Annotated in this window: 82 protein-coding genes, 2 tRNA genes and 15 pseudogenes (1 of these 99 only partly in view); 37 read left to right on the plus strand and 62 right to left on the minus strand. The window is 39.9% G+C overall.

Annotated features, from left to right (window positions below; all coding sequences use genetic code 11):
• Nucleotides 1-47: 47 nt before the first annotated feature.
• The gene (locus IPO27_06135) at nt 48-1,304 is read right to left on the minus strand and encodes a PAS domain S-box protein (protein ID MBK8846167.1); all 1,257 of its coding nucleotides are present in this window, start codon (nt 1,302-1,304) and stop codon (nt 48-50) included.
• Nucleotides 1,305-1,540: 236 nt separating this feature from the next.
• On the opposite strand from IPO27_06135, the gene IPO27_06140 reads away from it, so the two are divergent.
• From IPO27_06140 to IPO27_06165, 6 genes are all read left to right on the plus strand, one after another.
• The gene (locus IPO27_06140) at nt 1,541-2,710 is read left to right on the plus strand and encodes a TlpA family protein disulfide reductase (protein ID MBK8846168.1); all 1,170 of its coding nucleotides are present in this window, start codon (nt 1,541-1,543) and stop codon (nt 2,708-2,710) included.
• 109 nt (nt 2,711-2,819) lie between these two features.
• On the plus strand, nt 2,820-4,418 hold the full coding sequence (locus IPO27_06145; protein ID MBK8846169.1) for a T9SS type A sorting domain-containing protein: 1,599 nt from the start codon (nt 2,820-2,822) through the stop codon (nt 4,416-4,418).
• Between the two features lie 27 nt (nt 4,419-4,445).
• Nucleotides 4,446-5,630 (plus strand): hypothetical protein, encoded by a 1,185-nt coding sequence (locus IPO27_06150; GenBank protein MBK8846170.1) that lies wholly within the window; start codon nt 4,446-4,448, stop codon nt 5,628-5,630.
• On the plus strand, nt 5,603-5,761 hold the full coding sequence (locus tag IPO27_06155; GenBank protein ID MBK8846171.1) for a hypothetical protein: 159 nt from the start codon (nt 5,603-5,605) through the stop codon (nt 5,759-5,761). Before IPO27_06150 ends, IPO27_06155 begins: the two co-directional genes overlap by 28 nt.
• On the plus strand, nt 5,736-6,245 hold the full coding sequence (locus IPO27_06160) for a hypothetical protein (protein MBK8846172.1): 510 nt from the start codon (nt 5,736-5,738) through the stop codon (nt 6,243-6,245). The genes IPO27_06155 and IPO27_06160 overlap by 26 nt, the downstream gene beginning before the upstream one ends.
• On the plus strand, nt 6,218-8,107 hold the full coding sequence (locus tag IPO27_06165) for a hypothetical protein (protein MBK8846173.1): 1,890 nt from the start codon (nt 6,218-6,220) through the stop codon (nt 8,105-8,107). Before IPO27_06160 ends, IPO27_06165 begins: the two co-directional genes overlap by 28 nt.
• Nucleotides 8,108-8,353: 246 nt before the next feature.
• Here IPO27_06165 and IPO27_06170 read toward each other — a convergent pair whose 3' ends face one another.
• The 7 genes and pseudogenes from IPO27_06170 to IPO27_06200 form a co-directional block, all read right to left on the minus strand.
• The gene (locus IPO27_06170; GenBank protein ID MBK8846174.1) at nt 8,354-9,136 is read right to left on the minus strand and encodes a CotH kinase family protein; all 783 of its coding nucleotides are present in this window, start codon (nt 9,134-9,136) and stop codon (nt 8,354-8,356) included.
• A 23-nt stretch (nt 9,137-9,159) separates the two neighbouring features.
• Nucleotides 9,160-9,843: pseudogene (locus IPO27_06175) on the minus strand (CotH kinase family protein).
• 108 nt (nt 9,844-9,951) lie between these two features.
• Nucleotides 9,952-10,434, minus strand: a pseudogene (locus tag IPO27_06180) (proprotein convertase P-domain-containing protein).
• Nucleotides 10,435-10,673: 239 nt separating this feature from the next.
• Nucleotides 10,674-10,940, minus strand: coding sequence for a hypothetical protein (locus IPO27_06185; protein ID MBK8846175.1), 267 nt, complete (start codon nt 10,938-10,940; stop codon nt 10,674-10,676).
• Nucleotides 10,883-12,163, minus strand: coding sequence for a tail fiber domain-containing protein (locus IPO27_06190; protein MBK8846176.1), 1,281 nt, complete (start codon nt 12,161-12,163; stop codon nt 10,883-10,885). Before IPO27_06190 ends, IPO27_06185 begins: the two co-directional genes overlap by 58 nt.
• 526 nt (nt 12,164-12,689) lie before the next feature.
• Nucleotides 12,690-13,406, minus strand: a complete 717-nt coding sequence (locus tag IPO27_06195) for a toxin-antitoxin system YwqK family antitoxin (protein MBK8846177.1) — start codon at nt 13,404-13,406, stop codon at nt 12,690-12,692.
• A gap of 66 nt (nt 13,407-13,472) precedes the next feature.
• Nucleotides 13,473-14,411 carry a glycosyltransferase family 9 protein gene (locus IPO27_06200; GenBank protein ID MBK8846178.1) on the minus strand — a complete coding sequence of 313 codons (939 nt, stop codon included), beginning with the start codon at nt 14,409-14,411 and terminating at the stop codon, nt 13,473-13,475.
• Nucleotides 14,412-14,543: 132 nt separating this feature from the next.
• Between IPO27_06200 and IPO27_06205 the strand changes: the two are divergent.
• The 3 genes and pseudogenes from IPO27_06205 (at nt 14,544) to IPO27_06215 (ending at nt 17,486) form a co-directional block, all read left to right on the plus strand.
• Nucleotides 14,544-15,316: pseudogene (locus tag IPO27_06205) on the plus strand (TatD family hydrolase).
• Between the two features lie 104 nt (nt 15,317-15,420).
• Nucleotides 15,421-16,464, plus strand: a complete 1,044-nt coding sequence (gene rlmN, locus IPO27_06210) for a 23S rRNA (adenine(2503)-C(2))-methyltransferase RlmN (GenBank protein ID MBK8846179.1) — start codon at nt 15,421-15,423, stop codon at nt 16,462-16,464.
• A gap of 137 nt (nt 16,465-16,601) precedes the next feature.
• Nucleotides 16,602-17,486 (plus strand): helix-turn-helix transcriptional regulator, encoded by an 885-nt coding sequence (locus IPO27_06215; protein MBK8846180.1) that lies wholly within the window; start codon nt 16,602-16,604, stop codon nt 17,484-17,486.
• 423 nt (nt 17,487-17,909) lie between these two features.
• Here the strand turns inward: IPO27_06215 and IPO27_06220 are convergent, their stop codons facing one another.
• The 12 genes from IPO27_06220 to IPO27_06275 all read right to left on the minus strand — a co-directional run bounded on the left by IPO27_06220 (nt 17,910) and on the right by IPO27_06275 (nt 33,759).
• Entirely contained in the window at nt 17,910-19,322 is a 1,413-nt protein-coding gene (locus tag IPO27_06220; protein MBK8846181.1) for a serine hydrolase, read from the minus strand.
• A gap of 450 nt (nt 19,323-19,772) precedes the next feature.
• Nucleotides 19,773-20,132, minus strand: a complete 360-nt coding sequence (locus IPO27_06225; GenBank protein ID MBK8846182.1) for a hypothetical protein — start codon at nt 20,130-20,132, stop codon at nt 19,773-19,775.
• 91 nt (nt 20,133-20,223) lie between these two features.
• Nucleotides 20,224-21,801, minus strand: a complete 1,578-nt coding sequence (locus IPO27_06230; protein ID MBK8846183.1) for a F0F1 ATP synthase subunit alpha — start codon at nt 21,799-21,801, stop codon at nt 20,224-20,226.
• Between the two features lie 71 nt (nt 21,802-21,872).
• Nucleotides 21,873-22,430 carry an ATP synthase F1 subunit delta gene (atpH, locus tag IPO27_06235; GenBank protein ID MBK8846184.1) on the minus strand — a complete coding sequence of 186 codons (558 nt, stop codon included), beginning with the start codon at nt 22,428-22,430 and terminating at the stop codon, nt 21,873-21,875.
• A 26-nt stretch (nt 22,431-22,456) separates the two neighbouring features.
• Entirely contained in the window at nt 22,457-22,951 is a 495-nt protein-coding gene (locus IPO27_06240) for a F0F1 ATP synthase subunit B (GenBank protein ID MBK8846185.1), read from the minus strand.
• A gap of 86 nt (nt 22,952-23,037) precedes the next feature.
• Entirely contained in the window at nt 23,038-23,292 is a 255-nt protein-coding gene (atpE, locus tag IPO27_06245) for an ATP synthase F0 subunit C (GenBank protein MBK8846186.1), read from the minus strand.
• Nucleotides 23,293-23,331: 39 nt separating this feature from the next.
• Entirely contained in the window at nt 23,332-24,504 is a 1,173-nt protein-coding gene (gene atpB / locus IPO27_06250; GenBank protein ID MBK8846187.1) for a F0F1 ATP synthase subunit A, read from the minus strand.
• Between the two features lie 369 nt (nt 24,505-24,873).
• On the minus strand, nt 24,874-27,141 hold the full coding sequence (locus tag IPO27_06255) for a T9SS type A sorting domain-containing protein (protein ID MBK8846188.1): 2,268 nt from the start codon (nt 27,139-27,141) through the stop codon (nt 24,874-24,876).
• Nucleotides 27,142-27,145: 4 nt separating this feature from the next.
• Nucleotides 27,146-29,437 (minus strand): T9SS type A sorting domain-containing protein, encoded by a 2,292-nt coding sequence (locus IPO27_06260; protein MBK8846189.1) that lies wholly within the window; start codon nt 29,435-29,437, stop codon nt 27,146-27,148.
• A gap of 17 nt (nt 29,438-29,454) precedes the next feature.
• The gene (locus IPO27_06265) at nt 29,455-31,512 is read right to left on the minus strand and encodes a T9SS type A sorting domain-containing protein (protein MBK8846190.1); all 2,058 of its coding nucleotides are present in this window, start codon (nt 31,510-31,512) and stop codon (nt 29,455-29,457) included.
• 133 nt (nt 31,513-31,645) lie between these two features.
• Nucleotides 31,646-32,824, minus strand: a complete 1,179-nt coding sequence (locus IPO27_06270; protein ID MBK8846191.1) for a hypothetical protein — start codon at nt 32,822-32,824, stop codon at nt 31,646-31,648.
• Nucleotides 32,821-33,759, minus strand: coding sequence for a DUF2157 domain-containing protein (locus IPO27_06275; protein ID MBK8846192.1), 939 nt, complete (start codon nt 33,757-33,759; stop codon nt 32,821-32,823). The genes IPO27_06270 and IPO27_06275 overlap by 4 nt, the downstream gene beginning before the upstream one ends.
• 115 nt (nt 33,760-33,874) lie before the next feature.
• Between IPO27_06275 and IPO27_06280 the strand changes: the two genes are divergently transcribed.
• The 3 genes from IPO27_06280 to thiL all read left to right on the plus strand — a co-directional run bounded on the left by IPO27_06280 (nt 33,875) and on the right by thiL (nt 37,870).
• Entirely contained in the window at nt 33,875-35,296 is a 1,422-nt protein-coding gene (locus tag IPO27_06280) for a TolC family protein (protein ID MBK8846193.1), read from the plus strand.
• A gap of 22 nt (nt 35,297-35,318) precedes the next feature.
• Entirely contained in the window at nt 35,319-36,707 is a 1,389-nt protein-coding gene (locus IPO27_06285; protein MBK8846194.1) for an efflux RND transporter periplasmic adaptor subunit, read from the plus strand.
• Nucleotides 36,708-36,817: 110 nt separating this feature from the next.
• Nucleotides 36,818-37,870 carry a thiamine-phosphate kinase gene (thiL, locus tag IPO27_06290; protein ID MBK8846195.1) on the plus strand — a complete coding sequence of 351 codons (1,053 nt, stop codon included), beginning with the start codon at nt 36,818-36,820 and terminating at the stop codon, nt 37,868-37,870.
• A 32-nt stretch (nt 37,871-37,902) separates the two neighbouring features.
• On the opposite strand, the gene IPO27_06295 is transcribed toward thiL, so the two are convergent.
• From IPO27_06295 to IPO27_06410, 24 genes and pseudogenes are all read right to left on the minus strand, one after another.
• Nucleotides 37,903-37,986: transfer RNA gene (locus IPO27_06295), tRNA-Leu, on the minus strand.
• A gap of 48 nt (nt 37,987-38,034) precedes the next feature.
• Nucleotides 38,035-41,931 carry a choice-of-anchor L domain-containing protein gene (locus tag IPO27_06300; GenBank protein MBK8846196.1) on the minus strand — a complete coding sequence of 1,299 codons (3,897 nt, stop codon included), beginning with the start codon at nt 41,929-41,931 and terminating at the stop codon, nt 38,035-38,037.
• A gap of 166 nt (nt 41,932-42,097) precedes the next feature.
• Nucleotides 42,098-47,248: a choice-of-anchor L domain-containing protein gene (locus IPO27_06305; GenBank protein ID MBK8846197.1), complete on the minus strand. Its 5,151-nt coding sequence runs from the start codon at nt 47,246-47,248 to the stop codon at nt 42,098-42,100.
• A 263-nt stretch (nt 47,249-47,511) separates the two neighbouring features.
• Nucleotides 47,512-47,958, minus strand: coding sequence for a T9SS type A sorting domain-containing protein (locus IPO27_06310; GenBank protein ID MBK8846198.1), 447 nt, complete (start codon nt 47,956-47,958; stop codon nt 47,512-47,514).
• A 91-nt stretch (nt 47,959-48,049) separates the two neighbouring features.
• A complete protein-coding gene (locus IPO27_06315; GenBank protein MBK8846199.1) occupies nt 48,050-48,235 on the minus strand; it encodes a hypothetical protein in 186 nt (61 codons plus the stop codon).
• Nucleotides 48,236-48,370: 135 nt separating this feature from the next.
• A complete protein-coding gene (locus IPO27_06320) occupies nt 48,371-48,559 on the minus strand; it encodes a hypothetical protein (GenBank protein ID MBK8846200.1) in 189 nt (62 codons plus the stop codon).
• Complete coding sequence (locus IPO27_06325; GenBank protein MBK8846201.1) at nt 48,543-48,857, minus strand: SprB repeat-containing protein; 315 nt, start codon at nt 48,855-48,857, stop codon at nt 48,543-48,545. Before IPO27_06325 ends, IPO27_06320 begins: the two co-directional genes overlap by 17 nt.
• Before the next feature lie 41 nt (nt 48,858-48,898).
• On the minus strand, nt 48,899-49,147 hold the full coding sequence (locus tag IPO27_06330) for a SprB repeat-containing protein (protein ID MBK8846202.1): 249 nt from the start codon (nt 49,145-49,147) through the stop codon (nt 48,899-48,901).
• Between the two features lie 14 nt (nt 49,148-49,161).
• Nucleotides 49,162-49,248: pseudogene (locus tag IPO27_06335) on the minus strand (hypothetical protein).
• Nucleotides 49,241-49,783 (minus strand): hypothetical protein, encoded by a 543-nt coding sequence (locus IPO27_06340; GenBank protein ID MBK8846203.1) that lies wholly within the window; start codon nt 49,781-49,783, stop codon nt 49,241-49,243. Before IPO27_06340 ends, IPO27_06335 begins: the two are co-directional and overlap by 8 nt.
• A gap of 7 nt (nt 49,784-49,790) precedes the next feature.
• Entirely contained in the window at nt 49,791-50,105 is a 315-nt protein-coding gene (locus IPO27_06345) for a SprB repeat-containing protein (GenBank protein ID MBK8846204.1), read from the minus strand.
• Nucleotides 50,074-51,774, minus strand: a complete 1,701-nt coding sequence (locus IPO27_06350) for a SprB repeat-containing protein (protein MBK8846205.1) — start codon at nt 51,772-51,774, stop codon at nt 50,074-50,076. Before IPO27_06350 ends, IPO27_06345 begins: the two co-directional genes overlap by 32 nt.
• Nucleotides 51,764-52,525 carry a SprB repeat-containing protein gene (locus tag IPO27_06355; GenBank protein MBK8846206.1) on the minus strand — a complete coding sequence of 254 codons (762 nt, stop codon included), beginning with the start codon at nt 52,523-52,525 and terminating at the stop codon, nt 51,764-51,766. The genes IPO27_06350 and IPO27_06355 overlap by 11 nt, the downstream gene beginning before the upstream one ends.
• 242 nt (nt 52,526-52,767) lie before the next feature.
• Nucleotides 52,768-52,941, minus strand: a pseudogene (locus IPO27_06360) (hypothetical protein).
• Nucleotides 52,942-53,061: 120 nt separating this feature from the next.
• Nucleotides 53,062-53,394: pseudogene (locus IPO27_06365) on the minus strand (SprB repeat-containing protein).
• Between the two features lie 126 nt (nt 53,395-53,520).
• Nucleotides 53,521-53,724, minus strand: a pseudogene (locus IPO27_06370) (hypothetical protein).
• A gap of 21 nt (nt 53,725-53,745) precedes the next feature.
• Nucleotides 53,746-54,090, minus strand: a pseudogene (locus tag IPO27_06375) (SprB repeat-containing protein).
• 117 nt (nt 54,091-54,207) lie between these two features.
• A pseudogene (locus IPO27_06380) lies at nt 54,208-54,543 on the minus strand (SprB repeat-containing protein).
• A 117-nt stretch (nt 54,544-54,660) separates the two neighbouring features.
• Nucleotides 54,661-55,008 (minus strand): annotated as a pseudogene (locus tag IPO27_06385) (SprB repeat-containing protein).
• A gap of 123 nt (nt 55,009-55,131) precedes the next feature.
• Nucleotides 55,132-55,443: pseudogene (locus IPO27_06390) on the minus strand (SprB repeat-containing protein).
• Nucleotides 55,444-55,587: 144 nt separating this feature from the next.
• A pseudogene (locus IPO27_06395) lies at nt 55,588-55,923 on the minus strand (SprB repeat-containing protein).
• A gap of 135 nt (nt 55,924-56,058) precedes the next feature.
• A pseudogene (locus IPO27_06400) lies at nt 56,059-56,640 on the minus strand (SprB repeat-containing protein).
• Nucleotides 56,641-57,126: 486 nt separating this feature from the next.
• A pseudogene (locus IPO27_06405) lies at nt 57,127-58,215 on the minus strand (hypothetical protein).
• Nucleotides 58,216-59,054: 839 nt separating this feature from the next.
• A complete protein-coding gene (locus tag IPO27_06410) occupies nt 59,055-62,699 on the minus strand; it encodes a PKD domain-containing protein (GenBank protein MBK8846207.1) in 3,645 nt (1,214 codons plus the stop codon).
• A 384-nt stretch (nt 62,700-63,083) separates the two neighbouring features.
• On the opposite strand from IPO27_06410, the gene IPO27_06415 reads away from it, so the two are divergent.
• The 5 genes and pseudogenes from IPO27_06415 (at nt 63,084) to IPO27_06435 (ending at nt 66,963) form a co-directional block, all read left to right on the plus strand.
• Nucleotides 63,084-63,791: a UMP kinase gene (locus IPO27_06415; GenBank protein MBK8846208.1), complete on the plus strand. Its 708-nt coding sequence runs from the start codon at nt 63,084-63,086 to the stop codon at nt 63,789-63,791.
• A gap of 155 nt (nt 63,792-63,946) precedes the next feature.
• Nucleotides 63,947-65,636, plus strand: a pseudogene (locus tag IPO27_06420) (formate--tetrahydrofolate ligase).
• Between the two features lie 280 nt (nt 65,637-65,916).
• Nucleotides 65,917-66,210, plus strand: coding sequence for a transposase (locus IPO27_06425; GenBank protein MBK8846209.1), 294 nt, complete (start codon nt 65,917-65,919; stop codon nt 66,208-66,210).
• Between the two features lie 62 nt (nt 66,211-66,272).
• A complete protein-coding gene (locus tag IPO27_06430) occupies nt 66,273-66,443 on the plus strand; it encodes a hypothetical protein (GenBank protein ID MBK8846210.1) in 171 nt (56 codons plus the stop codon).
• Nucleotides 66,444-66,588: 145 nt separating this feature from the next.
• Nucleotides 66,589-66,963: a transposase family protein gene (locus IPO27_06435; GenBank protein MBK8846211.1), complete on the plus strand. Its 375-nt coding sequence runs from the start codon at nt 66,589-66,591 to the stop codon at nt 66,961-66,963.
• Nucleotides 66,964-67,872: 909 nt separating this feature from the next.
• Here the strand turns inward: IPO27_06435 and htpG are convergent.
• Nucleotides 67,873-69,693, minus strand: a complete 1,821-nt coding sequence (gene htpG, locus IPO27_06440; GenBank protein ID MBK8846212.1) for a molecular chaperone HtpG — start codon at nt 69,691-69,693, stop codon at nt 67,873-67,875.
• 449 nt (nt 69,694-70,142) lie between these two features.
• On the opposite strand from htpG, the gene IPO27_06445 reads away from it, so the two are divergent.
• The 4 genes from IPO27_06445 (at nt 70,143) to IPO27_06460 (ending at nt 73,094) form a co-directional block, all read left to right on the plus strand.
• Nucleotides 70,143-70,499, plus strand: a complete 357-nt coding sequence (locus IPO27_06445; GenBank protein MBK8846213.1) for a phage holin family protein — start codon at nt 70,143-70,145, stop codon at nt 70,497-70,499.
• On the plus strand, nt 70,486-70,851 hold the full coding sequence (locus IPO27_06450; GenBank protein MBK8846214.1) for a hypothetical protein: 366 nt from the start codon (nt 70,486-70,488) through the stop codon (nt 70,849-70,851). The genes IPO27_06445 and IPO27_06450 overlap by 14 nt, the downstream gene beginning before the upstream one ends.
• 35 nt (nt 70,852-70,886) lie before the next feature.
• Nucleotides 70,887-71,723, plus strand: a complete 837-nt coding sequence (locus IPO27_06455) for a universal stress protein (GenBank protein MBK8846215.1) — start codon at nt 70,887-70,889, stop codon at nt 71,721-71,723.
• 165 nt (nt 71,724-71,888) lie between these two features.
• Nucleotides 71,889-73,094, plus strand: coding sequence for a serine hydrolase (locus IPO27_06460; GenBank protein ID MBK8846216.1), 1,206 nt, complete (start codon nt 71,889-71,891; stop codon nt 73,092-73,094).
• Nucleotides 73,095-73,231: 137 nt separating this feature from the next.
• Here the strand turns inward: IPO27_06460 and IPO27_06465 are convergent, their stop codons facing one another.
• The 3 genes from IPO27_06465 to IPO27_06475 all read right to left on the minus strand — a co-directional run bounded on the left by IPO27_06465 (nt 73,232) and on the right by IPO27_06475 (nt 76,679).
• Nucleotides 73,232-74,323 carry an AI-2E family transporter gene (locus IPO27_06465; protein MBK8846217.1) on the minus strand — a complete coding sequence of 364 codons (1,092 nt, stop codon included), beginning with the start codon at nt 74,321-74,323 and terminating at the stop codon, nt 73,232-73,234.
• Between the two features lie 316 nt (nt 74,324-74,639).
• Nucleotides 74,640-75,794, minus strand: a complete 1,155-nt coding sequence (locus IPO27_06470; GenBank protein MBK8846218.1) for a patatin-like phospholipase family protein — start codon at nt 75,792-75,794, stop codon at nt 74,640-74,642.
• Nucleotides 75,795-76,127: 333 nt separating this feature from the next.
• On the minus strand, nt 76,128-76,679 hold the full coding sequence (locus IPO27_06475) for a TPM domain-containing protein (GenBank protein ID MBK8846219.1): 552 nt from the start codon (nt 76,677-76,679) through the stop codon (nt 76,128-76,130).
• Nucleotides 76,680-77,111: 432 nt separating this feature from the next.
• Here IPO27_06475 and IPO27_06480 point away from each other — a divergent pair, with 432 nt between their 5' ends.
• On the plus strand, nt 77,112-78,839 hold the full coding sequence (locus tag IPO27_06480) for a T9SS type A sorting domain-containing protein (GenBank protein ID MBK8846220.1): 1,728 nt from the start codon (nt 77,112-77,114) through the stop codon (nt 78,837-78,839).
• A 62-nt stretch (nt 78,840-78,901) separates the two neighbouring features.
• Here the strand turns inward: IPO27_06480 and IPO27_06485 are convergent, their stop codons facing one another.
• The 4 genes from IPO27_06485 to IPO27_06500 form a co-directional block, all read right to left on the minus strand.
• Nucleotides 78,902-79,432, minus strand: coding sequence for an O-acetyl-ADP-ribose deacetylase (locus tag IPO27_06485; protein MBK8846221.1), 531 nt, complete (start codon nt 79,430-79,432; stop codon nt 78,902-78,904).
• A gap of 46 nt (nt 79,433-79,478) precedes the next feature.
• On the minus strand, nt 79,479-84,533 hold the full coding sequence (locus IPO27_06490; GenBank protein ID MBK8846222.1) for a hypothetical protein: 5,055 nt from the start codon (nt 84,531-84,533) through the stop codon (nt 79,479-79,481).
• An 89-nt stretch (nt 84,534-84,622) separates the two neighbouring features.
• Nucleotides 84,623-85,720, minus strand: a complete 1,098-nt coding sequence (locus IPO27_06495; protein ID MBK8846223.1) for a PorV/PorQ family protein — start codon at nt 85,718-85,720, stop codon at nt 84,623-84,625.
• Between the two features lie 217 nt (nt 85,721-85,937).
• Nucleotides 85,938-86,366 carry a transposase gene (locus IPO27_06500; protein MBK8846224.1) on the minus strand — a complete coding sequence of 143 codons (429 nt, stop codon included), beginning with the start codon at nt 86,364-86,366 and terminating at the stop codon, nt 85,938-85,940.
• A 747-nt stretch (nt 86,367-87,113) separates the two neighbouring features.
• On the opposite strand from IPO27_06500, the gene pssA reads away from it, so the two are divergent.
• The 6 genes from pssA (at nt 87,114) to IPO27_06530 (ending at nt 96,467) form a co-directional block, all read left to right on the plus strand.
• Complete coding sequence (gene pssA / locus IPO27_06505) at nt 87,114-87,863, plus strand: CDP-diacylglycerol--serine O-phosphatidyltransferase (protein ID MBK8846225.1); 750 nt, start codon at nt 87,114-87,116, stop codon at nt 87,861-87,863.
• Nucleotides 87,860-88,105, plus strand: coding sequence for a phosphoribosylformylglycinamidine synthase subunit PurS (purS, locus tag IPO27_06510; protein MBK8846226.1), 246 nt, complete (start codon nt 87,860-87,862; stop codon nt 88,103-88,105). Before pssA ends, purS begins: the two co-directional genes overlap by 4 nt.
• A 792-nt stretch (nt 88,106-88,897) precedes the next feature.
• Nucleotides 88,898-92,257 carry a hypothetical protein gene (locus IPO27_06515; GenBank protein MBK8846227.1) on the plus strand — a complete coding sequence of 1,120 codons (3,360 nt, stop codon included), beginning with the start codon at nt 88,898-88,900 and terminating at the stop codon, nt 92,255-92,257.
• Nucleotides 92,258-92,340: 83 nt separating this feature from the next.
• Nucleotides 92,341-93,066 carry an LPS export ABC transporter ATP-binding protein gene (gene lptB / locus IPO27_06520; GenBank protein MBK8846228.1) on the plus strand — a complete coding sequence of 242 codons (726 nt, stop codon included), beginning with the start codon at nt 92,341-92,343 and terminating at the stop codon, nt 93,064-93,066.
• Nucleotides 93,067-93,133: 67 nt separating this feature from the next.
• A complete protein-coding gene (locus IPO27_06525; GenBank protein MBK8846229.1) occupies nt 93,134-95,308 on the plus strand; it encodes a S8 family peptidase in 2,175 nt (724 codons plus the stop codon).
• Between the two features lie 76 nt (nt 95,309-95,384).
• Nucleotides 95,385-96,467, plus strand: a complete 1,083-nt coding sequence (locus IPO27_06530) for an aromatic ring-hydroxylating dioxygenase subunit alpha (protein MBK8846230.1) — start codon at nt 95,385-95,387, stop codon at nt 96,465-96,467.
• 133 nt (nt 96,468-96,600) lie between these two features.
• Here the strand turns inward: IPO27_06530 and ruvB are convergent, their stop codons facing one another.
• From ruvB to IPO27_06545, 3 genes are all read right to left on the minus strand, one after another.
• Nucleotides 96,601-97,626 (minus strand): Holliday junction branch migration DNA helicase RuvB, encoded by a 1,026-nt coding sequence (gene ruvB / locus IPO27_06535; protein ID MBK8846231.1) that lies wholly within the window; start codon nt 97,624-97,626, stop codon nt 96,601-96,603.
• Nucleotides 97,627-97,715: 89 nt separating this feature from the next.
• A complete protein-coding gene (mce, locus tag IPO27_06540; GenBank protein ID MBK8846232.1) occupies nt 97,716-98,129 on the minus strand; it encodes a methylmalonyl-CoA epimerase in 414 nt (137 codons plus the stop codon).
• Between the two features lie 39 nt (nt 98,130-98,168).
• On the minus strand, nt 98,169-100,658 hold the full coding sequence (locus IPO27_06545; GenBank protein ID MBK8846233.1) for a T9SS type A sorting domain-containing protein: 2,490 nt from the start codon (nt 100,656-100,658) through the stop codon (nt 98,169-98,171).
• A 329-nt stretch (nt 100,659-100,987) separates the two neighbouring features.
• Between IPO27_06545 and IPO27_06550 the strand changes: the two genes are divergently transcribed.
• Both IPO27_06550 and IPO27_06555 read left to right on the plus strand, forming a co-directional pair.
• A complete protein-coding gene (locus tag IPO27_06550) occupies nt 100,988-101,689 on the plus strand; it encodes a CoA transferase subunit A (GenBank protein ID MBK8846234.1) in 702 nt (233 codons plus the stop codon).
• Nucleotides 101,690-101,783: 94 nt separating this feature from the next.
• Nucleotides 101,784-102,737: a hydroxyacid dehydrogenase gene (locus IPO27_06555; GenBank protein ID MBK8846235.1), complete on the plus strand. Its 954-nt coding sequence runs from the start codon at nt 101,784-101,786 to the stop codon at nt 102,735-102,737.
• Nucleotides 102,738-102,880: 143 nt separating this feature from the next.
• Here the strand turns inward: IPO27_06555 and IPO27_06560 are convergent, their stop codons facing one another.
• Complete coding sequence (locus IPO27_06560) at nt 102,881-103,264, minus strand: hypothetical protein (protein MBK8846236.1); 384 nt, start codon at nt 103,262-103,264, stop codon at nt 102,881-102,883.
• 393 nt (nt 103,265-103,657) lie between these two features.
• Nucleotides 103,658-103,984: a hypothetical protein gene (locus tag IPO27_06565; GenBank protein ID MBK8846237.1), complete on the minus strand. Its 327-nt coding sequence runs from the start codon at nt 103,982-103,984 to the stop codon at nt 103,658-103,660.
• Between the two features lie 139 nt (nt 103,985-104,123).
• On the opposite strand from IPO27_06565, the gene IPO27_06570 reads away from it, so the two are divergent.
• Both IPO27_06570 and IPO27_06575 read left to right on the plus strand, forming a co-directional pair.
• On the plus strand, nt 104,124-104,615 hold the full coding sequence (locus tag IPO27_06570) for a transposase family protein (GenBank protein ID MBK8846238.1): 492 nt from the start codon (nt 104,124-104,126) through the stop codon (nt 104,613-104,615).
• 125 nt (nt 104,616-104,740) lie between these two features.
• A complete protein-coding gene (locus tag IPO27_06575) occupies nt 104,741-105,016 on the plus strand; it encodes a hypothetical protein (protein ID MBK8846239.1) in 276 nt (91 codons plus the stop codon).
• A 90-nt stretch (nt 105,017-105,106) separates the two neighbouring features.
• Here IPO27_06575 and IPO27_06580 read toward each other — a convergent pair whose 3' ends face one another.
• The 3 genes from IPO27_06580 to IPO27_06590 form a co-directional block, all read right to left on the minus strand.
• Nucleotides 105,107-105,253 carry a hypothetical protein gene (locus IPO27_06580; GenBank protein MBK8846240.1) on the minus strand — a complete coding sequence of 49 codons (147 nt, stop codon included), beginning with the start codon at nt 105,251-105,253 and terminating at the stop codon, nt 105,107-105,109.
• A gap of 6 nt (nt 105,254-105,259) precedes the next feature.
• A complete protein-coding gene (locus tag IPO27_06585) occupies nt 105,260-106,804 on the minus strand; it encodes a sodium-dependent transporter (protein ID MBK8846241.1) in 1,545 nt (514 codons plus the stop codon).
• Between the two features lie 101 nt (nt 106,805-106,905).
• Nucleotides 106,906-107,439, minus strand: coding sequence for an SRPBCC domain-containing protein (locus IPO27_06590; protein MBK8846242.1), 534 nt, complete (start codon nt 107,437-107,439; stop codon nt 106,906-106,908).
• A 515-nt stretch (nt 107,440-107,954) separates the two neighbouring features.
• On the opposite strand from IPO27_06590, the gene IPO27_06595 reads away from it, so the two are divergent.
• A complete protein-coding gene (locus IPO27_06595) occupies nt 107,955-108,944 on the plus strand; it encodes a cation transporter (protein MBK8846243.1) in 990 nt (329 codons plus the stop codon).
• Between the two features lie 102 nt (nt 108,945-109,046).
• Here the strand turns inward: IPO27_06595 and IPO27_06600 are convergent, their stop codons facing one another.
• Complete coding sequence (locus IPO27_06600; GenBank protein MBK8846244.1) at nt 109,047-111,026, minus strand: PD40 domain-containing protein; 1,980 nt, start codon at nt 111,024-111,026, stop codon at nt 109,047-109,049.
• Nucleotides 111,027-111,259: 233 nt separating this feature from the next.
• Here IPO27_06600 and IPO27_06605 point away from each other — a divergent pair.
• From IPO27_06605 to IPO27_06620, 4 genes are all read left to right on the plus strand, one after another.
• Nucleotides 111,260-111,333 (plus strand) — tRNA-Ile (locus IPO27_06605).
• Nucleotides 111,334-111,403: 70 nt separating this feature from the next.
• The gene (locus IPO27_06610) at nt 111,404-112,285 is read left to right on the plus strand and encodes a hypothetical protein (GenBank protein ID MBK8846245.1); all 882 of its coding nucleotides are present in this window, start codon (nt 111,404-111,406) and stop codon (nt 112,283-112,285) included.
• Nucleotides 112,273-113,304 carry a phosphotransferase gene (locus IPO27_06615; GenBank protein MBK8846246.1) on the plus strand — a complete coding sequence of 344 codons (1,032 nt, stop codon included), beginning with the start codon at nt 112,273-112,275 and terminating at the stop codon, nt 113,302-113,304. Before IPO27_06610 ends, IPO27_06615 begins: the two co-directional genes overlap by 13 nt.
• A gap of 51 nt (nt 113,305-113,355) precedes the next feature.
• A complete protein-coding gene (locus IPO27_06620) occupies nt 113,356-114,696 on the plus strand; it encodes a Gfo/Idh/MocA family oxidoreductase (GenBank protein MBK8846247.1) in 1,341 nt (446 codons plus the stop codon).
• Between the two features lie 11 nt (nt 114,697-114,707).
• Here IPO27_06620 and IPO27_06625 read toward each other — a convergent pair whose 3' ends face one another.
• A protein-coding gene (locus IPO27_06625; GenBank protein MBK8846248.1) for an MBOAT family protein crosses the window boundary here: on the minus strand, nt 114,708-115,343 show its 3' end. 846 nt of this gene lie beyond the right edge of the window; 636 of the gene's 1,482 nt are visible here — the last part of the coding sequence; its start codon lies off the right edge, out of view — the gene reads right to left on this strand; it ends in the stop codon at nt 114,708-114,710.

Consider the following 115,343-nt stretch of genomic DNA (forward strand, 5'->3'; position numbering starts at 1 on the left):
AGTACATTATTCTTTACATGTACATTACCGGGGGTTAGATACTTGATTCAACTTCTGCTTTGTGGCTGTTTATTTTCTAGCGTAATGGCAATGCAAGTTCCCTTATTCAATTCACTTTCAATTTCGATATACCCATTCAACAACTCAACATAATTAGCTACAATGTTTAAGCCGAGCCCTGTACCTTGCACATTAAGAGCATTCTTTCCTCTGAAAAAACGCTCGAACAAGTGTTTCTTATCTTCGTTGCTAATACCCATTCCATAATCTCTAATACTCAATTTTGTGATATCTGCACCTGTGTTTATTTGCAATTCAATTGGTTTGTTTTCGTCAGAAAATTTTATGGCGTTACTAAGCAAATTAATAATGATGTTTCGTAACATTTTCTTATCCGAATAAATTTCGGTGGCCCCTGAATATTCTAATTCTATATGTTGCCCTAGCTTTAGTAAGCCCGATATATCGCTTTTTATTTCGCTGGCAAGGTCATGTAAATTAAACATGGTTGGTTCAGCATATGCTTTCCCTTCTTCAATTTTACTAATAGACAGAAAATCGCTTAGTATATCATTAAGGTTATTTACTGCCGATTTTATCCTGCTTACATGCTTCTCCCTTTTTTCGTGTTGTTCGGTAGTCTGATATTCTCCAATGAGCGATGCCGATGACAAGATGGTTGTAAGCGGTGTTCTGAACTCATGCGATGCCATCGAAATAAATCTTGTTTTTAGTTCGTTCAATTCCTTTTCTTTAGCTAACGCAATCTTCAATTCATCTTTCGATTTTTCTAACTGACCAAGCGCTTCACTCAACACTTTAGTACGGTCGCTTACTTTTATTTCGAGCCGTTCGTTTGATGCACGCAATTCACCGGTAAGCATTTCAAGCTCTGCTTTATTCTCAATTATTCGTTGTTCTGCTTTCTTACGCAGGGTAATATCCACCAGGAATGCAATGACATACTTATCGGTGCCAGCAGTAAATGGCGACAAACTAATTTCAATAGGGAACTCGCTGCCATCCTTTCGCTTTGCAAACAAGTCTATGCCTAAACCCATCGAACGCGAGTGAGGGTTGGTATTATACTTACCTCTATGTGCAGCATGATTCCCGGCAAAACGCGCAGGTATAAGGCATTCTACTGTTTTACCTACCAATTCTTCCTGGGTATATTGAAACAGTCGCTCAGTAGCCGGATTTATTAATTGAATGTCTCCACTTTGCCCGGTTACTATGATACTTTCGGTAACATTGATAAACAACGCTTCCAAAAGGTTTTGCTTTTCTATTGCACTCTTCATCTACAATCTTTCGATAAATGTAACTAAATTTATTGCCACCGGGGTGTATGATATTATATCCTGCAAAAAAAATTGCAATGCTCATGTGATAACCTGTGTTTGTATCATGTTTCAATATGATATATATCATAAAAATAATTTTTGGCGTTAAAAAAAAGAGGTCTGTACGCTAACGTTTTTCAAACTCCAACAGATGAAATCCATTTCCTTTTGTTGAAATAACATATCTTTATGGCATGTTAAAAACAGCACTTATTATTGGTTACTGGCGCGCAGTTCTATCCCTGTCTGGTGGAAATGAGCTACCCTTTATAATGGATATTCATGAAGATGGAGATAAAACCACTATTGAAATTATAAATGCAGAAGAGCGCATAAAAATAGATGACTATCGTATAGAAGGTGATTCCATTTTTATTCGAATGCCATTGTTTGATTCGGAAATAAGAGCACAGCTTACAAGCAAAAAAATGACCGGCATTTACATCAATCATAACCGGACAACACTAAATCAAATTCCATTTACTGCAGAGTATGATAATCATACACGTTTCGAATTCAATCATCGTACACCTGCTCCGGTATTGCAAAAAAAATATATTACCCAGTTCAGCAAAGGCACGCCAGATGAATCGAAAGCGGTTGCCATAATTTCTCAAAATGGGAAAATTATTCGTGCCACATTTCTTACTACCACAGGCGATTACCGCTTTCTGGAAGGCGTGGCAGATAATGATAGCCTAAAGCTGTCGTGCTTTGATGGTGCTCATGCATTTTTATTTTTAGCAAAAATTAATGGCGATAGTATATGTGGCACCTTCTATTCGGGCATACACCACAGCGAACCATTTGTAGCTTATGCCAATGATACGGTTGCACTGCCAAGCGCTTATGAACTTACTTATCTTAAAAAAGGTTATAGCACCATTGATTTTTCCTTCCCTAATGAAAAGGGAATTACCGTAAGCAACCGCGACCAACGGTACAAAAACAAAGTCATCATTATCACCATTATGGGTACCTGGTGCCCCAACTGTATGGACGAAGCCGAGTACCTGTCTTCATTTTATACTAAAAACAAGAATCAGGGAATTGAAATAATTGGTTTGGCTTTTGAAAAAGACACTAGCCTAACCAAGTTCATAGCCAATGTACAACGTATACGAAACCGCTTTGGCCTTGAATACGAAATTTTGCTTGCCGGCAAAGCCGCTAAGGAGGAAGCCTCTAAAGCTTTGCCCATGCTAAATGCCGTGTTAGGTTACCCTACAACCATTGTAATTGACAAAAAAGGACGGGCACGAAAAATACATACTGGATTTAGCGGGCCGGCAACTGGCAAACATTTTATTGACTTTAAAAATGATTTTGAACAATTAGTTTTTAATCTGTTGAAAGAAAAATAGCTGAAAGTCCCTTACTTGCAGCCTTTTTGGGCATAAATGTTTGACCTTATTGTTTGTGAGGCAAGAATTATTTTATATTTACAACTTCAAACAAAGCATTTTCTTTTAGATGAAAAAGTATTTATTTAAAGTTATTACGATTTTGATTGCATCCTTACAGTGCAATGCTCAATTATGGACAACGGACAATGTGATTGTTACCGTGCAGCCGGGAGTAACAGTTACCGTGCAAGGCGATATTCAAAATCAAAACCTGGGTCGTTTTGATAATAATGGCACCATCGAACTTTCGGGCAATTGGATACATAATTCTGCCAATAATTGCTTTGGTACAACGACCGGTACCGTATCGCTGAATGGCGTCAACCAAACCATTGGTGGCACTAACACCACTGCATTTAATAACTTACAACTAAATGGAACAGGCACAAAAACACTTTTAATAAACACCATTGTTGGAGGAGCGTATGTAACCCCAGTAGGTGTATTATCATTAGGTACACGCAATCTTGATTTAAATACAAGAACCCTTACAGTGGCCAATGCCGGTACAGGAGCTATAACCCGCACTACCGGTTTTATTATTAGCGAAACACCTCCTGCTTCGGGCTATGGCAATATTCAATGGAATATTGGCACCGGTACCGGCAGTTATGTATTTCCATTTGGCAATGCTACCACTTCCAATTACCTGCCTCTTACCATAAATATAACTACAGCCGGGGTTGGCGCAACGGGCAATATTATGGCAGCTACCTATCCAACCACCACCAACGTTACACCAAACAATCGTCCTTTGCCTCCTCCTGTGCCAAGCACCATACAACTTTGGAGTGGACTCGAAAATTCGCAAAGCCTTAACGATCGCTGGTGGCCAATGACTTCGGCCAACTATGGTACTTTACCATTATCAACCATGACGTTTACTTATCGCGATAGCGAATGGGATGGTAGCGGTGGTAGTACCAATACCATTACCGAAGCTAATCTGGGTGCCCAAAGACACAATGGTGTAGCCGGATGGGTGCAAGCGCCTGCCGGAACTTGCAATACCAGCGCCAACACAGTATCCATAACTGGCGTTAATGCCTACAATGTAGCATGGGTATTAGTAGAAAAAGATCAACCCTTACCTATAGAATTACTTGCCTTTGATGCCATTCTTAATAGCGAAAAAAAAACTGATATAACATGGACTGTGGCGAGCGAAGATGATGTACTATATTATGATGTTGAACGCTCGCGCGATAATTATACTTTCAGTTTCCTTGAAAAAGTAAATGCCAAAGGAAACGCCAAATCGACTACCAATTATGCAACCATTGATTTCTCTCCATACTTAGGACTCACATACTATCGCCTTAAAATACATAAAACGGATGGATCAATTAAATACTCGAATGTACGTGTTGTAAATCTTACAACAAATGCAATCATGGCAATAAATCTATATCCTAATCCGGCTTCTGATAATACCACGTTACACATTACGGTGCTAAAAGAAGAAATGATTACTAATGATTTTAGAATTGAATTTGTAGATATGCTTGGCAAAGTTGTTGCAGCACAAGCTGTGCAGCGTGAGCATCTAATAAAAGATAAAACGCTGGTGCTTAACTTACAATCGTTAGCACCTGCTGCATATATGATTCGGATAACAGATGGCGCTTCAACTTTACACTCAGTAAAATTGTTGGTGCAGCGGTAAGCGGCTCTGTTTTATTTAAGTAAAGAAATGAAGAAAATTGTATCGGGCATGGTTGCCTTTTTTTGTATTCTTAGCTATTTTGAAAGTATAGCTCAAAATGTAGGTATTGGTATAGCAACCCCAACTCAAAAATTACATGTGAATGGAACATTGCGAATAGACAATGCCTTTATGCCAAATAATTTACCCGGAGCAAATGGAGAATTCCTAATGTCACTTGGACCTGGTGTTGCACCTCAATGGCGCAACCTAAATGCAATTAGCGATTCTACTAACTGGCGTCTTATTGGCAACAGCATTACTTCTGCAAATTTTATTGGAACATTAAATGCCTTTGATTTTATAACACGCACCAACAATGTTGAACGTATGCGTGTGATTGGAATAGCGGGTGCTACTCAAGGATTTGTTGGAATTAATACAGCAGCACCTACCGAGCGTTTGCATGTAAATGGAAACATGCGATTGGATAATGCTTTTATGCCTGGCAATACTGCCGGCACTAGCAGTCAATTACTTTTGTCGCAAGGAGCGGGCGTTGCGCCTGTATGGCGAAACTATACTGCATTGGCTGATACAACCAATTGGCGATTGATAGGCAACACCATTACCTCAGCAAATTTTATTGGAACATTAAATGCCTTTGATTTTATAACACGCACCAACAATGTTGAACGTATGCGTGTGATTGGAATAGCGGGTGCTACTCAAGGATTTTTTGGAATTAATACAGCAGCACCTACCGAGCGTTTGCATGTAAATGGAAACATGCGATTGGATAATGCTTTTATGCCTGGCAATACTGCCGGCACTAGCAGTCAATTACTTTTGTCGCAAGGAGCGGGCGTTGCGCCTGTATGGCGAAACTATACTGCATTGGCTGATACAACCAATTGGCGATTGATAGGCAACACCATTTCCTCAGCAAATTTTATTGGAACATTAAATGCCTTTGATTTTATAACACGCACCAACAATGTTGAACGTATGCGTGTGATTGGAATAGCTGGGTGCTACTCAAGGTTTGTTGGAATTAATACAGCAGCACCTACCGAGCGTTTGCATGTAAATGGAAACATGCGATTGGATAATGCTTTTATGCCTGGCAATACTGCCGGCACTAGCAGTCAATTACTTTTGTCGCAAGGGCCGGGCGTTGCGCCTGTAGGCGAAACTATACTGCATTGGCTGATACAACCAATTGGCGATTGATAGGCAATACCATTACCTCAGCAAATTTTATTGGAACATTAAATGCCTTTGATTTTATAACACGCACCAACAATGTTGAACGTATGCGTGTGATTGGAATAGCGGGTGCTACTCAAGGTTTTTGGAATTAATACAGCAGCACCTACCGAGCGTTTGCATGTAAATGGAAACATGCGATTGGATAATGCTTTTATGCCTGGCAATACTGCCGGCACTAGCAGTCAATTACTTTTGTCGCAAGGGGCGGGCGTTGCCCCTGTATGGCGAAACTATACTGCATTGGCTGATACAACCAATTGGCGATTGATAGGCAATACCATTACCTCAGCAAATTTTATTGGAACATTAAATGCCTTTGATTTTATAACACGCACCAACAATGTTGAACGTATGCGTGTGATTGGAATAGCGGGTGCTACTCAAGGATTTGTTGGAATTAATACAGCAGCACCTACCGAGCGTTTGCATGTAAATGGAAACATGCGATTGGATAATGCTTTTATGCCTGGCAATACTGCCGGCACTAGCAGTCAATTACTTTTGTCGCAAGGGCGGGCGTTGCGCCTGTATGGCGAAACTATACTGCATTGGCTGATACAACCAATTGGCGATTGATAGGCAACACCATTTCCTCAGCAAATTTTATTGGAACATTAAATGCCTTTGATTTTATAACACGCACCAACAATGTTGAACGTATGCGTGTGATTGGAATAGCGGGTGCTACTCAAGGATTTGTTGGAATTAACACAGCCGCTCCAACTGAGCGTTTGCATGTAAATGGAAACTTGCGATTGGATAATGCTTTTATGCCTGGCAATTTGCCCGGAATAAACAATCAGGTATTAACATCCATGGGGCCAGGAGTGGCACCACAGTGGCGCAATTTTTCGGCACTTGCAGATACTACAGCATGGCGATTGGTGGGCAACACCTTAGTTGGTACAGAGTTTATTGGGTCGCTTAATAATTTTGATTTTATAATGCGCACTAATAATGTGCCGCGTGTATGGCTAAAGAATACAGGCTTGCTGGGTATTAATACAAATACTCCATCGGCATTAACACATATCAATGCAGTAACCGGCAATACCGTAGGTTTACGTGTAACATCGCAAGACAGTATTACGGCCAACTTTATTACCAGTGGCACCGGTAACACTGCCGAATTAACTAATAACTCCGGCACAGGAGGATATGTTTTGAAATTAAATACAGTAAATGCCGCCAATGCAAACCCTACTTTAATTTTGCAAAATAACGGGCAAGGCAATGGCATGAATCTGACAAATTTCAATGGTGTAGGAGTCGGATTCAGATTGGTAATGCAAAATGCAACCGTTGGCCAAGGTATGAATTTGCAAATGCTTACACCATCAAGCACGGCAACCGGATTCTACTTACAACAAAAAGCAAGAGGCAGAGGAATGCATATAGACATTGATAGTACTATCAATACCAACGAAGGGTTACTCATCAATCATAAAGGAACAGGCACCAGCATTAACCTGATAAGAACAAACATCACAGGAAGTGGCATCACACTTACTATGCCTGCCAGCTCAACAGGAGATGGTCTTAATATAACCCATGGTGGCACAGCAGGGTATGGTTCGCTTATAACACGCAATGGTACCTCGGGCGTTGGTAGTCGTATTGTTTTATCGAGTGGTTCCAATGCAAACACAGCACTCGAAGTGGTACAATCCGGAACTGGTATTGGTATTAATGCAAGTTCAACCAACTCAGCAACTGTAGTTGGTGTTAATTCAAGTACTACAGGTACATCAGGAATTTTTACTGCCAATACTGCTACCAGTATTCCAGGTGTAACTTTTTCATTGAACCCACCTTTACCTCCCGGTTATGTCACCAATTTCAAGCCGGGTATAGGAGTACAAGCTGCCGGTGCTGGGCACGGTATAAATGCCAGTAGTTTTGAAGATGGCAATACTGCAACCGACCATGATGGTGGTATATTTTATGTACGTCAAACAAATGTAAGCAATGTAAACATGGCAGTTACTTCGGTAGCTGCACTAATAAATAATACTGTATATAAAGTAATCGGGCTTGGCACCGTTTCTACACTTGTAAAAGATAATACGGGCAACCTTCGCATTATGTCGGCTCCCGAAACGCCTGAAGTTTTGTTACAGGATTTCGGACGAGGTCAATTAGTAAATGGTAAAGCTCATATTAATATCGACTCCACTTTAGCACGCAATATTAAAGTAGACGAGGCGCATCCTATGGAAGTTTTTATACAACTAAAAGGAGATTGCAAAGGAGTATATGTAACTAACGAAACTCAATATGGATTTGACGTTATTGAATTGCAAAGTGGAAAGAGCAATGTTGAATTCAGTTGGTTCCTGAGTGCGAATCGTGCCAACGAGGTTATTGGCGATCAGATTATTCAATATGAAAACAATCGCTTTAAGTTGATGCAGGCCAAGGGAGAGATTGGAAGATAAGTGATATTCGCACTTCGCATAATTTATTCGTTACAATTCTTATTAATCTTTATTTATCCGCGCAGTTACATCGCTGTATCCCTTTTTAATTTTTTGGCCGAATTATAGTCGTATACTTCTTTATGGTTGCAGGAAAAAACTTCTCTAAAAACACTTTCGACAAAAAGCCCAAATAAGTTTTTTTTAAGGTTAATAATTTCTTGTCATACAATTTATCGAAACAGACGCTGCTCTGTGTAACATAAATTAAAGCTGCCCGCTCACAATCCTACTTGTGCTCACATCTTCGTTCGTTTTAATTTTTAGAAAGTAAACTCCTGAGCCACGAGAAAAATTATTTACCACAAAAATCTGTATACCGGTAGTTGTATACGTTTCCAAATTAGAATAAAGCACTTTGCCTGCACTATCATTAATTTCACAATGTACTTTTCCCGGTTTAGCAATATTAAAAGTAAAGCTAAATTTATCGGCAAACGGATTAGGATACACTTTAATTTGTTGTGTGTCATTATTTTTTTCTGCCACGGCAAGTCCGGTGCAAGTGCCGGGCATGTTAACATCTAACCATAGTAATCGTTGCTGTATATAAGTTTTCATGTTTGTTATTTCGCCTACATAATCATTTGCTACTGGTAGTGGATTTGCCCACAAGGCAATACCCAGCACCGGCCATTTGGCAAAATGCCTATCCTTTGCTTCGTTAAGCAGCGTGGCCATTGTATCAATTTGATTCAGCAATGCATCGGTGTGCAAGGTTGATTGGCGCAGTTGTGTCCATCGGCATTTTAGCATGTCTTTATAGGTTGGGTCTTGCAACATTTTTGTCCACCAAAAGGGAACATTGTCGCCACCCTTCGTGCCGCAAATAATGTTGTATTGATATTGCCAACCGGAGGTTAAATATCCTTCGCAATAATCAGCATTCCAAAATGCAATGTTGTAATCCCATGCAGGGCCAACAAATAATTTTCCGCCTTTCGTATTTTTCTTCTTGCATAAAAAAGTATTGATGCGATATGCATCCACATTCTTACATGCTTCGTTCCGTTTAAATAGTCGACAAATGATTGCACATCAATATAATTTTTGTAACCACTATCGGTATTCAAAAACCATGAAGAAAACAGTGCTCGTTCAAACGTATCGATATATGCTTGAATATAAGTGCTCTGTTTTGCAACTATCTTTATATCGGAAGGATACTCATACTGGTAATAAATTTTTGTTCCCGGTACACCATCGTATTTAGAACTCCAACCTGCGCCACCGGCACCTGTAGTTTTATCAATCTTTACAATGTAACCACCGGAAACATCATTCCCGACTGTATCGGTGGGTAGCATTTTCGAAATATCTACACGGTTTGAATCGCGTTTTACTTTTTCTTCCATCACATAAATACCCAAATACTCACTGTTGATTATCAATTCGCAAAAGCGTGTGCGCGATGCATAGTGCCCTGTTCTATTTGCAATATCATATGCAAGCACATTGCGCATACAAGTTTTATCATTGTAGGGGGCGTATAATATCCAATCACTTTGAGCCAGCATTGCAAGCACCATGGTATCGGTTTCCATATTAGTAGCATCAACCGTTTCGAATGCGTATTGTTTTTGCGCAAAGGTTTGTGACCAACTACCACGAATTTCAATGGCTATGTTTCCATTGTAATTATTAAACGGGTCGGTCAAGTAGTTTCTTACTTCTACACCATTATCTATTATACCCATGTGCACAATCTTTTTAGGATTATCAACTATAGTTTGTCCATTGGTATTAATAATTGCAATTGGCCGATTAGAAGATTTAAATAATGCCGGATAAGCAGGAGCATTGCTAAACTTAATATTCCACGAAACTACCGAACCAGTTGAAAACAGGTTATGATCTTCTACTTTCAATTGCCACGTACCATTTCCATTTTGATTATTATTTACATTACCTAAATTATCTTCTGCTTTGTAGTTGCCCGTAAACTGGGCTGCACCGTTTTTTATATTAGTTGTGGCAGAGCCGGAAAAGCATGTGTTGGTATAGTTATTCCCTGTGCCTCCATTATACTTTGATAAGTCTATAACAGTGCCATCGGGCGCTACCAGTTGAATAGTCAATTGATTATCGTTGTTATGATTTATATTAATACAAACAGACTCAACACCAAATGCGCTATCAATAACATTACTAGAAAGGCCACTAACAACACTTGGAAAAAATACCACAGGGCCATTGTCGGGAATGATGCCTCCTCTACCATTAAAAGTTTGGGCTTTTGCAAATGCTGAAAACATGAAAAAGAAAAGATAAAGTGCAGATTTTTTCATTCGCGAAGGATAGAAATAAAAAATGACTGCCGTGATTTAGGCAACGTGCTTCATTGGTATACATAACAAGATTTATCAATAAGGTATCTTTGTTTTTAAAGTAATATTAAATTGCATAAACATAAAATACGCTTGCATAAAAATAACCCTGCATGTGTGTATATCTGATTTTAAAAAAAAGGTACAGTATCTGCTACTGCACCTTTATAGTCTTCAATAAGCCTACCTCTGCAATACGTTTATTTTGTCAATTCCATTTTTTTGGTTGCAACCTTTGCACCATCTAGAAACAACGAATAAAAATAACTGCCTGCTGCAAATTCATTTGCATGTATAATTACTTGTTGTGTACCTGCCGTATTAATATCAAAAATTTTTATTGGCACACCCTTCATATCTGCAACCACCAATTGCGCAGAATGGAATTTAGCAGGAACATAAAATTCAATTACCGATTGTTTCGAAAATGGATTAGGATTGTTTTGTTCCAATTGTGCTTCATCCAAGGCCGGTGCAGCGCCTTGCTTTTTTCTGTAGGCGCCAAACCCAAACAACATTGTGACAGTGCCGTTTCAAATTTTTGCATCTGAGTGGTCAATTCTTCAAGCTGTTTTTGTAGTTGTGCATTACTGTTTTTTAATTCATTAAGACTTGCCTCCTTGGCTTGCAATTGTTTTTCCTGCTCCTGCATGGCAGCAGTAAGTACGGGTATCATTCCAATATAGTTTACCGATTTAAATGCTTGTTGCCCCAACTTTTCATTCGCATCATTGTTGCGTATAAGTTCAGGAAAAACCGTTTCCAAATTTTGAGCTATAAAACCATGCTGCTTTACCGCAGGTAAATTCATTCCAGAAAACTCTCCTACCTTAAAGTCGTATGTCTTCACTTCTAACCTCATCACTTGTTGTAGCGCATTTTGTATGGGAACAATGTTGGTTTTTAGCTTTTCATCCGATGGCAAATAAGAACCGGTGCAATATACATTGCCAACAAAATAGCCGGCATAACCTCCTGAACTTACACCATATATTCCATAGGAGTTTGTACCATTAGCTATTCCTGTAACGGCCTGTGTTATGTTATTGGTCACAATACCAATGATGGCATTGGTGGGTGCCTTTACACCAAATTTCGCACCTGCATAAGATCCGGGATTAACATCATTGAGAAACAAATTCCCTGCTGAATCAAGAACCATATAAATTTTTTCAACGGTTGACTGCTTAGGTCGATATAACCATGAAAACGTAGGGGTATTGTCGCGACTGTCAATTCGAAATGCGGCACCTCTGTAGTCGTTGTAAAGGTTTGGATGGCGGAAATTGACATCGAAATTGAGTATTGGTGTATTGCCAAAAACTTCTGTCGTCAAACCCATCGGTATATTTGAATTAGTAATTTGAATATCGCCATTTACCGATAGCTTGGCTGGAGGGTTTGTAACTCCTATACCAAGGCTGCCGGTTATACGTGCACTGCCTGTAACGTGCAGTCGGGTAGAAGGATTGGTATTGCCAATTCCAACATTGCCTGCTGAACTCACCGTGACTCTTACAGCATTGTTTGTTTTTATTTGCAAGTTTTTAGCATCGGTGGTGCCAATAAAATTTGTTCCGGGGGTGGTACCCGAATTTCCGGTAAGCGCCCATTGTGCCTGAACGGTGTGTACGCTCAAGGCTACTGTAAGCAGTGACGCAGCTCCAAGTAGGTTAATTTTCTTTCTCATAATTTTTTTTGTTTAACGATTATTAAAGATTTTGAAATTTTCTAGCTAATTCTGGCAAATACGTATTGCTGAACTTTTATTGATTGATTAATAGAATTTTCTCTCTATTATATTTAATGCAAGATAAGAATAAACCATAAGGTTCGGCTATTTTTTTCTAATGTTGGATAGAATTAATTACAATTATTTATGCAATATGAACTACGGTGAAGTTTGCAAAAACTTCAATAAGCAAAAGTGTCTTTGCATCTCTAACGCTGTCTAGATTTCGAATTTATTAGGAACAAATTTTTTGTTAAGTAAGGCGCATTTTGTAGAACATAGCAGGCGCACTGCAGTCAGCGCATTTGCATTGTAAGCAATTAAAACAGCCTAGTACGGTGGCCAACGTAGATAAAAGGAAATTTGCATTCAAAAAATCAATTAGATAAATATAATACCGACTTAAAAAAAGTTTACAATTAAACTCATAGTCCAAATCCAAAAATCTTATCCCTTCAACCATAGCAAAGTTCCTAGATGCAAATCACTTAGCCAGTATTTCTTTCACCACCGTACCATTTTTATAAAGTACTGTTTTCTTAAGTTTACCATCTTCGGAGTATTCCTTCCATTCTCCTTCTTCAACATCGTTTATGTGATTACCCTCTTTTTGAACAGTACCATTTGCATAATACTCTTTGATAGGCCCTTCTAATCTTCCATCCTTGTAGGTGTACATGGTTATTAGTTTTCCATCTTGGTTATACCATTTGGTTTCGCCTTCACGCTTTCCGTTGTTATAAACTCCTTCTTCCTGTTTCTGACTGTTTTCGTAATACATTATTTTTTCGCCATGTAGCAGTCCACTTTTATAATGTTCTATGACCGACTGCATACCATAATGATACTTTACACGCAAACCATGTAACTTTCCATCAACATAATTTTCATCGAGATCAATGGTACCTCCCCGGTTAAGTTCTACCACAGTGCCATTTAAAACGCCATCCGAGTATTCTTCGAGCCTATTAAGTGGACCATTGGTATAGTACTTTTTCCATACCCCATCTTTTTTACCCTGAAGCAAATATCCGGATTCAGCTATTTCATCACTCTGATTTCTTACTTCAAGAAACTCCAAATTCTTTTTTCCTTCAACTTTGGTGCGTGTAGTGTCAATACTTGCATATACAGCAGGTTGTGCTTTGGTGCTCAGGCAACCTGCACACAACGTTGCCAACAAAAAAGATTTTTTTATCATCGGTAAAATATTATTTGCAACAAATCAACTTAAAAATGCGAAGCAACACAAGAGGAAAAATGAAAATTAAGTTATTTCGAATAATCGGTTAGCAGCTTGTGCTATGGCAGTTACATCTTGCATGCGCATGCAATTGAAATGCCCTTTGGGGCATTTGTCATATCCAAGCTTGGAACAAGGCCTGCACCCTAAGTCGCTTACCTCGGCTATGTATTGAGGCACACATTCTTTTCCATAATAGGGCGACATGCCAAAGCGTGGTGTAGTATTGCCCCACACCGAAATTACCGGCTTGCGAAACGCAGCCGCTACATGCATCATGGCAGTATCGTGCGTAAGCACCGCTTTGCTCTGGCTAACAATAGAAACCGATTGATTGAGATTGTATAAGCCGCACGCATTAATCACCTTGCTACTATTTTTTGCACTACTTAAAACTGCCTGTGCTACCTGGTCATCTTCCTTACTGCCAATTAATATTACAGGCTGCTTTAATTGCCCTACAATAGATGATATCATATCGGAGGGTAAACGCTTGGTTGCATGCTGCCCACCTATTGCATAAACAATGAAAGAGCCTTTGCCTAAACCAAAAGATTTGTTTACATCTACCTCATCATGAGCAGCTATAAAATAATTGAGTCCTGCATCATCATTCATCACTCCCAACGATGTAACGGTATCCATATACCGCTGAACAATGTGTACATCGGGCAGCTTATTAATTTTAAACTGAGTTAGCAGCAATTTTCGTAAATTAAGCTTGTCAAATGAAAAGGCTTTAGCGCGAAGGGCAAACTTAATTTGAGCTGTTCGAAGGTTGTGATGCAAATCGATTACATAGTCATACTTTTCCTGTTTTAATTGTTGCAAAATTGGCTTGATGTCATGGTCGAGCAGAAAGTACTTATCGATGTACGGATTGTGCGCTATTATAGGTTCAAATTGCTTTTTGGTAAAAAAATGTACTTCTGCATTATTCAACTGCTGTTTTATACAACGCATCACCGGTGATGTCAAAACGATATCACCAATCGAGCTAAAGCGTAGAATTAAAAACTTAGGCACTCCAGAATTATTTGAGGTCAAAATTATATTTAATTCAAACGATGCAAACAGGAATCATACTTTTGCACCATGGTACTAACCGACACACATATCCATTTATACTTAGAGGAGTTTGATAACACCCGCGAAACACTTATTAAAGATGCTATAGCACATAATGTAAGCAGGTTTTTTTTGCCTAATATTGATATACTTAGTATAAACCGAACGATTAAACTGGCACAGGCATATCCTGACAATTGCTTTGCCATGATGGGCTTACATCCTTGCTATGTAAATGAAAATTATGCGCAGGATTTGAAGCAAATAGAAAAAGTTATTGCCGATAGCACGGTTAAATATTATGCTATTGGCGAGATTGGCCTTGACTATTACTGGGATTTGAAGCATGTAGAAGAGCAAAAAAAAGCACTCATACATCAACTGCACCTGGCTTCTGAATTATCGCTTCCTGTTAGTTTGCATACCCGCAACGCTACCCGCGAAACCATCGAAATCCTGCAACAATACAGTCATCTTAACTTGCATGGTATATTTCATTGTTACAGTGGAAGTGCCGATGAAATAAAAGCCATAAGCGATATGGGATTTTATTTTGGCATAGGAGGAGTAGTTACCTTTAAAAAAGCAGGATTGGATAAAGAGGTAGAATTAATCGATTTACAACAAATTGTACTGGAAACCGATGCTCCTTACTTAGCTCCTGTCCCTTACCGGGGAAGCAAAATTGCCCGGTTTACTTACGATTGATAGCAGAAAAAATTGCAGAAATAAAACATGTGAACGTAAAAGACATTGCCAGAATTACGACCGAAAATTCGCAAGCGATTTTTGGAATTTAAATTAAGAGCCAGCTTTAAAACTATATAACCATTCTAGCAGGAATGGAGATATTCGTTTTCACCAATAAGCTCCAAGCCCATTCAAATGTTATCTTTGCATCCTCATGCAAGAAAAAAAAGACATACGAATTTTATCGAAGGAAGAAATTACAAGCTGGATGCAGGAGCATAAGCAGCCTGCATTTCGTGTAAAGCAGGTATATGAGTGGCTATGGAAAAAATCAGCTATCACCTTTGAGCAAATGACGAATCTATCGAAAGAGCTGCGCGAGCAATTGGATGCAAGTTTTTGTATTAATCCTATTTCCATTTACCAAACACAAACCAGTAGTGACCGCACTATAAAAAATGTATTTCGCTTACACGACAAGCATCTGATAGAAGGCGTACTGATACCTACTGAAACGCGAATGACCGCATGTGTAAGCAGCCAAGTAGGTTGCAGCCTTACTTGCAAGTTTTGCGCAACCGGAAAGTTAGACCGTATCCGAAATTTAACTGCTGCCGAAATTTATGATCAGGTGGTAATGATACACCGTCAGGCATCAGAAAACTATGATATCCCCTTATCCAACATTGTGTATATGGGCATGGGTGAGCCATTGCTAAATTATGCCAATGTGCTGCAGTCTATTGCCCACATTACAAGCCCCGAAGGGCTTGGAATGAGCCCAAGTCGCATTACCGTAAGTACTGCTGGCATAGCCAAGATGATCATGAAACTGGGTGACGATCAGGTTCGATTTAATCTTGCTTTGTCGCTACATGCAGCTAACGATAAAAAGCGTGATCAGATTATGCCCATCAATGAGCATAATAATCTGGAGGCGCTGCGCGATGCATTAAAATATTTTTACGAAAAAACGAAAAACGAAATTACACTTGAATACATTGTATTTAATAACGTTAACGACAACCTGCAAGATGCCTATGAGCTGGCAGAATTTGCAAAACATGTTCCGGTAAAAATCAATCTGATTGAATATAACTCCATAGGCGATGGTCTGTTTACTAAAACAACAGATACTAAACTCTTTGCATTTAAAGACTACCTCGAAAAGAAAAAACTGATTGTAAACATTCGCAGAAGTCGCGGCAAAGATATTGATGCAGCTTGTGGGCAGTTGGCTAACAAAGGGGTATTGTAAGTTTGTTATTCTCGCAAAGGGAATTAATGGTATTGTTATACCAACCTAAACTTACGTTAAATAACATGTTGTAAACGCTAAGGATTTCCTTATTCATCTACTTTGGCTTTGCCTTAATTAGCTAATCATTTATTTGGATGCAAAGATTTGTACCGCTTGAAAACAATATGGCCAATAATCATGCTGGCAACATAGTAGACCACTCCGTTGTTCGTCAATTTGAAAAGAATATACCCATTCGTAACTTTTCAATTAAGTATGTTCATACTGGTCATGAATCATATCGCATAAATGGAAAGCCATTAAACGTTAAAGAAGGGCATTATCTATTGGCCAATCATCACTCATCGGCTCATTTATATGTTGATTGCAAGCAGGATGTGCATGGCATTTGCATTGATGTTGACCGACATTTACTATCACAGGTAGTATCTAGTTATGCACATCCTGATTTGGTTCAAATGGATTCAACTCAATTAAATTTTTTTGCACGAGAAAATTACGCACCATCTGTATTGAGCAGTAAGCAAACAAACGTTGGCGCTAACCTTGCCTCCATTTGCAATCGTATTATTGCCACTACTCAAGGCCAATTTACATTGCCAACTGATTTTTATTATCAAGTGGCAAAGGCGCTGATAGATGATCATATCAAAATGCATAATGAACTGCAATCGATTACAGTAGTAAAACAAAGTACAAGGCTCGAATTGCATCAACGACTAATTCGTGGCAAAGAGTTTATGGACGATTATTTTTTACATAACTTAAATGTAAAATCGATAGCTGAAGTTTGTGGATTAAGCGAATTTCATTTTTACCGTTTGTTCAGGTCTGTTTTTAAAGTTACCCCGCATAAATATCTTACAACAAAAAAATTAATTCATTGCCACACATTAATTCAATGTGGCCATCATTCAATTACCGAAGTAGCTTCCCAGTCTGGCTATTCGGATATTCATAGTTTTAGCAAGGCTTTTAAACAACACTTTGGAGTTTCTCCTTCCAAATACTTGCAATAATTTTTAGAAAGGGGTAAGCAAACGTTATATCAAAAGTGTCATTTTTGTTTAGCATTTTCAATTGCTCGTTTGAAGAAAGAACATTGTATCTTCAATTGTTGCTTTTATCTGCAATGATAAAAGCACAAGGTAATCTTTGCGAACGGGCGAAGGGATTAAGTGCCTGAAAAAATCAACATCCTAATGGTACATCTTGCTTGATACAAGTGTAATTACGGTGGCTCTCTGCTATCGCTTTACCAAAAGTTAGCGCCCCAAAGCAAGGAATGTAGAAGGCGTAGAAGAAAAGCAATTGGTAAAATAATAATAGCCAACCGGATCAGTTGGCTATTACTAAAGAACTTTTCTAAATAAATAAGACGATGAAAAAACTTTTTTTAAAAGCCAATTGAAGCCGCAAAGATTTACTACACCTTATTGCTTTTATTGCTTTACTAATTTTTGCACGCGAACTTTTTGACCATCAACGTATATATGCATGGTATAAAACCCTGCAGCAAGCCTTATGGCTTCTTCCATTTCAAAAATGTTTTGCCCTGATGTTATATTGCTAAAAGTTTTCGTTTGCATTTGCTGTCCACTTGCATTATATAAATCGATGCGCAATTCATCTGCTGCCTGCGAAAACATGGTTGCAAGTGTAAGTGTTTGATTAAACGGATTAGGAAAAACATTTATGGCCGTTGTATTTGTTTGGCTTTCATATATTGAAACTGTATTTATATATTCGGTATACTTTAAAAGTAACGCTTCAACTACGGGAATTAAATCCCACGAAATAAAATCAGCATCGTTATTTAATACCGTTATACTTATATCATACAAAGGAAAATACCATGAGCTTGCGCTGTAACCAAGATCGCCCCCATGTCCATAACCAAAAATTCCGGTGAAATCATAATTCATCAGTCCCAGGCCATAGGTGCATGGCAATCCCGGGGCATTAATAGTTGCTTGAGCTTGTGCTAAGGTTCCTGCAGAATGTAACTCGCCACGCTGGTATGCCCGCATCCATTTTGTAACATCTTCTGCATTCCCGTAATATCCTCCTGCTGCACCTGCGGCTGAATTAAGTGATAACCACGGGAAGAAAAACCAGTGTGCATCATCTGTAATCTGATCACCATTTAAATCTATCCACGCGTGGGCAATAGGGCCTGCCAGGGTATCGTGAGATGAGGTGCCAATACTTGCCAATCCCAAATAATTAAAAAAGCGGTTTTTCAACTCTACATGATATGGATTGCCTGTGACTGATTCTATAATCATTCCGAGCAAAATATAATTGGTATTACAATATTTCCATGGGCCACCGGGCAGTCCGGTAGGTGCCTTAATAAATGTGGTGATGATATCCTCTGAATTCCACACCGAATCAGGATCACCAAGCAGTGTTGGTTGCAAGTTAGTATTTGCAAAAACATCATATAACCCGCTTTGGTGCCTTAGCAGTTGAGCAATAGTAACATTGGGACTAATGTGTGTAAACGTATCAAGGTACTGATACAGACTATCATCAAGCTCAATAAAAGCTGAATCTAGCAATTGCAATATGCAGGCAGCAGTCATCGTTTTAGCCACACTTCCCAATCCATAAACATAAGTGGGTGTAACTGCTACCGGAGGCTGCACTGACGAAATTCCAATTGCATCTGTCCATACCGCGCTATTTGATAATTGCACAGCAGCGCTCAGCGATTTATTTCCTAATTGCGTATGCATGCTATCCAATGCCTGAGATAACATAGCATCAAGTATAACAGGCACTTGTTGCGATCTTGCTGTTGTTCCAATCAAGAAAATCCCTGCAATTAATAGTAGATTTATTTTTTTCATTTTATTTAAATTTATGAAAGCAAAGTTAAGCGTGCACTTTGCTTTTTATTTGTCCGTTTCTGCAAATTTTTTAAATTCGCATTAGGATGCTTTTCAATACAACTCGACAATAAGAAAAAGTTGTTGTATTGGAATTCAAATGTTTTATGAAATAATAAAATTACGGGAAAAAGGCTTTATGGCTAAAGGCGCAACTTTATTGCAACATGCTGACAACTCTTTCGTTCATAATTTCAAATTAACTTTGTATTTCTTTCTAAAGAAATAGTTACATCCAATAGTACGTCCTAAGCTATTAGTTTCATCTATATCTGCAACAACTCTATAGCATACAATCACTTTTGTAAAAAAAGCTGGGATGTTTTATTGAAATAAAAAATCCTTTGGCTTTTCGAAATGCGCTTAACATCCTAAATAATTCAATTGAAAAAAAACTTTAAGCCCACTGCATTAATTCTCAGGGGTACCATTTTGCACCCAGCATGAAAGCGTTTTAATAGTCGCATCATCTAGCTTAGAAGCATCTTGGGGCATTTTACTAAACCCGGACTTATGTTGTATCGAACCAAGAAACTTATCTTGACCTGCTACCGATTTGGCAGAAGAATACGAACTTAAATTAATCCCTGCTGCATTACTTGTTGCATTATGGCAACCCGAAGTTGCACACTTGGAATCTAAAATAGCTTTAACGGTACCATTATACGTTGCTACTGTTCCGGCACAATCAAAAGTTTCTATACCTTGCTTTTTGCAAGAATAAATGGAACAAACCAAAACCAAAAAAACTCCAATAATTATTTTCATCATGTTGATATTTGAATAACGATTTCAAAAATAAAATAAAAAACCCACTTTAAAATTAAAGCGGGCGTTTTTATAGTATAATTAACCTTCACGATTATTCGTAACGCCTGGATAACTCCTTACCTACGCGCTCCAAAGTGCCTGTAATTTCATCATCCAATTGGCCTGCCTTTAGTTTATCTAATATGCCCTTATGTCGCACTTCCAACGTATTAAGGAAATCGGCTTCAAAATCTTTTACTTTATTTATAGGCACACTGCGCAGCAATCCTTTTGTTCCTAAGTAGATAATAGCAATTTGTTTTTCAACAGTAACTGGCGAGTACTGACCTTGCTTAAGCACTTCCACATTGCGCGAACCTTTGTCGATAACTGCTTTTGTGGCAGCATCCAAATCACTTCCGAACTTAGCAAAAGCTTCCAACTCCCGGTATTGTGCCTGATCGAGCTTTAAGGTTCCTGCTACTTTTTTCATCGATTTAATCTGGGCATTACCTCCCACACGCGAAACACTTATACCCACGTTAATAGCAGGGCGAACACCGCTATTAAACAGGTTTGCCTCTAGAAATATTTGTCCATCCGTAATGGAAATTACGTTAGTAGGAATATATGCAGACACATCACCTGCCTGTGTTTCAATTATAGGTAATGCAGTTAATGAGCCTCCACCTTTTACTTTTCCTTTCAACGAGGGTGGTAGGTCGTTCATCTGTGCTGCAATTTCATCAGAGTTAATCACCTTGGCAGCACGCTCAAGCAAGCGGCTATGTAGATAAAATACATCGCCAGGATATGCTTCGCGTCCCGGTGGTCTGCGCAACAATAGCGATACTTCACGATAAGCTACTGCTTGCTTAGATAAATCATCATATATAATTAACGCTGGACGGCCTGTATCGCGAAAGTATTCGCCAATAGCAGCCCCGCACAATGGCGCAAAAAACTGCATAGGAGCAGGCTCAGCAGCAGAGGCAGCAACTACAATGGTATATGGCATAGCACCGCGCTCTTCCAATATTTTTACAATATTGGCTACCGTACTTCCTTTTTGTCCAATGGCAACATAGATACAATATACTGGTTTGCCAGCATCATAAAATTCGCGTTGATTAATGATGGTGTCAATACACACAGCTGTTTTTCCGGTTTGACGATCGCCAATTACCAACTCACGTTGCCCGCGCCCTATCGGAATCATGGCATCAATAGCTTTAATTCCTGTTTGCAAAGGTTCAGTTACTGGCTGACGGTAAATTACACCCGGTGCCTTCCGTTCAATAGGCATTTCAAACTTCTCTCCTGTAATTGGGCCTTTTCCATCTATCGGATTTCCTAAGGCATCAACTACGCGGCCTAGTAATCCTTCACCTGCATGTATAGATGCAATGCGGCCTGTTCTTTTAGCCGTATCTCCTTCGCTCAGATTTCCTTGTGGCCCTAACAATACCGCCCCTACATTATCTTCTTCCAGATTTAATACAATCCCTTGAAGGCCGTTTTGAAACTCTATCAATTCTCCACTTTGTACATTTTGTAAACCGTACAAACGTGCAATACCATCTCCTACTTGAAGTATGGTACCAACTTCTTCTAGTTCAGAAGCTGTTTTAAAATTTGAAAGCTGTTGCTTTAAAATTGCAGATATTTCTGCTGGTTTTATTTCCGCCATTTTTGTTTTTGTATTCTCTAAGCATCTAAGTATTAGTCTGCTTAAAAGTTATTTTATCAACTTAATTAAAATCAATATTCTTTTATGTAAGGGTTTTCCTGGAATTTCCTGCGCAACTTATCTAACTTGGTTCGAAGCGATGTGTCGTCCTGTCGGTCGCCAACACGGATAATAAATCCACCTAAAATATCTTTATCTACTTTTTCTTCAAGCGAAACCTCTTTGCCAATCGCTTGTTTAATTACCGTTTTTACAGAAGTACGCATTGATTCGTCAAGTGCAATAGCAGTAGTAATTTGTGCTCTTTCAACTCCTATATGTTTCAAATATGAATTAGTAAATGCGGTTGCAATTCCTTCAACATCACCTGCACGACCTTTTACTGTAAGCAAATTAATAAACTCCATGGTTAATTTATTTACTTTATCAGCCAGCAACGCATGCATTACACTTTTCTTGGTATTGGGCTTCACAACAGGGCTTTGGAGCATGGTACGTAAGTCGCGGCTTACCTTGCATGCCTCCTTTATATATTGCATATCATCATTAACCTGCACCAGAATATTTTGTTCTAGTGCCAAATCAAACAATGCTTTGCTATATCTTGCTGCTACTTTATTATTGAACATTTTATTTATATAAAAAAGTAAAAAGATTAATTTAGGTTTACGTTTTCAAGCAACGCCTTAATGAGTATCTTTTGCTTATCGGGCGATGATAGTTCCTCGGTCAATAATTTTTGAGCAATATCTACCGATAAGTTAGCAACCTGATTTTTTAGTTCAGTAATAGCTGCCATCTTTTCATTTTGTATATTTTCTCTTGCAATTTTAATTAGGCGATCAGCTTCTTCCTGTGCCTTGCCCTTTGCATCGTTAATAATCTTGTCTTTCGTATCGCGGGCTTCTTTTAATAACAAATCACGCTCGTTGCGTGCTTCTGCTAATATTCGTTGGTTGTCCGATTGTATCTGCGCCATTTCTTCCTTAGTGCGCTTAGCAACATCCAACGCATCTGAAATGGATTTTTCGCGCTCACTCAATGCGTTCATTATAGGTTTCCAGGCAAACTTTCCTAACACAAATAAAAGCGTAAAGAATGCAATAAGCATCCAGAATATCAGTCCTAACGAGGGTTTTATAAGTTCCATTTTTTAATTCAGATTATGTTTAACTAGTAACTCTTTTGTAAATAAAATCAGAGTGCAACCAAGCGTTGCACTCATGATTTAATTCTTTAGCTTTTGAAGGTAACCAATAGTCCTACTACCATGGCAAAGAAGGCAGCACCTTCAACCAATGCAGCGGTAAGAATCATGTTTGCACGGATATCGCCTGCTATTTCGGGCTGACGAGCCATAGACTCTAAAGCCGAACCACCTATGCGACCGATGCCTAAACCGGCACCCATTGCAGCAAGACCTGCGCCTATAGCTGCCAATCCGTAACCCATTCCTAAATTACCTGCTTCAAGCAAAATTGATGATAACATATTATATAAATTTTAAAACGTTTAAAAAACCAAATTCAGTTAATGTGCCATTTCGGCTTTAGTTTCATGCGCATGCGAATCGTGATGATGATCTTCGATTGCTGCTCCAATATATATGGCCGAAAGAAGTGTAAATACAAATGCTTGAAGAAAGGCTACAAGTAGCTCGAGTACGGTCATAAATACTACGAAGGCTGTACTAAATATGGCTGCACCAATACCTGCACCTGTATTCATCTCTCCAAAAATAAATATGAGTGAAAAGAAAGCCAAGGCTATAATGTGTCCGGCTGTAATGTTCGCAAAGAGACGTATCATTAATACAAACGGACGCAGGAAAAATCCAAGAATTTCAATAGGCGTAAGTAAAAATAGCACCCACTTTGGCACTCCAGGCATGGCAACAATATGCATCCAATATCCGGGTTTTGCTTTTACAGTTACTATTACTAACGTAATAACCGCTAATACCATTGCTACAGCTATACTCCCGGTTACATTTGCTCCAAAAGGGAATATCGGAATAAGCCCTAATAAATTATTAATCCAAATAAAGAAAAATGCAGTTAGTAAGTATGGCATATACTTTTGATAGTGCGGCCCAATAGATGCTTTTGCTATATCATCGCGCACAAAAACTATAAGTGGCTCAATTAGCGATTGAAGCCCTTTTGGGGCCATGCCTGTGCGCTTGCTATATGCTTTGGCAACTGATGTAAATATTAAAATTAGCAGAACCACACTTATCAGCATAGCGAATACATTCTTGGTAATACTTAAATCGTATAATTTGCTTCCATCTTCAGCTACAATTTCATTGTGCTCCAGGCGAAACCCATTATATGCATCATGCCCATGATTGAACTTAGAAGACAAAAAGGAATGAAAGCCTTTGGTAGGCGAATAAATAAGTACAGGTAAAGGGATTGAGAAATGGCCAGCAATATGCCAATCGTGTGCATCGCTTATATGCTCCACTATCATTTTTCCTGCATCAAACTTAGCTTCTTCGTGCGGTGCTTCTGCATGTGTATCGTTGGATACTGCATGTGCTTCTGCATCAGCCTTGGTAGTGCCATTATCCAATTGCTGCATGGTTTCGGCAGGTGCCGCATGGTCTTGCCCTACGGCATTTGCAGATATAACAGCAACAAAAAATAGAGCAACTAATATATGTGCGTAAATCCCGAAACGGTTTGTGTGCTTATTCATAGATAAATTGGAGCAAAACCCCTTTTAAAATCGGGCGCAAAGGTAAAATTTAGAATTTTGAATGCAAACGATGAAAAAAAAATGTTTTACCGCCTTTTCCCTCCTATATATAATGATTTGAAAAGTTATTTCGCCCCCTATTTTTATGCATTACAAATAGGGAAGAAGAGCTATTTCAACAATGATTAATACCAAAATTGGGAAGAAACCGGGAAACTCCCAAGTAATTTAGGCCCAAGGTGTTTTCTTATAATACAATAGCAAAACCTAAAATGCGATGATAGAGCCTTCTTATAAATCGATTAGAGCGGATAGTTCCTCCTAACATAAAAAAAGACTCGACCTATTTTCCCGTCTATCTAAGTGGCGTTACTCCCTCACAAACCTTCCCCATAACACACTATTATCAGCAATTACTTGCACATGATAGCAACCGGTGGCAAGCGTTTGCGTGCTAATAGAAATCCTATTGGTATTAATAGATGATAACGATTGAATCACTTTGCCAGCCACATCGTATACCGTTATAGTTACATTTTGCATATAAGGCCCAGTAAGAGCAATCATGTCATTGGCAGGGTTAGGCGAAAGGATAAAACCCGCATCAGTTAACGACTCTCCAATGCCAATTGTAAAAGCAATAACATTACTTGGCACCTGGCATCCATTGCTGTCGGCTATAAGTACATAATAATTGCCATTTACGATTGGCTGAAATGACTGTGCAGTGCTATAAACGGTAGTGTCTCCAACAATAAACCACTGGTAGCTAAATGCCTGCGTGGAGTTTAATGTTACCCCAACTAGCGTTGCAATTGGGGCAGTTGGCAACTGAAACTCAGTTATAAACCCGGGGAAAAATACCGAATCGCAACCGATTGAGTTGCAGGCCACCAATATTACATCAAACTTTCCATATTGATTATAGCAGATATTAGTAGGATTTTGATCGGTAGAGGAGGCAGGCGAAGCTCCACTGAAGTACCATGTCCATGAGTAAGGGCTATTTAGAGTTTGGTCAAAGAAATCTATGCAGTTTTTATCACAGAACAAAGAATCGCTTGAAGAGATATTAACTATAACCTGTGCACATGCGGTAAATACCAACGCCACCGAGTCCACGTTTTTACATCCGTTTATATCTGTAACGGTCACGGTATAGGTTCCGCTTGCAGCTGCTGTTATATTATTAGCACTATTGCCATTGCTCCATAGGTAACTATTATATGCACCCGGGTTAAGGTTGTATAATTGACCAATGCACAAGGTACTATCAGGGCCTAGGTTTGGTGTTGGCAAGGGGTTGATTGTAACGGGAATGGTGATGGTATCAGATGACAGGTTTGTATAAACAAGTATCAACTGAACATTATAATTGCCAGGTGCTGTAAACATATGCTTGGGATCAAGAATAAACGAAGTATTGTTGGGGCCTGAAGCAGGGTCATCAAAGTCCCAGGATGACACCACTACCGAAGCAGGATTGCCAAGCGTAAATTCTGTACTATCACCAAAACAAAGGTTTTTTACACTTGCCGATGTACTAAGAAAATTAGTCACAAAATCAGGAAGCCCTAAGGTGCAACCTCCGGGGCTAACATTAACGCCATTCGTAACCGGGTTGCAGAAACTCCCGGCTGAATCGGGGGCATTAATTACACCTACCCAACTGGTGGCGTAACGTGCAAAATACATTTTGCCGTCCAGTGCCAACTGAATATCTCCAGGGATATCGGTAAAAGTATGAATAGAAATTCCGCTTGCGCAAATATTAACGTTCGATCCTGAATTCATGTCAAACTGATAAATTTCTCCCGGAGTATAATCAACATTACAACAATAAAGGAAATTACCAGAGGCAGAAAATTCAGTACTATAAGGGTAATAGGTGTTAGGAAAAATATACGAGGCTGGATTACTAAAAACTCCTGTTGCATTGTCAAAGTCTATCAACTCCATGGTATGCATATCATAGGTGCTCATGGCAAGCTTAGTTCCATTACCATTAAAGCTCATTCCTCCCGTCCATATACCTGTCAGACCCGCTCCAATAGTTTGCGAGAGGGCAGGTTGTACGCCAGCTGCTGTTACTAATACGGTATGATATACTGCGTTTGCATTGCCATGTACCGACACCCAAAAGTCGATACCGTTTGCGTGTTTGCATGCGGTAAGTTTTTCGGCAACCGGCCCGGGTACTACGTTCACGTTTTTGGTGACTACATCTCCTAATCCTCCATTTAAATTCATGTCTATCACATTGTAACATAAACCTGCCGCGCCCGCGGCATCGGGCACGGTAAACATATAATAAAGACCATTGCCTGCAGGACTTGGAAATGCTATGCAAGACTGTGACGAAGATCCACCTCCAAACAATCCGCTGCCATTAGGCATGGGGACATGATTAGCATTGTAGATTGTTAATCCTTCGGAGTAAAAAAGCAGGTTGCCTAAAGGGTCGCTCATACTAGCGCATCCCTCGGTAGTGCTTATAGCGCCATTGTTGACTACTACGGGTGCGCCCGAATTAAAATCGATACCGGCATTGTTTCCAAAATACCAATTGGCTGTTTCTTTCTGCGCAAAAGCGCTCATACTTAAAAGAAGAAGAATTACTTGAGAGATTTGTTTCATAGTTTTAGTTTTTGATAAATTTCAGAGAATATGTTTGATGTTGCGAAAGTAACGAAACAAAATATATTCCATCTACCACATCAGATAAATTAATGTTTATCCCCAATACTCCTGAATTATTTACTCCCAATTTCACACACTTGCCATGAACATCATATACCGTGTAAGTTATTTCCTGTTCTAATACTATTTCTTTACATGGAATTATTAAGACTTGTTGCTCTTGACTGTAGTATGCGTGGCATCCGGGTTGCTGAAGATTTGGCATGGCAGTATAAAAACCAACTACATTTCCAGGTACCTGACAACCATTACTATCCGAAATGAGAACGTAATAGTTACCATTAATGGTAGGCGTAAATGATTGTGCAATGCTGTACACTGTAGTATCTCCTACTATGAACCACTGATAGCTAAAGGCAGGTGTGCTGCTAAGCATATTGCCGTTTAACGTAACTACTGGTGCAGTAGGCAATTGAAACTCCGTAATAAAGTTTAGAAACACTACGGAATCGCAGCCTGCGGCATTGCAGGCCACAAGGGTTACATCAAAACTACCATAGTTATTATAACATATTCCCAATGGATTTTGAAGCGTGCTGGTAGAAGGAACGGCCCCTGAAAAATACCACATCCATGTTGTTGGCGTGTTCTGCGACAGGTCGGTAAAGTCAATACAATTTTTATCGCAGAAAATGCTGTCGCTTGCTGCAATATTTGCGATGACTCCCGCGCATGGGACAAAAGTAACCAAAATGCTGTCTTCCGCCTTGCAGCCGTTTTGATCTGTAACGGTAATACTATACGCTCCACTGTTGGTTAGGGTTATGCTAGATGTTGTGGAGCTATTGCTCCACAAGTATGTGTTAAAAGTACCGGGGCTTAATACAAGGTTTTGACCTTGGCAAACGGTGGTGTCATTGCCTAGTGATATGGGGGTAGGAACGTTTATGGTAACCGTTAGCGGGATCGTATCGCTCGATCCGTTGAGGTACACATTAATAAGTTGAACATTATAAACACCCGGAGCGCTGTAGAAATGATTAGCCGAAAAGGTATACGCATTATTAGCAGACCCCGAGCCGGGGTCACCAAAATCCCAAGCTACCGCAATTACACTGAGCGAGTCGGCAACCGAAAAACTTGTAGTATCGCCAAGACACAAATTATTGATAAAGGCGGCATTGCCAAAATAGCTGGCAACAAAGTTGGGCAGTCCTAATCGGCTGGTGGCAGGGGAAGGGAGGGTAAATCCCTGGTCATCATAATTACAAGCCATTCCGAGCGAATCGGGATAATTAATTACACTTAAAAACGCCATCCCCTGGTTCAGGGCATGATAAATTTTTTTGTCAGGAGCCATTTGTAAAGTGCCTAAGCCTCCGCTTACACTGGTACCTATTTGCATAGCAGAGTTACATATAGCCGCAGCGCTGCCGGCAAGCATGTCCCACTGATAGATACTACCCTGCCCCTCAATTGCTCCATATACAAAGCGATTGTTATTTGACCACTCAAGCCCGTAAGCTCCTGAATATTGTGCACCGTTGCAGGTAATCGCATTGCTTACAACTCCGGTTGCATTATCGAAGTCATAAAATTCAAAGATAGACAACCCGTGTATGGATGCTGCCAATCTTTTTCCATTATGGGAGGCTTTAAGCATACCTATTTCAGAATTTGAAAAGTTACTGTAAACGGCACCTGCGCTGCTAATAACCGGAACAGGATTTATTCCTGCCGATGTAATGCTATGTGCCACAAAATTATTATTACCCATTTGATGACTAATTACCCAAACATCGCCAGTAAAAAAATTCTTTACTGCAGTAATTTTTTCTGCTGTTGGGGTATACAATTGCACATTCTTGGTAGTAATATCACCATTGCCTCCATTGAGGCTCATATCTACTATGGAATAGCAGAGTCCATCAGCGCCCGAAAATTCTTCGCATGTAAAAACGTAATACAAATTAGCACTCAACGGCTGTTTCACTATTAGTGCTGATTGCGAAGAACTCCAACCACCCAGTAAGCCACTGCCATTGGGCATTACGTTATGATTTTTATCATAACAGTTAGCGCCATCCGTATAAAAGAGAAGGTTGCCCATTCCATCGCAAATAGATGAGCTGCCTTCGTTGGTGTCGAAGCCACCATTACTTAATCCTACTGGTGCCCCGGAATTAAAATCGATACCTGCATGATTACCAAAATACCAGATGTATGCTTCTTTTTGAGCAATTAAGCTTTTGGCTACTAATACAAAGGCAAAAAATATAATTATTTTTTTCATGATATATTGTTATTTGGTTATTGTTTGACTACTCTAATGGTGCCTAAAAAATGCTCGCCTACTAACTGCACGGCATATATGCCGGAGGCAAAATTGAGCATAAGGGAATTATGTTGCGCGCCCGACAGTGCATTGTGATCCACGATGGCTCCTTTAGCATCATATACGGTGTACGTTATTTTATTATTCTGTTGTAACTGGCTAAGCGTAAATTGCAGTAAGCCACTTTGTGGATTAAACGAATATTGAATGTTTTCATCTGTAATTTCAGATACATAAAGATAAAAACCTATAACATTGCTTGGCACCTGGCATCCGTTACTATCGCTAATGAGTACATAATAATTTCCGCTAACAGTGGGCGTAAATGATTGCGAAGTTCCATACACAGAAGTGTCGCCAACAATAAACCATTGATAAGCATATGCAACAGTGCTGGTAAGGGTATTGCCATTGAGCGTAATAACAGGAGTAGCAGGCAATTGAAATTCGGTAATAAACGCAGGAAGCCAAACCGTATCGCACCCTGCAGCATTGCAGGCTATAAGTTGTACATCAAAGCTGCCATAATTATTGTAGCATATTCCGGTTGGATTTTGATCGGTTGATGAAGATGGTGAAGCCCCGGTAAAAGTCCACTGCCACGAATTAGGTGCAAATTGTGATTGATCAAAAAAGTCGATACAATTTTTATCGCAAAACGAAGTATCGCTTGCAGCTAATGCAGCAACTACCTGATTGCATACCGTAATATCTATTTGAATGTTAATAGTATCAACACTAGAATTAAAATATACCATAACTACTTGTACATTATAGGTGCCCGGTGCCGAAAATATATGATAAGGCTGATAGATATAACTAGTATTGTTAGGCCCGGTAGAAGGATCGCCAAAGTCCCACGACACTGCTACTACAGACAATGAATCGGCAACGGCAAACTTTGTAGTATCGCCAAAACAAAAATTTTCGTATAGCAAGGGTGAGCCTAATGTGCCAGCTATCCATTGGGGCATGCCCAAGTAAACTGTATTGTTTGTACTAAATGCATTGGCCACGCCATTGCAAGCAGTACCTGCCGAATCAGGGGCATTAATTACACTCAAAAAATTGTTTGACCACGATGGAGTATAGATTTTGCCATTGGGGGCCAATTGTAACTGTCCGATATAATTTTGCACACTTAATACCTGAACACCGGTTGTAATAATTGTTGAGTTAACTCCTGAGATCATATCATATTGATAGGCAAGGCCGGGTATTACATCTACGTTTCCCACATATAGATACCTGCCTTTTTCTGAAAACTCAAATCCATACGTTGGAAAATTAAATGGGAAGGTATATTTGGCCGGGTTGCTTAATGTGCCTGTTTGAGAATCGAAGTCAAATAATTCGAATGCATCATTTGCATAATCAGCTACAGCAACTTTTTTTCCATCGTGCGAAAATTTTAAACATCCTACTGCAAAAGGATGCACACTGCCAATAGTTTGCGATTGGGGCAATCCCACTCCTGCAGATGTAACTTGTACTTTAACGTAAGTATTGCTATTGTTAAGTTGTACCATTACCCAAGCATTCTTGCTGCCAGGTATATAAACACCATGTAGTTTTTCGGCAAATGAGCCTGCCTGTACGGTGACATTTTTTGTCATTATATCTCCCAGACCTCCATTTAGGGTCATATCAATAAGGCTGTAAGTAAGACCTGAGGGGCCTCCAACATCGGGTATCGTAAAAATATAATATCGCAATGTATTGCCGGGATCAGGAACTACCACACATGACTGCGAAGCACTAAAACCTCCAAACAGTCCGGTACCATTGGGCATAGCAACATGATTTGCGTTGTACACCGTTATGCCATCGCTATAAAATAAAAGATTACCAAACGCATCACTTTGGGTAATACATCCTTCGTTGGTGTTCATGGCACCGTTATTAAGAACTACAGGAGAGCCGCTACTAAACTCGCATCCTGCATTACCACCATAATACCAGGTATTTGTGGCATTCTGAGCGTTTGTTTTATATAGTAGCATCAGAAAAAATAAAAACGTAATTTGCTTCATACTTAAAATTGATTTAAAGATATTGTTTTCAGTGGTTTCAAAACCCGGAAAGGGGTTTCAAAAATATTTATTATTTAAGGATTTTATAAAAATAGATACTTTTTTTTAATTACAGGAATGTTAACTAAAAAAATCAAATATCTCCTTGTGCTCCGGCTCCGCCAAATTCACCCCCTCCAAATTCGGTTTTGTTCTGTTGGGGCTGTACACCTGAATTAGTTGCAGTTTGTATCATCAGCATGGTGGATATGAGTTGATTAATCTTGGTAAAATCATTTTGCGTTTGCTCCAGCGAATAGGTATCCGGTTTGTTTTTTGACAACAGAAACCCAGCCGCTGCAAGCAGCAAGCATAAAATACCCGAAGCAAGCAATACCCATTCGTACTCCCAATTCCAAACGTATAGGGCCATGGTTAAAAAAGCCACAACCAGCGAAAGCAAGCCCATCACAACAAGCAAAATATCTCTACGTATCATATGTCGCCAGATAACATAAACAGGCCAGGCAAACATGAAAAGGACACCTAACATGTTCCATATCTTAGGCATCAAGACTTGTGTACTTGCTTTTTCATTTAGCAACGTATCTTGTATAAAAACATTCAACCCAAAGGTAATCATGGCTACTAAGGCCGCACGGCTTGCCGCAGCCGAGTCAGCATAGATTATACTGCTTTTTTCAAAAATTTTAGGAATTACCCATTCATAGCAAAAGAACAAGACAGCAATTGAAAAATAAAAGAATGCCGTAAAAAAAGCTCCCGGAATTTCCACTAATATAGTTAACATACTTGCTCCCAATAAAGCAAAAGCTACAAGCACAAGTAGCCAATCGATGGTATAAAATGCGCCTACAAGCACAATTAAAAAATTGATAAAAAATATAAATGAAACCGCACCAGAGCTGTTAAAATTGCCTGTTAACAACAAGGTTATTCCAACGCAAAAAATGAATAAATTACCATACAACAAACCATGATCAATACCATTTTTAAAATACTCCTTTTCTCTGATAAAATAAATAGACGAAGCCAACCCCAACATGCCAAAGACCAAACACAAAATTCGCAGAGCATTTTCGCTGAAGGCGTCTAAAAAAAGTGCAGCTAAGCCAAAAACAGCCGCAACCAAAATAGCCGCAAGCAAAAACAATCCTATACGCACCGACCAAATCGTTTTTTTGTAATTAGGCACAAGTTTTTGATAGGTTTCAACAAATGCTGTATCAGATATCCACTCATTCTGCTTCCATTCATTCACATATTCCAGCAATATCGTATTGCGGATTTTTATCTTATCGTAAAGTTTCATTTGATGTCAAATTTATGCCTGTAATGGCGAATGTATTTGATGGCCATGATAGCCGTGGCAATAAAATATATCATGGCAAAATAGCCCGATCCAAATCCAGTGGTATTTACGATAATAAAGGTTGTGCCTGCATAGGCATATAGTACAACAAATACATACATGACAAAAGATTTTAACTGTAAAGCTAGGCGAAACGAAAAATACAAAACAGCTAACAGGATTAGGAACCAAAGCAAATGCAGGCTTAAATTGCTTAACGCTATAAGCGATATGGATACCAGGTGAAAACCAAAGGTGTAATATGAAAAAGAAAAATGAGCAAAGAAAAGTTTTCGATGATGGAAATAACCTGTTACAAACAAACCCAAACCAAGAGCAATAGCGCTGTAAAAAACCGCTTCGTGCTGAAACGGAAATAAGAGGTAACCTGTTACCAGTACAAATTTAATTCCGATAGAAGCTGCAACGTTTGATATAGCAATGCAGAGCACTGCAACATCATCAAAATAATATGCAAGTATTGCTTGAAAAAATGCCGGTACCAGGAAAGCCATCCAATGCAAATTTCCAAACACTCCAAATTGATATTGCATATAAGCTACTGCAATAGACAACAGCACTGCACTTGACGAAAGCAAATAATCATACCATAAAGTGGTTTCATACTTTGTCCGCTTTACAAAACAAATAAACAAACCCATTAAACACATAGAAAACAATGCAATTAGTAGTGCCAGATGGCCTATCTGCTCAAAATGCTTGTATATAAGTATACTTACAGCTCCTAAAACTGCGCTACTGCCGGTATATAGCAACATAGACACGGGAGTATAAATGGACCCTGGCCTGGTTTTTTCGCATGCTTCAATATGCTGCAGCAATTCAGGCTTTACTAAATCTGCAATAACAAGCTCTTTGATAGGTGACTTTGGCATCTTATATTTTATCTTTGTAACAATATTAACGAGTTAGATTCTAATACTTTAACAAAGGTAGCGATGGAGTTTGCAGATTTGCATACTTTTATCCACCATATTCAAAATTTTTCTAATGAAATCACTAAAGCTGACCATAGTTTTTTTCTTACTATCCATAGTTTTTGCGCAAGCGCAAAAATGGAGTTTGAAAGAATGCATAGAATATGCACTAAATAATAATTTGACCATACAGCAATCTGCCCTTAACGCTGAACTAACACATCTGCAATTAAAGCAAAATAAATTTAACCTGCTGCCTACCGTTAACGGACAGGCAGGTCAGAACAATAATTTTGGTCGAACAGTAGATCCCTTTACAAATCAATTTACAACGCAGGAAATAAATTCCATGCAGCTAAATATCAATGCAGGACTCACCCTCTTTAATGGGTTGCAATTGCAAAATGCAATTGCCCAAAGCAAACTTGATTATAAAGCCGGCAAACAAGATTTGGAAAAGGTAATTAACGATATATCGTTGGCAGTGGCCACAGCATACTTACAATCGCTTTTTGCTATGGAGCAAAAAAAGGCAACCGAATTGCGCTTACAATCCTCTTCGAAACAAGAGGAATTTATTAAGAAGCAAGTACTTGCGGGAGTTTTGCCTGAGGGTAGTTTGTATGATATAAATGCGCAAGTAGCTACCGAAGAGTTGGCAGTATTAAATGCAGGCAACCAGGTAATACAGTCACTGTTAACATTACGGCAATTGATGAATCTGGATAGTGCAGAAACAGAATTTAATATCATTGTTCCTGATCTTGCTCTGCCCGACCAATCGATCGCAAATTACACGGCACAACAAATCTATATAAATGCTTTGCGAGTTCAACCCGATGTGCAAAGTGCAGAAACTCGAGTGCTTAGTGCCCGCAAAGGCACTGCCATTGCAGTAGGAAGATTGTCGCCACAAATAAGTATGTTTGGGGCTCTTGGTACTGGTTATTCGAGTGCCTTACGCGCCTTAGATGGCACTCCGTTGCTCAAAGGGTTTTTGCCAAATGGTGATGTTACCTCAACTGGCGACCTTGTTCTTAGTCCCGATTTTGATGTCAAATTAAAAGGTGTTTCCATATCCAATCAATTCGATCAAAACTTTAACAAGTCGTTTGGTTTTAGTTTACAGTTACCTATTTTTAATGGGTTGAGCACACAAAATAGTATCAAACGAGCAAAATTAAGTGTAAAGCAATCGGAGCTAAATCTTACTACAGTTCAGAATAATCTTTTTAAAAATATACAACAAGCTGTTACAGATGTAAAAGCAGCTCAATCGCGTTATGATGCAGCACAAAAATCTGCCAATGCTAACAAGCTTGCCTATAACTATGCAGATAAGAGATTTATAGCCGGCCTGGCAACTTCGCTCGATTTTTTGAATGCAAAAAACAATCTTGCACGTGCAGATTCAGAATTGCTCCAGGCGCGGTTCGATTTGATTTTTAAAATCAAAGTTCTGGAATTTTATAACGGAAACAAACTAACTCTTTAACTATATATAATAGCACAATCGTATGAAAAACAAATGGATGATATTAGGAATCATAGTTGTAGTGGTATTACTTACAGCTGTGATAGCCAAAAAATCAGGATGGATTGGAGATAGTGGCAAAAAGAAAGTTGCGGTAGCAGAAGTAGAACGCAGAACAATTGTACAACTGGTATCGGCTAGTGGAAAAGTGCAACCAGAAACCGAATTGAAAATAAGTTCAGATGTATCGGGAGAGATTGTTGATCTTGCTATTAAAGAAGGACAGGTTGTAAAAAAAGGAGATTTACTGGCAAAGATAAAACCAGATATCTATGCTAGCGATTTGGATCGTGCGCGTGCATCACTTAATACAAGCATAAGCGGATTGGCAGGAAGCAAGTCGCGTCTGGAGCAGGCACAGTCTCAAGCCGAAAGAGCCAAAACTGCATATAACCGAGCCAAGCAATTATATGATGACAAAGTAATATCACAACAGGATTTTGAAACCTCACGTTCTGCTTACGAAGTTGCCAAGGCCGAAGTGGATGCTGCCAATCAAAATATACGTGGAAGTGCATTTGGAATTGAAAGTGCCAACGCTACAGTAAAACAGGCGCAGGAAAACTTAAATAAAACAGCCATCTATGCTCCTGTAGATGGAACCATTTCATCGCTTAGTAAACGTAAAGGTGAACGTGTTGTGGGAACCAATATGATGGATGGTACCGAAATTATGCGCCTTGCAAATCTAAATGAAATGGAAGTAGTTGCAGATGTAAGCGAGTCTGACATTATACGAGTGCACCTTAATGATACTGCTGAAATAGAAATAGACGCATACAACGACCGAACGTTTACAGGTATCGTTACAGAAATTGCGAATACAGCCACCTCCAACATGCTTACACAAAGTACCGATCAGGTTACTAATTATACGGTAAAGATTCGCATTCTACGCTCATCCTACGAGGACTTGATTCCAAAAGACAATCCAGATATGAGCCCATTTAGACCAGGCATGTCGGCTTCGGTAGATGTCAGAACTACCAAGGTCCTTGATGTATTATCTGTACCTATACAATGTGTTACCACACGCGATACCACTAAGGATAAAAAAGTAGATTCTAAAAAATTCTCTGTAAAAATTGGAAACGATAATAAGGATAAGAAAAAAGAAAATGACAATTCATCTTCTACCGATGATGAAAAAAATATTGTTGAGTGTATCTATATCATTAAAGAAAATAAGGCTGAGCGTGTCTTGGTAAAAACCGGAATACAAGACAATAATTATATTGAAATAAAATCAGGCTTAACAGGCAAAGAAAAAGTAATCACCAAACCCTATGTCACCATTTCAAAGCTTCTTGAAAATGGAGATGACATTGAAGTGGTTGATGAAAAGGAACTTTTTGAAGGCGAGGAAAAATAATTCCAGCCCCTGCAATTAGACTAATTTTATATTAATAAAGACGGAGGTCCATACGTTTTGATTATGAATAAAAATAATAATCATGGGCTAACTATTATTAACTTTGCTCCATGTTTGAAAATACTGATAATCGAACCGAATTAAGCTCGCTTGGCGAATTTGGACTAATAGAACTGCTGGCTAAATCTGTTCAACTATATAACAAAGAAGTAATCAAGGGAATTGGAGATGATGCTGCAGTGCTTGATTTAAAAACTTCTGAAACAGTAATTACAACCGACATGTTAACGGAGGGTATTCACTTCGACTTGAGTTATACTCCACTAAGACACTTGGGCTACAAAGCAGTTGCCATAAATATTTCGGACTTATGTGCTATGAATGCTACACCTTTGGCAATAACTGTAAGCTTTGCAATCAGCAATCGCTTTTCGGTAGAGGCAGTTGAAGAATTATATGCGGGAATGATGCTTGCCTGCGAGCGTTATAAAGTTGATATTGTAGGAGGAGACACGGTAAGTTCTGCAGGTGGCTTAACTATAAGTATTACTGCCATTGGTCAATGTAAAAAAGAGAAAATAATTTATCGTCATGGAGCCGCTGAAAAAGACTTAATCTGTGTAACAGGTGATGTAGGAGCAGCTTATCTTGGTTTACAATTATTAAAACGGGAGAAACAAATTTTTCTCGAAAACCCTAAAATTCAACCCGACCTAAGCGGGAACGATTATTGTCTGGAGCGCCAATTAAAACCCGAAGCCAGGATTGATATCATTCAAAAATTTGGTGAGGTAGGTATTCACCCATCCTCTATGATTGATATCAGCGATGGCCTTGCCTCTGAGTTGTTTCACCTTTGCAAGCAATCAAATGTGGGTTGCCGCGTGTACGAAGAAAAAATTCCAATTGACGTGAAAGCGGCAGAGCTTGCCGAAGAACTCAACCTAAACCCTATTACTTGTGCGTTTAATGGTGGCGAAGATTATGAGTTGCTTTTTACTGCTCCTATATCACAATATGAATTAATAAAAAGTGTAAGCGACATTAGCATTATCGGACATATTACAGAACCTATTACCGGCTTGTATATGGTTGACCGAGGCAATCAAGAAATTCAATTGCGCGCACAAGGGTGGAGTGCTTTTGATGTGCATAATAATTAAGAAGCAAATACGGTCGTAATTTCTTTTTCAAGTGCCCGAGAGGAGAGTCGAACTCCTACAGGTTTTACCCTACAGGCTTCTGAGACCTGCGCGTCTACCAATTTCGCCACCCGGGCTTGTGTGGCAAAGCTATATCATTTTTGCAAATTAATAATAAGATAAGGCTACCTTAATAAGTTTATTTTTCCTGCAAACTCGTGCGCCTTGCCTCCTTTGGTGGTCACATTTATCTTGTAAACATAGGTGCCTTGTGGTGCGGGATTACCTGCCCAGTCGTTTCCATCCCATGGTTTATTAAATGAATCGCATTCGTAAACGATACCGCCCCATCGGTTATATATTATCATACTAAACGATTGCACCACAGCAACATAATTGCTTGTAAAAAACTCTTCATTCCTTCCATCTCCATTTGGCGTAAATGTGTTAGGTATAAATAATGGTGAAATAATTATTACTTCTTCCCGTGTATCCTGACATCCTATAATATTCGTTACCGTCAGTTGTACTCTATGCTCTCCAGCTTCTTTAAAATAATGTATCGGGTTCTGTTCAAACGATGCCTCATCATCTCCAAAGTTCCAATACCATGCTACGGCATTTTTTGACAAATCATAAAACTCAATTTTGGGATCAAAAAATGAATTGATATTAGGGTTTGTTCCAAAAACTGCTTCAGGGTTAAGTGGAAAATCAACGTTTAGTAGAACACTGTCAACATCGCTGCATCCATTTGGGTTTATCACCGACAGGGTTATCAGATAATTTCCTTTTTGAATAAAATCAATAAGTGGGTTGGTACCAGTACTCGTTTTGCCATTACCAAAATTCCACTTCACCTTGGCACCCGGTAGTGGATGATACATCATAGCAAATTGTACTCTTAATCCTTCGCATATAAGGCTGCTGTCCAGCAAAAATGCAGCATCAGGTGTTTCCAGTACTTCAACAGGTACAATTTGCGATGTGTCTGTACAGCCGTTTGTGTTAACTACCGTTACATACAGGTTAGACGTGTTGCTGATAACTACCGACTGGCTTATGCTGCCATTACTCCATAAATATTGTGTGCCCAAATTTGCAGATAAAGTAACCGTTTCGCCATTGCAAAATGTGAGCGGACCACTTGGCGTAATGTTTGCCACCGCTTGAAGAACTTGAAGGTTAAAAACTGCGGATGTGTTTGTACACCCAAAAAGGCTAGTAACTGTTACTATATATGCTCCTGCACTACTGGTTGCTGTTGTCTGGCTGGTACTTCCGTTTGACCATTGATAGCTTGCAAAGCTTCCGGTACTAAGTGTTGTGTTTAGCCCTTCGCATATCGCAGTATCGCCAGTTATTAATGGCAAGGGTAATGGATGTACTATCAGCGACCAGGAGGTAGTAGCTGTGCAACCATTATTATCTTTAACAGTAACGGTATATGCACTTTGCATTGTGGCACTTATTGTGGATGTAAGTGCCCCTGTTGACCATAAATAAGCACTATAAGCACCGGTGCTCAATGATGCCACTTGGCCATCGCAAATGGAAGTAGGCCCCGTTATTAACGGCACAGGTAACTGATTTACGGTTACCGGAATATTAGTGGTTGCGCTACATCCATTACTATCTGTAATAGTGACTGTATACGTTCCCGATGTAGAAGTGCTTATTGAAGAAGTGCTTGCCTGATTGCTCCATATATACTGATTCATTCCCGGAGTTGCTGTTAATACGGTGGTGTCTCCAAAACAAATTACCACGTTCCCTGTAATAGAGGGCAACGGGTTGGGGTTAACAATTAAATTATGCGAAACCGAAGCAGTGCATCCGTTTGTTGCCGTTACGGTCACGGTATACGTTCCAGTAGAATTTAAAGTAACAGCCTGTGTAGTCAATCCATTCGACCATTGATAAATCGGAAAGATGCTGTTTGCTTGTACCACTGCACTATTGCCTTGACATATTACTGCCGGGCCGGTAACCCCCGGCATCGGGTTAGGCAATATAGTTGTAGAAGCAGTTGTGCTGCCCGTACAACCATTCCATGCCGTTACGGTTACGGTATAGATTCCTTGTGTTTGTGTGCCAATGTATTGGGTAGACTGCCCGGACGACCATAGATAACTTGCATACGTGCCGCCTGCATTCAAACTAATCGTATTGCCTGCACAAGCACTGAGGGTTCCTGTTATTGCAGGTACAGGAACTGGCAAGACCTGTAAGCTGAACGATGCTGTTGCCGTACAACCATTCAAGTCAGTTACGGTGAGTGTATATGTTCCTGCAACACTGGAATTTAGAATAGGACTGGTATTTCCGGTATTCCACAGGTATGAACTAAATCCTGGGCTTGAAGAGATCTGTGCGCTCCCGCCATTACATATAGATGGCGGACCTGAAATTACAGGAACGGCTGCTGTATTAATGTTTATAGTATGCGAGTCGGTGCCCGTGCATCCATTTGCATCAGTTACGGTAACGGTATAACTTGAAGAGCCACTTACACTTATTGATGCAGCTGTTGCTCCGTTACTCCATAGATAATTGCTAAACGATCCACCATTTAATATAACTGGGGTACCTAAACATCCATTTGCAGGTCCGGTTATTAATGGTGTGGGCAGGGAATTCAATAAAACTGTTGAGACAGCCGTTCCAGTGCATCCGTTGCTATTAGTAACAGTAACCGTATATGTTCCTGCAACTGCTGTAGTTAAGGACTGTGTAGTTGTACCATTACTCCAAATATAACTTATTCCAGCATTGGCTAGCAAACTTGTCTGGCTTCCACTGCAAACTGATGTGTTACCCGAAATTGATGCCGTTGCACTATTCAAACTTACATTTACAGGAGGACTTTGAGCGGTGCAGCCCGGCCCATAAGTAACTATTACAGTATATGCTCCAGCCGAATTAACCAATATCGCTTGCGTTGTTGCCCCGTTACTCCATAGATAAGACTGCCCATTGTTAGTTGTAAGTTGTACACTTCCTCCGGGACAAAAACTCAATGGGCCATTGGCATTGATAGAGGCGTTATTGGCAATAGGGGCTACATATACACTGGTCGAACTTGCGCCACAAGCCAACGTTGAATCATAAGCGGTATATTGATTCACACTACCTAGTTGAGGCACCACAACATTTATGGTTTGGGTTGTAGCGCCTGTGCTCCAAATATAATTGCTCAAATTATTTAAACTTAAGGTAACAATAGAACCAGGGCAAGCAAATACTGTATCATTATCGGGAACTTCCGCATTGTTTACATACAATGCTAATTGACTGTAACTTGTAAAACTTCCTCCTTCTATAAATACAGCACTATTATAATTCTCATCCCCTACATCGGCAATAGCAATTTTAATGTGATAAGTCAGGCAAGGAGTAATGTATGCTTTTGCCTTTAGCACCGTTGTAAGACCGTCCATATAAAAACTTGCACCTCCGTCATTATCAATATAGTATGCACAATTGGTGCATGGACCGGTAGAGGCGCCATTCGAAAAACCATTATTTACATTATTAATTGCAACCGGAATAGCTGTATTTGGTAATAATGCTATGTTTTGCAAGCCAACAATACCGGGACCGCTAATAAAAAAAGCAAACACATCATTGAAAGGTGTATTTACATATTCATTGTATTCTTCTGAACTAAATATATACTTAAATTCTACCGAGTCGGAAGGTGCTGCAAAATCAAATTCCAAAATTGCCGCATCGTACGTAGGCGAAGCTATATTATCAAGGTCATTATCTCCTGGTTCATTTAGTATATCATCAGCAAACACATTTGCATTTCCTGTTTGATTGGCATCACCAGTGCTAATCGTAATGCCGGCCGTCATTCCAAGATTTGAACCGGTAGCAGTAAATGTTCCGCAACTAATTGGATTCCCGTTATACGTAACATTACTTACTGTTACACCACCACCTAAAATACTATTAACTAATTGCTGCGGGGTAACTCCCGCAGTAACCGTTAATTGTGCTAACCCTGTCGTGCTTGTTAATAACAATACCAGCAGGATTATTAAATTTGATTTTCCTTTTTTAAGAGAGAGTTGCATCGACAAAACGATATCGTATTTTATAAACAGGGCAACTAATATGAGAAAAAAAACTTATGAATAGTAACTATTTTTCCAAAACGTAATGAAATCAGAACAAACAGGTAAGATCGAATTCCCAATTTAACAATAATGCACGGTATTTCTTACCTTGGCAGGTGTAAAACTATCTTATCAAATCAATGTTGCCGGTAAACTCATGAGCCTTTCCGCCAGCTGTAACTACTTCGATACGATATATATAATTGCCTTGAGGGGAAGGCTTTCCATTAAAATCAAGCCCATCCCAGGCATTTTCAAATGACTCTGAAGTGAAAATAGGTGCACCCCAACGGTTATAAATCACCATTCGGAACGATTGAACATTAGCAATGTAATTACTGGTAAAAAATAAATCATTCTTGCCATCTCCATTTGGAGTAAATGAGTTAGGAATCCATAGCGGAGCAATAGTAATTTCCTGTTCACGCGTATCCTGACAACCACTAATGTTGGTTACTGTAAGTGTAACGGTGTGTGTTCCTGATTCCTTGAAAAAATGTAACGGATTTTGTTCAAACGAGCCTTCTCCATCATCAAAATTCCAGTACCAGGCAACTGCATTCTTCGATAAGTCGTTAAACTGAATTTTTGGATTCAAAAAAGTTGCCAAATCAGGATTCATTTTAAAATCAGCAACCGGATCATCTGGATACTCCACATTAATTTGCTTTGTAAGGCTATCTGCGCATCCATAAGGAGTTGTTACTACCAGCTTAACTGAATAAAATCCTCCTTTTGTATAGTCATGCATTGGGTTAGTACCAAAGGCATAAGTGCCATCTCCAAAATACCACTTTACGGTTGAGCCAGACTCCGGGTGATTTGCTATTGCAAACTGAACACGCAATGCTCCGCAAATTACTGTGCTGTCATAAAGAAAGGCTGCATCCGGATAATCATGCATTGTTACAGTCACCAGATTTGATTTAGCAGTGCATCCATTTTGATTTATAACAGTAACCATATATGTACCTGACGTTTGGGCAACTACCTGTTGCGACACACTGCCATTTGACCATGCATAGCTTAATCCGGTATTTGCTGAAAGTGTGACCGTGCCTCCTTTGCAAAAATCAAGCGGTCCATTGGCGGTAATAACAGCTGTAGCATATAATACACTCACAGTAAAAGGTTGCGCACTTGCAGTGCAACCATTAGCATCCGTAACTATAACCGAATATTGTCCGGCAATGCCAGTTGTAAGAGTAGCAGTTGTATTTCCATTTGACCAAACATAGGATGAATAATTACCAGCGTTCAGGCTAGTTGTGTTGCCGTCACATATCTTATCTAATCCTCTAATCACCGGCAAAGGAATCGGATTTACAGCTACAGCGAATGATCCTGTGCCCGTACAGCCATTCAAATCAGTAACAGTTACAGTATATGTTCCAGTGGTAGTAGCGTTATATACCTGAGTAGAACTACCCGTATTCCATAAGTATTGACTATAGCTTCCCGCATTTAATTGAGAAGTATCTCCATTACACACAGTCGCCAATCCGGTAATAGATGGTGAAGGCAAAGGATTTACAAGTATATTTATACTCGTGCTGGCAGTACAGCCATTGATATCTGTTACTGTAACCGTATATATCCCCGAAGAAGCTATTGTTACAATCTGGGAATTGCTGCCACCACTCCATTGATACTGTATATATCCAGTCCCTGCATCAATGATCGTACTACCTCCCTGGCAAATAGAAGCAAGTCCTGTTATTGCAGGTGTGGGTGTAGGATACACCACAAGTGTTTGAGCAGCAGTTCCCGTACAACCATTACCATCAGTAACTAATACGGTATACGTACCTGACGCACCAAATACTGCAGCCTGTGCAGTGATTCCGTTACTCCATTGGTATGAGGAATAGTTCCCGGGGCTCCATGTTGCTGTATTACCCTGGCAAATAACTGTTGGTCCGGAAATAATCGGTGTTGGATTTTGATTAACAATAATTATTGTAAATGCGCTTCCGGTACAACCGTTGCCGTCTGTCACCGTTACTGTGTATGCTCCCGCAGCCGACACCGTAGTTGTTTGCACCGAATCTCCATTAGACCATAGATAACTAACATATCCGTTTCCCGCACTTAAAGAGGAACTCGTTCCGGCACACAGGCTAAGGTTTCCGGTGATAACCGGAACAGGCAGTGCGTTAACCGTGACGGCAATATTAGTGCTTGCTGTGCAACCATTCAAATCAGTAACAGTAACGGTATACGTTCCTGTCGTACTTATGCTCTGGGTTTGACTGTTGCTGCCATTATACCAAACATAAGAAGCATATCCCAATCCGGCATCTATGACAGATGTGCTGCCCTGACATATCGAAGTAAGACCTGTAATTGTTGGTGTTGGGGCAGGATTTACATTAAGTCCCAGACTTGCTGTTCCTGTACATCCATTATTGTCGGTTACAGTAACGGTATATACTCCTGAATTAGCAACATTAACCTGTTGGGTGCTGCCTCCACTAGACCATACATAACTTGTGTAGCCTGCACCAGCATTAAAATTACTTGACTGCCCTTGACAGATAATGGTGTTGCCATTTATTTGGGGCACTGGATTTGGATTCACAATAACCTGCACACTGGTGCTTCCCGTGCACCCATTATTATCCGTAACTGTAACCGTATAGGTAGCAGCCATATTTGTTGTTAACGACTGATTGGTGTTGCCATTGGACCATGAATAACTTGCATAACCTGCACCAGCATTCAAAGATGATGTGAGTCCCGAACAAATGGTAGGGTTCCCGGTGATGGTTGGTAGAGGCAAGGCATTTATAGTAACTACCTGATTAGTGCTTGCTGAGCATCCGTTTGCATCTGTAACAGTTACAGTATACGTTCCTGAAACATTAACATTAAGTGTTTGTAAAGTTGATCCAGCATTCCATACATAAGCAGAATAGCCATTACCAGCATCAATTATGGTATTATTTCCCTGACATATGGAAAATATTCCCGAAATAGAGGGAGAGGGCAACGGATTAACCACCAGGGCTGTGGTTGTACTTGCCGTACAGCCATTTGCGTCTGTTACCGTTACAGTATATGTTCCAGCTGCGCTTGTATTCAGCACTTGTGTGGTGCTTCCATTAGACCAGTTATAAACAGTAAATCCTGCTCCCGCATTAAAAGAAGTTGCTGCCCCCTGACATATGGTAGTATTACCAACTATTGCCGGTGTTGGATTATTATTTATGGTAATATTTACTGATGCGGTTCCAGTACATCCTCCATTAATAGCAACTGTTACTGTATAAACTCCGCTTGTTGATGGACTCTGTATTTGATCTGTACTTCCATTACTCCACAGGTAAGATAAATATCCTGCTCCGGCATCCATTGATGCGGGAGTGCCGGCACAAACGCTAAAAATTCCATTGATGGTTGGTATAGGATTTGCTACTGCGATTATAGTGACAGAATTTGTACCTGTACATCCATTCCCGTCTGTTACCGTAATAGTATATGTTCCACTTGTATTTAAATTTTGAATTTGGGTTGAAGCTCCATTGCTCCATGCATACGTTGCATAACCTGGTCCGGCATTTAGATTGACAGAACTTCCACTACAAAAAGTTGTTGGTCCGCTGATAGTTGGTGTAGGGTTTGGATTAATTGCAATTGTATGCGAATCTGTACCGGTACATCCATTTACGTCTGTTACAGTTACAGTATATGTGCCTGTTGCTAAGGGCGACCAAGTTTGTGTTGTTGTCCCATTGCTCCATAAATAGGACGTGTAACTACCGGCATTCAAAGAGGCTGGTGCACCTTGACAAATAGATTGTGGACCGACAATTATTGGAACCGGATTTACATTGACAGCAAGTGTAACACTTGCTGTGGCTGTACATCCCCCGGCTTGGGTAACAGTAACAGTATACGTACCAGATGAACTTGCACTTACTATTTGATCTGTAGAACCAGTACTCCACAAATAGGATTGTCCCAGGTTTGCTTGTAAATTGGCTGCAGCCCCATTACACAACGCAGTCGGTCCCGTAATAGTGGCAGTAGCACTTCCTACCGTGATGGTCAAGGGGTTACTGGATGCAGTACATCCGGGGCCGTTTGATACGGTTACCGTATATGTACCAGCGGTAGTCACAAAAATGTTTTGAGTAGTTGCACCTGTGCTCCAAATATAGCTTTGCCCTGTGTTTGCAGTCAAGGTAACATTACCTCCCGGGCATAAACTGGTTGGACCGTTGGGTGTGATGGTTGCTACCGTAGGTGCTGCTGCTACATATAGCGTAGTGGTATATGCGAAACAGGAGAAATTAGGATTTGTAACAAATGCTGAATACTGATTCACTGTACCAAGTTGAGGAACATTTACAACAATACTTTGTGTTGTTGCTCCTGTACTCCAATTATAATTGCTTGCCGCATTTAAATTTAAATTTACTACACCTCCCGGGCAACCCCAAACTGTATCATTATTAGCTACACTCATTCCATTAGCATATAAGTTTATTTGCCCAAGACTACTAAAACTTCCTCCTTCAATAAACACTGCACTATTTAAGATGTGATCGGTTACATCAGCAACTGCTAATTTAATATGATACGTTTCGCAAGGATATACAGCCGATTTTGCCTGAAGAACTGTAGTAAAAGCATCCAGATACATGGTTCCTCCTCCAACATTGTCTACAAAAAAGCCACAATTGGTACAAGGTCCAGAAGACACTCCCGGGTAAGGACCTCCGTTATTTACGCTATTGATTGAAACCGGGATAAGGGTGTTTGGAATAATGGCTATATTCTTGTTTCCCACTATTCCCGGACCACTAATAAAGAAGCCAAAAACATCGTTAAAACTTGTATTTACATAATCATTATACTCCTCAGATCCAAAAACAAATCGAAACTGAACAGAATCGCTTGCCACCGAAAAATCAAACTCCAATATAGCTGCATCGTATGTTTGCTGTGGGTTCACAATATTATCCAAATCTGGATCTCCAGAATTTTGCCCACCTGTACTTTCACTCGCAAAAACTGCCGCATTCCCGGTTTGCACTGCATTTCCAGAACTTAATGTAATTCCCGAAGTCATTCCTAAATTCGTATTGGTGGCAGTAAATGTTCCTTTTCCATTGGCTGCACCGGTATAGGTTACATTAGAAATCGTAACTCCATTTCCCAAAATCGTATTTACTAATGCGGTTGGTGTAGCGGTTCCATTTACTGTAAGTTGTGCATTTGAATGTTCATAAAGCACAAATAAAAAAAATACAAGTAGAATTCGTTTCATTGTTGGCTAGTTTAATTATACCTATGTTAATGAGAAATAATTAGCTACTATATATTGTAACTAAGTTACTTCCATCTATATAATACGGGTACAAGGTATGAAATGTTAATAGCCAAATCAAATTTTTTTCGGCTCTGACCAAATATTGATTCCTCTAATCGAATAATTAGCAAAAATTGCAATTTTGGAAGATTGCTTAAAAATAAAATAGCCCGCAATTCAAAAACTGCGGGCTATTGTTATCGGTTTTTTAAAAAAAACTGCTACTTGTCTTTTATAAATTTCACACTTTGTCTCATTCCATCAATCTGTAAATCAATCAAGTATACGCCATTGGCAAGTTGGGTGAGATTATATTGCCTATTGTTTCTCCCTTCAAAAACTGGTTCTTCTATCAAGAAAACAATACTGCCAACATAGTCATATATTGCCATTCTTATCTTTCCGCTTTGCGAAGCATTCCAACTAATATTTAGTATACCATCGCCCGGATTTGGATAAACTGTAGCTAAATTTTCATTCACAAATGTTCCACTCGCCATCTTAGGTGGTGCCGGACAGGTAAGCATACCTGCAGTACTTCCTTGCGCACCACCGGCCCAGGCACGTAGTATATTCCATACCGCTGTGCTGCAAGCCGATGTTAAGTAAGGACTTGAACATCCTCCTAATTTCTTGTTCGCTTCATTTAATACTTGCGTTACAGTCATTCCTGCAAATGGGGCCGTGTTATATATCAGGTCGCCTAACGTTACTGTTGGTACGGTGCAAAGTTTGGATCATATGCATCAAATACAACGCTCATTTTAAGCTCACTACCAAGGCTGCAAACGAACTGTTAAACGTTGTGCTTGTAGGATTATTCAGGTTGGAAGTTAGTATTGTTGCTCCTCCTGTTCCTGGTTGGCCGGTTAGGAAATTGCGTACTGCGGTTGAACTGCTTAGTGTTAATGTGCGGCTACCTCCGCAACCACCACCAACTACCAAACTCGCTGGGAATGCGGCCGGGAAGTGGTTGGTCAGGTAAGTACCTATGTTATTGCCTGCTGCCGGTGTTGTCCATCCCTGCGCGTTACCATACGTACCGGATTAGGGAACTCGGTATGGAATGGGCTTCCATTACTACACACATAGGGTGGTTGTGTTATGGTGACACTTGCCTGCGTTAAACATCCTCCGCCATCCGTTACCGTTACCTGGAATGTTCCAGCAGTTAATCCGATTACATCCTGTGTGGTCCTTACCGGTATGGTATTCCACTGATATGTATAAGTGCCACCACCACCGCTTACGCTTATGTATGCTGCTCATTGTTACCTCCATAGTTAGTTACATTGCTTGTGCTATCAACAACTACAACAATTGACGTTGGTGCTGTTATTACACAACTGCTGCTGTTGCTGCAACCGTTTGCATCTGTTACTGTTACCGTATATGTACCAGCAGGCAAGTTGCTTATGCTGCTAGTTGTTTCAAAGTTATTCCACACATAGGTATATGGCGCAGTGCCACCTGCTGCGGCTACACTTGAGGCTCCGTTGCTTCCATTATTGCAAGTAGTATTAGTACAGCTTTGGCTTAATACAATAGCACTAGGTTGAGTTAACACTACACACAAGGTGATGGTACATCCATTGGCATCTGTTACCGTTACCGTATGTGATCCTGCTGCAAGGCCTGTGCGGTCTTCGTTAGTTGCTCCACCTGTCCATATGTAGGTATATGGGCGGTACCGCCTGTTACCGTTATGTTGATGCTGCCATTGCTGCTGCCATTACATGTTGGATTTACATGCGTTTCAGTGATGTTAAGACCATTTACAGGTGCTGTTACCACATAACTTGCTGTGGCCGTACATCCGTTTGCGTCTGTTACCGTCACCGTATACGTGCCTGCCATTAAGCCCGTAGCTGTTACCGTTGTTGACCATTGCTCCAGCTATAGCTATATGGGCTTACGCCTCCCATAGCCGCGGCCGTAGCCGTGCCATTGTTATTTCCGCCAGTTTACATTGGTGCCACTGGCTGTAGCTGTCAATGCTGCCGGCTCCGTTAAGGTTATGCTTACCGTTTGGGTACATACTCCATTGCTTACTGTTACCGTATACGTGCCTGCTCCTACGCCCATCAAGTCTTCGGTTGTTGCTCCGCTACTCCAGGTATAGGTATACGCGCCTTGTGGGTTGGTGGTCAGGTTTATGCTGCCATCAAGACCTCCGTTGCAACGGATGTTGACCCCGCCTGCATACGTTGGACTGTTTAGGGTTGCCGTAAACGTGCCTCCACCTACTTTCACACATACACTTACTACACATCCATTGGCATCGGTTACTTGTACAAAGTTGTTGCCTGAACATAAGTTGGTACCTGTTTGGGTGGTCTGTCCATTGCTCCACAGATAACTGTAAGGGGCTGTGCCTCCTGTCATAGTCACTGTGCCCGTTCCATCGCACAATCCACAATTGGCATCGGTGCTGCTGGTGCTTATCGTATCTAATACTGCCGGCTGCGTGATCTCGATGCTGGCCGTGGCCATGCATCCGTTAACATCTGTTACCGTTACTGTATATGTTCCAACTCAGGTTAGCGGTCATGCTCTGGCTTGCTCCGTTGTTCCATGCATAGCTGTATGGCGCAACGCCTCCCGTAGTTACTACACTGGCACTGCCATTGCTCTGGCCATTGCAACTTACATTGATACCACTTGCTGTGGCAACCATGATGGCCGGCTCGGTAATTTGAGCGCTATCAAGTTTTGTGCAGCCATTGCTGTCGGTTACCGTTACATAATACCATCCGGCAAGGGCCGTGATGCTCGTGTTTAAGCTATCGATCGTATCGCCAGGGCATTGGTCCATACATAACCATATGGGCGCTGCCGCCATTCAGGTTAGTGATGCTGATGCTGCCATTGCCACCATTACATAATGCATTGGTTACTTGTAAGCTATACTGGATTGCTGCTGCCTGTCCTACCATTGCTGTGCATGTGGTGGTACATCCACTGGCATCCGTTATTAATACGGTATATACGCCTGCTACTAAGCCGGTGTTGATGCCATTGGTGCCGCCATTGCTCCACTGATATACATATGGTGGGGTGCCGCCAAATACATTTACCGTTGCTGTTCCTAATGCCTGACCACAAGATGTTGGGGTGCAGGTAGTGTTGCAGTTAAGGGCTGCACTTTGGGTCAGGATAATTGCTGCCTGAAGGCTACAGCCTAAGCTATCGGTTACGGTTACATATACTGTTCCTGAACTTAAGCCGGTGGCTGTTTGCGTGGTTTGGCCATTGCTCCATAAATAAACATATGCATTGCCAACTGTGTATGGCGTACCTCCTACCGGAGTTATGGTTGCTGTTCCATTGTTTCCACCCTGACATACGGCTCCTCCGGTGCTAAAGCTATAAACGAGCGGACCCGGCTCTGTTACCGTTACCGTGCACTGGCTGCTGCAGCCATCGCTATCAAATACGGTTACTGTATATGTTCCTGCTCCCATGCCCGTAGCTGTCAGCGTGGTTTGTGCCGGAGCTGTGTTCCAGATTACATTATATACTCCATTGCCGCCTCCGGGTACTACTGTGGCCTGGCCATTCTGATAGCCACTGCAACTTATACTCTGCGTAACGCTGGCTGTGCATGTTACCGGAGTTGGTGCTCCTATAACTGCCGTGGCCGATATCGGTCCGCATCCATTAGCATCGTTTACTGTTACTGTATATGATCCTGCTGCAAGGCCGCTGATGGCACTTGTGGTTGCTCCGTTGCTCCACAAATAGGTATATGGTGGGGTACCTCCGCCTACTACTGCCATGGCTGTGCCGGTTGGGTTTACACAACTTACATTCGTGTTGCTCGTACCTACCGATAAGGCCGTAGGTTCTGTTATCGTTACCGTGCAGGTGCTCGTACAGCCTGCTCCATCGGTTACCGTGGCAGTATACGTTCCTGCGCCCAGGCCCGTGGCAGTTTGCATGGTCTGACCATTGCTCCATGCATACGTGTATAGTCCTGTGCCGCCTGTACCATTTACAGTCGCGCTGCCGGTAGTTAATCCATTGCACGTTACATTTACTTGCGTAATGCCACATGCTAAGGCCGATGGCTGGTTGACTACAAAGCAATACGTTACACTACAACCCGCACTATCCGTTACCGTTGCATAATATACACCTGCTGTTACGGTAGCTGTATTGGTAGTGTTGCCACCATCATGACTCCAGCTATACGTATACGTGCCGCTGCCTCCTGTTGGACTAACCAACAATACACTCGTGCCTCCGTGGCAGGCGATAGTCGTTTGGCTAGGGTTAACTACAATTGCGCTTGCAGTAGTAAGTACATATACATTGCTTGCAGTACATCCGTTGTTGTCAGTTACCGTTACTGTATAGGTGCCCGCTGTTAGGCCGCTTATCGTGGCACTATTCTGTCCGTTGCTCCATGCATACGTGTAAGGCGCTGTGCCTCCGCTTACGCTTGCTGTGGCGCTGCCTGTATTCTGGCCATTACATGCCACATCCGTTTGGGTGGGGCGTAATTACGATGGCTGCAGGCTCGGTAATCGTTACATTGGCAGTGATGGTACATCCATTGGCATCAGTAATCGTTACCGTAAACGTGCCCGCTGCAAGACCGCTCACATTCTTCGTGCTGCTGCCATTGCTCCATGCATAGCTATATCCTGGCGTTCCGCCTACTACATTTATTGCTGCACTGCCGGTGCTGGCGCCATTACATTTTACATTCACCTGGCTCGTGCCGGTGATCATCGCACTTGGCTCTACTATCTCTATTTCTATCGAATCAACACAGCCTGATGCGTCTGTTACTGTTACCGTATAGGTGCCTGATGCAAGGCCGGTGGCCGTAGCATCAGTTTGTCCATTGCTCCATAAATACGTGTAAGGCGATGGGGCTACGGTGGCTACTACCGTGGCTGTACCACTCGTGCCTCCATTACATAATACATTTGTTCCACTAATATTTAATACCAGACTACCCGGTGCTGTTATGGTTAAACTGGCTGTAGCTGTGCATCCATTAGCATCTGTTACTGTTACGATATATCCGCCAGGCACAAGTCCTGTGGCGGTTGCACCTGTTTGTCCGTCACTCCAAAGGTATGTGTAAGCCGGAGTGCCTCCTGCTCCCTGTGCCGTAGCACTTGCTGTGCCACCACCTGTACAGGTGATTGGTACAACAGTAGGGATACTTGCAGTTGCAGGGTTAGTGGTTCTGTAATTTCTATACTTGCCGTATATATACATCCTTGTGCATCAGTAACGGTTACTGTATAGGTCCCAGCCGTTAAGCCCGTGGCGGTCATCGTGCCCTGGCCTGGTACCGTATTCCAACTGATGCTGTAAGGTGCTGTACCTCCGGTAATGCCGCTAATAGTTGCGCTGCCGTTATTACCTCCATTACATAATACATTTACTCCTGTTAATGGATTGGCTGTTATCGTGCTGCCCTGATTAATGATAATTCCTGTAAGTTGTGCGGTACATCCATTGGCATCCGTTACTGTTACACTGTAGGTACCTGCTGGCAAGTTAACAGCGGTGGCTGTTGTTTGACCATCACTCCACAAATAGCTGTAAGGCATGGTGCCTCCGCTTGCTGTTACTGTGGCGGTGCCTATTCCCGTTTGACACGTAGGTTGGGTTGTGGTAAACGCTGCCATTATTCCTGTAGGCTGAGTCACAACCACACTTGCGGTCTTGGTGCATCCATTGGCATCAGTTATGGTTACGGTATAAGTACCTGCACTTAATCCTGTAGCTGTTGCTGTAGTTTGGGCAACACTGGTATTCCACAAGTAAGTATATGGGCCGGTGCCTCCTGTTACTCCTGAAACAGTAGCTGTTCCATCGTTACCTCCATTACAACTTACCGCTGTGATGGTCAATGGATCGCAGGTTATGGCTGCCGGCTGAGTTAACGTCACACTGCAACTGGTTGTACAGTTGTTCTTGTCTTTTACGATCACCGTATACGTGCCTGCTCCTACATTGTTTACTATCGCGGTAGTGGCTACCGGTACGGTATTCCAGGTATATGTGTAACCTGGCGTGCCGCCTGTTACAGTTACGCCTATCTTGCCTGTGGTGGCTCCATTACATGCTATGGTTTGCAATACGTTTGCACTGCAACTTAATACTGCTGGCTGTGTTAACGTTACACTCTGTGTCTTGGTACATCCGTTGGCATCAGTTATGGTTACGGTATAGGTTCCTGCCGCTAGGCCAGTAGCTGAGGCGGTGGTTTGACCGCTGCTCCATGAATAGCTATATGGTGTTACACCTCCCGAAACGCTTGCCGTTGCCTGTCCGTTTGCCGCTCCATTACATTTTGGATTCTTTGGTGTGATGCTTACAATCATTGCATTGGCCTGGGTTATTACAACCATCGCATTGCTTATACATCCGCGCTTATCCTTTATGGTCACATTATACATGCCTGCCATTACTCCCGTAATATCCTGTGTCGTGGCTCCTGTGCTCCATAAGTAGGTATAGGCTGGTGTGCCGCCTGTTACCGTTAAGTCGATGGCGCCATTGCTGCCACCATTACAACTTACATTGGTTACAGTATACAAAGCCAACAAGGCACTTGGTTGGGTAATTACTACGCTCAATGTCTTGGTACATCCTCCTGCATCTGTTACTGTTACGGTATACGTTCCTGCTGCAAGGCCTATTACAAACTTCGTTGTTTTTCCATTGCTCCATAAGTAACTATATGGTGCTGTTCCACCTGTTGGTACTACCGTTATGGTTCCGTTGCTACCGCCATGGCAGCTTACATTGGTCTTCTTGCTCGTTACATTCAAGGACGGTGGCGCTGTTAAAGTCACGCTCGCGGTTGCCGTACATCCGTTGGCATCCGTTATGGTAACTGTATACGTTCCTACGCCTAAGCCGGTTGCGATGGCTGTGGTCTTTACTGGTACCGTGTTCCAGCTATAGCTGTATGGTGCTGCACCTCCTATGGCGATGGCCGTTGCCGATCCGCTGTTAGCTCCGTTACATGCCGGATTGGTACCGTTAACAAACACAAATAATTGTGATGGCTGCGTTACCGTGGCCGTGCCCACTTTGGTACAGCCGTTGGCATCCGTTATGGTTACGGTATACGTTCCTGCTGTTAAATTGTTGATCGTTTGTGTTAATGCGCCATTGCTCCATACAAATCCATAAGGTGGGGTACCGCCTATGGGTTGTGCTGTTACACTGCCATTGCTGCCACCAAAGCAGCTTACATTGGTTACACTTGCATTGCAAATGCAACTTAAGGCGCTTGGCTCTATGATGATGGCACTTGTACTTTGTGTACATCCACTTCCATCTGTTACCGTTACTGTATAAATACCGGCTGCCAGATTGATGATGGTGGCCGTACTAGCTCCATTGCTCCAACTATAGCTATATGCTCCACTACCTCCGGTAGCTGTGGCGGTTATACTGCCATTGCCTCCTCCATTACAACTCACATTGTTGGTTGCAAGGCTGAGGGCTATAGCGGCTGACTGTCCTACGGTGTAGGTCGTATTGGTGCTTACCGTACATCCATTAGCATCAGTAACAGTTACCGTATAGGTTCCCGCTGATAAACCACTGATGTCTTCGGTTGTGGCTCCGGTGCTCCATAATACTGTATAGCCCGCTGTGCCACCTGATATGGTCAGGTTAACAGCTCCGGTGTTGCCTCCGTTACATCCTACATTGGTTACTACGCCACTTAATGCCAGTGGTGCCGATGGTTGGCTAATTGTTACCGAACCGGTTGTCATGCATCCCATGGCATCGGTAATGGTTACCGTCCATGTTCCTGCCGTTAGGCCGGTTGCATTGGCGGTAGTCTGTGCTGGAATCGTATTCCACTGGTAGGTATATGGGGCCGTGCCTCCTACTACATTATTTAAACATGCCTTGCCATCATTGCCACCATAACATTTGATATTATCGCAAACAACTAAGGTAAAGGTTATGGCAGGTGGCTCTACTATATTATACGTGCAACTCATGGTACATCCATTGGCATCAGTTACCGTTACTGTATACGCACCTGCCGCTAGGCCTCCTATAGTTTGGGTAGTAGCACCCGTGCTCCAACTGTATGTATAGGGGGCGGTGCCTCCGGTTATGTTGCTCGTTATCATTCCATCGCTGCCTCCGTTGCACATCGCATTGCTTACGCTGCCACCACAAATAAGTGGTGCCGGAGCTGTGATGGTAAATACAACTGCCAGATTACAGCCGTTGCTATCCGTAATTAATACCGTGTGAGTACCTGAGCTTATGCCTGTAAACAAGCCACTGCTTTGAACTGCTCCACCATCAAGGCTATAGTCGTAGCCTGCTGCGTGTATGCCTGCACCGCTCCATGGCGTGCCGCCAAAGGCTGTGATATTTATGCTACCTGTTTGGCCAGCACATAATGGTTGGGTAATCGTGAAATTCTTATCTAACATGTTAGGCTCGAATATGTAGAAGGTCATGATCGTATCGCATCCTAAACTATCTGTTACTGTAAGTGTATATGTGCCTGCAGTCAAATAATTGTTGATGGCGGTGGTGGCGCCATTGCTCCATTGATACGTATAAGGAGGCGTAGCGCCATTTATATATACGGATATTTGGGCTGTACTATCGCCATGGCACATGTTGGGGATGATTGTTTTGCCAATGGTAAAGGGTGGGTTTTGGAGAATTTCGATGGGGTAGGTAAACGTGCATCCCAAACTATCCGTAATAGTTACTGTGTACACTCCGGCTACCAACGAATCAATGTCCTCTTCTGTGCTACCATTACTCCAAAGGAAAGTATAAGGCGGTACCCCTCCAATAACAGTGATATCAATAGCTCCAGTCGCCTCATTATAACAATTCACATTCGTAACCGTTTCAACTGCATACAATGGATCAAGATCTAATAAGTCAACAACACCCATCACGCTGCAGCCATTGGAATCAGTAACCACTACTATATATGTTCCATTACAAAAATATCCGGCTATGTAAGAAATGTATCCATATCCAAGACTGTCGTACGCACCATAAACGCCTGCAGAAATATTATCAACGTTTAATGCAGTATCACCGGGGTTAGGCCCAAGCACAAGAATATTAACTGCGGTTACCATGCTATCCAGTAAAATATCAATATATCCATTGCAGGTATCACTGCAACCGGAGGCATGTCCTATTAATGTTAAGATCATTTGAGGCGGCTGCGTGATATTAATCATTACTGTTTTTTCGCATCCATTAGAATCAGTAACTGTTACTGTATAAGTTCCTGCGCTCAGGCTGTCTAAATCTTCGTCCGTACTACCATTATTCCATTGATAAGTATAAGGTTGAAAACCACCGGAAACCATAAGATCAATTGCCCCATCGGCTCCGCCATAGCAAGTTACATTAATAGAATCATAGGTAACAACAAGTGAGGCAGAATCCTGAATTATAACATCCGTTATTGCAATGCAACCATTGCTATCTGTAACTATCACTGCATAAACTCCCGCACATAAACTATCAAGAACATAAGAAATTGACCCCATTCCATTGCCATAGGCTGTGTCGCTTACATCCATTAAATATACGGCCGTATCGGTAATGATTGGTCCTAAAACAAGGATATTATAAGGGGAGAATCCGCTATCAACATTAATAACAATGGACCCGTTGCAAGTGTCTCCACACGAAGAATTAAAACCAACAACATTCAAAATAATTTGCGGTGACTGGGTGATATTAACAGAAATAGAATCGATACAACCCAAAGAATCAGTTACTATAATCGTATAGGTTCCTGCATCCAATCCTGAGGCGGTAGATACACTTCCGTCAGTTGCAGTTAGAATTGTGCCTGCATTCCAAGTATAAGAATATGGCAACGATCCTCCTGTTGGGGTAACTGTTATACTACCATCCTGCAAGCCAAAGCAAGTAACATTCGTGTGAATTTCATCAATCATAAGATTACATGAGTCTGAATCGCAACATTGATAGAAACTAACATTTAATAATTGCGAGGTGTCGCTGCAACCAAAACTGTTGTATCCAATTAACCTGAATATTCCACCAGGAACATTAATGGTTATGTTTTGAGTGGAGCTATAGAATACGAAATTCGTTCCTATGAGCTGCTCCCATTGATATGTGGCAAGCCCTTCGGGACCAGGAATAGTAACTGAACCACATTCTTCACAAAATTCGTAGCAACCAGCCGGTGCACAACTTAAATCGGGCAATGGGTTTACGATAACCGATGCAGAAGATTTACATCCGGTAGTATCTGTAGCGGTTACTGTATATGTTTTTGCAAAAGCAGCAGGAATAGGTGTTCCCACCTGACCGGTATTCCAAGTTAACGATATATTTGTACCATATGTTGGCGAAGAAGTAACTACCAATGTATATAGTGGCCCTTCGCAAAGCGGAGTGCCAGCAGGATTAGTGCCAGGATATGGGCCGGTGTAGGCAGTAATAATCGGAGTTGCCGGGTTTGGATTAACAACTACGTTGACGCATACAGAATCAACACAACCACAATTATTTGTTGCTACCACACAGTACGATCCGCTATAAGAAGTAAAAGCAGCAGGGATGGTAACTATATAACTTGTATCAGTAACACCAAAATACTGTGTACTCACAGCGATTCCGTTATAATACCACTGATAGGTATATCCGGGAAAAGTTTCCAAAATAATGTCTTCGCCTTCGCAGTAAACTGTATCACCCGAAATACCTACTAAGGGCAAATCGCATACATTAACCTGAACGGGCGCTATGGCAGGATACGCGCATCCATTAGCCGTAGTAACGGTAACATTATATGTTCCGCCTTGAGTTACCCAAAACACACTATCGTTTCCGGTAATTAATGGCGGAGGGGTCTTAGTCCAGATATACGTGCCACCAATTGACGGAGGATTAACAAAAAGCATAACTGAATCGCCTTCACAGAAAGTAAGCGAACCAGTAGAATCGATTGAAGCGGCTAATGGAACGCCATCAATTGTAACTAAAACAGAAGCTGTTGAAGTACAGCCATTCGCAGTTATAGTAACGGTATAGGTATACGTTCCTGGGGCTGGAGCCGGAATAGAAAGATTAGCAGATGTGCCCACAACCAAACCTGTTGGTGTTTGAACCCATGAATACGTTATCGCATTACCACCTGCTGAGGTTTTCAGATCCAGATTTTCGCCCTGGCAATAGTTAGTGGGTCCAATAATGGTAGCTACCGGACTGGCATTAATAGTAAGGGGACCTACAGAGGATGTATATGGACAGCCAAATGCAGGGTCGGTGCCGGTTACGGTATAAAATCCATTTTGCTTAACATAAATGGGATTTACATTATTTGGAGGAACAACATTTGACCACGTAAATGGTCCCGTACCTGAGGCGGTCAATTGAATGGAGTCGCATGAGGATGTACCTACTGTTATATTTCCAGAGCCTGCAGGGTTAACCGTAATGAGCTGCGAGATCGAATCAATGCAACCATAAATATCTGTCACCAATAATTTTGCTATACCGCCAGCACCTGTATATAACACAGAAACAGATGGGGCACCAGAAGATGCCGGGGTGGCACTACCAGCAAAAGTCCACAAACGAGTAGACGATGCACCAAAAGAACCATCTACAAAATTTACTGCTGTGCCAATGCAAATTGGAGAAGGAGCAGTAAAGGCCGCAATAATTGGCAATGGAACTGTAAAAGTATGACTGGTTGAACAAACTGCACCCGTTGAAATATCAGTAAGCGTAAACACTACTATATTAGTTCCGACCAAAAGTTGCTGTGGTGGTGTTGGTGAGGTACTAATGGAGTTCCGCTGCCATTCAGGTACCAATTGTAGGTATATCCGCTTGCTGAGCCAAGGAAACAGGAGCAACTACTAAGGTTAGTAAATATGGTATTGCCAACGCAAACGAAATCGTAGGTAAAGCATGGCTCTACAGGAACAACTACGGAGTGGGTTTCATAAATAGTGGCTGTGCATGCTGCACCTGATGGGAAGATAGTGCCACTGCACTGTCCATACACCGTAACATCATAAGAGCCTATGGCAGCGTATGTATGAGTAGCAGGTGTAACAGTGTCTGTATTTAAATCACCAAAATTCCAGCTGGTAAATGTGGCTGTTCCGGTTTTAGTAAATGTGACTGTTTTGCAGATGGGTGGTGTCCATGTAAAATCAATGGTACCACAAGTTACATCTGGAACACAATCACCGGTATCCGGAGGAAGGCACAAGGTGTCTTGTATAAAGCTCACCGTATTGGATAGGCCTGTACATCCATTGCTATTGGTTACTGTACAGAAAAATGAAGTTGGCCCTGTTATCGAAGTGCTGAAAGAGGCATTGGTATTTCCATTATTCCATAAGAATGTATAGCTACCGTTATTTCCAATTGTCAGGTTTACCGTAGTTGGGAAAGTGCACACCTGCAAAGGATCACTGGTTGCAGCATAAATACATGTTGGCCCGGGATTAACGGTAACCGTATTAGTTACAGTGCCAGTACATCCATTCAAATCTGTAACTGCAAGCGTAACAGTATAAACACCAGAGGCAGCATACGTAACCACCGGATTAGAGATAGTAGAAGTGGAAGGACTTCCACCGGGGAGACTCCATGCGTAAGAGCCTCCACCTGATCCGGTAAAGTTAATTTGATTGCCTGCACATTGTGGAGAAGTAGAGGTAAAAGATGGGGTTGGTGGCGTATTAATAATTACATTAAAGGGAGGCACAACTATGGGACATTTGCTTGTTACAGTCAAGTTTACGGACGCATTTGTTGGAGAGGCTGTTAGCCATCTAACCGTAATACTATTGGTACCTTGTCCTGATAAAATAAATCCCTGAGCAGAAACAGACCAGGTATAGAGAGCACCTGAAAGTAGTGGCTGAGGGAATGAATAGGTAACCGTTTCTCCCACACAAACAGAATCATCTCCTGTAACGATTGGTAATTGGGGAACACTGTCTACTTGAACTGTAGCGTAAGCAGTATCGGCACAACCATTTGCATTTACTACATACAACTGAACTGTATAGCTGCCTGCATCTGTATAAATATGCGTAGGATTTTGTGTGGTAGCTGTGTTAGGATTAGGAATAGTAGCATTTGGATCACCAAAATTCCAAAACCATTGCCAACCCGGGCCATTGCTTGTAGTAGAAAAATTAACCACATTGCCCATGCAAGGATTAGCCGGCAAAAAGCTGATGTTGGGTACTGGTGGAAGGCTATCTACAAACACGGGAAATAAAACCGAATCAACATCACACAAATCAATCTTTAATTTAACATTTGCAACTCCTTCATCTATCCATTTAATAATAACGGTGTCTTTGCTATTCGTATATTGAATAACACCAGCAGACGAAGGCTGAATAGACCATGTATAAACAGCATCTGTTTGGATAGCGCCATTATTAAAATAATATGTTTGAAAAGTTTTTTTACACATCGAGTCAACCCCTAATACTGTTGGTGGCACAATGGGTGGATAAATAGTCACATTAATAGTGGTGTCGTCAGACGGGCAATTGGGGCTGTTGGTAAGAAATTGCGAAACAGTTACTGACCCGCCTCCGGCATTCCACTGAATAGATAAAGATGGAGCAAGGGTAGTAGTTGTACCGGCAGGAATTCCATTTACCACATTCCAACTATAAGTAACCCCTAAATAATTTGGTGTAACATTATATGTATATGATGTGCTATCGCAAACCGTATCTTGTCCGGCTACTATAGGCTGAGGTGGATTTGGGACAACCTGCACAATTAGAAAAACAGAATCGTTGCAAAACGGCCCGGCAGGAGTGGTAGCGCTTACCTTATAAAAACCTACCGTATCCCAGGTATAAGTATTAAATATAGTTCCGCTGGGGAAACCAGTAATTAATGTTCCTCCGGGAGTTTGTACATACCAGGAGGTGCTTGCCGAGTTAGCAATGAAAGGATTGGTTGTATTGGCTACGCCAACACACAATTTGGCTGGCCCTGTTATTTTAAAAACAGGTTTAATCATTACATTAAGCGTTGCGTTGCCCCCACAGCCCGAATCGTTGGTGCATAAAGCACCATCGAGCAGGCAACCGCTTCCGGTTAGTATATTGTTATAGTTAACATTGATAGTAACGGGGCCTGTATACGAAGTATCCCAATTGATGGTAATGTGATGCATAAATGTATCAACCGATAAATAAGCAGCAGGCGGAGTTATCGTCCAGTTATAGGTGCTGCCCGGAATACATTCTACTTCATAATCTGTTGCCGGTGTGCCCTGGCAGATAAGCGTATCGCCTTCTATATTCATTGTAGGCGGCACAATATATACCTGCCTTACGCTGGGGCTTGTACACACTCCAGGACAATTGGTTACTATTAATGAAATGGTACCTACCGGGCCTGAATTCCAAACTACAACAACAGAATCGAGCGTGTTGGATCCTAATATAGTTCCATTGGCACTTACGCTCCATAAATAAGTAGCACCAATACACGCGTTGGTTCGGTACACAGCAGTATCTCCCGGGCACTGAACAGAAATACATTTTATCTCCGGCCCTGAGGAAGGGTCAACTTCAACTTCTACCGAATCGATATAGCTATTGCCACAGGCATCGTAGCCAATCACAACAGCCCACCAATTTCCGGGTATGTTATAGTAATGTACCGGATTGGTCATGCTCGAGGCAAAGCCATCACCGAAATACCATTCCCAATCAATAATGCCGACAGCGCCACTATCCCAATAATAGACAGGGTCGCCTTTACAAATATGTATCTTTCCATCACCTGCAGGTGGTGGATTAGTTGCCCAACTAAAATTAACGGGGCCCGATGCCAATCTTGTAACATTTTGATTGCATGTAAGAATCTGACCATTAACTAATATTGACCATGTAATCACCGTTGTGCCTACCGGAAACACTCCTGTCGAATTATTCCAAACCGAATCGTACTTGCAATCGGAACCGGGTTGCCCTTGTGTTGAGCCACCGGCCTGCACATAAGTAGGCAAGCTAAGAGTTACCAACGAATCGGGCACATCGAAACAGATAGTAGTATCGGGTGGACAAACTAGTTCACAGCACCTTCGAACAACCGTTGTTGATGCGGTACTTCCTCCATTATCAGTAACGGTAACGGTGAGCACATAAGGTCCCGGGCTAAACGGTAAAGGACATTGGTTGGTGCTGCCATCACTCCACAGATAAGTAAATTGGTAAGGAGGCTGTCCACCACATGCATCGGCCAAGGTGCAGGGGCATGGCGCATGTGGCTGAAGGAGGATAGTCAACTGAAGGCAATTGGTTTGGCTATACACTTTTGTACTTGTAAGCGAAATAATTGCAAGAACAGAAAGCATCAAAATTAATTGTAGTGGTTTCTTCTTCATAAGCATTTATATTTATCTAAGTTGGTATCGAGGGGCTGAGGGCGTTACAACACAGATGCATTAATCTGGCCTAACACTCGAAAAGATTAAAAAAGACCCATTCATCAAATCAAATTAGCGCAACTATTGCAAACAAGTTTTGATGTTATCAGAAATTGAAATTGATGAATTAAGGCTTTTGTTAACGTGTGTAATTAAGAAAAAATAATTGACATGGCAATTTTTTTTCAATGAAAAATAATGACAATCAGCCAAAAGCATTGTTCATTATTTTTTTTACGGGAATGTAAATGAAAATTGTTATTAGAATCATTCTTGTATTTCAATAAAAATGAAATTCAAATTTTAATACCTTTGTGCTCATACTCTTTCCCCTTAAACAATATGAAATATAAACGTCTACTACTAAAACTTAGCGGAGAAGCCCTAATGGGTGCTAAGCAATTTGGAATTGATAATAATCGATTGCAACAATATGCTCAAGATATAAAACGCATAGTAGATTCGGGAGTGCAAGTAGCCATTGTAATAGGAGGAGGAAACATATTCAGAGGGTTACAAGCCTCCGAAGGAGGCATGGACCGGGTGCAGGGAGATTACATGGGTATGCTAGCCACAGTTATAAATAGCATGGCCTTGCAAAGTGCCCTTGAACAAAATGGAATTAATACCAGATTACAATCAGCTATTAAGATGGAGGCAATATGCGAACCGTTTATACGAAGACGTGCGGTAAGGCATCTGGAAAAAGGCAGGGTCGTAATTTTTGGTGCCGGCACTGGGAATCCCTATTTTACAACTGATACAGCAGCATCGTTACGTGCAATAGAAATAGAGGCCGATGTTATATTGAAAGGCACACGTGTTGATGGAATTTATACCGCTGACCCTGAAAAAGATTCGAGTGCAACGAAATTTGAGACACTCAAATTTAAAGAAGTATATGATCGCAACCTTAAGGTTATGGACATGACCGCTTTTACCTTATGCGAAGAAAATAAATTACCCATCATTGTTTTTGATATGAATAAAGCTGGAAATCTTTTCGCTTTGGTAATGGGAGAAAAAGTGGGCACCTTGGTAGAGGTGTAAGACATAACCATTATATCCACCATATTTATTTTACACAGAATATTCTGGCATTTGTAGTTAATTATTGATTATTCAAGCAACACAAGCAATGTTTGAATGCGTCTTTTTTTTCTAATATTGCAAAACACAATTTTCAAACACCAAACTTAAAATTTATGGAGAGAAAAAATCCTGTACCAAGCGACATCGACATAGCACAAGCTGCACCAATAATGCATATTAAAGAAATAGCAGCAAAACTAAATATCAATAATGATGATTTACAATATTATGGTAAACACAAAGCCAAGCTTCCTCTCGAATTAATAAATGAAGAAAAAATTGCCAAGAGCAAACTCATACTGGTATCGGCCATTAACCCAACACCGGCAGGCGAAGGCAAAACCACTGTAAGCATAGGACTTAATGAAGGGCTTAATGCTATTGGCAAAAAGGCCATGGTGGTTTTGCGCGAACCATCGCTAAGGTCCGGTGTTTGGCATTAAAGGTGGTGCAGCCGGAGGAGGCTACTCGCAGGTTATACCTATGGAGGATATTAACCTGCACTTTACCGGAGACTTTAGTGCAGTAGAAAAAGCAAACAATTTACTGTCTGCTTTAATTGATAATAATTTGCAAAGCAAATCGCGCACACTTGGTATAGACCCACGAACAATAGTTTGGAAGCGGGTTATAGACATGAATGACCGTGCGCTACGCAATATTGTAATTGGACTTGGTGGCACTGCAAACGGGATACCACGCGAAGATGGATTTAATATCACTGCTGCCAGCGAAGTAATGGCGATACTATGCATGAGCAAAAATATTGATGATTTAAAACAGCGCCTTGGAAATATTTTTATCGGATTTACCTTTGATAAGAAACCCATATTTGCCCGCGACCTCAATGCACAAGGGGCAATGGCACTGCTGCTAAAAGATGCGATTAAGCCAAATTTGGTGCAAACGCTTGAGGGTAATCCTGCAATCATACACGGTGGTCCTTTTGCAAATATTGCTCAAGGCACTAACACTATACTTGCAACTAAAATGGGGTTGTCGCTTGCCGACTATGTAGTAACCGAGGCAGGCTTTGGTGCCGATTTGGGTGCCGAAAAGTTTTTAAATATAAAATGTCAGGCTTCGGGATTGAAACCTCATGCCATGGTTTTGGTGGCCACCATACGTGCATTGCGACATCATGGTGGTGCCAAAAAAGAAGCATACAATACGCCTTCGATAGAACGCGTAAAACTTGGTTTCGAGAATCTTGAAAAGCACATAGAAAATTGCAAGAAGTATAATTTAACACCGGTAGTAGCCATCAACAACTTTGCTAATGACAGCGAAGAAGAAATAAACTTTGTTGTTGAATCTTGTAAGGTCCTTGGGGTACACGCAATAGTAAGCAAAGGCTTTGCTTTGGGTGGCGATGGCACACAGGAACTTGCTAAAGCCGTAGTGGAGGTGATAGAAAAAGGCACTAACACCTTTAAGCCCTTGTATAGCTGGGAATTGAGTATCGAAGAAAAAATAAAAACTATTGCCACCGAAATATATGGTGCCGATGGTGTTGAATACTCAAGTGCCGCGAGGACACAACTCAAAACTATTAAAGAGCTTGGCTTTGACAACTTCCCGGTTTGTATGGCAAAAACACAAAAATCGTTTAGCGACAATGAAACCAAAATAGGCCGCCCTCGCAACTTTATTATTAATGTACGCGAATTTGAGTTTGCTGCAGGCGCAGGTTTTATCATTCCTATTTTGGGAGAAATGATGCGCATGCCCGGATTGCCTGCTATACCAGCATCTGAGAATATGGATATTCTTAGCGATGGAAGGATAACGGGGTTGTCGTAATCTCATAACGTTAAGCAATAATTCATTTTGATTTTATAAGGTAAATTGTTTCTTTAATCTCTTGAGCCTTTTGAGCTCCTTATTCTTTGATTTTAGTTGTTCCTCAGGACTGCATTACCTTGCAAAAGTTTTTCAATTTTATCATTCCTTTCTTTTGATAATTTCAAGAAAGTTTCAAAGTCAATTCCATTTTGATATGATACTTCTTGCACATCATTATTGTTATTATTGATTACACTAATAACAGGACTTTCGGCATAGTGCAAAAGCTGAATCACAAATTATCGGAATCCTGAAAGAGCAGGAACAAGGATTAAAAGTAACGGAGATATGTCGAAAGCACAACATAGCTGATCAGACATTTTACATTTGGAAGAAACGCTATGGCGGAATGCAAGTAGACGAGCTCAAGCGATTAAAGGATTTGGAATACGAAAATGCGCGGTTAAAAAAAAATGTATGCCAACTTGAGTTTGGAGAGCATGACGCAGTGAAAGACTTGCTCGAAAAAAGTTTTAACGCCTGCCTGCAAAAGAGCAATGCTTATCTTACCGCATTGAAGAAAGACAATTAAGCCGCACGCAGGCGTGCAAAATTTTAAAGTGCTCACGCAACAGCAAGTACTATCGCAAGCTGATGCCAGACAAAGATGAAGAGCTAAAACAAGTCATAGAACAAACCATTGGCTTCAGCAGAAAAGGAAGAATGAAAGTCATCCGGTTAATTCAAAAACAACAGCCAGCAATAGGCAGCAGTCGCATACGCAGAGTGTATGAGCGATATGGATTTGCATTAACCAAAAATTAAAACGTAGAGTAAAAAGACAACCCAAAGAATCCGATTGCAGTACCACTGGCACGTAACATAGAGTGGGTATGGATTTTATGAGCGATGCCTTAATTGATGGAAGAAGAATACGCACATTGAATATTGTAGAGCAATATAACCGCGAATGCTTAGCATCCGTGTAGCACACAGCATCACAGCAAAGAGTGTTATTGAGTTTTTAGAACAACGCATTGAAATAGACGGAAAGCCAATAAGTATCCGCCCTGACAACGGACCTGAATTCACCTCGAAAGCATTTCAGCTTTGGTTGCATAACAAAAAAATAAATTGGAGTAAAATTGAAAAAGGAGCACCACAACAAAATGCCATTGTTGAACGGTTCAATCGCACCTATCGTGAAGATATATTGGATGCATACTTATTTAAAAACATTAAACATGCACAGGAAATAACAAATAACTGGATTGAAGAATATAATACCAAGCGCCCGCATCAATCATTAAATCAACTAACACCACATGAATTTGCCGCAGCATAAGGTTTTTTTTAGGCATGGAGCCTCAAGAATATCAACTTCTTACAGGCAACAAAAAAAACGGACGCAAATTGATGCGTCCGTTAGGGCACGATATTCCATCGGCATGAACTTATCCCTGGCAGGTTGCTCCTCAGCAGAGCCTGATTCCGTTTCAGTTCATGTTTGCAATTTTCAATCTCAAAAACTATATTTACAAACTGCTAAATTTTCCAGCCACATTCATAACCTATACACGGGTCAAAAACAACTTTATATAACCTGAATCCGGGAGTTTCTTATTCACTAAACCGATTACTTAAAAATAAAAGCTATAATGTAGGTGCTGAAATATTACTAAAAAACAAAAAAGTAATCATTCCGTTTAGATATTTTTCACAATTTCAAATTTAACTATCCCATTAGAACAATTGATGAGCCCGAGTTAGAACTAAATATTTTCAGGCAAGCAAAGATTTATAATTACAAAAATTTATTTGTAAACTTAGATTTCGGATTGGGAGCCTGTCTAAAGCTCAACGATTTGTTCATTTCAGATAGGAGTATTAGTGGGTTTTCAAATTACGAAAATACTATCTACCGATATTACCTGGAAGAATATCATAATCACGCTATTTCTCCCAACCTATTAACTAGATTGTCAATTGGTCATAGTTTTTCAAAATTCAAAATGTCTTTAGGAATTTACTTTGCATATGCACCCTTAATGCCTTTAAATTTTCATGTAGCTACATTAGATGTAAAAAAATTGCAAACACCATTTTATTATTATGTAGTTTACAATTCAAATACTATACAGGGGAATTTAAATTTTCTATTTTAATAATAGAATAACGCATTAAAGCAGTTTGGCTTAATTATAAAATACCTATATCAAATTTACACCTGTACAAAAAGTACTTAGCTAAATTATTACTTGCTCTTTAACATCTCCAAATTTCGTTGCACAAATGCTGTAAGATCTTCCCCTTTTAGAAGTCCATTTTGCAACAATGCCAAATCTATTACGTGCTTCATTACTTGCTCTTGATTAATAGCATCCGTATCAACTATAATTTTTGATACCAATGGATGATTTTCATTAAGTATCAAATTATAATTTTCGGGCATCACTCCCATCCAATCATAACCTCCGCCCATTTTGCTCATGTCTTTCATTCTTCGCATAAATTCGCTTTGCGTTATATATACCGGGGCATCAGTTGGAGACATGGGTTCTATTTGAACTTGATATTTTTCTTTCACAACAATTTTTTCTGCCAACTCCTTCAACATTTTTTCTTGATCAGCATTTAATGCTGATGCCGGTTTCTCTGTCTTCTTTATTAAGTTGTCTATCACATCCGAATCAATACGTACAAATTGTACGTTCTCTAATTTCTGCTCAAGCGTTTGAATAAAGTGTGTATCCAATTGTCCGTCCAACAAAAGAACATCATAGCCCTTATCGGTAGCAGCTTTAATTAATGTATGATGTGCAACAGCATCATGGGTATATAGATAAATTACCTTTTTATCCTTGTCTTCCTGGTTTAGCTTTACAAGGGTATTGTACTCTTCAAGTGTGTAATACTTGCCGGCATTGCTTTTGAGCAGAGTAAAACTTTTTGCACGGTCGAAGAATTTATCATCGGTCAATACTCCGTATTTGATAAACAAGCCAAGCTCATCCCACTTTTCTTCAAATTCGTTTCGCTTTTCACTAAAAATTTCATCCAGTTTATCCGCTACCTTTTTTGTAATGTGCGAGCTTATCTTTTTCACGTTGCCATCGCTTTGCAAATAGCTTCGCGAAACATTTAGCGGAATATCGGGACTATCAATAACCCCATGCAACAGGGTTAAAAATTCAGGCACTATCCCTTCCACATTATCGGTAACAAAAACCTGATTGCAATAAAGCTGCACTTTGTTTTTTTGCATCATGTCGCTATTGCGTTTGTGGCGCGGAAAATATAATATACCGGTAAGGTTAAATGGATAGTCAACATTGAGATGAATGTGAAAGAGGGGGTCTTCGGCTATCGGATATAATTCTTTATAAAAACTCTTATAGTCTTCCTGGCCCAGGTCGACTGGTTTTTTAGTCCATGCAGGGGCTGTGTTATTTACTTGCTTCTCATTAAACAATACTGGCACTGGCAGAAAGCGGCAATACTTATCCAAAAGTGTTTCTATGCGAACCATTTCAAGAAATTCTGCGTTTTCATCATTAATAAAAAGTGTTATGGTTGTGCCGCGTTCATCCTTACTTGTTTCCGCAAGTGTGTATTCGGTACTGCCATCGCAACTCCATTTTACAGCAGGTGCATCCTTGTATGATTTAGTGGTAAACTCCACTTTGTCGGCAACCATAAATGCTGAATAAAATCCAAGGCCAAAGTGGCCGATTATCGGGTTGGCTTCTGTTTCATTTTTAAATTTTTCGAGAAATTCTTCGGCACCTGAAAATGCTACCTGATTGATATATTTTTCAACCTCATCGGCTGTCATACCCAAGCCACTATCTTCTATGGTAATGGTTTTGGCTTCTTTATCAACCGCAATCTTTATCTCCAGATTCCCCAATTCGGTTTTGTTCTCTCCAACATTGGTAAGCGTTTTAATTTTTTGCGAAGCATCAACTGCATTGCTAACCAACTCGCGTAAAAATATTTCGTGGTCGCTATAAAGAAATTTTTTGATAATGGGAAAAATGTTTTCCGTTTGAACCGAAATTTTGCCAGTAGCCATAAGATTAATTGATTTAATATTTGTTAGAGTGGGGCAAGTCAAAAGCAATGCCAACAGGTAAAGTGTGACAAAATTTCACTCGCATACAAAAGAATCTATAGCAATGGGCATATAATGATGTGGGGGTATGCTTGCCAGGTGGCGAGTGATTGATATTTATCACTTGAAATCTATTAGGCTTTATTTAGCTGTCATACTCCGTGTTGCTCTTCCGGTTTGCCTTTTACACCTTCAGCACTGTTGATACTGTTGCATCAATTATGCAGGCCATGCAAGTTGAAATTAATACGCGGTGCTCATAGTATCTAATTTGCATTATAGATTGCGAAAAATACTTTTCGCACCGTGTATGGTTTGCCGGATTATGAGATTTATCATCTATATAAATGACAAAACTCGCGAAATCGGGATTTTAATACTTTACATTTACCTTTCATAAATGAAACACGATGATAACTGAAGAAAAAGAAAAAATTGAACATTTAATTGAACATGCTGAGGAGTATATTAATACAAGGCAGGAGTTGCTGAAACTGATTGTTGCTGAAAAAACAAGCACTGTATTGTCATCAGTCATGTCAAACCTGATCATCTCTTTTATTTTCTTTTTTGTGTTTGTGTTTGCAAGTTTCGGTCTTGCTTATTTTATTGCTGAATATATCGGCAAGACTTATTTGGGATTTATAGCCACCGCAGGAATCTACTTCGTGATAGGTTTATTGTTGCATTGGAATCGAGAAAAATTATTGCGAACTCCCTTTATGAACAGCATCATAAAAAACTATTTCAAAGATGAACAAAATTGAAAACTTAATGCAGTTGCAGCTTGAAATAAGCCGACTTAAAGGTGTAGCCAAAGATCAAGAAAAGCAGCTAAAAAAAGATTTGCTTGAAATAAAAGAGGACCTTAAGCCTGCCAATATTATAATGAATGGTATTTCCTCTTTTACCGGAATCAAATTGAATAATAAAGACTTTTTGAAAGAAGGGTTTGCTTATGGAATATCGCTTTTGCTTCAGCGTTTTGTTCTTAAAACTGAGCGTAAAGTTGAAGATAAAATTTATCATTTAGTTGACAGCGTTTTCGAGCGGCTACAAAGTTTTTTGCAAAAGCACACTCACGCAGAAGCAAAAAGAAAAGAAAGAGAAGATATATGATTTATTAATTTGGTTTAAGTTTAAACATGATAGCAATGCCTATAAAAAAAATTCTATGCCCTACCGATTTTTCTAATGCTGCCAACAATGCGGTGGAGTATGCTGCATACCTTGCCAAGAAAACCGGGGCGCAAATAACATTGACACATGTGTTGTCGCTGCCGGTAATTTATGATGACTTCAACTCGCCTGAAATGCTGACCGCTTTCGATGCCAATAGAATAGAAGTAGAGCAAATTCTCAAAAATCAAGCGGCCAATGTGAGAAACGAATTTGAAGTAGCATGTGACTATGACCTTATGCTTTCTAATGCTGAAGATGCCGATAGCGACATTGCCCAAAGCTCCGAAGTATTTGACTTAATTGTATGTGGCACCAATGGTGCCGACAATATTTTCCAATTTTATTTTGGCAGCCACAGCTACCGCATTTCGCGCAATGCTGCTGCTGCCACGCTTATCGTGCCCGAGGTGTGCACTTTCAAGGGAATTAGTAACATGGTGTTTTTATCCGGCTACAAAGCCGGTGATCAAATTCAGATAGGTCAGTTACAGGAATTTGTTTCGGCCTTTAATGCGAACTTAACGGCAATGCATGTCAGTGAAAAAGATACACCCGGAAATCAGGAGCTCTATCATACGTTTGCTCATTTGCTTGACGAGGCATTTGACTTTCGCATGAAAATTAATTTTCATCGCATGGTTAATGAGGATACTGCACAGGCAACAGAACATTACATGCATGAGTCGCATGCCGATGTACTTGCGGTGTATATGGAGAAGCACGGTTTTCTGTACAGATTGTTTCACACTGACCTTATTAAAAACATAACATCATATGCCGACTATCCGGTGTTGGTTTTTCACCGATAAAATAAAACTCCTTACATCTTATTTGCAAAATGAAGACAACCAATATTTATATGGGCTCATGGTATCAGCGTTTGGATACATTCCAATTAGTAGCAAAGTGAACTGCCTTGAATATTTATAATCTAAACGACCTAATTTTGTAAAATCAATTAATAGAACACCAACATGCAAAAATTAAAAACAATTTTACTGCTTTTATCAATTTCATTAACTGCCTGCGCGCAAAACCCATTTAAAACACTTTCAGATAGTTTGGCAAAAGCATACTTGCAAAACAAACCGGGATCTTTGGTTATAGGTATTTTTGATAATGGTCGCCAAAAAATATTTTACTATGGTGAAACAAGTAAAGGAAACAAACAGACGCCCGACTCGGGCAGCATATTTGAACTTGGAGAAATTACAGAAACATTCACTTCGGTGCTTTATGCCGAAATGAGTGTAAAGGGGATTGTAAAAATGGATGAGAAACTACAGGATATGCTTCCGGTAAATGTACCGGCTCCTGTATACCACGAAATAATTTGTAAGAAAGCAGATGATGCATCGCAACTTGGGCAAATGCAGGAGCAAAAGGCTAATGTTAAAATTGACTTCACCCCTTATGTTTGCTTTCCTGATCCATCATCAAAACCACAATACTTAATCTTATGTGATCTTGCTACACACACTACCGGTTTGCCGGCCTATCCATCCAATTTAAAAAAGAATAAATCAAATCCTTATGGAGGGTATCAAACAGAAGATCTCTATACCTATTTAAAGAATCACAACTTTAGCAAGCCACTAGGGTATGACTATGAATACTCCGCTACGGGTATGGCCTTGCTGGGCCATGCGCTTTCGTTAAAAATGCAAACAGGATTTGATACACTGCTTACCGATCGCATTTTAGTACCACTAAAAATGACCGATACCGAAATAATACTCTCAGAGCAAAATAAAAGCAGGTTGGTTACAGGTTATAATCGGAAAGGAAGGGAAGCGTCACCCTGGGTGTATGATGTGCTGGCTCCGTCCGGTGGTCTGCATTCTACGCCATCAGATATGATGAAATTTCTTTCGGCCAATTTGAATAAGGAAAAAAATGATTACGTAAACATACTTGATTACACTCATAATGCGCGACTGCGGCTTACAGATAAAAAAGAAGATACCGAAATTGCATTGGGATGGAAAATAAATTCGCTTGGAGCCGAACATAACAGAGTAGTATGGCAACAAGGAAGTACCGGAGGATACAGCGCCTATATTGGTTTTGTAGAAACCAATCATACAGGAGTATTTGTATTATCATCGGTTTCAAAAAATGTTGATTTTATTGGATTGAAAATATTGCAAAAACTTTCGCGCGAAAAAATGAATGACTAAAGGGAGTTGTTGTGAATCAATACACTTCGCTAACAGATAAATCGTAGAGGAACGTAATTGCGCAAAATCAAAATTTTAGCAATTTCAAAATCCTGCCACTCGTAACTTCTTCCCTTTTACTACTTTTCTTGATTGCATCAATTATCTGGTTTTTTTGCCGACTCACTATCGCCAAGTAAAATCGATACTATTTTCAGGCTTTCGGTTTTATCTGCTATCAACTTTGCTATTCCTAAAAAAGGGATAAACAAAATCATGCCGGCAGCACCCCATAATATACCGCCAGCTATAATTGTAAGAATGGTAATTAGGCTGTTTATTTTTAACTTGCGACTAACAGCAACAGGAAAAATTATGTTAGCCTCAAGGTATTGTACCAAGGCAAAAACAAACACTACTCCTAAAGGATGCCAAATGGTATTATACTCAATCCATGAAATTGAAATAGGCAGCAGCGAACCAACTATTATTCCAACATAAGGAATAAAGGTAAGTATGGAAGCCGTAAAACCAAACAAGATGGGATGCGGCACTCCGACTATGGCTAAACCAATGCTGTTAAGCACTCCGACTATGAGATATACAGTTAGCATGCCTTTAATAAAACTGTAATAGGTATGAACCACCTCGCGCATTACTAATTTTATATCTTCCTTTTTGCTCAATGGAAACAATTCGTACAATACCGTTATTAGTAAATGCCGGTGGTAAAGAATGAGAAAAGACAATACCGGAATAATAATTATGAGAACCAATGTTACAGACATTGAATAAAAAGTGGTTTTCAAAAAAGGAAATAATTGCGCTGAGCTGCTGTCGGCAAAATTACTTAGCCATGTCGCCTGTTGTTCTTTCGAATAATTAAAATTTAAAACGATATATGATTCTAATCCGGATAGTTTATCCAACAGTTTTGTTTTAATTAATTGCCACTCATGAGCAAAGCCTGCTACTTGCAGAAAAAGTATATAACAAATACCTGCCAATAACATTGTCATACCAAAGAGCGAAATTGCAATTGCCAGACTTTTGTTCAATCCCTTTTTTTCTAGCATCGAACAAATGGGGAAAAGTAGAAAGCTAAAGAGCAGCGCTATGCTAAGAGGAATAAATACCGTTCTCCCAAAATAAAGTATGATTGAGAGCAAGACCGTAAACTGCAACACCTTAAGTACAGAAATATTTACTCCATTATTGTGTCCCATCTTATCTGTTTGTTTATACTCCATAATATGAATGTGCTGCTTTCTGATTAATCTTTACGCTAACTATTATCACAACTATTATTGCTTTTTAAAATCAAAAACCCATTGTACATACTTAAACTTTGGTAGCATGAGGGAGAATTATTAAAAGAGCAATAATACAAATCAATGGCATTGCAAATGAAGGGCTTATAAACCGACCTCTGCCATTTTGTAAAAATAATTACCATCGCATAAATAATAGCTGACATAAATCAGTAAAGCCGGTGATATATTATATCACCGGCCTTCATAAAACCAAGTTAGCAATTTTAAAACTTAAAGCTGCAATGTTTCGAAATTATTTCAAATCAAATACTACTGGAATATGACTTTCTAATATTTCCTTTTGTCCTGCTGCCAAGCCTATGCTATACAACTCGCTACAATTTTTTGCATTGCTCATGTCGGTAAGTTTTTCCACATGTTCAGGAGAATACTTTTGGCCGGTAACTTTTTCAAGCTCTGCTGCAGACACCGTTACATTGTAGCGTAAATAATGTAATAACGGCTGAGGGGTCAGCAAATCATCATTTAAGGAACCTATTTCACCATCAATAATTTTGGCAGTTGGCGAGCGCGACAACCATTGCAAAATAGTTTGGTTTGACCAGCTTGCATCCTGCATCAACATATCAGGAATTTGCTGCGCCCACTTAAGTTGATGATTTTTTTCGATATCCTTTGGCAGCTTTTCAAGTTTGCTCATACCGGTTCCTATCGAAATAAGCAGCAACTTATCTTCGCCTGTTTCCCAGTGAAAGGGGAAACCTTTTAAAGTCGCTACTTTTAATAATTCGAGCGCAGGATTGTTGGCCATGCTCACACCACCGTCAACAAAGGCTCCTATAATTCCCTGACCTACATCAACGGAGATGGGTAAAAAATACGTTGGGGCTGCAGCGCTAGCACGTATAGCATTGCGCAATAGTATATTGCTGTTAGCACCTACTGTGCTATTAAAATATTTTCCGCCCGGATGATTAATAAGTGGCCACACGCTATTGGTATCGGCACGTTTGGCTACAATGCACAATCCTGTTTTTATATGTTCTCTATCGCCAAGGGTATAATCGCCAAATAGATTCTTCAATTCTTTTTCGAGTGGTTCAGCGCTAAAGTTTGCCTTCATCACTTTACCAAATTCAAAAATATTCCACCAGTTATTTTTTTCGCCAAATATTTTTTCGCCCAGCACAAAATATTTGTCTTTTATTTCGGCTACCGACATGCCAATAGACAATGCTGCAGCAATGATTGATCCGGTGCTGGTGCCGCCTATTAAATCAAAATAATGATGTAGTCTGAAATTTTCAATATGCGGATGCCGCGCTTTTAATACCTGCTCAAGTTTTTCGAGGTAGCCAAGGCTCAAGGCACCACGTATGCCGCCACCATCAAGCGCAAGTATGCGCTTAGGGCCTGTGTTTGGATCTAGTTTTTGGTCAAATGTCATTTGATTAATGGTTTTTTGATTTTAATTAATTAGCAATTATAAATATAAAACATTACGCGATTTAGATTATCAGCAATATAAACTCTTGATTACTCATTTAGTACAAAGGTCAAATTAGTTAGGTTAGTATGACGCTTCTTTCTGCAACAATTATACAATTTAATTTTGACAGCTGATATTGTTAGGTAAGCAATATAATTTGGCAAGGTTTATTATATACGTTTATCTCCTAAGGCATTTTTTAAGATTAGTTAATAATCTGAAACCATAACAGCTACTTTAGAAATACTGCTATCCACAAATTTAAACACAGAATTCGGTTGGTAAGGCCATTCATTTATTTTCTTGTTTTAGTTCTTGCATTATTCTCTGAATCCCTTTTACGGTACCTTCAAAATAATTACCATCAATAAAAAAAGGAATGATGGTTTTATCAATTATCGTTTTGGTTTCATCATCGGTCAAAACTTTTTGAATAGACATTCCATTGCAAATACGAATGCGCCTGTGTATGCGCGAGATGGCTATTAATATGCCGTTGTCCTTATTCTTTTTACCAACCTGCCATTTTTGTGCAAGCACCAATGCCATTTCATCAAAATACGCTTTGGTTACATAATTGGTGTCAAGTGTAACAAGAGCTATCTCATTGGTTGTTTCCTGTTCATAAACCGAAAGCATGCTATCAATGCTAAGCACCTCTGCAGGGGTAAATAGTTTTTCAAAATCAGTAACCCAACCTATTGGTTTAATTTCAGCCCAATACGTTTCTCTCACTAGTTGCATTTGCGATTCAGTAATTGAATCAACCGATACACTATCCACTGTTTGGCCAAATGTTGTTGTAACAGAAAACAAAACGAACGCTATCAAATAATTTTTCATCCTATAAGAAATTTGGTTTTAGTAACGTGTGCGCAACTATATACATCGGTTTTTACATGTATGGTAGCCCGGAATTAAAAACAAGATTACGAAAAAAAGATAACGATTGTAAATTCGATTCGATTATTTTGCTTGTGCTAGCTTTATGAACCACACATATGCATTGCCGTTAGTGCGGTTTAAATTATTAACGATACCTTCCATTTGCATAAAACAACTTGGCAAAACGAAGATAGAAAAAGTCCGTATCACTTTTGCAAAACATCTTCAAGTTACTGCTATTAGTAAATTGCAGAGGCAATAAATTTAGTTATATTGAAGTTGTTAAACTAATATCAGACAACGGTGATTAAAAATAAATCCTGACTGATACTAAATATGCTATTAAGATTAGACCATTGATTAAAACGATTAGCTTTGCAAAAAAAGTTTATGCTTAGTAGAATTGTATTTATACTGTTGGTAGTTGGTTGTCAAAATGTTTTTTCTCAGGTTTCGTTGCAATGGCATTTTTATGGCGACACACCTGAAGAAAGCCGTCTTATTGTTGCCGATTCGCATAGCAACGTATATACCCTTGGTCATGTAGGAGGCTTACGAAAATATGGCCATACTGGTGACACGCTTTTTTATAATACAGACACTATTAATTATACACCCAATGCAATAGACCTAGATGCAAATGATGAAATAGTAACGGTAGGGACGTACTACGGGCTAGGTTCTCAATATGAAATTTTGGTACAAAAATTTGACACCCTCGGTAATAAAATATGGGCTACCGGAATCAATACTCCCACTGGTAACCGCGAGTTTGCAACCTCTCTTACCTTTGACCAGTCAAACAATATATATGTTACTGGCTGGGATGGCGATCAGTTTTTCGGTAAATTTTATACAGCAAAAATTTCATCGGGAGGGCAATTGGTTTGGGGAAACAGTTTTCCAAAAAATGGTTTCGATCCTTATTACGGCCTCGATGTAGCTGTGCATGACACCAATAATGTTTATGCATGCGGATTTGTAGATGAGAATGGCACAACCAATGACATGCTTCTTGTAAAATACAATAGCAATGGTGATACCGTATGGTCGCGTAAGTTTGGATACTATCAAACATTTGGTGGACAGTGGACTACCGAAGATAACGGCACCGAAGTGGAGACCGATCAGGCAGGAAATGTGTATGTCATGTCAAAGGATATATTTGGCAAGCATGATGTGCTAATTAAATATAATTCGGCCGGGGTGAAACAATGGAATAAAGTAGTACATACCCTGCCAACAGATATCAAATTTATGTCCATTCAAAATGATATAATTTATATTGCCGGCAATACCGATTTAGGTTTTGGTTTAGTAACTCCGCTTGCCATAAAAATGGATCTTAATGGTATTGCTCTCTTTGACAGTGTTTATACCAATCAAGGATTTAATTTTGTCGATGCAAAAATTTACGATGGTGGATTTGTAATGACCGGAAATTATTCGGGTTGTAATGGCTGCAATTGGGATATAATAACTACATGCTATGACAGCCTTGGAAATACAAAATGGACACATGTGATGAACACCGTAAATGGTTATTTAACCGATCAGGTTTACGGCCTAGCTATTGACAAAACGGGAGGTATTTATCTTACAGGAAATGGCAACGGCTCTAATTATTGGATGAGCACCTATAAATTATTCCCCTGCTACAACATCAATCCTGTGCTTGTAAAAAACGGAAGCGTATATACTGCTAATTTTATTGCGGGTGCAGACTACCTGTGGCGCGACTGCGCCAACGATTCGCTGGTAGCACAGGGAATCGAACTGTTTCAGTTTGTAGAACCTTACCTAAGTAATTTTGCCGTTGAAATTTCGGTAGGCTCCTGTTCAGATACTACCAGTTGCACCTTTGCCGGCATTAATACTATGTATAGTGCAACAAACAAATTTGCTCTTTATCCAAATCCTGCAAGCGAAGTAATTAGCATACGTGGACTTACATCAGTTGTAAATGCTCAATTGTATTCAACTCAGCTGATCTTGATCAATAACTATATATTATCCAGAGAAAACAATAGCATTGATATTAGCAAACTTCCGAAAGGAGTATATCTGCTTACTATTAACGATGGAAACTACAACGAGGTTATTAAACTGATTAAGTAATAGAGAGATTGGCTTTGCCTCTTTGTAATGATATTATTGAATAGCTCTCAGCAATATTTACTTTAGCCAATGCTGATTTTTTCATGCTCATTTTTTAGCCTCTTCAAATTTTCATCGTCAAAACATACCAGTATTACCTGATCAATGCTGTCATCATCTTGAAGAACAGAATTTAAAGTGCTGATAGAAATTTGCGCAGCCACCTCTTTTGGAAAGCCAAAAATGCCAGTACTTATACTCGGAAAGGCTATTGTTTTGCAATTGTTTTCTACTGCCAACCGCATGCTATTGCGATAACAGCTTCCCAGGAGTTCCATTTCATTCTGCTTTCCACCATTCCAAATAGGTCCTACGGTGTGTATCACAAATTTAGCAGGCAATAGTCCGGCTGTAGTTATTACCGCTTCGCCTACTTTACACCCACCCTGCTGTGCAGCTATTTTACGACATGCTTCCATTATTTCATTTCCACCTGCGTGGTGAATGGCGCCATCAACTCCGCCTCCTCCTAATAATGTTGTATTAGCTGCATTTACTATAGCGTCAGCTTTTATTTTTGTTATATCGCCTTTTTCAATTATTATTTTACTCATGTTGTTTTAAATCAAATATCCAACTCTAATTATTTCAATAAACATTCTACCTCAACAAATACATTTTGCCCCAGCCATTATTAAAAAATTTATCGGCTTCGGTTTCTCGATGCTCAATGCCTTCGCCATTGAGACGAGTAATTACACGATAGAGGTAAACTCCATTGGCAAGTTGATCGCCAAACTCATCTCGCCCATCCCATGCATACTGTGTTATATTGCGACCTATGTGCAAGGGTCCTAGCTCTTCGGTGTTTATCTCGCGAATTACTTTACCACTTACCGTCATTACTTGTATGCGTATGTACTCAGGCACTTCGCTGCCTGTAATGGTAAATGCAAAACGTGTACTTGTACTGAACGGATTGGGATAGTTCATCATGTGTGTAATACTGGCCTTATTAATAATCTCAAAGCTGATTTTGTGATTGCTTACACCGCTCGGGTTATTGCTCTTGTCGGTTCCTTGCACTTGCAGTTCATACAAACCATCGGCAAGTTCAGGATTTATTTCTATTTCAAATTTATTGGACGGTAATTTTGCTTTTCGCCATGCCATCAACATTGGACTTGTACTTGTTCCTTCTACTGGTTCGTAAAACCAGCGTGGCGGTTGAAACGTTCCTTGCTTTGCCAGGGTAACATAAAAATCAGCAGTATCATCCATGGCCAAAAGTTTGTTTTCATCTTTAAAGCTGATACGAATGCCCGGCTTGGCACTTACAATATCGCCATTTAAAATGTGTACTCCATCAAAAGTTACATCGAGCAACGGATTGGTGATATCGGCATTTACTTTAAAACTGATACTGGCATAGTTATTAAAATGATATTGCTCTAATTGATCATTAACCGGATTGGCTTCTATCCACAACGTGTTATTGCCTGACAGCCCCATGGTTGATATGCGAATGCTACAATGTAACGTATCACCCGGGCTAAGTTTTTTATATCGCACCGATGGATAATCTATACGCTTGTTGTTTTTATCATACACATAAAATGCTACCAACATACTATCCATTGGTTCGTTACCTATATTCTTAATAGCAGTGCTTATGGTTATGGTATCTGCTTCTTGCGGATTACTATTTGAAACAAAAAGATGCAAAGATGGATCGGCCATGGCCTCGGGCAATTCCTGAAAAAATATTTGCCATTTTTTTAAGAACACCGGGTCGGGTGCAGGGTTGGTATCTTGCATATATGCTACCATGCGCATATAATTCATTGTGGTATCGTTAACCAACTGATCAAGATTAAACACATCATTTGTTGATGGTGACAAATTATCAATAATTAATTTTTGATTTCCTTTTCCATCTAAGGCAAATACATCCAGCGATATTGAATCGGCAGGTTCGATATTTTCGTTTTCCCAATGCAGGCTTTGCCATTTCACTCCGGGCCCTATACGCTCGCTGAATATAAATCCACGATCCCAGTTACCACCTAAAGTATCCTGAATGCTTACTTGCGGATTGGCATTGTCACCTACTACTTCGCTTGCCGCGAAATTTGGATTTCCCTTTTGGAAAAAATAAATCCAGCAATTATCATCAGGAATAAAATTAATAACCTGGCTACCAAGCGAATTTATTGCATTAACCGCAACAGGCTTAAGTTTGCTGCGCCACCCATTTTTTACATTATAAATCAACACATACTTTCCATTCGGAATTTTGTTTAATAACATATCAGCAAGGCTGTCAGAATAAAACTTGTTGACATCACATGGAAAAACAAAATAATTATCAGGACGATTTGGATTACACACCGAAGTTGTATTGTTATAGTTTCCATAACTGCGCCCTGGCTCGCGGTTATTCCATGGAATAAGTGATACCTCGTCTATTACAACTACATTAATAGCCGATGTTGATCCTGAAGAAAAACAACTGTTGTATCCCTCCAATTTTCCGTTGATAGAAAAATTGACCGCAAAATTATCGTTGTAATTATTGTTGTTGGCTTTGAGTATGCTGCCTGTGCTAACAAAGTTGAAATTCTTATTAGGTCTGCTCCATTCTATGTTTTTGTAATCATCATTTTTAAACTGATACGTATGTCCTTGCGACCATCCCGTTTTACCTTGCTTGTAAACAAATGACAGCTCGTCCCAATAAGGATGCTCTATATCACCCTGCACACTATCGCGAGCAACACGCCAGTAGTATACAAGATCTTCGGTGAGGGTAAAGGGCAATGCCCACTTCACTATGCCACCCGGAGCGGTTACTTTGTGCTCTTGAAAAAAAGGACTTGGCCATTCACTAAAATCTACTGTATCAATCTGAAAAACATATTTAGTTGGAGGTGCCAGTGGATTGGCGGTGGTGGTTACCAGTGTAGTTGTGTTGTTTGGTATGATAGCATACTTAACAGGAAACAATCCATTAATATCATTCGATTTAATATGCACTTGTAAACTAGCAAAGTTGTTACTTTCTATACTCTCGTCAATTTCGTTATTATAATCGAGGTCAAACATAAAGGTATTTATTCCAGCACCCTGAGCCCTGTCAACAGGCAAGGTTACTGTAACGGTATCTGTATATGCTACATAAGGAAGTGATAGCAAGGTGTCTTGTATGGCTTGACTTGGGAATACGCGTGTTACCCTAACATTCAATGGCGACACAGCAGCTTTGCCAATATTACGAATGGTAATACGCAAGGTTAACGAATCTAGCGAAGTGTTTAAGTTTGGCGGTGAAATTTGTATGTCGCTTGATTTGGCAATATAATCAGGCTTTTCTGCGTAGTTTAAATGCATAGCCGGGTCGCCAAGCAGGGCCATGTCTAAGGCTACCGATGCAGCTTCAAAAGCTCCCAGTCCATATTCATTAAACTTAATCATTATGGTGTCTATGGTTGACAGCATTTGTTCGCCAATGCTGCGTCCATAGTTGTAGTAGGCTATATTTTTATACAGATTTTGAGTGTAAGGTTGCAGGGTGTAAATATATCCTTGCGAAGCTTGTGCAATAAAACCAATTGCTCCTCTTTCGTTTTGCATCACAAAATCTTCGGCAGCATAGCGATTCAATAAATGGATATTTCCTACATAACAGGAGTTCGCTACAATTAATGGATAGCGTTTTTTGTTTTTCCAGGATGATGGCACATCCGTGCTTATATCAAAATTTGAACTTGCCGCATGTGCAAAAAAGGTCATAAGGGTAACTCCACTATCAATTATATTTTGGAGGTTGGCACTCAGATTAATTTGAATGGGATCGTTTATGGTTTTTGAAATAGTGCGCACATAGCCACCAAGGCAAGTATCTTCAATGATATTTTTAAAACCATTCATGTGCGAGAGTATGGTAAAGTTTTCATTGGGGTTACTACCTCCTGCAAAATGCAATATATTTTTCATCCATTCCTGTTTGGGAGCGCTTTCGTACTGTTGCATTTTTTGAAGATAGTCTTGCACCTCGTAGCCAGCTACAACCGGCAGTCTTCCTATGGCCATGTGCGGGCGTATGATGGGGTCTTGCTGGTTAAGCCTGGTGGTTAACATGATATCGCTGGGGGTGTGTCCAAATGTGGGAATGTAGGGTTTTGCCTTTACTGTATAAGCAACGGCAGGGTCATATCCTTTGCCTATTAAAAACACATTGCGTGGTTGCCCGCTAAAATTGTCAAATGCATAATTGCAAAAGTTTTGTATCGATAGCGGATGATTTACTACCCCATAAGCAAATTGATCTATTAGTTCATCAATATCTGCTTGCAGTACATTGTAGTTCTTTATAGGATTGTTGGTGCGGTAATTTTTATAGGCCTCGGTTTCGCTCCAAAATTGCCTATGGGTAATAAGCAAATAATCGAATAAGGTATTAAAACCATAATTATGAAACTTGCCAATAGGGGCATCCTTATAATCTACTTTCTGAAAATTGAGGGCATTGTTTGTATTGGTTATGATGCTTGTATCGGTACCAATATACGTTTTTGTGTTTTGAAGATTGGTTGGTAATACCACTTCAAGCACGTTGCCATTTAAAGTTGAAGGTACTTTCTTTATCGTATCTCCGCTAACAGCGTATATCAGTGGTTGTCCTAAGGCAAGGTTGGATAAACTAATACGTGATTTTGCAGAAGATAATGATGGTCGCGCATCAACAGCATAAAAACTTTGAGTTTCCCCGTTGAAATTATAGGAGTGCGCATATGTGAGGTCGTAGTAACGAATCCAGAAGTAATTCGGATTATCATCGCCCCCTGGGTTAGGAAATGCTTTGCAATCAAGTTTTACACTACCACTACCATTTGTAAAATAAATATCATGCTCCTTAAATTGACTCCCCGACACTACATCATTTACCTGCACGCTCCCGTTTATCTTTATCTCATAATTATGATCATAAGCCGAGCGTCCTGCAATTAATGTTTTAAGAATGCAAGGATTGCCATTGAATGCATTGGGTGTAGGAATAGTATAGGTATTTGTGGTTGCTGCAGTAGTAGCCTTTAAATCAAACACTGCCCAACCTTCGCCATCTACATAGGCACTTAGTGATGTATTATAAAAGTCGTGGTAGCCATCGTGATAGTATAAATAATTGGTCGGTTGCCCAACAAATCTATTGGTCATGCAAAAGGGCGATGGCAGGTAACTGTTATAATTTACATCTGTTTCTAACACCATACGCTTGTTCGTATTTGATAAGCTGTTTATGGTAAGAAAATACCAAACCGTATCGTTAAATAATGAAAGCTTATTGTTTTTTTGATACGAAGCTTGCAGGTACACAGCCGTATCAATTCTTCCATCATTTTTAAATCCTAAAAACTCTATGTAATCACCGGGGTTCCATGTTCCATCATTTTCACCCTGTACATGAATGTATTGCTCTTTGCCATAGGCAAAGAGCTGTGTGGCGCGTGGGTCGGTATTCAATGGAAAGCCGGCCAGTTGTAAATCGTTGTAACTAAGGCGATAGATACCATCTCTGGCTATGGCAAGTTTAAAATAGTCCTGATCGCTGTAAGGATTGCCGGGTGTAACTTTTATCCATTCGTTACCATAGGGCTGAGCGTAAAGCCCAAGACCTGCAATGATTGAAAAAATAAGTAGCGTAATCTTTCTCATTTGTTCATACGGTTCAATTTATTCTGTTGCCTGTTGGTTCATTAATCGGTAATTCCGAAAGCATAATTATGCTTTAGTTGGTACAAACATTATTCCTTCTTTTCTTTTTTCTGTTTGATAATGCTCCATCGGAAGCTGAAGATGTGCGAGTAAGGAATACCTGCCTGACTGCCAATATTACTAATAGCATAATCAAGACTAACGTTTTTAATTTTTAAGCCAATTCCCAAGGTTGGTTGCGAAACGGTTGAAACCGATTTATCAATATTCTCCACCTTCTGAATATTTTTTGCACCGGCTCGCACAAAGAGGAAGTTGTCGTATCCAATTTCGGCACCAATATGAGGATCAATGCTGAGTGCATTTGATTTTATCAATACGTTGCGCTTGCCATCCAGATTTATATCTGCATTAAGTTCCGTAAGCAGGTTAAATTTATTGGTTATTTTCCAACTATAAGCGGCCCCGGGAATTATTTTTGGTGCAGTAAGCTCAAGGCCATTTTCAGGAATTTCGTTTCCGGTTTGAGCAAACACGGTATTTAATTTTTCGCTGTTAAATGTCCATGCATTAAACGTGCTTGTTATATCGCGGCCCATCACAGCAAACTTCCAATTGCCTTTGTCATACTGTAAACCGGCATCGAGGCCAAAGCCCCAAGCTTTGGCAAAATCGCCAGCCCTGCGATGTATTATTTTAGCATTGCCACCATAACGCAAACCTGCTTTTTTTGTTTGCTTCGAATACGAAATGATAAAGCCATAATCGGCTGCCGAAAAACTTTTTACTTTATCGTAATTTACATTGCCATCGGGATCTATCAATTCGGTAGTGTCAGGAATATCATCGACTGCCATGCGCACCATCGAAAATCCAATGGCACGAGTTGCATCAATAGGTGCACATAAGGCGGCATAGTCATACTTGATAATGCCGGTAAATAATTCAGCGTGTTGTAAGCCTAGCTGCATATCGCCCTGCTTAAGCACCAGGCCTGCCGGATTCCAATATCCTGCTGTTACATCATTGGTGCTGGCAACCACGCTGTTGCCCATTGCCTGTGCGCGCGCACCCACACCAATCGAAAGAAACTCGTTACTGTATTTTGGAAATAGTTGTGCATGGACAGGTAAATTGGATAGCGTAATAAATCCGGCTATCCCGAAAGCGAGTGTTTTTATGTTCATCAGTGGTGAATTAAGAAAATGTAAACGACCGCGCATGGTGTATTATTATGTTTTCAAAGATAGTAAAAATTTGACTTGCAAGCATATTGACAAAAGCTTGTTGCTTTTTGTTGATCTTTATCAATGCATCTTTAATTTGTTGGATAATTAACAGGTTGCAAACCGAGCGCTCCAGCGAAGATGCAATATTAAGGCGCTCCATTAGGAGCGACCAGATTCATTCTATCCAATCAAATAAATATCGTTCATCATATTCAATTTCAAACTTCTTTAGAAAATCAATATATTCTTCTCTAAAGGTCCTTTTCTTATGATGAGCTTCCTGATTTAAAAAGTATTTGGATACGTTATCAATCTGGCTTTTTGAATACGAAAATGCTCCAAATCCCTCTTGCCAATTGAATTTGGATGAGCCCGCTTTGATATCTCTTACTAAATCTGAAATTGCAATAGACGGTGTTAACCCTACTAAAATATGAGTATGGTCTGGCATACAAAATATTGATAATAATTTTTGTTCTCGTTTTTGAACAATACCTGTAATGTATTTATGCAAATCTTCACGGTATTGCGGGGCTATTAAATTTTTTCTTCCTTTTACAGCAAAAAAAATCTGAATATATATTTGTGAATATGTGTTTGGCATATTTGTGATTTAAACGGGGGATTTCTACAAACGGCTACAAACGGGACGCTCCTATGGAGCTAGGATTCGATGAACAAAATTAAAAATTAATTTGGTTTTGGCGCTATTGGTTAAGATTGTTTGTGGCATTAAAAACAAATTGTTTTTAACTCCTTAGTATTGACATGCTTGTGCAACAGTCGAAACGATTATTGTCTTTAGCTCCGTAGGAGCGGCCTTTTTGTAAAAGAATCAAAATTGATATTGCTTGTAGCTCCGTCAGGAGCGACCACGTTTGTTGGAGTGAAAAGAAAAATGTTATTAGCTTCTGTGGGCTTTATTGCCTAAAAAACCCGGTATTGCTAAACAAAATTTCCTGCAATACATTAAAACATAAATCTTGAATAGTCTCCAACCATCCGACCAGGTTTTTTTTCAATGCTTTGTTTCAAACTGTTATCTCAAACATTGGTGTTACATTATTCAATTGCAAACTCAGAAATCAGAATGCTCCGAATTCCTTTCCTATATTTTGCTCTTCGAGCTACTTAAAAACTTCAATCTTTTGATGTGACTTCATTCAATGAAAATTATCTGCTCATTTCCTTCTGAACCAAGCAATGCGGTCCACACTGCCTATAGATTATAAAGAAAATAGTCCGGGAATTTTTCTTGTTGCAAAAACTCTCAACCTTGTCAGTAAAGGTTAATGCGTTACCTTCGTACCGTAAATTATTTTTTTTGAAAATCAAAGCGCAACTACCCAATATGATTACCTGTGGCAATCTGCTAATGGGAGTAACGGGTATTATCTATTGCCTCAATGGGCATCTAGAACAAGCGGCTTATTGCATCTATATAGCAGCATTGCTAGATTTTTTGGATGGCTTTGTTGCCCGTAAGTTAAATGTAAGTAGCCCCATTGGCAAAGACCTTGATTCGCTTGCTGATTGTGTAACCTTTGGTACCCTGCCCGGATTAATAGTTTTTACCTTAGTTATTTACCCGGCCACATCCGCTCAATTTATTGCTGATATTAACTCGCACTCAGCACTTACTTTATTGGTTGCAGGTTGTGCCTTACTTATACCAGTGTTTAGTGCCTTGCGGCTGGCAAAGTTTAATAATGACACCCGCCAAAGCGATTCGTTTATTGGTGTGCCCACCCCGGCAAATACCTTATTCATTTCATCTTTTATTTTTTTGCAAGCCAACGATGGCAGTAATTATATACACCTACTCACGAACAATGCTATGTCAAATGGAAGCTTGCACTATTTGCAACTTGGGCAGGTGTTTGTTATTTTACTGCTTTGTTATTTGCTCGTTGCCGAATTACCTTTAATCGCGCTTAAGTTTAAAACATTTGACTTACAACCAAATTTTTTGCGCTATGCACTTATTGTTTGCAGTGTGTTGCTATTAATAATTTTTAAATTTGCCGCCTTCGCATTTATCATTCCACTGTATATAATACTGTCAATTGTGGCAGGTATGTTAATTAAAAAAACTTTATGAAATACAAAGCATCTGTAAACATTATGCCTATGAAAGCCTTGCTCGACCCACAAGGAAAAGCGGTTACAGCAAGCATGCAAAATATTGGTATCCCCGAAATTGAGAATGTTCGCATAGGCAAGCATATCACACTTGAAATAGAAGCCCCCGATGCAGCTACTGCAAAAACACGAGTAGAAGAAGCCTGCAAAAAACTCCTTGCCAATTTAATTATGGAGGAGTACGAGGTGGTAGTGGAGTGATATTAATTACAACGCTCCACTTTCCTTACGCTCCACTCATTACATTTGGTTTAGCAACGATAACCAAGGCATCATACTTTTATACATGATGCTGTTTTAATTCGTATGCGTATGATGTGAAGTCGAACAATTTTGCTACGCATCATTTTCTAAAGTAAGATGAGTAAATCGGCTCCATCATTTGTTATCTTAATTGCATTGTTTACATTCTCGGAGTGGAAGTGATATGCTAAATACACTTAGACTTGATTATATATAATGCACCAAAAAATGATGCACTCGCATTGCAAATGCAGGCTAGTAAAACATGAAGCATCTGCATTGAAAATTCAGACTATGAAGCTTCTGTTTTGCAAATGCGGACGAGCGATCGGGGGTTAATTAGTTTGGCTAAAGCCAACTATATAATATTCAATTGCCACATGCTTAAGCATGTGGCAATTGATAGCAAACCGATTTAGGCTTTAGCCAAATTATTTTACAATAAGTTTAAAACAGAATAATGAAAAAGATATTTGTTCTTTAAGAATGATGGGGCTAAGCAAACCTCTGCTCATCAGAATTGCAAATACGAGCGGGCAGGTTCATTTTTTTTCTGATGCCTAAGCAATTTTGACCAATTGATGTTTTTATTAGTACCGGTCTCGCGTTTTTTACAATTCTAAACAGGTCAATCGCATGCTTCACCATTCTTTAACACCAATTTTATGGTATTATAACTACTTTCGTTACGCTTTGCTGTTACCTTTGCAAAGCTAGATTTGAATTGTTGTACCATAATTTTTTTAAACAATGAATAATTATCACTTGCTTATTCAAAAACTTGACGAGTTCATTCGCAAGTATTACAAAAATCAACTAATACGTGGATTGATATATGCGGTAGTGGCTTTTATATTTTTTTATATATCCATTTCGCTGCTCGAGTACTTTGGCCGATTTGATACCACCACACGTACCCTAATGTTCTATACTTTTGTTGGAGTAAATATTTTTTTCCTGGCGCGCTTTGTTGCTATTCCGTTACTCAAGTTGTACCACCTTGGCAAAACCATCACGCATGAGCAGGCCGCTTCTATTATTGGTAGTCACTTTAGCAACATTAGCGATAAGCTGTTCAATACCCTGCAATTAAAAAAACAAAGCGATGTTGCAGGCCAATCAACCGATTTATTAATGGCAGCAGTAAATCAGAAAATTGCCGAACTAAAACCGGTACCATTTACCAATGCCATCGATATTAAAAAGAACCGGCAATATATGAAATATGCTTTGGTACCTTTAAGCTTGTTGCTCATCTTACTATTTGCTGCACCAAGTATTTTTCGCGAGAGTAACGAACGACTATTGCAACACCGCACTTACTTTGCACAGCCTGCACCGTTTCAATTTATCCTTTTAAATAAAAATCTAAAGGCCATACAAAACGAAGATTATGTATTGAACGTAAAATTAGAAGGCAAGGAAATTCCAGAAAATGTTTATATAAAAATTGATGGCAATAGTTTCAAGCTGGATAAAGAAAATACCATTGCCTTTAACTACACCTTTAAAAACATACAGGACAATACGCGCTTTCAACTGCAAGGCGATGGTTATAGCAGCATTGAGTATGAGCTAAAAGCCATTCCCAATCCTACCATTATGAACTTTAGTTTGTTTGTTCGTTATCCTGCATACATCAACCGTAAACCCGAAACGCATCAGAATACAGGCGACCTTATTATACCTTCAGGCTCGCAGGTTACCTGGAATTACAATGCACGCAATACCGAAAAAGTTACCATGCAGTTTAACGATACTACCTTATTTGCTGAGCGCACCGGAGAGCAGGATTTTAAATTGACGCGCAGTTTTCGCAATGCCAATCACTACGCTGTTATCAGCAGCAATAGTAACACGTTCAACAAAGACACCATGAGTTATAATATCGGCATAGTTGCTGATGCCTATCCTCAAATAACGGTGGAGCAGCAAAATGATTCTTTATCGCTGAAGCAAATTTATTTTCGTGGAGCTATTAATGATGACTATGGATTCAGCCGTCTAAATTTTTGTTATCACTACCTCAAAAGTGGCATCGATTCGCTCAAACATGATCAGGAGGTAAAACGAGAAAACATTGCCATCAACCGCAACCTTACGCAAGATCAGTTTTATTATTACCTCAACATGGATAATTTAAAAATTGTTCCGGGCGATGAGTTGGAATATTATTTTGAAGTGTATGATAATGATGGAGTAAATGGGCCTAAAGCTGCACGTTCGCAGGCACATGTGTACAAGGCGCCATCGCTTAATGAGCTGGAAGCACAAAAAGAAAAGAATAACAGCGACATGAAAGATGAGATGAGCGAGGCCATGATGGATGCAAAAAAATTGCAGCGCGAAACCAACGAAATGCTCAAGAAGATGACTGAGAAAAAACAGTTGGACTATGATGATAAGAAAAAATTAGAAGACCTTTTGCAAAAGCAAAAGGATTTGCAAAGCAAGGTAGATCAGATGAAGCAACAAAATGAGAAGAATAACAAGCAGCAATCTGAATTTAAAAAAGAAGATGCTAAAATTGCCGAAAAGCAACAGCAATTGCAAGAACTGATGGACAAGGTGATGAGCGAAGAGATGAAGCAAAAAATGCAAGAGCTTGAAAAAATGCTGAGCGAATTGAATAAGGATAAAATTCGTGAGCAGCTGGAGCAGATGAAAATGGATAATAAAGATTTGGAAAAAGAACTTGACCGCAGTCTTGAATTATTTAAGCAATTAGAAGTGGAGCAAAAGATGAACGATGCTGCAAATAAGTTGGAAGAGCTTGCAAAAAAACAAGAAGAGCTTGCAAAAAAATCAGACGATGCAAAGAGTGATAGCAAAGAATTACAAAAGCAGCAGGAAGAATTGAAAAAGGAATTTGAAGATGTAAAAAAAGATTTGCAGGATGCGCAGAAGAAAAATTCAGAATTAGAATCGCCTAAAGACCTGCCCGATACAAAACAAGAAGAACAAAAGGTGGACGAGAAGCAAAGTGAGAGTAGCAGCGAATTGCAAAAGGGAAATAAAAAGAACGCAAAAAAATCGCAAAAGGAAGCTGCTGAAAAAATGGAAGAGATGGCGCAGAAAATAAAAAAGGGGATGGAAGAATCAGAACAAGAACAGGCCGAAGAAGATGAGAAGGCACTGCGTATGTTGTTGGAGAATCTGATACGATTCTCATTTGATCAGGAAAAATTAATGACCAATTTAAAAACGATGGACATTAATAATCCACAATACTTAAAGCTGACGCAGGAGCAGCGTAAGTTGAAAGATGATGCCCGCATTATAGAAGATAGCCTGTTTGCATTAAGCAAGCGTGTGGCACAAATACAGTCGATTGTAAATCAGGAAATAGGAAAAATAAATGACAATATAGAAGATGCCATTGGACTATTGCAAGACCGCAATGTGCCGCAGGCACGCAGCGAGCAGCAGTATGTAATGACTTCGGTAAATAACCTTGCGCTGATGCTAAGCGAATCGTTGCAACAAATGCAACAGCAGCAACAACAACAGAAACAAGGCAATGGCTCATGCAAAAAACCAGGCAAGGGCAAGCCATCATCCTCTGCTGCACAAATGAAAAAAATGCAACAGAAATTGAATGAGCAGATGAAAGGCATGAAAGAGCAAATGAAACCCGGAGGTCAGAAACCAGGCGGGCAAGGCAATAAGCAAGGGATGAGCGAACAACTTGCCAAGATGGTAGCACAACAGGAAGCTATCAGACAAGCCTTGCAGGAGTATAATAATGCAACCAACAAAGATGGTAAGGTCGGTAAAGATGCGAGTAACGAATTGGAAAAGGCCATCAGGCAAATGGAAGAAACCCAGCGCGACTTACTCAACCGTCAGATAAGTGATGAAACACTAAAGCGCCAGGAAGATATACTGACACGGTTACTAGAGTCGGAAAAAGCTGAACGCGAACGCGATCAGGAAGAGCGCAGAGAAAGCAATGCGCCCGAAAATGAGATATATCGTAACCCGGCTCAGTTTGAAGAATTTAAAAAATTAAAATCACGCGAAACGGAATTATTGAAAACCGTTCCGCCCTCACTCAATACTTTTTACCGCAATCTTGTAAACACTTATTTCCAGGGTATCGGGAATTGATTGAGCACGCTAGTTTTTTATCTATCCAAAATATGCATTACCTAAACTGATGCAGGTGATTATATTTGCACCGAAAAATTTTTATGAAACTTCGCTCGTCACATCTTGTAAAAAAATATAAAAGCCGCACCGTAGTAAACGATGTTAGCATCGAGTTGGAGCAAGGTGAGATTGTAGGTTTGCTTGGCCCCAATGGTGCGGGTAAGACTACCACTTTTTATATGACCGTTGGATTGATTAAACCCAATGCGGGCAAAGTTTTTTTAGACGATCTTGAAATTACCGATGAGCCCATGTACAAGCGCGCCCGCCTTGGCATTGGATACCTGGCACAGGAAGCAAGCGTGTTTCGCACATTGAGTGTAGAAGACAATATTAAAGCGGTACTTGAAATGACTTCGCTCAGCAAAGCGGAGCAGTATGAAAAATGCGAAGCACTACTCGAAGAGTTTGGATTGAATAAAGTACGTAAAAGCAATGGCAATGTACTCTCAGGTGGTGAAAGGCGCAGAACCGAAATTGCAAGAGCGTTGGCTGTAAATCCCAAATTTATTTTGCTCGATGAGCCTTTTGCCGGTGTAGACCCCATTGCTGTAGAAGATATACAACAGATAGTTTCTAAACTTAAAACAAAAAATATCGGCATACTCATTACCGATCATAATGTACACGAAACGCTTGGCATTACCGACCGTGCATATCTTTTATTCGAAGGCAAAATATTAAAACACGGCACACCCCGCGAACTTGCCGATGATGAAACCGTGCGCAGAGTTTATCTGGGACAAAATTTTGAGCTACGCTCATAAACTAATTTAACTTACTGCTTTATTTTTGTATTTTTGATTATTCAAAAAAAATCAAAAGCACCACGCTATGAAAAAATTTCTCTCTTTTCCATTATTATTTCTTTGTGCTCTATCCTTTTCGCAACAAGCACAACACAATCATGCTATTGCAAAAATTATTGAGCGCGAAAGCAAAAGCAACCGGTTGGTGCCAGTATTTGTTCAAGGCGATATCACTGCTATAAAATCTGTGGTGCAAGAATTACAAGGTGTGTTTGTGCACCACAGCGGCAACATTGCCGCTGTGCAAATTCGCGAAAAAGATTTGACGCAGTTCATACAATCGAAAGGAGTGCTACGCGTAGAGAGTGGTATGTCGCGATATATTCCACTGAACGATACCATGCGTGTAAATAATTTTATACAACAAATACATGATGGTAATGTTCCCTTGTCGCAACCGTACAAAGGTACCGGAGTGGTGTATGGTTTTATAGATACGGGCATTGATTATACGCATCCTGACTTGCAAGACACCACTGGCAAAACACGATTTGCCTATATATGGGATCAAACCAAACCCGCTGCTACCAATACTCCTGCACCATTCAACTATGGACAAGAGTGGGACAAAACTGCTATCGACAACGGGCAATGCACCCAAACTGCCAACTATCACGGCACCTTGGTTGCCGGCATAGGCGCAGCTAATAATAATGGTATAGGCCACAACGAAGGTGCAGCTCCCGAGGCGACCTTGATTGGCGTGAATTTCGATTTCAGTAATTCAACAAATAAACTTGCCGATGCAGTGGCATACATTTATGATAAAGCTAATTTACTAGGTATGCCCTGTGTTATTAATGCTAGCCTTGGCGATTACTATGGCAGTCATGATGGTCAGGATTTGGAAGCACAACAAATAAAAAATTACATAACCGCACAACCCGGCAGACTTATGACAGCAGCTATTGGAAACAAAGGAGACGACAGCTTACATCTTGGTTACAATGCATCGTCAACTACAAGATTTACCTGGTTTAAATTTGATCCCAATTTAAATAGTTTTATCCCGGGCCTTGGTTACTACATACAAGTGTGGGGCGACACAGCCGATTTTAAAAATATCAATTTCAATATTGGTATGGACGAGTCGAAAGACTATTACAGCTACAAAGGCAATACTCCTGACTTTAATGTACTCAACTCTTTGCTACTGAATAAATACGATACGTTAAAGAATGGTGCAGGCCAAAGGCTTGCCATTATAAACAGATACAGTTTTATACAAGGTGGTGTGTATTCACTTGAGTATTATATTTTTCCCGATAGTTCAAACTATTTGGTAAGGTTAAATAGTAGTGGCAGTGGCCATCTTGATTTGTGGAATATTATATTTAGCGGAAACCCTTATTATCCTTCGGGAATGGTGATAAGAGATTTACCTTCAGTTGCCATCAATCCTGACATTGCAAATTATGAAATGCCCGATAATGATCAAAACATGGTGAGCAGCTTTGCTTGTTTGGATGAAGTAGCTACTGCTGGAAATTATTTCAATCGCAAAGATCACATCGATTGTGCACTTAATCCGCAATCGCTTATTGCCGAGCAGCGTGGCAGTATCGTTCCTAATAGCAGCACAGGCCCTACACGCGATGGCCGTCAAAAGCCTGATGTAGCCGCATCGGGTAGTTATAATATGTCATGCATACCCGTAGCTTTTTGGCCGCAACTACCTACCATTAAGCAATCGCTTGATGGTTGCAAGCATTGGGCAAGTGGTGGCAGCTCGTTTGCCGCGCCCGTTATTGGTGGTACCGGAGCCTTGTTTTTAGAATTGTATCCTACCCTTATTCCAGCAGATTTTATTAAGTGTCTGCGCAGTAATACCTACTCAGATACCTTTACAGGCAGCAACCTCCCAAACAATAAATGGGGCTCGGGAAAATTAAATTCATTTGCTACGCTCACCAATTGCTCAGTAACATCTATTAATGATACGGAAATAAATGACCTGTTGCTGGTAGCTCCAAATCCTGCTACCGTTGTATTAACGGTAACCCTATATGTAAGCAGCGGAAGCACACCCCAGCTATCGGTTTACTCCATAGATGGCATGTTGCAATACACTACCTCATTAGCTACTGCTAATGGAAAAATAGTGCATTCACTCGATTGCAAGAACTTTTCGGCAGGACTGTATATGGTTATGGTTAACAATGGCGGTAAAATTTCGTATTCCAAATTTGTGAAGGAGTAATGTTAATTGCTTATTAGCTCTGACGATTTCCCCCGAATAATTATATTCTGTTTTTATAAAATAATCATTTGCATATATGTCTGCATTTAATGTTGATTCCAATATTGCCAGAGCATCTACAATAGATAAATCTGTTTATACATCGCCTGAATTTTTTATTTCGGCCAAGGAAAAAATATTTGCTAAGACGTGGCAGTATGCAGGCCACAATGAGCAACTTCAGAAGACTGGCGACTGTATGCCTGTAGCCTTGTTGCCCGGTTATTTGGATGAGCCATTGATTGTTACCAATGCAAACAATAGTTTGCATTGCATGAGTAATGTATGTACACATCGGGGTAAAATTTTGGCCGAGCATGCGTGTAATGTTAACCAGTTGCGTTGCCGATATCATGGGCGTGTTTTTGATATGAAGGGAAAGTTTAAATCGATGCCTGAGTTTAAGGAAGTAGAAAATTTTCCTTCCGAGGCAGATAACCTAACGAGGGTTTCGTTTTTCGAATGGAGTAAATTTTTATTTGCTTCCATTAATCCCATTAAACCTGCCGAAGTTTTTTTTAATGATATGATGCAACGTGTGGCGTGGATGCCCTTACACGAATTTATGCATGCTCCACAACACGACAAAGATTATTTAATCAATTGCAATTGGGCATTGTATTGTGAAAATTACCTCGAAGGATTTCATGTGCCCTTTGTACATGCCTGCTTGAACGCTGTTCTCGATTTTAGTGATTACAATACCGAATTATTTTTTCCGTATTCAAATTTGCAATTGGGTGTAAGCAAAACAAGCGAAAACTGTTTTGACTTACCTGCAACTTCGCCCGACTATGGACGCAATATAGCTGCCTATTACTTTTGGGTATTCCCCAACATGATGTTTAATTTTTATCCGTGGGGTTTATCCATCAATATAATACAACCACTTTCTGTTGACAAAACAAAGGTGCGCTTTATCACATTTATCTGGCGCGAAGAATTGCGCAACACTGGGGCAGGAGGTGATTTGGATAAAGTAGAAAAGGAAGACGAAGAGATTGTAGAAAGTGTACAGAAAGGGGTACAAAGTCGTTTTTACAACAAAGGCCGATACAGTGTAACACGCGAGCAAGGCACACATCACTTTCATCGATTGCTAGCGGAGTTTTTAGGATGAAGCCGTATTAGTGGCCTCTCATTTTTTGCCACGAATCCACTGATTTTCACGAATGAATAATTTAATTGCAAAAAGAAAATTTGATTTCTCTTCGAATACTTAACTTAATGGAAGAATCCTTATTAGGAGTTACCTATTCAAACAAAGTTCCTTCCGAATTTTTAATTTTCTTACCAAGATGTTTGTAAGCAAGTTCTGTTGCTTCACGTCCTCGCGGGGTGCGCATCAAATATCCTTCTTGTATCAGGAATGGCTCATATACTTCTTCAATGGTGCCGGCCTCTTCGCCTACAGCAGTTGCTATGGTGGTAATTCCTACCGGACCACCTTTGAATTTATCAATGATGGCACTCAGTATTCTATTATCCATTTCATCCAATCCATTTACATCCACATTAAGTGCATTCAATCCATATTGTGCAATGGCCATATCAATATTTCCATTACCTTTTATCTGAGCAAAATCGCGAACCCTGCGTAGCAGGGCATTGGCTATACGTGGTGTGCCACGGCTTCTGCGCGCTATTTCAAAGGCAGCATCTTCACTTATTTGCACACGCAAAATATCGGCACTGCGAATTACTATCAGTTGCAATAATTTAGAATCATAATATTCTAATCTCGAATTGATACCAAAGCGGGCGCGTAAAGGTGAAGTCAACAAACCAGAACGCGTAGTGGCGCCAATTAATGTAAACGGATTGATTTTGATTTGCACACTACGAGCATTGGGGCCACTCTCTATCATGATGTCTATCTGATAATCTTCCATAGCCGAATACAAATACTCTTCTACTATGGGTGATAGGCGATGTATTTCATCAATAAATAAAACATCATTTGCATCAAGGTTGGTAAGCAACCCTGCAAGGTCGCCCGGTTTATCAAGCACAGGACCTGAAGTGGTTTTAATATTTACTTTAAGTTCGTTGGTAATAATATGTGCAAGCGTAGTCTTCCCTAATCCCGGTGGGCCGTGCAACAAAACATGGTCGAGTGCTTCGCCACGCTTAACAGCTGCTTTTACAAATATCTGAAGATTGTCAATTATCTTGTGTTGCCCTGTAAAATCATCAAACGATAAAGGCCGCAACGCCCTCTCAATGTCACGATCTATCGATGTGAGATTTTCTTTTTCGGGATCGAGGTTTTTATTCATTGGTGCAAAGATAGTTGGTAGAGGGATTAGAATGGATAACCCAAAATATTTTATTGCAAACCGAAAGGTGGGCTTTTTAAATCAATTCCCTAATCATTCACCTTCTTAATCTCCTGACATAATTCAACCAACACACCATTGGCATCTTTTGGATGTACAAAGCAAACCAATTTATTATCTGCTCCTTTTTTAGGTTGCTCGTTAAGTAAAGTGAAACCTGCTTCGCGCAATCGTTTCATCTCGGCATAGATATCTTCCACATCAAAAGCGATGTGATGAATTCCTTCTCCTCGTTTTTCTATAAATCTGGCAATGGCACTTTGCTCACTGGTAGCTTCAAGCAATTCAATTTTATTTTCGCCAACTTTAAAAAAAGAGGCAAGCACATGCTCGCTTGATACTTCCTCTTGTTTGTATGGTTTGGTATTAAGCAGTGTGCTGTACGTATCATTGGCAGCGGCCAGGTTTTTTACTGCAATACCGATATGCTCTATTTTATTCACAATTATTTATTTTAGTAATTCAATCAGGTGGTCAATGGGTTAATTAATAAATACTTTTTTCATGCTCCGCTGTGATACTGATTCAGCTTCAACAAGTATCAGGTAAATTCCCGAATTTATTGTCGGCAGGTTGAAAGTAAACTTCGAACTTCCTGCATGTATATTCATGTTGTTGTCAACTATTTTTTTTCCGCTTATATCATATACACTTACCGTTACATTTTCACTTTTGGAAAGGTAGCTTACAATATGAATCTGATTATTAAAAACAGAATGAATAGTAAGCGAATTGTTAATTGCCTTTTCGTCAACCGAAATGGGTAAGCCCCCAAGCGGAAGTGTATACACTCCGCTACCATGTGTAAAGGCAACAACCGAATTATTACTTGCGCTATATTGTAAATCGTAAATCTGTGTGGCATCGTGCAAGCCCGTATTTAAAGTGCTCCATGTTAAGCCCCCATTATCGGAATAAAAAATTCCAAGGTCGCATCCTGCCAGTATTTGCTGCGAATTGGTAGGGTTAATAAACAACGTATGAAATGGTGTATTGGGCAAGGAAGTACTTACATCCATCCACGATGCACCGCTGTTGGTTGATTTAAAAATATGCCCAGTACCATAGCCATTATAGGCAATGTAAAGTTCGTTATCGTTGTTTGGATTAATGGCAATGTCGCGCGGGAATCTATCGGGTAATAAGCCGGTAATATTGGTAATTGATGATCCCGCATTTAATGAAAGAAAAACTTTTCCGGGGTTACCTGTAGTAGGTGCAGTTGTAAAATAAACTTTATCTGCATTGGTAGCGGATACAGCTATTGCCAATACCTTATTACCGTTATCAACATTGTTCAAAGTAGTATAGGTAAATCCACCATCGTACGAGGTATTAAAATTTTGATCACCAAAATATAACTGTGTTGGGTTAGATGGTGCAAGAACATAAGGTGCTACAAAGGCCGCACTAGACCCACTAAATACCGAATTAAAAAATTGTCCACGGTCGGTTGATTGATATACGTTTAAGTACTGTGAAGAAGCATATTGTATGTTGTCGTCTGTAGGATGGATAGCAGTATAGCAACCATCGCCTCCCGTTTTTGGATCCCAGTTTTTAGTGCCTGTATATTGATACGTGTTGCGATCTTGCAAGCCGCCCAACATCATGCTACTATCTTGTTGCGATACTGCACCACTATAAAATTGCGACACATTATATCCATTAGCACACCAAGCCCATGATGCACCACCATCATTTGAACGATAAAGGCCGGCATCGGTAAGTAAATACAATTTATTATTATCAAGTGGATTAAAAATTAAATCATGCAAATCGGGCCAAGGCAATGTTTCAATTTGTGTAGGGTCGTAATACGTTGTTTGCAAAAAAGTGTTTGCCATATCATTGGATTCGTGCAAGTAAACACCTCCGCAAAAAACATGGGAACTATCAGCCGGATCAAATTTTAAACACTTACTATACCAGCCTTGATATGAGCCAATGTCAATAGTTGCTTCTAATTGCCAACTAAAACCTGCATTTACACTTACATATTGACCCTTTGATAAAAAGTCATCGCAGATGTGTGCAACTAATAGGTTTGAATTGCCTGGATAAATATCGATACAAATTCTGCCCGTAATAGATGTTGGTAGCCCTGTGGTAAGTTTATTCCAGGTAGTGCCACCATCGGTCGTTTTGTAAATGCCATGATCAGGGCTATCTAAATTACCAACACATGCATACACCACTTGCGCATTGATAGGATCAACAGCCAAATCCATCACCATGGTTGTATTAAAAACTTTGCTCCAGGTAGTGCCACCATCAGTTGATTTATAAACACCTTCGGTAGTAGCGGCAAATACATTGATTGGGTTTTGTGTATCATATATAATTTCCCATACGGTTGATTGCTGATTGGCAAGCCAATTAATAACATGACTCCACGTGTTGCCGCCATCTGTTGACTTCAACATACCAATGCCATGACTGCCGCGCGTAGTGCGCACTACCAGGCCACCACTATAAGCATCGTAATTGTAAGTTTCGCCTGTTCCAATTAGTAATTCGTTTTTATTTATTGGATTGATAGCAATGCTTGCAACACCCAGCACCGGAAATCCGGTTGGCACATACTGCCAGGCATTGGCACCAAATCCTCCGGTAGTAGATTTCCACAAGCCCCCGGATGCCGAACCTAACCAAATGGTACCGGTATCAGTAGGATGTATAGCAATGCTATTGGTACGACCACCCACATTGTCGGGGCCAAGGCTTGTCCACGCTGCACTTTGCTTATACGATGCATGCAAAAAGTTTGCAGTATAAAAACTATAAGCATTGGCAAAAGCTTCCTTAGGTACATCAGCTAATGGATACGCAGCTGCTTTATTTTCAAAAAAAAAGGCATCGTACACTTCAGGATGCTCTTTAACATCCCTATCTGTAAAAATAAATTTTACAGTTAACACTAACCCCATTATTAATATGGAAGCGAAAAGAAACAGTGATGATATTTTCATAGAAATTATTTTTTTTGAGTGAAACAAAAGTAAATTAAAAACAGAAACAAGCACCAAGTAGGCAGTAGGTGCCATAAATTTCTACGAAACATTTGCAGCCGCTTTATGATTTACCACCTTGTCTGCCATTATACAATTGACGATTTTGCTTGTAACACTGCTCCCAATGCCGGCTCAATTGCCTAATGCAATTGCATTAAAGGTAGTGTGCTGTTATAGCCTGACAAGAATGTCTTGAGAATCAAAAAGAATCAATCGTTATAAATTCAACATATAAAATCTATATAGGCTCTATAAAAAAATTATTTTTGCAGTCAAAATAACTAATAATGATAAACAGAACAGTAGCAAATGCAGATGTTGCAATAGAAGGTATTACTGATGGCATGACCTTAATGGTAGGCGGTTTCGGGTTATGCGGCATTCCTGAAAATTGTATTGCTGCGCTTGTACGCAAAAACATTAAGAACCTCACCTGTATTTCAAACAATGCTGGAGTTGACGATTTTGGCTTAGGCTTGTTGCTTCAAAACAAGCAAATAAAAAAAATGATTTCGTCTTATGTAGGTGAGAATGCCGAGTTTGAAAGACAAATGCTAAGTGGCGAGCTTGAAGTGGAATTAATTCCACAAGGTACGCTTGCTACACGTTGTCTGATGAGCGGCTATGGCATTCCATTCTTTCCAACACCTGCAGGTGTTGGTACTGAAGTAGCCGAGGGAAAACAGCTTATTAATCATAAGGGCCGCGAATATCTGATTGAAGAAGCCTTTGAGGCTGACTTTGCTATTGTTAAAGCATGGAAAGGTGATACTATGGGCAACCTTATTTTTAAAGCAACTGCACGCAACTTTAATCCCATGATGGCCATGGGCGGCAAAATTACCATTGCCGAAGTAGAAGAACTGGTAGAGCCCGGAGAACTTGACCCAAATCAAATTCATGTTCCTGGAATTTTTGTACACCGTATTTTTAAAGGTGATATGTATGAAAAACGCATTGAGCAAGTTACGGTACGCAAACGTTCTTAATATTACTCTGCCAAACGTATATCGTCATGGTTACATTCTTATCGCATTAATCGATTGTTTTTAAACTCAGCTCTTTCCCTTTTATCAAAAAATCGTGTACCACATACTCTTATTAGACAGTTTGCACCCATCGTTTGCTGAGCAGTTGCCCGCTGATTCTTTTCAGATTACCGATGCCAGCCAATGGGACAGCGAAAAAATTTTACAGGAAATAAACCGCTTTGATATTCTTGCATTGCGGAGCCGCATGATTATTGACAAGAAATTAATAGAGCATGCTACTAACCTAAAGTGCATAGCACGTGCCGGTGCCGGCATGGAAAATATTGATACTGCCTATGCCAAATCAAAAAACATAGTTTGCCTAAACTCGCCCGAGGGCAACCGCACTGCGGTTGCTGAACATGCAATAGCTATGCTGTTATGCTTATTGAATAATATTATCAAAGCGAATACAGAAGTTAAGCAAGGCATCTGGCAACGCAAACCCAACTGGGGAATTGAATTAAATTCGCTAACCGTTGCTTTAATTGGATTTGGCAATACCGGTAGTGCAATGGCCAAAACGCTAAGCGGCTTCGGGTGCTGCATTCTTGCCTACGATCCATATATAACAATCGACCAATCACTTTTCCCTTATGTACAACAAACGGATATGCAGACTATTTACCACGAAGCTGATGTGGTTAGCTTACATATTCCGCTTAATGCCGACACGCACTACCTTGTTAACCATGACTATATACGTAGTTTTCGTAATAAATTATTTTTGATAAATACTTCGCGAGGAAAAAATGTGAACACACAACACCTGGCCCAGGCCATAATTGCAAATGAATTGGCAGGTGCCTGTCTTGATGTGCTTGAGTATGAACCCGCCACTTTTGAGCAATTGGATGCAGATTTACCTGCAGCTTTTAAAATTTTACAAGAAGCTGAAAATGTAATCTTATCGCCTCACATAGCAGGCTGGACACATCAATCAAATAAAAAAATTGCGTATTATCTGGGGAAGAAAATTTTTGATTTGTTCAAACTGAACCCATAGAACGAACAACCTATTGTCACAAAGCATGTAATGTTTTTATTTCTTTTCGATTATTGAAAATTTCACTTCACAACCAACATGAACTGCAACTTTCATATATGATCAATGATATTCAATATTGTTGAGAATCAAGAATACACAAATTACCTTTCGCTGCCCTTTTTCCTTTTAAAAAGCAAAAAACCTGCACCAATTTGAACTTTAAAATTGGTGCCATTTGAAACTGAATACTCTTCATAATTACGACTATATTCATCCAATTCATTCTTGAATTTATAAATTACTCTTTTTGTAGTAATGGTTGATATTCCAGGATTTGCAATAATGGCAGTATTTAAATAAAACTTTTCACTAAAATTATATTTCAATCTTAAACCCAAATGCAACATAGCCGAAGCATCTAGTACATCATAATTTAATACGTATAGTTCAATTTTGGGAAACTCAGCATCTGAAAAGAAATTATCATTTCTACTAAAAGAAAATGTGCCATTATTTTCACTATCAAAAATTAGGGTACTAAACACACCTCCTAATTGACAATACAACTCCCATTTACGTTTAGCGTTATCGGTTAACTTTCGTTCATAAAATATTGGAAAGTTTACAACCCTTGATTTTAAGTTAAGATTATAAAATTTAGTGCCATAAAATATAGAGTAAAATGGTAACTTGAATTTGTGATAATAGGTTTCGTAAGAACAACCCAAAACCACAGCATTTTGCTTGTGGTTTTGGATGCAAATTAGGCCATTAATACCACTACTTGTTTTACTATATAAATCTCGTGAATCAGGTTTAAAGTGGCTGATGTTTTTACAAACAGATTCAACTACCAAATAATTAAATTCAACAGTAATTTTTGTTTGAGCACAACTGCTCCTTAAATAAAGAAAAAGCAACAAGAAATAACAACCCTTTTAAGGATGAATTCTATATCTAATTTTTGCACTTGAACAATTATGAGCATTTTGAATTGGTAAATTTCCGCCAATTAGTTCATATTCTGTCCAAACGGCAGGTAGTTGACCAGACTGAAATGAGTTATATAAAACACCTTTAAAATATGCATCATCTTTCGAAGTGAATTCGATTTCATTAATGCTTGTACAAGACAAGCCGGTTGGTGCATCATACTTTTTATCAAACTTTTTTCTTTTATCGCGTTCATATAACACAATTCCTAAGCTTTCATTTAATGCAAGAACCGTAGGTAAGTCACCCACATTCGGTTTATATTCAGCCATTGAGATATTTGTTAATGAAATTGAATTTAATAAGTCATCTTTACTAGAGATTATATCGGATAAGATATTAAGAGGGCTAAGTTAGTAAAAAGGGAATAGGTTATTACCAGAGTGCCTTATGCATGCATAATCTTGGCAAATGAAAATAACCTATGCTGCTATTGCAAAGAAAAGGCAATTAAAGTCAGTGACAGGATTGCATGAGAATGAATTTGAAAAACTATTATCTTCCTTTAAAGACTGCTGGTACGATTACATATCGAAGCACACCTTTGAAGGCGCCAATAGGACTCGCGAACGAAGTAGGCGCAGCAACAGTACGTTTCAATGTGATGAAGATATGTTGGTATTTATATTATATCATTATCGCCATTACATCACGCAAGAGCTGATGAGCGTGCATTTTGAGATGACACAGCCCCAAGTGGCAAAATGGATAAAAGCATTGGAGCCTATATTAAAACGATGCTTAACGGAGTTAGGATTAATGCCTAAACGAGAAGCAAAGGAATTGAATGAACAATTAGACTATCGCATCACTATTGTTATGGATGGAAGCGAAAGGCCAATCAATAGGCCAATGGATGAACAGGAAGAATATTATAGTGGTAAAAAAAACGACACACAGTAAAGAATAACATAGTAGGCAATATGAAAAAAAAAGATACTCTACTTGAGCCCAACATACGGAGGTCGAATACACGATAAAGCCATGTGTGCAAACGATGAGCTAACAATCACTAAGGAGGTAAATCTATTTGTAGACTTAGGCTTTCAAGGCTACACAAGCAATACAGCAACAGTTATCATCCCACACAAACAAAAAACAGCGAGCTATCGCAAGAACAAAAACAAGAAAACAAAATAATTGGGAGAGCAAGAATTGCTATAGAGCATATGATTGGAGGAATAAAAATATCCAGAATTGTAAATGACAAATATCGAGGAAGAATGATGCACCGTGAAGATACCGTAATGTTAATCGCTTGCGGTTTGTATAACCTAAAAAATTCATTCAAAAATGCCGCTTAAATTTTTATCCGATATAAACACTATTTAACAGAAATAAATTATGTCCAAATTCAAACAAAAATTCTTTTAGACTAATGTAAGGGATTAAAATCACGTTACATCCGGCCTCATCACATCGCCATGCCCATCTTCAACAGGACGTGGTGGAGTTGTAAAAGCCTTGTAAAAATAAAATACGGTAACCATGGTTACTATGCCAATTGCGGCTATCATCATTATCAATGCAGAAGTATTCATTGCTTATTATTTTTTTGATTTATAATCATCCATATTTAAAAATCTTCCTTCGCGAATGCGCTTCTTATATGCATGGCGCACAAGCAAAGCAATAGCTACCCATAGTGCCAGCAGGAAAATGCGGGAAACCACAACAGGTATGTGCGAAAAGTCAGTTGCCTTGGTAACTATTTCTTTAAGGCTCATTACAAATACGAAACCCAACAACAAAGGCGTAACATATTTGATAATTGATTTCATCACAATTGGTACTTTAATATCCGCACCGGTTGTAATTTCTTTCCATCCCTTATCTATGCCAAACACCCAACCAAATAATATTACTTCAAACAGTGCAAAAATTACAAGCGATACGGTACCTGCCCAATAATCGTACTCATCAAAAACTCCAAGTCCAAAATACAATACTGTAGGCAACCCAAGCAAAAGCACTACAGCACCAAATGTCCAGGCAGATTTTTCGCGACTCCATCCATACTCATCTTGCATAAAACCCATGCACGGTGTGCCCATAGCAAGTGATGAAGTTATGCCAGCAAAAAACAAAAGGCCAAACCACATTACTCCTGCAACCATAGCCATAGTAGAACCCCATTGCTGGAATAGATAGGGCATTGTTTGAAAACCAAGTCCTAATCCACCCGACTTGGTCATTTCTATTATTTTATCTACGCCTAAATATCCAATTGAAATAGGGATTAAAATACATGAGCCTAACACAACTTCTACAAATTCATTCATCCATCCTGCACTCATAGCATTAAGTGCAATGTCATCCTTGCTGCGTACATACGAAGCGTAACATTGTATAGAACCCATCCCTACCGACAGTGTAAAAAATATTTGCCCTGCTGCGGCAAGCCACACCTTAGGACTCCAAATGGTTTCAAAGTTGGGAGTCCACAAAAAGTTTAAGCCTACTATTCCATCATTGATAGCGCCATTTTCACCTGCTGTTAGCGTAACTCCCTTAATTGCCAAAAAAATTCCAAATACAATAAGCAAAGGCATTCCAATTTTAGCAACCTTTTCTACACCTCCACTTAGTCCTCGGCTAAGTATGTACGTATTCAATAATAAACAAATAATCCAAAAAAGAATTGGCTCAAGAGGTGACTTAAGGGCAACGTAATCGCCAAATACTGCTGCTACTTCATCTTGTGTTTTTCCGGCAAAAGATCCGGTAAAGCTATGATATACCCATGAAAGTGTCCAACTCTCGAGATAACAATAATATGCGGCTACAGTGATGTTGGTAAAAATGCCGAATACACCAATGTATTTCCAAAAGCTTCTGCGATCCATAGCGCCCAAAATAAATGGGGTACTGTGATGCCCGTGCTTGCCGCCAAAACGACCCATGGCCCACTCTACAAATAACAAGGGAATACCCATTAACAAGAAACAAACCAGATAGGGTATGATAAAGGAGCCACCACCATTTTGAATTGCCTGCACCGGAAATCGTAAGAAGTTACCAAGGCCAACAGCATTTCCGGCCATTGCCAGGATGAGTCCTACTCGCGAGCCCCATGAATCTTTATTTGACATACGAAAAAATGTTTTGGGTTTATTTAATTGGGTGAATTAATAAAATAATTTTCAACTTTCAATGCAGCATTTAAATTATTACAGTGTAAAAGGGGAATCACTTATAATCCGGCCCTTATGCTTTCAGCGTGCTTGCGTTCAGTATATTTTTTAAAATTGTTCAATATTGCTTGCCAACCGGCCTTTTGCATGGCAATTGGATTTTCGTCTTCCGGGTTAAATGCTTCTGTTACGGTTACCGTATTACCTTCCTCGGCAAAAGAAATTTCTACCTTTCGGTTGTCGGCCATGGTGTAAGCTATACGCTGCTTGTCAATAACATCTGTATATATCCCTTCCCAATCAAATTTGAAGCTGCCATCGCGAGCTGCCATCACAGTACAAAATTTTCCATCGACACGTAAATCGTTTTGCGCTTGTGGGGCATGCCAATCGTCACTTGCATAACACCAGCCTGTAATATGTTCGGGGTTGTTAAACGTTTCCCAAACATAATTTATATCAGCATTTATAGTAACAGATACAACCGCCAATAAATTTTCTGCATTTTGCTTAAGCAATTGTAAGGCGCGCGGAAAAGCCTCGTTAAAATAATCTTTATATGCTGTTAATGTATCTACTTCTACCCTGAGCATAGTGCGCCCATCAGTTCCCGATAAAAAGTATTTTTCGTGTGCACCGGCCCAGGCCTTTGTTTCTTCTGTTTCGGGAATTTCTTTAAAATCAGACAGAACACCAAGGTGCTTAAATATCATCCGTTCGTCTTCTATCATCTCCTCAATGTCGGCATATATACCCTCGCCATTTGGTGCCAGAAAGTGTATTCTCCCTCCTTGTTGCCAAAGGCCCTTTGCATAGGATCCGGGTGTAAATGCTTGAGTCCATTGGCGATAAGCAACATCGTCAAATAAGGCAAACCATACATCTGTTGAATTTGCATTAACCTCAATTGTGAAAATTAATTTCTCCATTTGTTTTTCTATTAGCCAGCATTCTTGTCTGCTGCTGCTCTTTGTTGATGATGCTAATATAATTTTATTTTTGATGTAAATCTGTTTTTGCCCCAACGTTATCTTTTGCCATTTATCAATAAAATGATGCTTGCCTGGGTAAATAATAATATCCAACTTGCAGCAGCAGCAAATGCTATATGGAAAATAAGCTTTCTAATATTCGTACTCAAAAAATTCTTGTTACCATTACGGTATTACTTTTTGCAATCAAAATTACTGCCTGGTATGTAACAAAGTCAATTGCTATATTAACCGATGCCCTTGAAAGCACTGTAAATGTAATAGCCGGTCTTATTGGTTTGTATAGTTTGATTGTTTCTTCGCGACCTAAAGACAAAGACCATCCGTATGGTCATGGCAAAGTTGAATTTTTAAGTGCTGCCTTTGAAGGCTTATTAATTAGCATTGCAGGATTAGCCATAATATACGAAGCCGTTAATAACTTACAGCATCCGCATCTAATCAAGCAACTTGATGTAGGTTTGATATTAATAATTTTTACAGCAGTTATTAATTATGCGGTAGGAAAATGGTGCGTGATCAATGGGAAGAAAACCAACTCTCCGGCACTTCAAGCAAGCGGTAAACATCTTATTAGCGACACTTATTCTACACTTGGCCTGGTGGCAGGTATTGCATTGCTCATGATTACCAAATACCTATGGCTTGACAGTGTGGTTGCAATAATATTTGCGATGGTTATCATTTATACCGGTTACAAGATTATCAGACAAGCTATATCCGGTATAATGGACGAAGCTGATGAAACTATAATAGAAGAAATAAAAAATGTTTTGAGTGAACACCGTCAACCCGACTGGGTTGACGTACATAATATGCGTACCATTAACTACTCAGGCTTTTATCACATAGATTGTCATATTACTGTTCCTGCCAATTATAGCATTGTGCAGGCACATGTAGTACAGGAAAATCTTACAGCTGTTTTAACCGGACACTTCAAAAACAGGATTGAATTTTTTATTCATATCGATCCTTGCTTAACTTCACAATGTGCCTTATGCATAATGAAAGACTGCCCCATTCGACAACATTCTTTTGTAAAACAAATTGAATGGACTGCAGAAAACTTTATCACCGATCAAAAACATCAACCAATCCTTTAAGCTGCAATTTGAAACTTACAAGGAATAAAAAAAGGCTGCTCTTGTGGAACAGCCCTTTTTCTTTTTGCTTATTGCTAGTTGCAACTAAGTCAACTATCTCGTTTATTGAGGAACATAGTCTGTGCGCAACACTTTAAACTGTGTTCTACGATTGTACTGATGTGCCTTTTCTTTATCTTCTTCAGAAGCAAGATTGTTTATGTATGACTCAGTAAGTGTATCTCCCTGCTTCAGTACTCCATCCGTTTGTGTCATTACCCAAGGCTCGCTTTCTCCTTTACCTGCATAAGCTAGGCGTGCTTTTGGAATGCCCTTGCTTATTAAATAATCAACCACTGACTTAGCGCGTCTTTCTGAAAGCTTCTGGTTATAGGCATCTGTTGCACGGAAATCCGTGTGCGAGCTGAACTCAACAACAATGGTCGGGTTCTGATTCAAGGTAGTAACTATTGAGTTAATTGTATCTTTTGATTCAGGACGCAAGAACCATTTATCTAAATCGTAGTAGATATTATTAAGCACAATAGCCTTCGATGTAGACTTTAATGGGAAGTCGAAATCCTTATTAAACTCTTTATTCTCTTCTAATCCTTCGGTGCTCAACTCGTGGAATAATGTTAAGTATCCGGTATAGGAAGCTGAAAGCTTATATCTTACATTTTCTTTTAATGGATAGGTATACATGCCATCAGGTCCTGTTTTAATGCTAAGTGATGTACCATCGCTGCCAAATAATTCAACTGTTGCACCACCAATAGGCTCTTTGGTATCGGTATCATATACTCTTCCTGATACATTTAAAATTAGTGGTGGATATAAGAAGAAGTAAATATCTTCCTGACCTTGACCGCCCTCGCGACCAGAAGTTATATAGCCACTTGTATCGCTAATCCACACCATGCTATGATCATCTGCAGATGAGTTAATATTTGCTTTAAGGTTTTTCACATCTCCCCAAGACCCATTGCTGTTAGTTGCTACAAATAAATCCAATCCTCCCATTCCGGCCATTCCGTTTGATGAGAAATATAATTTACCATTATTATGTAGTACAGGGAACATTTCGTCACCGTTAGTGTTAATAGCTGAACCGGCATTAACAGGTTCACCCCAAACTCCACCATTATTCTTCGACATCCAAATATCGTGTCCACCATATCCACCCGGGCGAGTACTTACAAAGTACATCGTTTGTCCATCGGCAGAAAGGGTAGGTTGTCCATTTGTAATACTATCGTTGTTAAAAGGAAGGCCTTCTGGTGCTCCCCATTTTCCATTGCTAAATGTTGATTTGTAAATTTTACCAACTGTTTCAGTTCCTTTTACTTTCTCAGCACGAGTAAAATACATTACTAATCCGGTTGCATCCAGACAAATTGACCCATCAGAATGTTTCGAGTTTGGATCTCCTTCAATAGGTACAGGGGTACTCCATTTACCTAAGTTATCTTGTGTTGATTTAAATATGTCATAATATTTTTCTCCATACCACTCATCATTATCAGAACCGACAGCTTCAATGCGTGAAGAGGTGAAATAAACCGTGTTAGGCAATCCAGCAGAGATGGCAGTACCATAATCGTAGTATTTTGTGTTAAGAGCGCTAATATTTTCAATTTTATAGCGTAGCGGTTTGTCTTTCCATGCTTGTGAAGCCGTACTTGCCGCAATTCCGGCATCAGCATCGGTGTTATCTCCTGCTCCTAATGCTTTATATGCATTGTACTCGGCAACTGACTCATCATAGCGTCCGGCACCTTGAAGTGCTTTGGCATGCCATAATACAGCGCTTGCATCCTTTGGGTTTGCCTTTGCTGCCTTGCCGTACCACTCTTCTGCGCCTTTCCAATCTCCCATTTGACGGTAGCATTCGCCTGCCTTGTAAGCCGCCTGTGCTTTCATTTTTGCCTGACTCTTTTTGTCATATACTTTCTTAAAAAAGGGCAAGGCTTCATAGTAGTTTCCGCGGTCCATCATGCGGTCGGCTTTGGCACATACACTTTTTTCTTTCTTTTGAGCATAAGAAAATTGTGCAGTAGCCACCGCAAAAATTAATAATAATACGGTAAATAGATTTTTCATACTTTACGTTTGAGCTTTAAATTCCTGTGTGATTTAGGATGGATGGCAAAGGAAAAAATATTTTTTTACATAACAAATTATTAAATAAATAATTGGAGATGACTTTTACCATTACTAAAACCATTGATTGTAGATAATTTTAGCTGACTTTTTTATTTCACAAACTAATTTTTACTTTCGCAACCTCGAAAAAAACAGGTGCATAGCTGAAATACTGCGATGCTCTATTTTTGGGGCCCATAGCTCAGTTGGTTAGAGCACCTGACTCATAATCAGGTGGTCCTTGGTTCGAGCCCAAGTGGGCCCACTAGTTCAAAAATCCGGATTTACCTTACAATCCGGATTTTTTTATTCCTTCGAAACTTTCTTCCTTCTGTATGAATAATCCTTCTCTTGTAATACTGGCAGCAGGTATGGGTAGCCGCTACGGTGGCCTCAAACAGCTGGAACCCATTGGCCCTAACCAGGAGTGCCTGATGGACTATGCCATATATGATGCCTTTGCGAATGGTTGCCGGCATGTTGTAGTTATAATTCGTAAAATAACTTTAGACAGGTTCGATGTCTGGTTGCAAAAATGGGCTTTATCAGCTGTTCAAATAGATTTGGTTTTTCAACAAGGAACGTTAACTAACAGCCTGAGCCCGCTAGGCACCGCACACGCAGTTTGGTGTGCCCGGCCTCTTTTAAAATCGAAATTCGTTGTTGTTAATGCAGACGATTATTACGGACAGCTTAGTTTTCAGCTAGTTTTCAATTTTTTAAAAAATTCCTATACAGCTGCAGATTTCTGTATGCCGGGGTATACGTTGAGTACCACTTTAAGTGAGCATGGGAGTGTGTCACGAGGCATTTGCAACTTGGATGTTGCAGGAATCTTAATAAGCATTACCGAACGGAAAAACATCGTTCGAGAGGAAAATAAAATTGTGAGCCTCGATGGTCAATGGCCGGTTGGGCTACCTGATAATAGCATTGTGTCTATGAATATGTGGGGGTTTGATATCGGTTTATTTGAAACTCTGTGCTGTTACTTTGATGAGTCGAATTTACAAAATCGCACCGATGAGTTCTATCTTCCTCAATTAGTGCAACAATTAATAGATAAAAAAGCCTGCCGCGTTACCGTATTACCCGGAAACGATGATTGGCTTGGAATTACGTATGCACAAGATAAATTAAACGCTACTGTTAAACTAAGCCATTTGGCTGCGAGCGGATTTTATCCAACAAATTTATATGATTCATGCAAAACCTAAATACTATATTATTGCAGTTTGATATTCCCCCAGGTACATACGAATGGGATTTCATACAAGCAGGATTAATAAATAGCACCTATAAAATATATTCAATTGGTGGAGGCAATAGCTACCTATTGCAACAAATTAATACCAATATCTTTACTGAACCCGAGCGTATATCTCGCAACGTAGCCATCATCAGCAACTACCTTAAGCATCATTTTCCTGATTACTTATTTGGACATTTCATACCGAGCAAAACGGGCAATACGCTGGTAGTTGATAACGGCAATACATGGCGCATGCAACCATTTTTTGAAAACACCTACTCGATAAATACCATACAAACGGTTGAGCAAGCCGAATTGACCGCTTATGAATTCGCGCGATTTTCAGCCATGTTATCAAATCTTGATAGCTCCACTCTCACGCCTGCCATTCATGATTTCCATAACCTTGAACTACGCTGGAATCAATTTTTAGCTGCGCTAAAATCTGCAAGCGAGGAGCGCCTTGCCACAGCGCAAAATGAAATCGTGACCTTGCACAATTTTCAACATTTAGTTGGAATGTATACAGACATAGTTAGCAATAAGCTATTACCATTACGAATAATACATGCCGACACTAAAATCAACAACATCCTATTTGATGTTGCCACTCATCGCCCTTTATGTATCATAGATTACGATACCATTATGCCGGGGTACTTTATAAGCGACCTGGGCGATATGCTGCGCACCATGCTTTGCATTGGTGATGAAAACTGCAACGATAAAAAACAACTGCTAATCAGAAATGATTTTTATCATGCAATTATTAGGGGATATAAAAACGGAATGGATGGTATATGGTCATCGTTAGAAGATCGCTATGTTGATTATGCAGGCCAGTTTATGACTTATATGCAGGCCTTACGTTTTCTTACCGATTACCTTAACCAGGATATTTATTATAAAATAAACTATGAAACGCACAACTTAGACCGGGCAAAAAATCAGATATACTTTTTGAATCAGTTGAGCAGCCTTTAAGAAGTTTGGGTTAACTGAAAAAAATCTGTTCATTCGAAAAAAATAAATACCATGCTTACACGCAAACAATTCATTAAACAGGCAAGTCTGGCAACAGTCGGTGCTATGGCATTACCGCACCTTTCCAGATCATTTGCCCCTTCCGATAAATTGCGCATCGGGGTAATAGGCACCGGCTTGCGCGGACAAGATCACATTGAACTTTGCCTTCGTAGAAACGATGTTGACCTTGTTGCTATCTGCGATATACAGCAAGTGATGCTGGATGATACCATGAAAATTTTTGCCATAGCAAATAAAACAAAGCCTCGCATTTTTACAGGAGATAAATATGCGTATCGTAAAATGCTTGAAGCAAAAGATATCGATGCGGTAATAATAGCTACTCCATGGGAATGGCATTATGAAATGAGCATAGATGCCATGAATGCCGGCAAGCATGTAGGTTGTGAAGTAATAGCAGCAACCACATTGGAAGAAATCCGGAATCTGATTGAGATACAAGCACAAACAGGTATGCAATATAGTGTGCTCGAAAATGTGTGCTATCGCAGAGATGTAATGGCAATAATGAATATGCTACGCCAAGGCATGTTTGGCGAGCTCATACATTTGCAAGGTGGTTATCAACATGATTTGCGTGAGGTAAAATTTAATAACGGCACACAGCCTTATGGTGGTGGAGCAGAGTTTAACGAAAAAGGATTTAGCGAAGCACAATGGCGTACACAGCATAGCCTGAAGCGCAATGGCGATTTGTATCCCACACATGGCATAGGTCCCTTGGCTATGATGTGCGATATCAATCGAGGAAATCGCTTTACCAGCTTGGTAAGCTACGCAAGCAAAGCGCGTGGCCTGCATGAGCACATAGTAAATACCGGAGGAGAGTCGCATCCAAATGCCGGATTAAAATGGATGCTTGGTGATGTAGTTACCACCATGATAAAAACCGAACGCGAAGAGACGATATTACTGCAACACGACACTTCGCTGCCGCGACCTTATTCACTTGGTTTCAGAGTGCAGGGTACTAGAGGATTATGGATGGATGTAAATAAATCTATTTATCTTGAAGGTAAGACTAAAGAAAAACACCGCTGGGAAGATGCAAAGCCCTACTTAGATGAATACGACCATCCGCTTTGGAAAAAATTTGCTGCTGATGCCCAAGGAGCTGGGCATGGTGGTATGGACTTTTTTGTGTTACATGAATTTATTGAAGCGCTTCGAAACAAGACTGCTGTACCTATCGATATATATGATGCTGCAACATGGACAGCGATAACTCCACTGAGCGAAGAAAGTATTTCGAAAGGTGGCATTAGCGTGGCGTTTCCTGATTTTACTAAGGGCAAATACAAGGTAAGGCAAAATATTTTTGCTCGATAAGCAATGCTTTGTCAGAATTGCAGGTAAATTGGCAAAACAGTATCCGCTACACGAACCTGAACAATTATAAAAATAAGAATTACTGCTATGGCGGCCTTAACCAGCCAGTGTAAGGGGGCCAGTTTATCTATTAGCATATCGTTATATCGCAGTGGCAGCAAATGCAATGCAAACCCGAACGCCATAAGGGCAAGCACGGGCAAGTAATTGCCTGCAAAGGTGGCCCACCCTGACCAATAAAAATTAGTAGCTATTTGAAAGATCATATCCGTAGCTGCCGAAAAATTATCGGCATGAAAAAATATCCAGCAAAAACAAACAAAATGAAAGGTCAACAACATATACACTCCCCGTAACAACCCGGTTGGCTTTGAGAGTGCCGCTGCCGGATAGCGCTCCATCCATACCTTGTGAACACCGAGTGCCAGCCCATGCAATGCTCCCCAAATAATAAAATTAATACCGGCACCATGCCATACTCCACCAAGTAACATCGTAATAAACAGGTTGATGTAAGTTCGCACTTTGCCAAGCCGGTTGCCTCCCAATGGAATATATAAATAATCCTTTAGCCATGTGGAAAGTGAGATGTGCCAGCGCCTCCAGAATTCTGTAATGTTAGAAGATTGATAGGGTGCCAAAAAATT

The sequence above is a fragment of the Bacteroidota bacterium genome (assembly GCA_016714535.1).
Taxonomy (GTDB): Bacteria; Bacteroidota; Bacteroidia; order AKYH767-A; family OLB10; genus JADKFV01.

Coding starts and splice junctions, on each gene's coding strand:
- IPO27_06135 (MBK8846167.1), bottom strand. CDS start 1,304: ATGAAGAGTGCAATAGAAAAGCAAAACCTTTTGGAAGCGTTGTTTATC.
- IPO27_06140 (MBK8846168.1), top strand. CDS start 1,541: ATGTTAAAAACAGCACTTATTATTGGTTACTGGCGCGCAGTTCTATCC.
- IPO27_06145 (MBK8846169.1), top strand. CDS start 2,820: ATGAAAAAGTATTTATTTAAAGTTATTACGATTTTGATTGCATCCTTA.
- IPO27_06150 (MBK8846170.1), top strand. CDS start 4,446: ATGAAGAAAATTGTATCGGGCATGGTTGCCTTTTTTTGTATTCTTAGC.
- IPO27_06190 (MBK8846176.1), bottom strand. CDS start 12,163: ATGAGAAAGAAAATTAACCTACTTGGAGCTGCGTCACTGCTTACAGTA.
- IPO27_06195 (MBK8846177.1), bottom strand. CDS start 13,406: ATGATAAAAAAATCTTTTTTGTTGGCAACGTTGTGTGCAGGTTGCCTG.
- IPO27_06200 (MBK8846178.1), bottom strand. CDS start 14,411: ATGCGTTGTATAAAACAGCAGTTGAATAATGCAGAAGTACATTTTTTT.
- rlmN (MBK8846179.1), top strand. CDS start 15,421: ATGCAAGAAAAAAAAGACATACGAATTTTATCGAAGGAAGAAATTACA.
- IPO27_06215 (MBK8846180.1), top strand. CDS start 16,602: ATGCAAAGATTTGTACCGCTTGAAAACAATATGGCCAATAATCATGCT.
- IPO27_06220 (MBK8846181.1), bottom strand. CDS start 19,322: ATGAAAAAAATAAATCTACTATTAATTGCAGGGATTTTCTTGATTGGA.
- IPO27_06225 (MBK8846182.1), bottom strand. CDS start 20,132: ATGATGAAAATAATTATTGGAGTTTTTTTGGTTTTGGTTTGTTCCATT.
- IPO27_06230 (MBK8846183.1), bottom strand. CDS start 21,801: ATGGCGGAAATAAAACCAGCAGAAATATCTGCAATTTTAAAGCAACAG.
- atpH (MBK8846184.1), bottom strand. CDS start 22,430: ATGTTCAATAATAAAGTAGCAGCAAGATATAGCAAAGCATTGTTTGAT.
- IPO27_06240 (MBK8846185.1), bottom strand. CDS start 22,951: ATGGAACTTATAAAACCCTCGTTAGGACTGATATTCTGGATGCTTATT.
- atpE (MBK8846186.1), bottom strand. CDS start 23,292: ATGTTATCATCAATTTTGCTTGAAGCAGGTAATTTAGGAATGGGTTAC.
- atpB (MBK8846187.1), bottom strand. CDS start 24,504: ATGAATAAGCACACAAACCGTTTCGGGATTTACGCACATATATTAGTT.
- IPO27_06255 (MBK8846188.1), bottom strand. CDS start 27,141: ATGAAACAAATCTCTCAAGTAATTCTTCTTCTTTTAAGTATGAGCGCT.
- IPO27_06260 (MBK8846189.1), bottom strand. CDS start 29,437: ATGAAAAAAATAATTATATTTTTTGCCTTTGTATTAGTAGCCAAAAGC.
- IPO27_06265 (MBK8846190.1), bottom strand. CDS start 31,512: ATGAAGCAAATTACGTTTTTATTTTTTCTGATGCTACTATATAAAACA.
- IPO27_06270 (MBK8846191.1), bottom strand. CDS start 32,824: ATGAAACTTTACGATAAGATAAAAATCCGCAATACGATATTGCTGGAA.
- IPO27_06275 (MBK8846192.1), bottom strand. CDS start 33,759: ATGCCAAAGTCACCTATCAAAGAGCTTGTTATTGCAGATTTAGTAAAG.
- IPO27_06280 (MBK8846193.1), top strand. CDS start 33,875: ATGAAATCACTAAAGCTGACCATAGTTTTTTTCTTACTATCCATAGTT.
- IPO27_06285 (MBK8846194.1), top strand. CDS start 35,319: ATGAAAAACAAATGGATGATATTAGGAATCATAGTTGTAGTGGTATTA.
- thiL (MBK8846195.1), top strand. CDS start 36,818: ATGTTTGAAAATACTGATAATCGAACCGAATTAAGCTCGCTTGGCGAA.
- IPO27_06300 (MBK8846196.1), bottom strand. CDS start 41,931: ATGCAACTCTCTCTTAAAAAAGGAAAATCAAATTTAATAATCCTGCTG.
- IPO27_06305 (MBK8846197.1), bottom strand. CDS start 47,248: ATGAAACGAATTCTACTTGTATTTTTTTTATTTGTGCTTTATGAACAT.
- IPO27_06310 (MBK8846198.1), bottom strand. CDS start 47,958: ATGACTGTAACGCAAGTATTAAATGAAGCGAACAAGAAATTAGGAGGA.
- IPO27_06320 (MBK8846200.1), bottom strand. CDS start 48,559: ATGAGCAGCATACATAAGCGTAAGCGGTGGTGGTGGCACTTATACATA.
- IPO27_06330 (MBK8846202.1), bottom strand. CDS start 49,147: ATGGCAGGCACGTATACGGTGACGGTAACAGACGCAAACGGATGTACG.
- IPO27_06340 (MBK8846203.1), bottom strand. CDS start 49,783: ATGGCCACGGCCAGCATCGAGATCACGCAGCCGGCAGTATTAGATACG.
- IPO27_06345 (MBK8846204.1), bottom strand. CDS start 50,105: ATGGACCAATGCCCTGGCGATACGATCGATAGCTTAAACACGAGCATC.
- IPO27_06355 (MBK8846206.1), bottom strand. CDS start 52,525: ATGTATATATACGGCAAGTATAGAAATTACAGAACCACTAACCCTGCA.
- IPO27_06410 (MBK8846207.1), bottom strand. CDS start 62,699: ATGAAGAAGAAACCACTACAATTAATTTTGATGCTTTCTGTTCTTGCA.
- IPO27_06415 (MBK8846208.1), top strand. CDS start 63,084: ATGAAATATAAACGTCTACTACTAAAACTTAGCGGAGAAGCCCTAATG.
- IPO27_06430 (MBK8846210.1), top strand. CDS start 66,273: ATGCCAGACAAAGATGAAGAGCTAAAACAAGTCATAGAACAAACCATT.
- IPO27_06435 (MBK8846211.1), top strand. CDS start 66,589: ATGCTTAGCATCCGTGTAGCACACAGCATCACAGCAAAGAGTGTTATT.
- htpG (MBK8846212.1), bottom strand. CDS start 69,693: ATGGCTACTGGCAAAATTTCGGTTCAAACGGAAAACATTTTTCCCATT.
- IPO27_06445 (MBK8846213.1), top strand. CDS start 70,143: ATGATAACTGAAGAAAAAGAAAAAATTGAACATTTAATTGAACATGCT.
- IPO27_06450 (MBK8846214.1), top strand. CDS start 70,486: ATGAACAAAATTGAAAACTTAATGCAGTTGCAGCTTGAAATAAGCCGA.
- IPO27_06455 (MBK8846215.1), top strand. CDS start 70,887: ATGCCTATAAAAAAAATTCTATGCCCTACCGATTTTTCTAATGCTGCC.
- IPO27_06460 (MBK8846216.1), top strand. CDS start 71,889: ATGCAAAAATTAAAAACAATTTTACTGCTTTTATCAATTTCATTAACT.
- IPO27_06465 (MBK8846217.1), bottom strand. CDS start 74,323: ATGGAGTATAAACAAACAGATAAGATGGGACACAATAATGGAGTAAAT.
- IPO27_06470 (MBK8846218.1), bottom strand. CDS start 75,794: ATGACATTTGACCAAAAACTAGATCCAAACACAGGCCCTAAGCGCATA.
- IPO27_06475 (MBK8846219.1), bottom strand. CDS start 76,679: ATGAAAAATTATTTGATAGCGTTCGTTTTGTTTTCTGTTACAACAACA.
- IPO27_06480 (MBK8846220.1), top strand. CDS start 77,112: ATGCTTAGTAGAATTGTATTTATACTGTTGGTAGTTGGTTGTCAAAAT.
- IPO27_06485 (MBK8846221.1), bottom strand. CDS start 79,432: ATGAGTAAAATAATAATTGAAAAAGGCGATATAACAAAAATAAAAGCT.
- IPO27_06490 (MBK8846222.1), bottom strand. CDS start 84,533: ATGAGAAAGATTACGCTACTTATTTTTTCAATCATTGCAGGTCTTGGG.
- IPO27_06495 (MBK8846223.1), bottom strand. CDS start 85,720: ATGAACATAAAAACACTCGCTTTCGGGATAGCCGGATTTATTACGCTA.
- IPO27_06500 (MBK8846224.1), bottom strand. CDS start 86,366: ATGCCAAACACATATTCACAAATATATATTCAGATTTTTTTTGCTGTA.
- pssA (MBK8846225.1), top strand. CDS start 87,114: ATGATTACCTGTGGCAATCTGCTAATGGGAGTAACGGGTATTATCTAT.
- purS (MBK8846226.1), top strand. CDS start 87,860: ATGAAATACAAAGCATCTGTAAACATTATGCCTATGAAAGCCTTGCTC.
- IPO27_06515 (MBK8846227.1), top strand. CDS start 88,898: ATGAATAATTATCACTTGCTTATTCAAAAACTTGACGAGTTCATTCGC.
- lptB (MBK8846228.1), top strand. CDS start 92,341: ATGAAACTTCGCTCGTCACATCTTGTAAAAAAATATAAAAGCCGCACC.
- IPO27_06525 (MBK8846229.1), top strand. CDS start 93,134: ATGAAAAAATTTCTCTCTTTTCCATTATTATTTCTTTGTGCTCTATCC.
- IPO27_06530 (MBK8846230.1), top strand. CDS start 95,385: ATGTCTGCATTTAATGTTGATTCCAATATTGCCAGAGCATCTACAATA.
- ruvB (MBK8846231.1), bottom strand. CDS start 97,626: ATGAATAAAAACCTCGATCCCGAAAAAGAAAATCTCACATCGATAGAT.
- IPO27_06545 (MBK8846233.1), bottom strand. CDS start 100,658: ATGAAAATATCATCACTGTTTCTTTTCGCTTCCATATTAATAATGGGG.
- IPO27_06550 (MBK8846234.1), top strand. CDS start 100,988: ATGATAAACAGAACAGTAGCAAATGCAGATGTTGCAATAGAAGGTATT.
- IPO27_06565 (MBK8846237.1), bottom strand. CDS start 103,984: ATGGCTGAATATAAACCGAATGTGGGTGACTTACCTACGGTTCTTGCA.
- IPO27_06570 (MBK8846238.1), top strand. CDS start 104,124: ATGAAAATAACCTATGCTGCTATTGCAAAGAAAAGGCAATTAAAGTCA.
- IPO27_06580 (MBK8846240.1), bottom strand. CDS start 105,253: ATGAATACTTCTGCATTGATAATGATGATAGCCGCAATTGGCATAGTA.
- IPO27_06585 (MBK8846241.1), bottom strand. CDS start 106,804: ATGTCAAATAAAGATTCATGGGGCTCGCGAGTAGGACTCATCCTGGCA.
- IPO27_06590 (MBK8846242.1), bottom strand. CDS start 107,439: ATGCTCAGGGTAGAAGTAGATACATTAACAGCATATAAAGATTATTTT.
- IPO27_06595 (MBK8846243.1), top strand. CDS start 107,955: ATGGAAAATAAGCTTTCTAATATTCGTACTCAAAAAATTCTTGTTACC.
- IPO27_06600 (MBK8846244.1), bottom strand. CDS start 111,026: ATGAAAAATCTATTTACCGTATTATTATTAATTTTTGCGGTGGCTACT.
- IPO27_06610 (MBK8846245.1), top strand. CDS start 111,404: ATGAATAATCCTTCTCTTGTAATACTGGCAGCAGGTATGGGTAGCCGC.
- IPO27_06615 (MBK8846246.1), top strand. CDS start 112,273: ATGCAAAACCTAAATACTATATTATTGCAGTTTGATATTCCCCCAGGT.
- IPO27_06620 (MBK8846247.1), top strand. CDS start 113,356: ATGCTTACACGCAAACAATTCATTAAACAGGCAAGTCTGGCAACAGTC.